Source organism: Leucobacter chromiireducens (assembly GCF_003917135.1).
Lineage (GTDB): Bacteria > Actinomycetota > Actinomycetes > Actinomycetales > Microbacteriaceae > Leucobacter > Leucobacter chromiireducens_A.
The window spans coordinates 1-85,915 of sequence record NZ_RPDI01000013.1 but is presented as its reverse complement, the minus strand read 5'-3'; the positions used below and the strand labels follow the sequence as shown (position 1 = coordinate 85,915).

The window sequence follows — 85,915 nt, the reverse complement described above, 5'->3', positions numbered from 1 at the left end:
GCGCGCGGTGCTCGTCGACGTCATCCGGACCGCGGCCGAGTACAACTTCGATGTCGTGACCGCCTCGAGCAAGTGGCGCACCTACGCGGCGCTGTCGACCACCATCATGTCCTGGCCGGAGGGCGAGGAGCGCACCCGTGTGCTCGACGCCCTGCGCGCGAGCGAGCTGGCCTTCGTCGAGACGATGGAGAGCTTCTACCGCAACGTGCTGCCCACCGTCGGGTACCGCCTCCGCCCGCTGTTCCGGGGCGACTACCAGCCGTTCGTCGTCGCTGCGGCCTCCGTCATCGAGGGGCTCGGCATCGTCCGTGCGACCGTCCCGGCGCTCGTCGAAGCGCACTTCGAGACCCTCGGCGTTGAGGGGATGACGGACCCCAGCTCGGCCGGCTTTGACTCGTGGTCGGTCGCCGCGCTCGCGTTCATGGGCGTGGTTGACGCGTTCATCGAGCCGGATCCCGACTTCAACTCGGACGAGGCGATCGCCCGCCTGAACGGCGGCGTCGACGTCACTCCGACGGGCGAGTAGCCCGGGCGGCGGTGCATTCGGCAGCGCTGTCCTCGGCAGTCCAGCCCGTTTAGCTGCTGACGACGGCCTGCGTGCCGAAGCGCCGGATCCTGGCGGTCGTCAGCGCCGCGGAGATGGGGCGCCCGTAGTAGTACCCCTGCGCGTTACTGACGCCGAGCTCGGCGAGTACGGCGGCCATCTCGGCGTCCTCGACGCCCTCGACGACGGTGGTGCGCCCCAGGCTATCGCCGAAGCTCTGCAGCGCCTTCACGACCTCGCGCTGACGCACGTCGCCGAGGTTGCTGATGAGGCTCTTGTCGATCTTCAGGATGTTCATCGGGAAATGGACGAGCGCGCCCACCGCGGAGTCGTCCGAGCCGTAGTCGTCGAGCGCGATGATGATCCCGTCGCGCTGGAGCTGTTCGGCGTCCCGCCGGAGATCGTCGGTCACATCGCGGAGCGAGCGCTCATTGAGCTCGATGCACAGCTTCACCTCGGGGTACGCCGCGGCGGCCTCTCGGATGAATGGGCCGAGCTGATCCTCGCTGATCTGCGTGAGCTCGAGGTTCACGGTGATCGTCTCGAGCTCGGCGTTCAGTCGGCGGAACTCGGTCGCGGTCTTGAGCGACTGCGTGATCACCTGCATGGTGAGCTCGTTCATGAGGCCGAGGCTCTTCGCCCGCGCGACGAGCGAGGGCGGCGAGATGGGCCCGAGCTCGGGGTCCACGTACCGCACGAGCGCCTCGAAGCCCCAGATCCGCGAGGTCTCGAGCCGCACGATCGGCTGGAACGCGAGGCTGAGCCGCTGGCTCTGGATCGCACGGGCGACGATGTCGTTGGTGCGGGTGGAGCGGCGCGAGGACACGCTGACGCTGCTGCCGCCACCGGTCTCGTGGCGTGAGCGCTTCGCCTGCAGCATTGTGCGGTCGGCGTCCTCGACGAGCGTCTGCGCGTCGAGCTCGCGGTGGTGCGAGAACGCCAGGCCGGCGCTGACGGCGGGACGAATGTCGGTGCCCTCGATCGCGAGCCGCTCGGTCGCGCCGGCGATGATGCGGTCTGCGGACTCCTTGGCCTGCTCAATCGAGACGAGCCCGGTGAGGATCACGACGAACTCGTCGCCGCCGACCCGCGAAACGAAGTCGCCGCCGCCGGCCGCGCGCTCCAAGCGCTTCGCGACCTCGCGCAGCAGCTCGTCACCCGCGCGGTGCCCGTGCGTGTCGTTCAGGCGCTTGAAGTTGTCGAGGTCGATGAAGAGCAGTGCGATGCCCTCGTGGTAGAGGCGGAACTCGTTGGCGTGCACGAGCGCCTTCTGGAACGCGCCGTAGTTCGGGAGCCCGGTCAGCGGGTCGGTGTTCGCGCGCTGCTCGAGCGAGGTGACCTCGTTCTGGATCCGCGCCGCCTCGTTGGCGAGGTGCGCGAGTGAGGCGAGCGCGCGCTCGTCCTCCCTGCTGAAGGACGTGCTCCCCACCTTCCTGGTGGCGATCAGGTACTGCTCGCAGCCCGGCTCGAGCGTGATGCGGGCGCCGATCTCTCCGCGCTCGGGCGCGGTGTCGCGCACCTGCGCGTGGCTCGCGCGCACGAGGTCGCACGCGCGGTTCTGCAGCGCCAGGGTGAGCTTCGCGCCGCTCTCCTGCGGCAGCTCGACCGCCGACGCGACCACGGCGTCGAGTCTGCGCTTGCTCTCGATCGCGTGGAGTCGCTGGGCGAGCACGTAGCCGATGAGCGCCGTCGAGAGCACGACGAACGGGGAGCGCGTGAGCTCGTCGTTCTGCTCCAGGAACGGGATGACGATCTGGTCGACGACGCGCATGAGGATCGACACCGCCGTGACGGAGACGATCACGAGCAGCAGGCGCGGGCCGCTGACGGGCGCGCTGCGCGCGAGCACGTTCGCGTCGGCCTGCTGCAGACTGCGCCGCACGGTCTCGCCGAGAACGAAAATGCCGTAGTAGAGCGCCGTGCCGACGAGGAACGCGAGCCCCTCCCAGACGCCGAGCGTGTCGAGCCAGACGCGCACCAGCATGAACGCGGCGGCCGCCGCCCCACTCAGACCGGTGAGGTAGAGCGCGTGCAGGGCGAGTCTGCGGATGAGGAGCTGGGAGATCCCCAGCCCGATCACCCAGACGCAGACGCTGAGCCACGGGCGCTGCTCGAACGGCGGGATCGTGAGCATCACGATCGAGACGCCGACGACGGGGAATCCTGCGCTGCGTCCGATCGTGAACTGCAGCGGGCTGCAGATGATCACGCCAACGATGACCGTGAAGACGAGGGTCCACGACAGTGGCGAAGCCCCGGGCAGCTGCACCACTCCGCACACGGCTGCGGCGAGGGCGAAGGCCGCGAAGGCGCCCATGAACAGGGTTTCCCGCTTCAGCGCCCCCATGCGTTCTCCTACTGCCGTGCTCCGTGATGCTGCAGTGCGGCGGCGCCGCACTGCAGGGATCCCCCCGATCCCGCTCGTGTTCTCCGGCGTGACCGCAGCTGTCGAACGGCACCAATTATGTCACGTCTACCGTTTCCGACACGCGCGCGCATCCCATGTTTGGGGGATTTGCTTCGCCGCGGCGGTGCAGGGAAGACGGGCCTACTCGGCGGCCGGAGCCTCGTCCGGCTGTGCTTCGTCTGTCTGTGCCTCGTCCGTCTCCGCCGGCCCAGCGATGAGCGGGGCGAAGTGCGCGACCGTCGCCTGGGAGAGCTGCTGCGACGCGGCCTTGTCCGGGCCGGGCTGCGCGACGAGCACGGCGTCGCGGAAGTAGGCGAGCTCCTGGATCGACTCCGCGATATCCGCGAGCGCGCGGTGACCGCCGTTCTTCTCGGGAGCCCCGAAGTAGGCGGCGGGATACCAGCGGCGGCTCAGCTCCTTGATCGTCGAGACGTCGATGCTGCGGTAGTGCAGGCGCTCCTCGAGGGCCGGCATGTACTTCGCGATGAAGCGGCGATCCATCCCGATCGTGTTGCCCGCGACGAGCGGCCGGCGCCCGGCGGTGACGTAGCCGCGGAGGTACTCGATCACCTGCGCCTCGGCGTCCGCGAGCGCCGCGCCCTCCGCGATGCGGGGGAGGAGCCCCGAGTTCTCGTGCATCGAGCGCACGAAGTCGTTCATGTTCGCGAGCGCGTCCTCACCCGGGTTGATCACGATCTCGAAGCCGGGGTGCAGCGGGTTCAACGCGAAGTCCGTGACGATGACGGCGATCTCGCACAGCCCATCCTGATCCACGTCGAGTCCCGTCATTTCGCAGTCGATCCAAACGATCTGCTCGGCGGGGGTATTCGACATGTCGGAGTCCTCTCGATGGGCGTCGCGTCGCGGCTGCGTCGGAACCGCCCCAGTCTATCGCTGCGTGGCTCGGGCTGGGCTCGGCCGCCCGGCCGCGCGCGAGGCTCTACACTTGCGTGCATGGCTGTTCTTCCCATCGTCATCTCTGGCGACCCCGTGCTCCACCGTCCCGCAGCGCCCGTCACCGAGTTTGACGCTGAACTGCGCACGCTCGTCGACGACATGTTCGAGACGACCGTCGCCGCGCCGGGCGTCGGCCTCGCCGCCCCGCAGGTGGGCGTGGGGAAGCGCGTGTTCGTGTGGATGTATGACGATCAGGACGAGGCGCCGGCGCAGGGCGTCGCGATCAACCCGGAGCTGTGGATCGCGCCGCTCGAGCCAGGCCTCCCCGGCGAGGACGAGGTGGAGGGGTGCCTGTCCTTCCCCGGCGAGCGATTCGCGCTGCGCCGCTCGACCCGCGCGCTGCTGCGGGCGCAGGACATCGACGGCACCCCCTTCGAGATCCAGGCGAGTGGCTGGTTCGCGCGCATCCTGCAGCACGAGTTCGATCACCTGGAGGGCCTGCTCTACGTGGACCGCCTGGTGCACCCGGAGCACCGCGGCGCGCAGAAGGCCGAGCGCAAGAACGGCTGGGGACGTCCCGGCCTGAGCTGGCTGCCCGGCGTCGACGACCTGGAGGGCTAGCGCTCGCTCGCGCCGCCCAGCGTGCGCGAGTCGGGCGCCAGCGTCCACGCCACCCCGGCGACCGCGACGAGGAGCGCGGTGACGCCGAACGCCCAGCCGAACCCGGCCGAGTCGACGATCGCGCCGGCGACGAGCGGGCCGAGCACCCCGCCGAGGTCGCTCGTCATCGAGTACCCGGCCACCACGGTGCCGCCGCGGCGCTGCGCGAGCACGTCGGCGAGCACCGCCTGCTGCCCCGGGTTGACGAGCGCCGATCCGGCGCCCGCGACGAACATGAGCGCGGCGGCAACCGTGAGACTCGGCGACGCGGGGAACGCCGCGTAGGTCGCGGCGAGCGTCAGCATGCCGATGATGAGCATCGGCTTGCGGCCGAGCGTGTCGTTCCACCTGCCGGACGGGAAGATGAGGATCGCGTTGCCCGCAGCGTAGGCCGCGAGGATCCAGGCCGCGGTGGCCGCGTCGCCGTGGAACGCGACCGCGACGAAGATCGGGATCACGGAGACGCGCACCCCGAACGAGGTCCAGCCGAACGCGAACACCGACAGGAGGAGCGTGCGGTACTGGCTGACGCGCAGCGCCTCGCCCAGCGTCATCGCGGCCGGAGCGCCGTCGTGCGCTGGCTCGGGGTTCCCCGCCACCCGCGAGCGCCGCAGCGCGATCGTGACGACGATCGCCGCGGCGATGAGCGTGAGGAAGTAGAACACGAAGGGCGCGCGCAGGCCGAATCCGGCGACGAGGCCGCCGAACACCGGCCCGAGCAGGCCGCCGAGCAGGAAGCCGGCCGCGTTGAGGCTCGCCACCCTGCCGCGCGCGTCAGGCGGGCTGACCTTGATCAGCAGCGCGGTCGAGGCGACCGTGAACATGGTCGAGCCGATCCCGCCGAGGCCGCGCAGCACGACGAACTGTCCGTAGTTCATCGCGAGCGCGGCCGCGCCGGTCGACACCGCGACGATCAGGATCCCTGCGGTGTAGCTGCGGCGCTCACCGATCTTCCCCACCAGCCAGCCGGCGAAGGGAGCGGAGAGTAGCCGCATGAAGGCGAACGCGCTCACGATCGCCGATGCCGCGAACGCGGAGACGCCGAACTCCAGCGCGAACTGGGGGATCGCGGGCGCCACCACGCCGTAGCCGAGGGCGACGGTGAAGCCGCCGGCCACGAGCGCCCAGACCTCAAACGGAAGCCTGGGGCGCGAGGAGGCAGTCACCCCACGAGTCTAGCCCGGTGCTGGTCTAGCTCGGTGCCTGGCCCGGTGCCGGCCGCGCTCCGTCGGTGCTGTCCTGGGCCTTCGGCGCTGCGTCCTGCCCCGCCGGCGTTGCGTCCTGCCCCGCCGGCGCTGCGCTCGCGCGCTGCGCCGCCTCGAGCGCCTCCGCCTCCGCGCCGGAGACGGCCTCGCCGCGCGCGACCATGCCCGACTGGTCCGAGAGCGGGATCTGCTTCAGGAACAGCGCGAACACGAACGCGATGAGGATGAACGGGATCAGGTACCAGAACACCGGGGCGAGCGAGTCGGCGTACGCGTTCACCACGCCGTCCCGGATCGCGTCGGGCATCTCGGCGAGCTTCTGCGGATCGATCGTGGCGACGGCCTCGCCGGCGTTCGGCACCCCGGCGCCGGCGAACACCTCGCCGAGCTTCTCGCTCAGGCGCGTGGTGAACATCGCGCCGAAGATCGCGACGCCGAGCGAGGCGCCCACCTCGCGGAAGTAGTTGTTCGTGCTCGTCGCGGTGCCCACCATGGCGGGGTCGACGGCGTTCTGCACCACGAGGACCACGACCTGCATGATCAGCCCGAGACCCGCGCCGAACACGAACAGGTAGACGCAGATGAGCCAGATCGGGGTGCTCGCCGCGAGTGTGGTCATGGCCGTCATCGCGCCGGCGGTGATGAGGGTGCCAACGATGGGGTAGATCCGGTACTTCTGGCGCTTCGTGATCATGATGCCCGACCAGATCGAGGTGCCCATCATGCCGGCCATCATGGGGAGCATGAGCAGGCCGGAGGCCGCGGCCGACGCGCCCGACGACATCTGCAGGAAGGTCGGCACGAATGCGATCGCCGAGAACATGCCGAGGCCCAACGTGAAGCCGATCGCCGTCGCGTTGATGAAGATCGGGTTCTTGAAGAGCCCGAGCGGGATGATCGGATCCTCGGCGCGCGCTTCGACCAGCACGAACGCGAGCGCGGCGAGCAGGAGACCTGCGCCCCACAGCCAGGTGGCCGGGGCGTCCCAGCCGTAGTCGGCCTTGCCGCCGAAGTCGGTGAAGAAGATCAGGCAGGTGGTCGCGATCGACAGGGTGAGCACCCCAAGGAGGTCGATCTTCTTCTCGGCCTTCTTGCTCGGCAGGGTGAGCGCGAACCAGGCGATCGCGAACGCGGCGATGCCGACCGGGATATTGATGTAGAACGCCCACTGCCAGGTGAGGTGGTCGACGAAGAAGCCGCCGAGCAGCGGGCCGGCGACCGCGGACAGGCCGAAGATCGCGCCGAGCGGGCCCATGTACTTGCCGCGCTCGGAGGCCGGCACGATGTCGGCGATGATCGCCTGCGACAGGATCATCAGGCCGCCGCCGCCGAGGCCCTGCATGGCGCGGAAGATCACGAACCAGAGGAAGTCGGGCGCGAAGGCCGCGCCGACCGACGCGATCGTGAAGAGCGCGATCGCAATGAGGAAGAGGGTGCGTCGGCCGAGGACATCGCCGAACTTGCCGTAGATCGGCATGACGATGGTGGTGGCGAGCAGGTACGCGGTCGTGATCCACGCCTGGTGCTCGACGCCGCCGAGCTGCCCGACGATCGTGGGCATCGCGGTCGAGACGATGGTCTGGTCGAGGCTCGAGAGCATCATCCCAGCGATGAGGGCGGAGAAGATGATCCAGATTCTCCGTTGAGTGAGGAGGAGCGGGGCCTGCGGGGCCGCGGTCGGGGCTGAAACGGTCATGCGATGCGTCTTTCGGGGTCGGGAAACTCGGCCGTGCGGGCCGGAAGGGAACAGACAGGAACGGTGCGGGGAGTGCTGCGCTAGCGGCTCACGGTGCGCTCCCGGTGAACAGCTCGCGGCTGAGCGCGAGCGTGCGCCGCAGCTCCGGGCCGATGCTGCCGGTTTCGCCGCGGCCGAAGAAGGCGTGCGCCGCGTGGTGGAGGAGGCTGCCGAGCACCTGGATCGCGACCCCGGCGCGCGGGTCGCCGGGGGTGAGGCCCTCGCGCTCCTCGATGAGCGAGGTGAAGCGCTGGTGCACCTCCTCGGAGTCCTGCATGAACTTCTCCATGAACTCGGGCTCCCTCGCGATGATCTGATTCACGTGCGTGATGGTGCCGGCGATGTCGAAGACCTCGTCCATCATCTCGATCGCGACCTCGACCATGTCGTCGAGGAGGGTGGGGCTGATCTGCCCGGACCGCGTGCCCGAGGCGACGAAGCGCTGCATCGCCGCGCTCTCGAACGGTTCGGCCGGTGAGCCGATCACCGCGGCCTCCTTCGAGGGGAAGTAGTTGAAGAAGGTGCGGCGGGAGATGCCGACCGGCTCGCACACGTCCTCGATGGTGAAGCCGGCGAGGCCGTGCTCGGCGGTGAGCTTGCGCGCGTGCTCGGTGATCGCGATGCGGGTGCGCCGCATTTTCGCCGACCGGCCCGATTCCGCTGCACTTTCGCTCATGAAGTGCAATTATGCACGATCTCCCTGTGAGTGCAAAATTTCCGCGCTACGATCTGGCCCGTGCGCGATACGCGATCCCCGTAGCCTGTTCGCAGACTGCGTCGCACCGCGGCGCCGAGCACCACAGCACACGGAGGAACATGCGCACCACGTCAACGTCGTCTCCCGCCGCGCCGCCGCACGGGCGGGGACGGTAGGGCCACGGGATGGCGATTCCCTGCGCCCCGGCACGCCTCGTCGCGAAGACCCGGATCACGCCGCACATGCTCCGCCTCAGCTTCGCCGCCGTCGGCGACTGGCGCTGGCCGGAGCACGGCCGCGGCGACGAGCGGATCGACATCGCGCTGCCGGCACCGGGGGAGACAGCGGCGCGCATCGACGTCTTCAACCTCCCCGAGTACGGCCGCGGCTGGGAGGGTGAGGAACCGCCGTGGCGGCACTACACCGTGCGCAGCGTGCGTGACGGCGGGCGGCTGCTCGACATCGACTTCGTGGTGCACGACGGCGGCCTCGCCTCGGGGTGGGCCGAACGGGCCGAACCCGGCCACGTGATCGGCGTGTTCGGCGGGGGCACGCGCGACGAGCCAGCCTCCTACTACGCCGCGCCAGCCGACGCCGAGTTCCAGCTCCTCGTCGCCGACGCCACCGGGCTCCCCGGGCTCGGCCGCATCCTCGAGCAGCTTCCCGCCGGGCGGCTGGCGCACGCCATCGTCGAGGTGCCGAGCGAGGCGGACATCCAGCAGCTCGACACCCGCGGCGACGTGCGCATCACCTGGCTCGTCGGCACCGGCAACGGGCGCGCGCCGAGCGCGCTCGCCGCAGAGGTCGCGAAGCTCGACGCCCCCGAGGTGCCCTGGTACGCCTGGGTGGCCTGCGAGGCCGCGACGAGTCGGGCGATCCGCCGCGACTTGCGTGCGCGGCTCGGGCTGCCGCGCGACCGGCACCACGCGATCGGCTACTGGACGCAGGACCGCACGGGCAACATGTCCGCCGAGGTGGAGTAGCGGGGGAGGCGGCCTACGCCGCGTCGCGGTGCGCCGCGAGCCGGAACGGCGCTGGCGGCTCCGCGCGGCCGAGCGCCGCGTCGGCGAGCACGCGACCGATGGCGGGCGCGAACTTGTAACCGTGGCCCGAGAAGCCTGCCGCAACGGTGAGCGATCCCACCCGATCCAGCACAAAGCGCCCCGACTCGGTCGAGGTGTACGTGCAGCTGATCTCCGCCGGGCGATCCGGATCGAGGCCGGGGAACCACTCGGCGACGTGCTCGCGCAGCGCAGCGCGCACCTCGGGTGTCGCCCCGAACGTGCGCGCGTCGGGATCCACCTCGTGCCCGACGAGGTGGAGACCGACTTTCACGCCTTCGCCCGGGCTCGGCATCCCGTAGACGTTGCCGCCGCGGGCGTCGAGCTGATCGTCGGCGAAAACGTGGTTGAACGAGGGCCACGCGAAGCCGGGATCCCGCGGCGCGAAGTGTGCGGGGTGCTCCTCGGTGACGCGGAGCTGCGGCAGCTCAACGAGGTCGGCGAGGAGCTGACGCGACCAGGCGCCAGCGGCGACGATCACGCTCGGCGCGGTGAGCGTGCGCCGCGCGCCCGAGGCGTCGGTGAACTCGACGGCGGTGCGCTGCTCGCCGGGGAGGACGGCGTGCACCCGCGCGCCGCGCTCGATCACCGCTCCGCCAGCGGTGGCCGCAGCCGCGAACGCGTCGAGCGCGCGCGCCGCGTAGCCGATGCCGGCCTCCCTGGTGAGCAGCACGGGGCCGGCGAAGCGCATGCCGCCCCAGCGTGCCGCGGCGTCGGCCGGGTCGAGGAGCACCGCGTCGGCGCCGCGCGCGACGAGCGCGGCATGGGTCTCGCGCACGGTGTCCTCGTCGCCCTGCGTGACGAGGCCGTGCAGGCCGAGCAGGGGCGCGGGCGCGCCGGCCTCCAGCTCGCGCCAGAGCACCATCGCCTCGTCGAGCAGGGTGAGGTAGTGCTCCTCGCTGTACGCGTTGTTGATGTTGCGCGTCGAGCCATGCGAGGCGCCGCGGGTGTGGTGCGCTTCGAAGCGCTCGAGGAGTCGCACGCGCTGCCCGCGCGCCGCGAGCTGCCACGCGGTGGCGAGCCCCATGACGCCGCCGCCGACGATGATGTGGTCGAGCTGATCGCTCATGCGAAACTCCGTTCGGTGAGGTGGGTGCGGATGGCCGTGATGGCCGCGTCGATCTCGCGCAGCACGGTCGAGCCGGCGTTCGGGATCGGCGCAATGATCGTGAAGCGGCGCTGCTCCTCGTGCAGTGGGCCCACCGAGTGCAGGCCGGGGATCGGCTGCCCGGCCGCGCCGACGAGCGCGCTCGTTGCCGCGGTGATCTCGAGGGTGGTGCACGCCCCGGCCGGGGCGCCTGGCCAGGGCCGGGCGAGCCCTCGGTCGAGCAGGCTCTCGAGCAGCGGGTCGTCGAGCCGCGCGGGGTCGGGGAGGTCGAGCCGCGCGTCGACCACGCGGTCGACCGGCACCGCGTCGTGCGGTGCGCGCGAGCCTGCGGCGAGGCGCACGGGCGCCGTGTCGGCCGGGCCGGACGCCCGCACCGTGAGCCCCGGGCCGAGGAAGCGCACGACGCCGGCGCGGTGCGCCGCGAGCAGCTGCTCGACGCGGAAGCGCGGCGGCCCGCTGCCCGCGAGATTCGCGAGGCTCATGAAGCGCCGAAGCGCCGGCACCCCGGCGGGGCTCGTTCCGCCAAAATCGGTAAGCGGGATCACCGCGGCGCGCGCCGCCTGGAAGACGTGCAGCGCGCGCTTCCACGGGCTCGCGCTGCCGAGCGCTGCCGCGCGCACATCCCCCGTGATACGGCCGGACACCTCCGCGTCGATCGTGGCGCCGCTCGTCGCGGTCAGCGGGGGAGCGATCCGTGCGGCATCGAAGCGCGGGCCGTGCGGGAGGCCCAGCTCGCGTTCGGCCCGCCGGAGCTCGGCGTCGGCGTCGGCGATGATGAGCGGCAGCACGTCGCTGCCGAAGTCGAGGGGGCGCCGCTCCCGGAGCGCGGGCAGCGCCGCACTGAGCGCATCGAGGCGCGCGCGGGGCGGCACCGCGCCGAAGTCGGGCTTCGCGAGGAACGGGAGCCCGCTCCGTGAGCCGGCGAAGAGCGTCGGCTCCGCGCCGCTCGGCAGGTAGTCGAGCTCGCCAGGGCGGCTCGCGTTCGTGCGCGGAACGTAGCGCCCGCCGCGCTCCTCGGTGACGAGGGCGAGGAGGTCGGTGAACCCCATCCCCATGCCGCGCACGGCCACGCGTTCGCCCGGTGCGATCTCGGCGTGCCGCTGATCGATCGGCTGCGCCGGCCCGATGTCGCCGTGGCGCGCGCCCGGACCCGTCGGCGCGGCGTCGCGTGGCAGCCAGCCGAGCGCGAGCAGCACGGCGTCCACGGTGAGCTCGGACGTTGCTCCGGCGGGCTCGGACGTTTCGCAGGTGAGCGTGATGCGGAACGCGCCGTCCGCTCGGGCGATCCCGCGCGCGGTGGCGCGGTGCTCGATGATGCGCGCGGTGTCGGGCAGCGCCGCCCGGATCTCCCGGAACGCCCAGCGCAGGTACGCGCCGTAGAGCGCCCGGGAGGGGCTGCTCCACGGGAGCGTCGCGGCCGCGGCCTCGGCCTCCCACGGCGCTGCACCGTCCAGCTCACCCGCCGCGAGCCGCGCGCACCACTCGGCGAACGATGGTCCGCCGAGTGGTGCGGCGAAGCCGAGGCTCGCGTCGTCGAACACGGTGGACTGCGCTGGCACCGTGTTCATCACGAGCGAGCGGGGCTGCTCGGCGCGCCAGATCGCGCCGGAGCCAGCTGGGTGGGGGTCGATGACGTGGATGTCGACGCGCGTGCGCGGCTCGGCCGCTCGCAGCTGGGCGGCGAGCCGGCCGAGCGCCGCGGTGCCGCGCACCCCGGCCCCGACGATTGCCACTGCTGCGGTGCTCATCCCTCGGTTATCCCACGCGGGGCGTGGCCGCGCAAATCGGCCGCGTCCAAGCTTTGCTTATGTGTAACATTACTTCATCTTTCGTGTTGTCCGACCACACGGTGCCATGCTGGGCGGGCGAGGTGCGCCGCGCTCGGCGCACCACCGAGTCTTTGAGGAGAAACCGTCATGTCATCACGCCGTCGCAAGGCCCTCGCCGCTGGCGCGATCGCCGCGCTGTCGATTGGGCTCGCCGCGTGCGCGCCGAGCGGCTCCGCCACCACGGCGGAGGGCGAGGACGCCCCCGTTCGGTTCGGCGTGGCGCTCCCCGACACCGGCAACTCCGCGCAGTACGGCGAGTACTTCCGCCAGGGCCTTGACCTCGCGCTCGGCGAGATCAACGAGGCCGGCGGCATCGACGGCCGGCAGGTGGAGCTCGTCTACGAGGACACGCAGGCGGATCCCGCGCAGGCCCCGCAGGTCGCGCAGAAGTTCGTCGACGACAGCTCGATCCTCGCGGTGCTCGGCGACTTCGGTACCCCGGCGACCTCGGCGGCGAGCCCGATCTACCAGGACGGCGGCCTCGTGCAGTTCGCGTTCTCGGCATCTGGCCCCGACGTCACCGACGCGGGCGACTACGTCTTCGCGACCTGGGTGTCGCAGGAGTTCGAAGCACCCCGCCTGGCGCGCTTCGCCGCGGAGACCGGCGAGACCGCCGCGGTGTTCTACCACGACACCGACTGGGGCCAGGAGACCTACGGCTTCTTCCAGCAGGGCGAGGAGGACGCCGGGCTCACCGAGGCGTACGCGACCGCGTACGACCCCGAGAGCACCGACTTCCGCCCGCTGCTCCTCGCGGCCAAGGCGAAGAACCCCGAGGTGATCGTGCTCATCTCGTACGCGGCTGACGGCGCACTGATCACGAGCCAGGCGCGCGAGCTCGGCATCGACACCCCGATCGTCGGCATCAGCTCGATCTACAACCAGCAGTTCATCGACCTCGCGGGCGACGCGGCGAACGGCGTGCAGACGCTCAGCTACTTCACGCCGGAGAACTCCGACCCGGAGGTGCAGGACTTCATCGCCCGCTTCGAGGAGGCGACCGGCGAGCCGACCCCGAGCGATTACGCCATCCGCGCGTACGACGCGCTCAACGCCGTCGCGCAGGGCGCCGAGCGCGCGAGCGAGCTCACCCGCTCGGGCCTCCGCGACGCGCTCGCGGACGGCGGCGACTTCACCTCGGTGCTGTACGGCGAGTACCAGCTCGACGACACGCGCCGCGTGAGCGACGCCGAGCAGTTCCCGCTCGTCATCGAGGACGGCGCCTTCACGCTGCAGAAGTAAGCGGCGCACCGCGCCACGCAGAGAGCGGCCCCGCGCGCGGGGCCGCTCTGATGCACGAACACGGAGTTTCATGGATATCCTGCTTGCCGGCCTCGTCGGGGGGAGCACCTACGCGCTGATCGCGGTGGGTGTCTCGCTCGTGTTCGGGGTCTCCAACATCATCAACTTCGCGCACGGCGCGGTGTTCGCGATCGGCGCCATGCTCGCGTGGTGGCTGACCGGACCGCTCGGTGTGCCGATCCTGCTCGCCGCGCCAGCGGTCATCGTCATGACCGGGCTGCTCGGCTGGGCGGTGTACCTCATCGCCGTGCGGCCGCTCCGGCAGGCCCCCGGCATCGCCGTGCTGCTCGCCACCTTCGCGATCGGCGTGATCCTCGACAACGTGTCGCTGCGCGTGTTCGGCGCCCAGACGCGGCGCCTGGAAAGCGCGTTCCCGCGCGACAACCTCGAGCTCTTCGGCTTCCGCTTCGGCACGCTCTCGCTCGTGATCATCGGGGTGAGCGTCCTCTGCGTCGTCGTCCTCGCGCTCGTGCTCGGCCGCACACGCACGGGGCGCGCGATCCGCGCGACCTCACAGGACCCCGAGGCGGCGCAGCAGATGGGGATCCCGGTGGAGCGGATCCAGGCGCTGTCCTTCGTGATCGCCTCGGCGCTCGGGGGCATCGCCGGCGTGCTCGTCGGCATGTACACCTCGAACGTCGCGCCGAGTATGGGCTTCCTCGCCGGGCTGCAGGGGTTTGCCGCCGCCACGATCGGCGGGCTCGGCTCGATCGCTGGCGCGGTGATCGGCGGCCTCGTGCTGGGCGTCGCCGAAGCGTTCGGCGTCTCGCTCTGGGGCGACTCCGTGCGGCAGCTCATCACGTTCGGCTCGCTCCTGCTCGTGCTCTGGATCCGCCCGGCTGGCATCCTCGGCCGCATCCCAACGATCACTGCGGAGCCCATGACCGGCACCTTCTTCGGGGCCGGCAGGCCGCTCAGGCTGCCGCGCTGGGCCGGCGTCGCCGGCGCGGCGGTGCTCCTCGCGATCCCGCTGATCGCGAGCGACTACTTCCTGCGCGCCGGCGCGCAGGTGTGGATCATGGCGCTGTTCGCGCTCTCGGTCGTGCTCGTCGGTGGCTTCGCCGGCCAGATCGTGCTCGGCCAGGCCGGGGCGCTCGCGATCGGCGCGTACACCTCGGCGATCCTCGTCACCCGATACGCCTGGGGCTTCTGGCCAAGCCTCGCCGCCGCCGCGCTCGCGGCCGCCGTGCTGCAGGTCGCGCTGACGGCCCCCAGCTGGCGGTTGCGCGGCCACTACATCTCCATGGCAACCCTCGCCGCCGGCGCGGTGGTCTCCGCCGCGGCGCTCAACCTGCCGCAGATCACCGGCGGCTCGCGCGGCATCGCCGCGATCCCGCGCCCCACGCTCTTCGGCGTGACCCTCGGGAGCGCGTCGGCGATGTACTGGCTCACGCTCGTGATCCTGCTCGTCGCGGTGCTCATCGTGAGCCGCCTCGGCAGCTCCCGGCTCGGCCGGATCTGGGCCGCGGTGCGCGAGGACGAGGTCGCCGCCGCGTCGGCCGGCCTCCACCCCGCCTCGTACAAGTCGCTCGCGTTCGGGCTCGCCGCCGTGCTCGCCGGCGCCGCGGGTGCGCTGTACGCGGCCCAGCTCACCTTCCTCGAACCGAAGCAGTTCGACGTGTCGCTGTCGGTGCTCGCCGTCACGATCGCGATTCTCGGCGGGCTGCGCGCACCGATCGGCGTGCTCATCGGCGCGGTGGTGCTCGTCGGGGTCCCCGAGCTCTTCCGGCCGCTCGCCGACTGGCGACTGCTCATGTACGGCGTCCTGCTGCTCGCGCTGATCCTGCTGCGCCCGCAGGGGCTGTGGGCCGAGGTGCGCTGGATCACGGCGCTCCGCGACCGGTTCTTCCGTGGTGGCGTTCAGCAGGAGAAGGCGACGGTGCACGTATGAGCGAGCAGCTCCTGACCGTGACGGGAATCAGCAAGCGATTCGGGGGACTCACCGTCGTGGACGACGTGAGCCTGTCGCTCGCGCCTGGCGAGGTGCTCGCGATCATCGGGCCGAACGGCTCGGGCAAGACGAGCACGCTCAACATCGTGAGCGGGGTGCTCGCCGCCGATCGCGGCGAGGTGCGGCTGGGCGGCGTGCGGATCTCGGGCCGCAAGCCCCACCAGATCGCCCGGCTCGGGCTCACCCGAACCTTCCAGAACGGGCGCGTCATCGGCAACCTGACGGTGCGCGAGAACGTGCTCGTCGGGATCGACGGCTTGCGGAAGCGACGCTCGCGCATCCGCGAGGTTCCCGGGCTGCGCTGGATCGCGCTCCTCGCCGAGGTGGGGGCCGCGCTCGTCGCGCCGCGCCGCGCCGCCGCGGACGACGCGCGCGTCGATCAGCAGCTCGCCCGCTTTGGCGAGCGGCTGCTGCCCCGACGCGAGCGGTACGCGTTCACGCTGTCGTACGCGAACCGGCGGCGCACCGAGATCGCGCGTGCGCTCGTCGCGGAGCCGCGCCTGCTCGTGCTCGATGAGCCGACCGCCGGCATGAACCAGACCGAGACCGCCGAGGTGCTTGAGCAGCTGCTCGACCTCAAGCAGCAGGGCCAGAGCATGCTGCTCGTCGAGCACAAGCTCGATCTCGTCATGACGCTCTCGGACCGCATCATCGTGCTCGACGAGGGGCGCATCATCGCCGAGGGAACGCCCGCTGAGGTGCAGCGCGATCCGCGCGTCATCGAGGCGTACCTCGGTGCGTCATTTGCGCAGCACGCGCAGGGAGGAAGCGATGTCTGAGCTGCAGTTGGACGACGTCCACGTGTCGTACGGGCAGAGCCCGGCGCTCATCGGGCTGAGCCTCACGATCGGCGCGGGGGAGATCGTCTCGCTGCTCGGGGGGAACGCCTCGGGCAAGTCCACCACGATGAAGACGGTGCTGGGGCTCAAACGACCGGACGCCGGCCGCATCCTCTGGGACGGCGAGGAGATCCAGGGCTGGTCGACCGCGCGCCGCGTGCGCGCCGGGATCGCCTCGGTGCCGGAGGCCAGGCGCGTGTTCCCCGACATGACGGTCGAGGACAACCTGTTGAGCGGCGCACACACGCGCAGGGATCGTGGCATACGCGCCACCCTCGCCGAGGTGTACGACTTCTTCCCGCGGCTCCGCGAGCGCCGCACGCAGCGCGCCGGGAGCATGTCGGGCGGGGAGCAGCAGATGCTCGCGTTCGGCCGCGCGCTCATGAGCCGGCCGCGCCTCATCTGCATGGACGAGCCGACCATGGGGCTCGCGCCCATCGTCGTTGAGCAGGTACTCGGCCGCATCGCCGAGCTGAACCGTGAGCTCGGGATCTCCGTGCTGATGGTCGAACAGAACGCCGAGCTTGCGCTCTCGATCGCCAGCCGCGGCTACGTGCTGCGCACGGGCGAGGTGGTGCTCGCGGGCAGCGCGGAGCGGCTTGCCGCAGACCCGGCGATCCAGGAGGCCTACCTGGGGCGCGGACTCGACACAACCGAGGAGCCCGCTCGCGGGCAACAGGAAGGGAGCGTGGCATGACCGCGCACGACACACTCGCGGGGATCGCGGGGCTTGACGCCGCGCGTGCCGCGGCACTCACGGGGCACCGGCCGGCGGTCGGCGCAGCGGCGGAGGCTAGCCTCAGCGCGCTGCTCGACGTCGCGGACGGCGACGAGGCGCCCGGCCTCGACCGGGCAACGCGCCTGCTGAGCGCCGCGCGCGCGGCGCACGTCGATCGCTCGCGCGAGCTGCTCGACTACTACCTGGAACTGCTCGCCGAGGAGGACGGCGCGGCGGACGGCGGTGCGGACGGCGCGGCCGTGGACGTCCACGCGCTGGTCACCGGCGGGGCCGACGGGGCCGCCGGTCGTGGTGCGAGCCGACAGCTGCGCGCGCTCCTGCGCCACGTCGACCTGCTCGTGCTGCGCCCCGCCGCGGCGACGCCCGACGACGTCGACGCGCTCGTGGTCGCTGGCTGGTCGATCCCCGAGGTGGTGGTGCTCTCGCAGATTGTCGCGTTCGTGACCTATCAGACGCGCGTCGCCGCGGGCCTCGCCGTACTGAACGAGGTGCCAGCATGAGCCGCCACTTCACCATGGAAGAGCGCGCCTGGCACGCCTGGCTGGAACCGGCCGGCCCGGACACCGCGAGCGAGGCGCAGCGCGCGGCGTACGAGTCGAGCGTGTGGCCGAACTCGCCCTACTTCCGGCTGCTCGCGTGGCACCCTGCCTCGCTCATCGCGCGTACCGAGCTCGACCGCGCGATCTTCCTCACGCGGAACGGCTTGCCGCGCGGCGACCGCGAGCTCGCCGCGACCGTCGCGTCGCGCGTGAACGGCTGCGAGCTGTGCGCGAGCGTGCACGCCCGCTTCACGGCGACGTTCTCGCGCGACGCCGAGACGGTCGAGCGGCTGCTCAGCGAGGGCCCCGAAGCCGAGCTTCCCGCGCGCGCACGGGCCATCGTCGACGCCGCGGCCGCGCTCACGGCGACGCCGATCGCGTTCGGCGCGCACCACGTGCGCGCGCTGCGTGAGGCCGGACTCTCGGACGCCGATATCACCGACGTGATTCAGGCGACCGCGTTCTTCGCGTGGGCGAACCGGCTGATGCTGAGCCTCGGCGCGCCGGCGGCCCCGGACGGCGCGGACGCCGCTGCGCTCGCGGATCAGCGCGCGAACGACGCGGCGGCCCGGGGGGAGTAGCGCGGGCAGCCGGGCTGCGGGCAGGCGGCCCAGCCCCGATCCGGCATTACTTATTGCTGGCGAGATATTCGCCTGGCTAAGATGTTGGGTAGGGGAGTCCGACGCACCCGAACGCGGACGCCGCAGGATGGGAGCCCAGCATGGTCAACGAGTGGTCAACACCGCTGCGAGTGGAGATCGACGGGCATCGCAACGTCACCGATCTCCTCACCGCACGCGCCGCGCACGCGCCCGAGCACGTCGCCTTCGATGTGCTGGACGAGCGAGGCGCCGCGGGTGGCGAGGGCGCTGGCGCGTGGCGCGCCGTCACCACGCGCGAGTTCCTCACGGAGGTCACCGCGCTCGCGAAGGGCATGCTCGCGGTCGGCGTCGCGGCAGGGGACGCGGTCGGGATCATGTCGGCGACGCGCTACGAGTGGGCGGTGGCCGACCTCGCCGCCTGGTTCGCAGGAGCCGTCGTTGTGCCGATCTACGACACAGCTTCAGCGGAGCAGGTGGCCGCCATCGTCCGCGACGCAGAAATCCGCCTCGCCGTTGCCGGGGACGCGCAGCAGCGTGACCTGCTCGCGCGTGCGATGGACGCCGCACCGCACGACGCCATCGGCGTGTGGGTGGTCGACGGCGGTGCCGGTGCTGGTGCTGGTGCCGGTGCCGTGGCGATCACGTCGACGAACACGCTCGCCGCGCTCGCGGCGCAGGGGCACGCGGTCTCGGACGAGACGCTCGAGGAGCGGCGCACGCTCGCGGGCCCGGACTCGCCGGCCACGATCGTGTACACCTCGGGGACCACCGGCGAGCCGAAGGGTGCGGTGCTCACCCACCGCAACTTCCTCGGCCAGGTGCTCAACATCGCCGCGGCGTACAGCGAGGTGGTGCGCGACACCGGCAACACGATCATCTTCCTCCCGCTGGCGCACGTGCTCGCGCGCGGGCTGCAGCTCATCTGCCTCGCGAACGGCATGCGCATCGCGCACCTCGCAGATCCCGCGCAGGTGGTGCCCACCCTGCAGGTGCTGCGGCCAACCTTCCTCGTCGTGGTGCCGCGCGTGCTGCAGAAGGTGCGCGCGGCGGCGGCGCAGAAGGCCGACGCGAAACGCCTGAGCGCGCTCTGGCGCGCGGCCGAGGCGACCGCGGTCGCGTGGGGCCGGGCGGCGGAGGACGCCGATGAGGAGCAGATCGCCGGCCGAGCAGCCGCCGGCCGAGGAACCGCCGGGCTCCGCGTGCGGCACGCGATCTGGGATCGCGTGTTCTTCCGCCGCTTGCGCGGGGTGCTCGGCGGAAAGCTCGAGTACATGCTGTCCGGCGGCGCGCCGCTCGACGCCGAGCTGTCGCTCTTCTTCCGCGGCATCGGCGTGCCGGTGATCGAGGGCTACGGCCTCACCGAGACCACCGCGCCGCTCACCGGCAACCTCCCGAAGCGGATCCGCTCCGGCACCGTCGGCACCCCGCTGCCCGGGCTGACCGTCCGCATCAGCCCGGAGGGGGAGGTGCTGGCGCGCGGGATCGGCGTGTGCGACGGCTACCGCGATCCCGCACACACCGCGGCCGCGTTCGTCGACGGCTTCTTCCGCACCGGTGACCTTGGCTCGCTCGACGAGCGCGGGCGCCTCACCCTGAGCGGTCGGCTCAAGGACGTGATCGTCACCTCCACAGGCAAGACCGTCGCGCCGATGAGCTGGGAGAACGTCGTTGCGGCGCACCCGCTCGTGTCGCACGCGATCGTGGTGGGCGAGGGGCGGCCGTACCTGTCGGCACTGCTCGTGCTCGATCCCGAGGAGTGGGCGGACTGGGCGGAGCGTGCCGGTGCCGAGGCGCACGGCGCAGCGCCCGGCGAGTTCTCCGAGGTGACCGACGAACTGCTGCGCGCCGAGCTCGCCGAGACCATCGACCGCGCGAACGCGCTCGTGTCGCGCAGCGAGCAGGTGAAGCGCGTCACGTTCGTGCTGGCCGATCTGAGCGACACGAAGCTCATCACGCCAACGCTGAAGATCAAACGCGGCGTCGCGCTCGAGCGCGGTGCCGAGCTGGTGGAAGCCGCGTACGCGGTGCCCGCACCCCGAACCGAGAGCTGAGGAACCCATGTCCCGCACCAACCGCGCCGCCATCATCGGCTGCGTCATCGCGCTCGCGCTCGGCGCGGGCATCGCGCTCGCCGGCTCGCAGGGCGGGGCGACCCTGCAGGTCGGGGCGACCTCGCAGGGCCTCCCGCTCTTCGCGATCGCCATCGCCGCCGCGTTCGCCGTGCAGGTGATCGCCTTCATCCCGGCGGCGCTGCTGCGCAGCGAGCACTTCTTCGACCTCACGGGATCGCTCACCTTCATCGGGGTCTCCGTGTTCCTCATCGTCGCCGCACCCGCGCCCGATGCGCGGAGCTGGGTGCTCACCGCGATGGTGGTGCTGTGGGCGCTCCGGCTCGGCCCGTTCCTCTTCCTCCGGGTCCGGCGCGCCGGCTCCGACGGGCGGTTCACGGAGATCGTGCAGCAGCCGCTCGTGTTCCTCCGCGTCTGGGTGCTGCAGGGCCTCTGGGTGAGCCTCACCGCCTCGGCGGCGTGGGCCGCGGTGAGCGCAGCGCCAGCGGCGCAGCGCCCCATCGACTGGCTCGCGGCGGTGGGCATCGTGGTGTGGCTCGCCGGGCTCGCGATCGAGGTCATCGCCGACGCGCAGAAGTCGGCGTTCCGCGCCGACAGCCGAAACGACGGCCGGTTCATCACGACGGGGCTGTGGTCGCGCTCGCGCCACCCGAACTACTTCGGCGAGATCGTGCTCTGGTGCGGCGTGTTCCTCGTCGCCGCGCCGGTGCTGACCGGGTGGCAGTGGGTGACGGTGCTGTCCCCGGTGTTCGTCACGCTCCTGCTCACCCGCGTGAGCGGCGTCCCGCTGCTCGAAGCGCGCGCGACGAAGCGGTGGGGCGGGGAAGCCGCGTACGAGCGGTACGTCGCCGAGGTCCCCGTGCTCGTCCCGCGGTTCACGCGGCCCCGGCTCGACCGAAGCTCACCAGTTTCGGGTGATGCGCGCTAATGAGGCGCACGCGAGGATAGCCGTATGAGCAATCGAACCGCCACTGTCACCTACTCGAACTTCGCGCGCGCCGAGAGCGAGCGGATGTTCACGGGAATTGCCGCGTCGGCCGGCGCGTCGAACGTCTGGAACCACTTCCGCGTGCCGACGCCGCTCGACCAGCAGACGGTCATCCGCATGAACCGGGACACGCTGTACAGCGCCGCGATCATCGACGTCACCGACGGTGCGACGATCACGATCCCCGAGGTGGGCGGGCGCTACGTCTCGGTCATGCTGGTCAACCAGGATCACTACATCAACCGGGTGCTGCACGAGGCCGGCACGTACGAGCTGACCGCCGAGGAGCTCGGCAGCGACTTCGTCTGCGCCGCAGCGCGCATTCTGGTGAACTCTGAGGATCCCGCCGACGTCGCCGAGGTCAACCGCCTGCAGGATCAGTTCCAGCTGCACTCCACCGGGCAGCGCCAGTTCGTGGCCGCCGAGGTCGACGAGGCGTCGTTCACCGAAACCCGCGAGGCGGTGCTCACGCTCGCGAAGGGACTCACGAGCCTCGAGCGCAGCTTCGGCCGCCGCGAAGAGGTCGGGGCGATCGAGCACCTGCTCGGCGCGGCGGCCGGTTGGGGCGGTCTCCCCGCGTCCGAGGCGAGCTACGAGAACGTCGATCCGCGTCTGCCGGTCGGGGAGTACACCCTCACCGTCGCCGACGTCCCCGTCGACGGCTTCTGGTCGATCTCCATGTACAACGGGGCCGGCTTCTTCGAGCCCAACGAGTGGGACGCCTACTCCGTGAACAGCGTCACCGGCGTGCGGGACGCGGACGGCTCGATCACCGTGCGTTTCGGCGGCGACCCTGCGGCCCCGAACTTCCTGCCGCTGCCCGACGGCTGGAACTACCTCGTGCGGCTCTACCGCCCGCGCCCCGAGGTGCTCGACGGCACCTGGCAGTTCCCGCAGCTCGCCGAGCAGTAGTCGGCGCAACCGCGGGCGCGCGGCTGGCGCGCCCGCGCAAGCGCGGTCTGCAGGTTCTGGTGCGTCTGAAACGGTGCCCCCGGCAGGATTCGAACCTGCGACCGACGGATTAGAAGGCCGTTGCTCTATCCACTGAGCTACGGAGGCGACCATACGAGCGTACACCGCGCAGGGCAGTGCGGGGAGCCGCCGGCGGCTTCCCGCCCGGTGGCCTCCCGCCCCCGCGTGCTCACGCGCCGGCTACTTCCCCTTCGCCGCCGCCTTCGCCGCCGCCTTCGCCGCACGCTTCGTTTCGCGCACGCGCTGCAGCGTCTCGGGCGAGGTGATGTCGGCAACGCTGCGCGCCGATCCCGCTTCACCGTAGGGCGCAGAGGCCTCGCGCCACCCCTCGCCGGCGAAGCCGCGCTGCTTGCCGAGCAGCGCGAGGAAGATCTTCGCCTTCTGCGGGCCGAAGCCCGGCAGCGTCTGCAGCCGCTTCAGCACGGTCGGCCCGTCCGGCGCGTCGCGCGTCCAGATCGCCTCGGCGTCGCCGCCCCACTCGTCGACGAGCAGCTGGCAGAGCGCCTGCACGCGCGTCGCCATCGATCCGGGGAAGCGGTGCACCGCCGGGGTCTGCGAGAACGCGGCCGACACCAGATCAGGATCGGCTGACGCGAGCGCCGCAGCGTCGACCGCGCCCAGCCGCTGCTCGATCTTCAGCGGGCCGGCGAACGCGACCTCCATGGCCACCTGCTGGTCGAGCAGCATGCCGATGAGGAGCGCGAGCGGGTTCTCGGACAGCAGCGCGTCCGCGGCGGGATCGTCAGTCAATCGGAGCGTCATGGCGCGAGTATAGGTCGGGAACGCGCGGAGCGCATCCCCATCGCGCCGCCCACGCTGGTGTGCTACTCGAAGCGGTTCACCATCGCGAGCGCGGCGCGCTCAACGTAGTCGCGGAACGCCGCATCGTGCATGGGCGGCAGCGCCGCCTCGTCGAGGGCGGCGTGCATGTGGCGCAGCCACCGCTCCTTGGCGTCCGGCGTCACCGCGAACGGCTGGTGGCGCATGCGCAGGCGCGGGTGCCCGCGCTCCTCGGAGTAGGTGGACGGGCCACCCCAGTACTGCTCAAGGAACGCGCGGAGCCGCCAGGTCGCCCCCTCCCAGTCGTCCTGCGGGTACATGGGGGCGAGCACCTCGTCCTCGCGCACCCCGCGGTAGAACGCGCGGGCGATCACCTCGAACGTCTCAGTGCCGCCCACCTGCGACCAGAGGGTCTCGGTGACGGCTGCGCCGTCGGCGCCGGCGCGGAGCGTGAGGCGCGGCGCCGGGGTGCTCTGGGGCGTGGGGTTCTGGGGCGTGGGGTTCTGGGCAGGGTCGGTCATGCGGTGCCTCCCGGCAGGTTGGGGCGCTCGTCGGAGAGCACGATGCCCTCCTCGGCGAACGCGCGACGAAGCTCTGCGCGGATGCCGCGCTGCACCTCCCACCTGGCCTCCGGGCGCGTGCGCACCGCGAGGCGGAGGGTGGCGCGGTCACCGAACACGCTCTCGAGGCCGAGCACCTCGGGCTCGCCGGTGACTTTCCGTGCGTACTTCTCAGAGGTGAGGAGGGCGCGTGCCGCGTCGATCATCACGTCGGAGACGTGGCTGAGATCCTGATTCGCGTCGACCGTCACGTCGATGAGCGCCCGGCCCCAGCCCTGCGAGGAGTTGCCGAGCGTGAGGATCTCGCCGTTGCGGATGTGCCACAGGGTGCCGTCGAGCGCGCGCACCTGGGTGACCCGGATCCCCACGTCCTCGACGGTGCCGCTGACCGTGCCGATCTGGACCACATCGCCGACGCCCAACTGGTCCTCGAACACCATGAAGATCCCGTTCAGGATGTCCTTCACGATGTTCTGCGCGCCGAAGGTGAGCCCGGCGGCCACGATTCCGGCCGAGGTGAGCACCGCGGCGAGGTCGACCGTGAGCTGCGCGAGGATCAGGATGATCGCGGTGATCACCACGGTCCACGTGATCATGTGGCGCCCCACCGTGCCGAGCGTGCGTGTGCGCTGCACCGCGCGCGCGTTCACGTAGGGCGCCGCCATCATCTCGGAGGTCGTGTCAACGTCCTGGGCGCGCTTCACCCCGCGCACCACCTGCGTGACCGTGCGCATGAGGAGTCGGCGCAGCACCCAGTTCACGAGGCATGCTGCGATCACGATCACGATGATGTTGATCACCGTGTGGTACGTCTCGTAGAAGCTCGCGAGTGCCGCGCCGAACTCACTCATGATGTTCCCCCTATGCCGTCGGCGCCGCGGGCGCCGCCTGATCTGCCTGCTGCGCGCGGAGTGCGCGCTCGACTCCGGCGAGGTGCTCGGAGATCATGCGGCGCAGCGCGGCCGGTGCCTCGGCGTTCGCCGCGAGCCAGTCGCGCGTCGCCTGTGCGAGCGCCGCGTGCGCGAGCGGTGCCGGGTAGAAGCCCTCGATGAGCTCCTCGGCGATCGCGTAGCTGCGCGACTCCCACACGGGCGTGAGCGCCGCGAAGAAGCGCGCAATGTACGGCTCGAGCAGCGTCACGTCGTGCGCGCGCGTGAAGCCGAGACCCGTGGCACGCACGATGGCGTTCGGCTGATTCGCGTCGTCGAACACCGACGCCCACGCGGCGTCCTTGTCCGCGGCGGTGGGGAGCGCTGCACGCGCGTGCGCCGCCGACTGGTTGCCGCTCGCGGTGCGATCCTCAGCGAGCCGCGCCTCGATCTGCTCGCGGGTGCCCCGCCCGCCAGCCGCGAGCGCGATGAGCAGCTCCCAGCCGAGATCGGTGTCGATGTCGAGTCCGTCGAGCGGCAGCGAGCCGTCGAAGAGCCCCTGCACCGTGTCGAGCTGCTCCTCGCTCTCGGCGAGCTGCCCGAACGACTTCACGAACTGGAACTGGCGGTCACTGCCCGGCTCCGCGTCGACCGCGAGGCGCCACAGCGCGTCGGCGACTTTCTCGAGCGTTGCCGCGCGGCGCTCGGGCGCAACGTAGCTCGACGCCGAGAGCAGCAGCTGCCCGAGCAGGGTGCGCAGCGTCGTCGACGCCGACTCCGCACCGACGTGCGCGAGCACGATGTCCACGAAGCGGGAGGCCGGGAACTCGGCGTCGCGCGTCGCATCCCAGAGCGTGCCCCACAGGAGGGCGCGGGTGAGGGAGTCCTCGACGCTGCCGAGCTTCGCGGCGGCCGTCTCGAGCGAACGCTCGTCGAGGCGGATCTTCGCGTACGTGAGATCGTCGTCGTTGAGCAGCAGCAGCTCGGGCTGCGCGACACCGACGAGCTCGGGCACCTCGGTGCGCTGGCCGTCGATGTCGAGCTCGATGCGCTGGATCCGCCGAACGGCACCGTCAGCGTCGGTGCCATCGGCGACCGTGCCGTACAGGCCAACCGCGATGCGGTGCGGGCGGATCGTCGGGTACTCGGGGATCGCGGTCTGCTCGATCGCGAAGCTCGCGTAGCTGCCGTCGGCCGCGAGCTCAAACACCGGGCGCAGCGTGTTCACGCCGGCGGTCTCGAGCCACTTCGCCGTCCAGTCCGAGAGATCGCGGCCCGACTTCGCCTCCAGCTCGCGCATGAGATCGGGCAGCTCAGTGTTCGAGTACTGGTGCTTCACGAAGTACTCGTGCACGCCCTGCATGAAGGGCTCACGGCCCACCCAGGCGACGAGCTGCTTGAGCACCGACGCGCCCTTGGCATAGGTGATGCCGTCGAAGTTGACGAGCACGTCCTCGAGGTCCCGGATCTCGGCGACGATCGGGTGCGTCGACGGCAGCTGATCCTGCCGGTACGCCCACGACTTCTCCGACGCGACGAACGTCGTCCAGCACTCGCTCCACTCGGTCGCCTCCGCGACACCGAGCGTCGACATGTACTCGGCGAACGACTCGTTCAGCCACAGATCGTTCCACCACCGCATGGTCACGAGGTCGCCGAACCACATGTGCGCGAGCTCGTGCAGGATCGTCACCACGCGGCGCTCGCGCATCGCATCGGTCACCTGGCTGCGGAACACGTACGCCTCGGTGAACGTCACCGCGCCAATGTTCTCCATCGCGCCCATGTTGTACTCGGGCACGAAGAGCTGATCGTACTTCTCAAACGGGTACGGGAAGTCGAACTGCGCCTCGAAGAACTCGAAGCCCTCGCGGGTCTTCTCGAAGATGTAGTCGGCGTCGAGGTACTCCGAGAGCGACTCGCGGCAGAACACGCCGAGCGGGATCGTGCGCCCGTCGCGGTTCGTGAGCTCCGAGCGCACCTCGGCGTACGGGCCAGCGATCAGCGCGGTGATGTAGCTCGACATGACCGGGGTCGGCTCGAACGCCCAGGTGGCGATCTCCTGCTCCGCCCAGTCGGCGCCCTGCGCCGCGGCCTTCGTGCCTGCGGCGACCGGGGCGGGGGTCGGCTGGTTCGAGACGACCTTCCAGCGCGCGGGCGCCGTGATCGTGAACGCGAACGTTGCCTTCAGATCCGGCTGCTCGAACACGGCGAACATGCGGCGCGAGTCGGGCACCTCGAACTGCGAGTAGAGATACACCTCGCCGTCCGCGGGATCCACGAAGCGGTGCAGTCCCTCACCCGTGTTGGTGTAGCGCTGCGTCGACTCGATCACGACGGTGTTCTCGGCGGCGAGGCCGGGCAGCTGGACGCGGGAATCCGCGAACAGGGCTGTGGGATCCAAATCGACCCCGTTCAGCGCGACGCGCTCGACCGAGTCGGCGATGAGGTCGACGAAGGTGTCGGCCCCGGGGGTTGCGGTGAAATGGATCGTGGTGGCCGCGGCAAAGGTCTCCGGGCCGGTGGTGAGATCCAGCGCCACCTCATAGCGCTGCGTCGCGACGACTGCGGCCCGCTCCTGGGCCTCGACGCGGGTGAGGTTCGTTCCTGGCACGTACTGCTCCTGACGAGTAAACGAATGTGACGATCTCCACCTTATGCCCGCCGCCCGCGGGTAGGCTGGCGACATGAACGCGCTGCAACCAATTCCCGAGAAACCCGAGGTCGAGTTCTGGTTTGACCCGATCTGCCCGTGGTGCTGGATGACCAGCCGCTGGGCGAGCGAGGTTGCCGAGCGCCGCGGTTTCGCGATCACCTGGCACCCCATCAGCCTCGCCATCCTCAACGAGGGCAACGAGCCGAACGACCACACGCCGCACCACATCGCGGGACATCGCATGGGGCGCGTCGTGGAAGCCGCGCGCGTGGCGAGCGGGCAGACCGTCGTCGGGCCGCTCTACACCGCGCTCGGCACGCGCATCCACCCGGGCGGACGGACCGACGTCGACGCGATCATCGCCGAGTCGCTCGCCGAGCTCGGCCTCGATCCCGCGCTCGCCGCAGCTGCAGACACCGAGGTAGCCGACGCGCAGCTGCGCGCGAACACGGATCACGCGTTGGAGCTCGCCGGGCCCGATGTCGGGGTGCCCATCATCTCGGTGAACGGCAACGCCTTCTTCGGGCCGGTCGTGACGCCGGCGCCGACGGGGGAGACGGCCCTCCGGCTGTGGGACGGCATCGTCGCCGCGGCGAGCGTCCCCGGCTTCTACGAACTGAAGCGCGGTCGGAGCGCCGGCCCGCAGTTCTAGCGCCAGCGCGAGTTCTCGACCGGCCCGCTGCGTCGCTAGGATTGATGGCATGCGCATCCATGTAGCCACCGACCACGCCGGCCTCGAGTTCAGCCAGCAGCTGCAGCAGCACCTGCAGGGGCTGGGGCACGAGGTCATCGACCACGGGCCGGCCGAGTACGACGCGCTCGACGACTACCCGTCGTTCTGCATCAACGCGGCGATCGGAGTGGCGAAGGATCAGCGCGCTGGCGTCGAGGCGCTCGGCGTGGTGTTCGGCGGCTCGGGCAACGGCGAGCAGATCGCCGCGAACAAGGTCGCTGGGATCCGCGCGGCGCTCGTCTGGAACGACTCGACGGCCGAGCTTGCCCGCGAGCACAACAACGCGAACGTCATCTCCATCGGGGCGCGCCAGCACCCCGTCGAGGACGCGATCCGCTTCATTGAACGCTTCATCACCACGCCGTTCCCCGGCGACGAGCGCCACGTGCGCCGCATCGCACAGCTCGGCGAGTACGAGCAGACGGGCGACATCGCCGGCAAGCACGTCGACCAGCTGGGCTAAGCATGCCTGAGGGGCATTCCGTCCACCGCATCGCGCGGCAGTTTGGCGTGAACTTCGTGGGGTCCCGCCCCGCCGTGTCGAGCCCGCAGGGGCGCTTCGCGCAGGGCGCCGCACTGCTCGACGGGCGCGAGATGCTCGACGCGCGCGCGGTCGGGAAGCAGATGTTTCTCGAGTTCGCCGGGGATCAGTGGCTGCGCGTGCACCTCGGCATCTACGGGGCGTGGGACTTCTCTGGGGAGGTGCGCGTCGACTCGTCGATCCAGATCCACGGGCAGACGCCAGGCCACTCCCGGCTCGGGCAGAACGGCGAGAACGCGGGGCCGGGGCGCGCGGTCGATCGCGACGCCGAGGACTCGGTGACGTCGATCGGTGCGCCGCGGCGCACGCGTGTGCGGATGGCCGAGACCGATAAGGAGTCCGCGGTGAGCGGGACGTTCCCGCCGGAGCCCGTTGGCCAGGTGCGCGTTCGCCTGCTGACGGACACGGTGTGCGCGGATCTGCGCGGGCCGACCGCGTGCGAGGTGCTCACGCCGGCCGAGGTGGACGCCGTGGTGCAGCGCCTCGGGCCGGACCCCGCGAACGCGAACACCCCGGCCGAGCGCGCGCGGTTCGTCGAGCGCGCAGGCAAGAAGAAGACACCGATCGGGCTCGTGCTGATGGATCAGGCGGTGGTGGCCGGGATCGGCAACGTGTACCGCGCCGAGATGCTCTTCCGCGCCGAACTGAATCCGCACACCCCGGCGAACTCGCTCGACCGCGCCGTGCTGGAGGCCCTCTGGGACGACTGGGCCGAGCTGCTCGAGGTGGGGATCACGGTTGGGCAGATGATCACGATCGACGGGCTCGAGGGTGAGGCGTACCAGAAGGCACTCGTTGAGCGGGACGAGCGGCACTGGGTGTACAAGCTGGAGGGCACGCCGTGCAAGCGCTGCGGCGCGAACATCGTGCTCGAGGAGTTCGGGGCGCGCAAGCTGTACTGGTGCCCGGGCTGCCAGCACTAGCGGGGGCGGGTGCTGGGTGGCCCGGTGCTGCGCGGCTGTGTGCGCAGCTGGGCAACTTGCGGAGGGTGTGCTCCGGAATGCTGCCGGGGTAGCGGCTCAAACTCGAGGCATTTCCGGAGCAGCCCGGGCCGCCCCGGCGCAGCTAGCCCACCGAGGCCAGCGCGAACGGCAGCACCGCGGGGGCACCGGCCAGGCGCAGCTCGCGCGCGGCGACCGTGAACGACCAGCGACTGTCCACGAGGTCGTCGACGAGGAGGAGCGGCCCAGGAGCCTCCGCGACGACCGCGGCGAGCTCCGGGCCGACCACCCACCGGCCCCACACGGACGCCAGGCGGAACGCGCTGTTGCCGCCGCTGCCCGCCGCCGGCCGCTCGTCCGCGAAGTCGAGCGTGCCGAGGAACGGCAGCTTGCCGCGCTCGGCGATCGCGGCGGCCGTGCTGCCGATCAGCGTCGGGCGTGTCAGCGAGGGCATCGCGACGACGCCAACGGGACGTTCGGCCCACGGCCAGTCGCGAAGCGTCGTGAGCACGGCGCCGAGGAGCGGTTCGGGGAGCGCCCGGTCTGGCGCGCCGGTGGCGAGCAGCTCGCGGAGCGGGCCGCCCCAACCGAGGTCGGTCAGGCGAGCGACCACGCGTCCGGTCTCCGCGCGCTCCTCCTGCGCGATGCGCCCCCGCACGGGGACCCCGCGCCGGTCGGCCCCCGTCGGCCACTGCCCGCGCACCTCAATGGGTACCCCGGCTTGCTGCAGGCGCGTCGTCGCGCGTTCCGCGGCGGCGCCGGTGACCACGCTCGGGTACCAGGGGCCTGCGCACACGTCGCAGCGGCCGCAGTTCGCAGCGGTGGGATCGTCGAGCTCCCGCTGCAGTTCAGCCATGCGGCACGCCTCACCCCGCTCATACCGCAGCATCGCCGCCTGCTCGGCCTCGCGCGCCGCCGCGATCCGCCGGTAGCGCTCGGCGTCGTACGTCCACGCCGCACCCGTCGACACCCAGCCGCCCTGCACCCGGCTCACCGCGCCGTCGACGTCGAGCACTTTCAGCAGGAGTTCGAGCTGGGTGCGCCGCAGATCCACCTGCGCTTCGAGCGCCGGCGTCGAGAGCGGAGCCGAGTCGGGTGAGCCGAGCGCCTCGATGACGGCGCGCGCCCGCTCCGGGTCGGGCATCGACGCGGTCGCGAAGTACCGCCAGATCGCGGGGTCCTCGGCGCCGGGGAGGAGCAGCACGTCGGCGTGCGCCGTGCCGCGGCCGGCGCGGCCAACCTGCTGGTAGTACGCGACGGGGGAGGACGGCGCCCCCAGGTGGAGCACGAAGCCGAGATCCGGCTTGTCGAAGCCCATCCCGAGCGCGCTCGTCGCGATGAGCGCCTTCACCTCGTTGCGCTGCAGCGCGGTTTCGAGCCGCGCGCGCTCCTCCGGATCGGTGCGGCCGGTGTACGCGGCGACCTCGTACCCGGCGTCGCGCAGCAGGAGCGCGGTGTCCTCCGCGGCGGAGACGGTGAGGGCGTACACGATGCCGCTGCCCGTGAAGCCGCCGAGGTGCTCCACCAGCCAGGCCAGCCGCGCCTCCGCGGACGGCAGGCGGAGGCTGCCGAGCCGCAGCGAGTCTCGGGCGAGCGTGCCGCGCAGTGTGAGGACGTCGCTGCCGAGCTGCTCGGCGACGTCGGCGACGACCCGCCCGTTCGCGGTCGCCGTGGTGGCGAGCACCGGGACGTGGCGCTCAAGCCCGGCGAGCAGCGCAGCGATCCGACGGTAGTCCGGCCGGAAGTCGTGACCCCAGTCGGAGATGCAGTGCGCCTCGTCGATCACCATGAGCCCCATGCTGGCGAGAATGGCCGGCAGCTGCGTGTCGCGGAACCGCGGGTTGTTGAGCCGCTCGGGGGAGACGAGGAGCACGTCCACCTCATCGCGGGCGAGGCGGCCCTCGATCTCTTCCCACTCCTCGGCGGTGGCCGAGTTGATCGCCGCGGCGCGCACGCCGGCGCGCTCGGCCGCGGCCACCTGATCCCGCATGAGCGCGAGCAAGGGCGAGACGAGCAACGTCGGGCCGGCGCCCCGCGCGCGCAGCAGCGCCGTCGCGACGAAGTACACCGCCGACTTGCCCCAGCCGGTGCGCTGCACGACGAGCGCGCGCCGCCCCTCGTCAACGAGCGCACTGATGGCCTCGAACTGGCCGGGGTGGAACTCGGCCGCCGCGTTGCCCGTCAGCTGCCGCAGGACCGCGAGCGCCTGTTCGTGTGTGGAGTGCTCGAGATTCGCCATGCGTCGATCCTCTCAGGTGCCACTGACAGCCGCGTCCGCGGCCCGGTCAGAAGCGCAAGATCGGTCATGCGGTGATGCGCCGATCAGGGCAGACTCGATACATGACCGAAGCTGAGCCCGATCGCCTGCGAGAGCTGCTCGACGCGGTGCTCGACGAGCCCAACCGCACCCTCGACGACATGGCCGGTGCGGCGCACGCCTCCCGATTCCACTTCGCGCGCACGGTGACGGCCGGGGCTGGCGAGTCGCCAGCGGCGCTGCGGCGACGCGTGCTCCTCGAACGCGCGGCGTGGCAGCTGCGTGGCGGGGCGAGCGTGATCGACGCGGCGCTCGCGGCCGGCTACGACTCCGCGGCGGGATTCAGCAGGGCATACGCGCGTGCGTTCGGGCACCCACCGAGCACGCGCCCCGCTGGGCACTGGCTGCCGAGCGCGAACGGCATCCACTTCCACCCGCCGATGTCGCTCTGGATCGAGGAGTCGCGCAGCCCCGAGCAGCGCAGTTCCGGACTGTCTAGTCTCGGGTCACGCAGCCCCGCGCCCGCCGCGCCGGAACTCCCGATCCTCGACCAGCAGCTCCTCCACGACGCGGACGACACGGCCGAGCTGATCGCGTTCGCGGCAACGCTGCCCGCGGCAGCGATCACCCAGGCGCAGCGCCCCGGGCAGCGCGTGCTCGACTGGTCTGGCGACGAGCCGAGCATCGCGGCGGTGCTCGCCGGCCTCGTGACCGCCAAGGAGGTGTGGCTCGCGGTGCTCGCCGGACACACGGCACCGGCACAGCCGGATCTCGGCTCACCCACGCTGCTGGCGGAGCTCGCCGAGCGGCACGCGGTGGCGTCGGCGGCCTGGATCGCCCGCGTCCGCGACATCACCCGGAGCGGGAGCTGGCACGACCGGGTGATCGACGCGCTCTGCGTCCCGCCGGAGAGCTTCCAGCTCGGCGGCGTCATCGCGCACGTGCTCCACTACGCGGCGCACCGCAGGGAACTGGCGCGCGGCATGCTCGCCGAGCACGGACTCGCGCGCGATGCCGGCGACCCGATCCTCTGGCTCCGTGCCAGGCGCGGGGAAGCCGGGTGAACCGCCCAACCCCACTGATTCCCCAAGCCCCAAGCCCGCAGACACCCGATACCCCTCCCGAAAGGACCGCACCATGTCCCGCGTGATCTACTACGTCGCCTCCTCCCTAGACGGCTTCATCGCCGACGCCGACGACTCGCTCGACTGGCTGCTCTCCCAGGAGCTCACGCCGGGCGGCGGCAACGACTACACCGCGTTCATCGCGGACATCGGCGCGATCGCGATGGGCTCGACGACCTACGAGTGGGTGCTCGCGCATGGCGAGTGGAGCTACGACATGCCGGCCTGGGTGCTCACGACTCGGGCGCTCGGCCAGCCCGAGCGCACGGCGAGCGGTGCGCCAGCTGACGTGCGCTTCGCGCGCGGCCCGGTCGGTGACGTGCACGCGGCGATGCTGGCGGCCGCGGACGGCGGGGACCTGTGGGTGGTGGGCGGCGGCGACCTCGCCGGCCAGTTCGCTGACGCCGGGCTCCTCGACGAGATTCACATCTCGATCGCGCCGGTCACGCTCGGCGCCGGGCGCCCACTGCTCCCGCGCCGGCTCGACCTCGAACTCCTCGAGCAGGGCACGAACGGCGCGTTCGCGACCGCGCGCTATGCGGTGCGCCGCGCCGCCGCCCGGTGACGCCCCTCCGCGCGGGGATGTGGCATAATTGATCCTTGTGCCACGGTGCGGCACTGCCGCGAGGGTCCGCACACACCGTGAGCCAACACCTCTTCATACTTTGAATATCCGCGTTCCGACTTGCGGCGGGCGCAGAGAGAGAACATCATGCAGAAGCTCGACCACGTCGATGCCGCGTCGCTCAAGAGCGACATTCCCGCTTTCCGTGCCGGTGACACCGTCAAGGTTCACGTCAACATCGTCGAGGGTAACCGCTCGCGTGTTCAGGTGTTCCAGGGCGTTGTGATCTCGCGTCACGGCGAGGGTGTTCGCGAGACCTTCACGGTTCGCAAGATCAGCTTCCAGGTGGGCGTTGAGCGTAAGTTCCCCGTGCACTCGCCGGCGATCGACAAGATCGAGGTCGTCACCCGCGGTGACGTGCGTCGCGCGAAGCTCTACTACCTGCGCGGCCTCACCGGCAAGAAGGCCAAGATCAAGGAGAAGCGCGACGCGTAAGCTGCGCACTGATCCAGCGGCGTGTCCGCCGACACGCCAGTGACGCTTTCAGGCTCCCTCCCGCCAGGGTATGGGAGCCTGAAGTGTCTCACCCGAGAGTTTTCCCCGCTGAGGCTGCGGGACCCCGCCGCGCACGTCGCGCGGCCACACAGCAAGGAGCGCACATGAGCGAGGCTGAGCACAGCGCGGGCGGCCGCACGCGACGGGGCGGGTTTGTCGGCTTCGTGCGCGATCTGCTCGTGATCCTCATCGTCGCGTTCCTCGTGTCGTTCCTGCTGAAGACGTTCCTCGTGCGGAGCTTCTACATCCCCTCGCAGTCGATGGAGCACACGCTCGAGGTGAACGACCGGATCCTCGTGAACCAGCTGGTGCCGAACGTCATGGACGTGCAGCGCGGCGACGTCGTGGTGTTCAAGGATCCGGGCGGGTGGCTGTACCCGCGCTCGGAGAACCCGCCGAGCGGCTTCGAGAAGGTGCTGCAGACGCTCGGCCTCGCCGCAGACACGAGCAACGAGTACGTCGTGAAGCGCGTGATCGGCGTCGGCGGCGACCGCGTGCAGTGCTGCGACGCCGAGGGGCGCGTCATGGTCAACGGGGTGCCGCTCGACGAGTCGTACATCGTGATCCCGCCGGGGGAGACCAGGGCCTCGAAGATCGACTTCGACGTCACGGTGCCGGAGAACTCCGTGTGGGTGATGGGCGACAACCGCTACCAGAGCAAGGACTCGCGCTACAACCAGGATCAGCCGGGCAAGGGTTTCGTGCCGGAGTCCGAGATCGTCGGCCGCGCGTTCGTGCTGAACTGGCCGCTCGACCGCTTCACGTGGCTCGGCGTGCCCGAGGGCACCTTCACCGGGGTCGAGCAGGCGAGCCAGGCGAGCGGCGAGTGAGCGAGCCGGCCGCCGCGGCCCCGCCGTCGAAGGACCCGACCCTCGACGTCGAGGCGGCGTACTTCGCGGCCGGCGCCCCGCTCGTGATCGGCCTCGACGAGGTCGGGCGCGGCGCGATCGCTGGCCCCGTCGCGGTCGGCGCGCACGTGGTGCTCGCCGGCACGCGCGAGTTCCCCGCCGGCCTGCGCGACTCGAAGCTGCTCAGCGAGAAGCGTCGCACCGCGATCGCGCCGCTCGTGCGCGAGTGGGGGGCCGGGGCCGTCGGTTTCGCGAGCGCCGAGGAGATCGACTCGCTCGGGATCACGGCGATGCTCGGCGCGGCCGCGCGCCGTGCGCTCCTCACGCTGCACGAGGCGGGGGTCCCGGTGAACGACGCGGTGATCCTGCTCGATGGCTCGCACGACTGGCTCAGCCCGGTCCTGAAGCACCCGCTCACCGTGCACACCCGGGTGGGGGCGGATCGCGCGTGCGCGAGTGTCGCCGCCGCGTCGGTGCGCGCGAAGGTCGACCGCGACGACGTCATGCGCGCGGCGCACGAGGAGCACCCCGAGTACGGCTGGGACTCGAACAAGGGGTACGGTTCGAAGGCGCACTACGCGGGGCTCGCCGCGGCCGGCCTCACCGAGATGCACCGCGCCACCTGGATCAAATCGCTGCCGTGAGCGCTCCGCTAAGCTGGAGGAATGAGCGTGCGCACGATCAGCCCTGAAGCTCCCATCGGGGTGTTCGACTCGGGCGTCGGCGGGCTCACCGTGGCGCGCGCGATCCGGGATCAGCTGCCTGGCGAGTCGATGATCTACGTCGGCGACACGGCGCGCACGCCGTACGGTCCGCGCCCGATCGCCGAGGTGCGCCGCTTCGCGCTCGAGATCCTCGACGATCTCGTGATGCAGGGCGTCAAGATGCTCGTGATCGCCTGCAATACCGCATCGGCCGCCGTGCTGCGCGACGCGCGCGAGCGCTACGACGTGCCCGTCATCGAGGTGATCGCACCGACCGTGCGCAGCGCGGCAGCGATCACCCGAAACGGCCGCGTCGGCCTGATCGGCACGCAGGGCACCATCCAGTCGCGCGCGTACGACGACCTGTTCGCGATGCGCCCAGAGATTTCGCTCACCTCGGCGGCGGCGCCGCGCTTCGTGGAGTTCGCCGAGTCGGGGGAGACGAGCGGCCCCCGCGTGCACGCGGTCGCGCAGCAGTACCTCGCGCCGCTCATCGCTGAGGGCATCGACACGCTGGTGCTCGGCTGCACGCACTACCCCTTCCTGCGCGGCGCGCTGCGCCAGGTGGTCGGCCCGGACGTCGCGCTCGTGTCGAGCGACCTGGAGACCGCGAGCGAGGTGTTCCACACGCTGACGCAGCGCGACATGCTCCGGCCGCCGACCGCCGGCGAGCCGACCGTGCGCTACGAGTCGACCGGCCCGGACACCGAGGCGTTCGTCGCGCTCGCGCGCCGCATGCTCGGCAACAGCATCGAGCGGGTGGAGCGCGTGCAGACCGGCGCGATCCAGCTGCCCAGCTAGCCGCCACGCCCCGCCACGTCCCGCCATGCCACGCCCCCGACGTTTCCCAGGATTTCCCGAGAGAGGACCCGCACATGACCGAGCTTGCAGGAGCTGGAGCCACCCGAGCGGACGGCCGCACCCCGGCCGAGATGCGCCCCGTCACGATTGAGCGCGGCTGGAGCGCGCAGGCCGAGGGCAGCGCCCTCATCTCCTTCGGCAACACGAAGGTGCTCTGCACGGCCTCCTTCACCCCCGGCGTTCCGCGCTGGCTCGCCGGCAAGGGCACCGGGTGGGTGACCGCCGAGTACTCGATGCTGCCCCGCTCAACGAACGAGCGCATGCAGCGCGAATCGGTGAAGGGCAAGATCGGCGGCCGCACGCACGAGATCTCGCGCCTCATCGGGCGCAGTCTGCGCGCCATCATCGACACGAAGGCGCTCGGCGAGAACACGATCGTGATCGACTGCGACGTGCTGCAGGCCGACGGCGGCACGCGCACGGCTTCGATCACCGGCGCGTACGTCGCGCTCGCCGACGCGATCGAGTGGGCGCGCGCGAAGGGGCACCTCCCGCGCAACGCGAAGCCGCTCACCGACAGCGTTGCCGCGGTGTCGGTCGGCATCGTCGGCGAGACCGCGATGAGCGACCTCGCGTACGTCGAGGACTCCCGGGCCGAGACCGACATGAACGTCGTCGTCACCGGATCCGGCGACTTCGTCGAGGTGCAGGGCACCGCCGAGGGCGTGCCGTTCACGCGCGCGGAGCTCGACGCCCTGCTGGATCTCGCGGTCGTGAGCACCGGCGAGCTCGCCGAACTGCAGCGCGCCGCGCTCGCCGAGGACGGCGCGGCATGAGCCGGCAGCTGGTCCTCGCCTCGCACAACGCGCACAAGCTCACCGAGCTGCAGCGCATCCTCGGCCCGCTGATCCCGGGCATCGAGCTCATCGGCTACGACGGGCCGGAGCCCGTGGAGACCGGCACGAGCTTCGAGGAGAACGCGCTCCTGAAGGCGCGCGCCGCCGCGGAGCACACCGGCCTGCCGGCGATCGCCGACGACTCCGGCATCGCCGTTGACGTGCTGGGCGGGTGCCCAGGCATCTTCTCCGCGCGCTGGGGCGGCCCTGCGCGCAGCGACACAGCGAACGTTGAGCTGCTGCTCTGGCAGCTCAGCGACATGGCCGACGAACACCGGGCGGCCGGCTTCGTCTGCGCCGCGGCGCTCGTGGTGCCAGGCGCGGACGGCGCGGAGGCTTCCGAGGTGTGCGAGCTCGGGGTCTGGCAGGGCACCGTGCTCCGCACCCCAGCCGGCGACGGCGGCTTCGGCTACGATCCCATCTTCCAGCCAGAGGGGAGTTGCCGCTCCGCGGCCGAGATGACCGCGGCGGAGAAGGATCAGCAGTCCCACCGAACGCGCGCGTTCACCGCGCTCGCCGAGGAGATCCGCACGCGCCTGTAGGCGCCAGAGACGCTGGCTTGTGTGGTCCCACGACCCGAGCCCGAGTGCCCCGCATGAGCGACGCCGGCACCCAACACACGCACGACACAATTTTCGACACCAGAGATGGAGATCTCACGATGACGGAAGAGCAGACGGGCGGCCTGGTCCGCCCCGACGTTACCGAGGCCGACGCGGCCTCGATTGCGCGCGAGTGCTATGGGATCGAGGCGGTCGCGACCGAGCTCGGCAGCAATCAGGACCGCAACTTTGTGCTGACCGAGGCGGACGGCTCGCGCAGCGTGCTGCGCGTCGATAACCCGGTGTTCACCGATCCCGAGCGAGACGCGCAGCACGCCGCGCTCGAGGCGTACCGCGCCGCCGGCGTGCCGGTCGCCGCAGTACTGCCCGGGCTGAACGGCGAGGAGACGCAGCGCTGGGGCGGCTTCGCCGTGCGCCGCAGCGAGTTCGCGCCGGGCGCCCCCATGGTCGACCTCGGCTACTTCGCACCCCGCGTGCTGGCGGAGTTCGGCGCGCTTGCCGCCGCCTCGGTGCGCGCGCTCGCCGAGCTCAGGCACCCCGGGCTGGAGCGGGATCACATGTGGGTGATGGCCGTCGCGCACGAGCAGACGCTCGCGCTCGCCCCGGCGATCGCCGACGCCGAGCTGCGCGAGCGGGTGGTCGCGGCGGCGAACCGGGCGCAGACGGCCCTCGCCGCGGTCGCGGCTGAGCTGCCGACGCAGGCGATCCACGGTGATCTGACGGACGACAACGTCACCGGGCTCCCCGGGGACGATGCCCGCGTGCACCCGCACACGGTGCTGGATCTCGGCGATCTCGCCTACGGGTGGCGTGTCGCCGAGCTCTCGGTCACGGCGTCCTCGATGCTGCACCACGAGCCGGAGCGCCCGCTGCGCGTGCTCGAGCTCATCGCCGCGTTCCACCGTGACGCGCCGCTCTCGGCCGCTGAGGCGCGGGCGGTGTGGCCCCTCATCGTGCTCCGCGCCGCGGTGCTGGTCGCGAGCGGCTGGCGCCAGCTCGAGATCGACGGCGACAACGAGTACGCGCGCGAGCGCATCGCGGGGGAGCAGGCGATCTTCGACGCGGCCACCGCGCTCCCGCTCGCCGAGGCGACGGAGCAGGTGCTCGCGCTGCTCGGCTTCCAGGGCGCCGTGAGCGGCGCTGGGCTGCAGCTCACCGCGGCCCCCGGTGTGGGGACGGCGCGGAGCACCGCCGCACCGCTCAGCACGCTGCTGCCCGAGGTGGGCGGCGAGGTGCGCGTGCTTGATCCCGGGGTCGAGTCCGAGGCGCTGGCCGCCGGCGCGTGGCAGTCGGCCGACGCGGAGGACGCGCTCGTTGCCGCGGCGTTCGCGGGGGGCGCGCAGGCTGCGGTGCTGCCGTACGGCGTGTACCGCCTCACGCGCACCGTGGTGGACGCGGCAGCCGGTGCCGCGAGCTGGCCGTTCGGCACCGAGGTGTGGCTGCCGGCTGGCGGCGCGCAGCCGGTCGTCGCGCCGGCGGCCGGAACCGTCCGCACGGTGTCCGAGCGCGGCCTGCTGCTCGAGCTCGCCGGGGGCTGGCTGCTCTCGATCGACGGGGTCGCCGCCGCCTCGGGGCTCGCCGAGGGCGAGGAACTCGCTGCCGGCGCAGCGCTCGGCGAGGTTCCGGCCGCGTCGGCGTCGCGCCCGCTCGCGGTTGCCCTGCTCCGCGGCGACGCCGCGGCCGGCGCCGAGCCGCCGATCCTCTCGCTCGCGGCCCCAGCGCCCGGCCGCGCGCAGCTCGTCGTCCCCGAGCGTGTCGCCGCGTGGCGGCGCTTCAGCCACGATCCCGCTGGCCTGCTCGGACTTCCCGAGCTCGCCCAGCGCGACGAGGCCGGTGACGAGCTCGCCCGCCGCGAGCAGATCTTCGCGAGCGCGCAGGAGCGCTACTATGAGCGCCCGATGCAGATCGAGCGCGGCTGGCGCCACCACCTCATCGACACGACGGGTCGCGCCTACGTCGACATGGTCAACAACGTGACGGGGCTCGGGCACGGCCACCCGGGCGTCGCGGACGCGGTGAACCGGCAGATTCGCGTGCTGAACACGAACTCGCGCTTCCTGTTCCGCGAGCTCGCCGAGTACAGCGAGCGGCTGCTCGCGCAGCTGCCTGCGGACTCCGAACTCGACACCGTGCTGCTCGTGAACAGCGGCTCCGAGGCCGTCGACCTCGCCCTCCGGCTCGCCCAGGCGGCGACGGGCAAGCGCACGGTCGTCGCGCTCCGCGAGGCGTACCACGGCTGGACCATGGCGTCCGACGCGGTGACGACGAGCGCGTACGACAACCCGTACGCCCTCGAGAACCGGCCCGACTGGGTGCACGTCTCCGACGTGCCGAACCGCTTCCGCGGCACCTACCGCGGCGCGGCGGACGACGCGACGGTTGGCGCGCGCTACGCGGCCGACCTCGGCGCGGATCTCGACGCGCTTGCCGCCGAGGGGCGCGGCGTCGCCGGCTTCATCTGCGAGTCGGTGCTCGGCAACGCCGGCGGCGTGATGCTGCCGGAGGGCTACCTCGCCGACGTCTACGCGCGCGTGCGCGCGGCGGGCGGCCTCTGCATCGCCGACGAGGTGCAGGTGGGCTTCGGGCGCATGGGCTCCTCGTTCTGGGGCTTCGAGCAGTCGGGCGTTCGCCCCGACATCATCGCGATCGCGAAACCGATGGGCAACGGCTTCCCGATCGGCGGCGTGATCACCTCGAAGCGCGTCGCCGATGCGCTCGCCTCGCAGGGCCAGTTCTTCTCCTCGGCGGGCGGCAACCCGCTGAGCTGCCGGGTGGGCATCGCCGTGCTCGACGCGATGGCCGAGGAGGGCCTGCAGGAGAACGCGCGCGTGGTTGGCGCGCACCTGGCTGACGGCTTCCGCGCCCTCGCGGAGCGCCACGGCATCATCGGGCCCGTGCACGGCGAGGGGCTCTACCTCGGCGTCGAGCTCGTCCGGGACCGCGAGACGATGGAGCCGGCGGCGGCCGAGGCCGCGGCGATCTGCGAGCGTCTGCGCGAGCTCGGCGTGATCGTGCTCACCACCTCCGAGCGCTCGAACGTGCTGAAGGTGAAGCCGCCGCTCTGCCTCACCATCGAGAGCGCCGACTTCGTGATTGCGGCGCTCGACCGGGTGCTCACCGAGGGCTGGTAGCACGCGGTGGGAGGTGCCGGGGACGCGGACACCGCGTCCCCGGCACCGCTCACAGGCCGAGGATCGTCCTCGCGATCACGAAGTAGATGATCAGCCCGGTCGCATCGACGAACGTCGAAATGAACGGGTTCGAGAACACCGCGGGATCGACGCGCACCGCGCGCGCGAGCAGCGGCATGCAGCCGCCGACCGCCGCCGCGACCGTGCACACCGCCAGCAGGGTCAGCCCGATCACGAGCCCGATCTGCGGCGAGAAGGCGACGGCAGCGATCCCGAACCCGATTGTGCCGAGCAGCAGCCCGAGCATCGCGCCGGTGCGCAACTCGCGCGTGAGCACGCGGAGCACGTCGCGCGGGGCGACGTCGCCGAGGGCGAGCGCGCGCGTCACCGTGGTCGCCGCCTGATTACCGGTGTTGCCGCCCGTGCCGATGAGCAGCGGTACGAAGAGCGCGAGCACGGTGACCTGCTCGATGGTGGCCTCGAACACGGAGAGGACCTGCACCGTCAGCGTCGCGCCGACCGCGAGCACGAGCAGCCACACCACGCGCGAGCGCACGAGCGTGCCGACCGGGGTCGACAGGTAGGGGCGGCGCAGCGGCTCGGTGCCGCCCTGGCGCGCGGCGTCCTCGCTCTCCTCGTGCTCGAGGATGCGCACCGCGTCGTCGATGGTCAGCACCCCGAGCAGGCGGTGCTCGCTGTCGACGATGGGGAGCGCGAGAAACGCGCGATCTGCGCAGAGCCGGGCAACGAGCTCCTCGTCCTCGGTCGCCTCGGCGGTGACCACCGGGTTCATCAGGGCGTCGACGCGCTGCGCATCGTCGGCCGCGAGGAGCTCGCGGAGGCTCACGACGCCCACCACGTGGCGGGAATCGTCGAGCACCGGGATGGTGTACACCGTCTCGGCGTCGTCGAGGTGATCCCGCACGCGCTGCATCGTCTCCGCGACCGTGAACGACGCGCGCGTCGACACGTACTCGAGCGACATGCGGCGGCCGATGCTGCCCTGCGGGTAGCCGAGCAGTGCGGAGGTGAGCACCCGCTCGTGCTCGGGCAGGCCGCGCAGCAGGCGCGTCGCGAGCGCCGCGGGCACCTCGTCGAGCAGCCACAGCCGGTCGTCGTGATCGAGATCGGCAAAGAGCTGGGCGACCTCGGCGTCCTGCAGGCCGTGCAGCAGGTCGCTCTGGAGCGGCGGGTCGAGCAGCTCGAATACTTCGGCTGCGCGGTCTTTCGGGAGCAGCCGATAGATCACCGCGCGCTGCTTCCCGCTGAGCCGCTCGAAGAGCGGAACGAGATCGTTCGCGGAAACGGGTTCCAGCACCCGCGTCAGCGCGGTCAGATCCCGCGCCGAGAACAACTGCTCGATCGTGGTCGCCAGATCATCCATGTTCTGGATCTGGGGTGAGGTCATCGGGTCACTCCTCGCCGGCGTCCCGCCTTGGGCACGCCACACACTGATCGGACGCTCGCGGATCGGAGCGGCCGAGGGGTGCCGGACGACGTTCGGTCGCTACCGCATCGCGCGAAGCGAGGGAACGGTCACCGCGTCCGGCTGCTGACTGCAACTGTCACTGGGCACGTACTCACCTCGTTTCGGTCGATATTCTGGGGCACTCAGCGCGGTGCGCACGCCGCGCATTCGCGCTGGCGCACCCGGCCCACACACCAGACTACCCCCTCGCCGACTTGACTCGTCCCCCCGGGGGAAGGGTTTACCGTGAGACCACGGACGGAAACGGGGCGCAGCCCCGCGATGAGAGAGGGGAATCGGGATGCGGATCGGTGAGCTCGCGCGCCACGCCGGCGTATCGCTGAAGGCCGTGCGCTACTACGAACAGATCGGCCTGATCGCGCCCGAACGCGACGCGAGCGGCTACCGCTACTTCGGCGACGCTGAGCTGCGCGCGGTGCGTGAGATCCGCGCGCTCGCCGAGCTGGGGATCGCGCCGAGCCGAGCCGCGCCGTTCATCGAGTGCCTGGCCGACGGTCACGAGCACGGCGACGAGTGCGTCAGCTCGCTCGCCGCCTACCGCGACGCGATCGCCGAGCTGGACGGCGCTCTCGCGGAGCTCGGTGCCCGGCGCGCGGAGCTTGCCGAGCGCCTCGAGCGCGCCGCGGCGCGCGGCTTCGGGGGCGCGGAGGCAGTGCCAGGCGCGGAGGCAGTGCCAGGCGCGGAGGCAGTGCCAGGCGCGGAGGCAGCGCCCGACTACACCGCACTCCCGGCCGGGCTCCCCGTGCCGAGCGACGACGGCTCAGCCGATCACCTCCCCGGCGCGCTGATGCCCGAGCTCGTGCTCCGCCGTTCCGACGCCGGGAGTGTGCGGCTCAGCGCGCTGGGCCCTGGGCGCACGATCATCTACGCGTACCCCCTCTCCGGGCGGCCGGGCGTCGACCTTCCCGACGGGTGGGACGCGATCCCCGGCGCGCGCGGCTGCACCACGGAGGCCTGCGACTTCCGCGATCACTTCACCGAGCTGCGGGAGGCGGGGGCCGCGCGCGTGTTCGGGCTCTCGAGCCAGGATCCCGCGTACCAGGCTGAACTCTGCGCGCGGCTGCGCCTGCCGTTTCCGATGCTCTCCGATCCCGATCTGCGGCTCGCTGACGCGCTCCGCCTGCCGACGTTCTCCGCGCCGGGGCACGCGCGGCTGTTCGTGCGGCTCACCCTCGTCGTCCGCAACGACCGGATCGAGCACGTCTTCTTCCCGATCTTCCCACCCAACACGCACGCGCAGCAGGTGCTGCGCTGGCTCCGAGACCACCCCGAGGAGGGCGCATGAGCGCCAGCACGACCACGTTCAGCTCGACGTTCATTTTTGAGGCGCGTGAGCGCGGTGACGAGTTCTTCCGGCTCGACTCCGAGATCGCCGAGCGCGCACGACAGATTCCCGGATTCCTCGGTGAGGAGCACTGGGTGAACCCGGAGACGGGGGTGCACTCGGAGGTCTACTACTGGGACTCGCGCGAGGCGCTGCAGCAGCTGATCGGGATGGACACGCACCGGCTCGCGAAGCGGCGCGCCGACGAGTGGATCGGTCGGTACCGCGTGGTGATCGCCGAGGTGCTGAGCAGCTACGGGGACCGCGAGCTGGGGCTCGCGCACACCCCGCTCGGCAATTGATCAGGAGCGTGCCGCGCCGGCTTGCTAGCATCAGGGACTTCGCCTGGTGCGCAGCGCCGGCGCGTGGGAGACTTCCGGCAGAGAGCGAGTGGACGTGGCACGACGAAACGGGCGCAGGCGCGCAGGCGTCCTCATCGCGGCCTGCGCTGCGGTCCTCGTCGCGGCGTTCCTCGCTCCCGAGCGCTTTCCCGACGCGTTCGGACTCGCGCTCCTGTTCGAGGCGGCGCTGCCCTGGCTGGGCGTGCTCGCCGCGCTCCTGCTCATCGCCGCGCTCGTGCGGCGCGCGTGGCTGGGGATCCTCGTGAGTCTCGCTGCCGTGGTGGCGTGGTCCATCGTGTTCGTGCCGCGGATCCTGCCGCTTGAGCCCATCGCGATGGTGGGCAGCGCGGAGACGGTCTCCGTACTGAGCCAGAACGTGCGCATCGGCGCTGGTGATACCGATGAGGCGCGCGCGGCGGCCGAGCAGCTCCGCGGGGAGGACGCGGATCTCCTCGCGCTGCAGGAGATCGCACCGGATCAGCGCGACACGGTCGCCGCCGCGCTGGGGGAGTCGTACCCGTACGAGGCGCACGCGAGCACGGTCGGCCTGTGGAGCCGGTACCCGATCCTCGAGGCCGAGCCGCTCGACCTCGGCCTCGGCTGGGATCGCGCGCTGCGCGCGAGCGTCCAGACGCCGGGCGGCGACACGACCGTGTACGTGGTGCACGCCGCGTCGGCCAGGATCGACGGGCATGCGCAGCGCGACGAGATGCTCACGCAGCTCGCGGAGGTGATCCGGGCGGATGGAAGCCCGCGGATCGTGACGCTCGGCGACTTCAACGCGAGCACCGACGACCGCTTCTTCGCGCCGCTCGCCGAGCTGCTCGTGGAGCCGCGGCAGAGCGCTGGCGGATTCGGCTTCTCGTGGCCGGCGCAGTTCCCGGTGGTGCGGCTCGACCACGTGCTCGTGCGCGGCTTCGATGCGCGCGACATGGCCACACAGCGGCTGGGGGACAGCGACCACCTCGCGGTGTCCGCTGAGCTCAGGCCGGCGGCGTGATGGGCGCGCCGGGCGCATCCCGGCGGCGCGCTGGCGGCGACGGCGGAGTGCCGCCGTGGACGCTCGCGGTCGCCGCGATGCTGATCATCCAGCTCGTCAACGCGCTCTCGGTTGGGCTGATCGCCGAGCTCGGCCCGGCCGGCACCGCCTGGCTGCGCCTCACCCTTGGTGCGCTGATCCTCGTCGCGATCGCCCGCCCGCCACTGCGGCGGGTACGCCGCGGCGACGTGCTGCCGCTCATCGGTCTTGGTGCGGCAACGGGGCTCATGATGATGGCCTTTCTCTTCGCGATCGAGCGCATTCCGCTCGGCACGGCGGTCGCCATCGAGTTCCTCGGCCCGCTCGGGGTGGCCGCGGTGCTCAGCGGGAGCCGGCGCGCGCTCGTGTGGCCCGGGCTTGCGCTCGGCGGCGTGGTGCTGCTCACCGAGCCCTGGAGCGGCGCGGTGGATCCGCTCGGCGTCGGCTTCGCGGTGCTCGCCGGCGTCGGCTGGGGGAGCTACATGGTGCTCACCCAGCGGGTGGGCGATCGGTTCTCCGGCGTGAGCGCGCTCTCGCTCACGATCCCGATCGCCGCGGTGCTCGCGGCCCCGATCGGGATCCCGCTGCTCATCGGATCGTTGACGGTGCCGCTGCTCGCGCTCGCACTGGGGCTCGCCGCGCTCACGCCCGTGATCTCGCTCGGGCTCGAGATGCTCGCACTGCGCCGCATGACCCACACCGCATTCGGCACCCTGATGTCCTTGGAGCCCGCCTTCGGTGTGCTGCTCGGCGTGCTGCTGCTCGCGCAGCGTCCCGCCCCGCTGCAGCTCGTCGGCGTCGCACTCGTGGTGCTTGCCGGCGCGGCGGCGCAGCGGGGCGGGACGCGCGGCGCTCCGCCGGACTAGGCGGTCGCGGGCGCCGCGAGCCGCGGCCACCACTCCGCGCGGGTCCAGAGGTCGAGCTCTGCCTCGGCCGCTGCGCCGATACGGAACACCGTCTGGTCGTCGAACGTGCGCCCGACGATCTGCACGCCCGTCGGCACGCCGTTGGGTGCGCGGCCGGACGGCACCGCGAGCACGGGAACGCGGCCAACGATATTGAACGGCAGCGTCATCAGCTCCGAGAAGGTCGCCGCGCTGTCCGTGCAGGCGGCGTCCGCCGGCATGCCCGTGTTCGCGATCGTGGGGCAGAGCAGCGCGTCGTAGCGCTCGAGGAGGTCGCCGAGCGGGCGCGCGAACGCGCTCTCCGCGATGAGCCCGTCGACGTAGCCCCCGGCGCCGCTCGCGGCGTCGATGAACGCGCGCGTGTAGGGCATGAGCTGGGCGAGCTGCGCGGGATCGCTGTCGCCGACGCTCTCGATGAACGGCCCCATCACCGCGCCGAAGTGCGCCCACGCGGTGCGCAGCACCTGCTCGGGGGTCCACGGCAGCTCCACCTCCTCGACGGTGGCGCCCGCCGAGCGCAGCGCGTCAGCGACCGCGCGCGTGTTCGCGATCACCGCGGGATCGGGGGAGTAGCCCCCGAGGGTGTAGCTGAGCGCGATCCGCAGGCCGGCGAGGCTCGCGACGTCAGCCGAGACCCGCAGCTGGGGGCGGAGCGATGCCGGATCCCCAGCCCACGGGCCGGAGATCACGTTCTGGAGCATGGCGACGTCGGCGACGCTTCGCCCCATCGGGCCGTCCGCGCAGTACGTGTCGCTGCTGAACGGCGGCAGTCCGGGGACGCGTGCGAACGGCGGCTTGAACCCGACGACTCCGCAGTACGAGGAGGGGATCCGAATCGAGCCGCCGATGTCCGAGCCGGTCGCGAGCGTCGTCGCGCCGGCCGCGAGGACCGCGCCGGAACCGCCGGAGGAACCGCCAGGGGTCATGTCCGTGTTGTGTGGGTTGCGCGTCACGCCCCAGAGCGCCGTGTGCGTCACGGGGGCGCAGCAGAACTCGGGTGTGGTGGTGCGCCCGTGCACCACCGCCCCGGCATCGAAGATGCGCTCAACAATGGGGTGCGTCACCTCGGCGACCGCGCCGCGCTCCAGCAGCGAGCCCTCCTCGGCGAGTCGCCCGGCGATCGGCTGCTCCTCCTTCAGCATGAGCGGCACGCCCTCGAGCGGGCGGGCGTCGCCGCGCCGGTATCGCTCGGCCGCCGCGTGCGCGGCGGCGTACGCATCATCGAGCATCTCCTCGGTGACCGCGCCGATCAGCGGCTCCGTTGCCGCGGTGCGTGCAACCACGGAGTCGAGGAGCTCGACGGGGGAGAGCTCCCCGGTCTCAAATCGGCGGATCGACTCGGTTGCGGTGAGGTACTGCAGTTCCACGGATTCTCCTTCGCTGGGACGCGCCATCGCATGCCCGTACGTTGTACGGTACGCCGTACGGGGCTATCGTGGCAAGCATGGCTAATCCGGTTCGCACTGATACACGTTCGCGCGCTGACACGACTGCGCGCGCAGCGCGCGATTGCGCACCGCTGAGCCGAGCGGTGGTGTCGGCGGCCGCCCTCCGCATGATCGAGGAGGCCGGCATCGAAGCGCTGACGATGCGCGCGCTCGCTGCGGACCTCGGCGTCGGCACGATGACCCTCTACACGCATGTCCGCGGCCGCGACGACGTGCTGCTGGCGGCGGTCGAGCGGCTCATCGCGGAACTCGACATGGCCGGCGTGACGGCGCGCGCGGGGAGCGACTGGCGCGATCACCTCGCCGAGGTGCTCGCCGCGTATGCAGCGCTCGCCGATCGGCATCCGCGATCCTTCGAGCTGCTGGCCCTCGCCCCGTACGCCGACGGGCCGGTCGCCCCGCACCTCGCGAGCGCGGAGCAGGCGCTCATCGCTGGCGGGCTCGCCGCTCCCGATGCGCGCTTCGCGCTCGGCACCGCGGACGCCTTCGCCACCGGCTTCCTCGTAGTGCGTGCCCGGACCGCGGTGCGCGCGGGCGGCGCGGCGGCCGCGGCGGCGTCCCACGGTCCGGCCGCGTACGCCCGCGGTGTCGCCGCGGTGATCGCGGGGATCGCGGCGACGCTCGAGGCCTCGGGGGCGGAGACCCTGTGAACGCGTCGCCGGAGCCGCGGATCGCGTGACCGCGTTGCTCGGTGGGTCGAGCAGCCGTGCGCGAGGGGGGACTTGAACCCCCACGTCCGAGGACACTGGAACCTAAATCCAGCGCGTCTGCCAATTCCGCCACTCGCGCGTGGTGCCGCTGCGGGCACCGACTCATCATAGCGGGCCGGGCGCACCCGAGGCGCGGCGCCGATCCCGCACGCAACTCCGCACGCAACTCCGCCCTTGACCCCGCCGTAACGTCATGGTCCTGACTTGGGTGCATGACGCATATTCCCATCGTGTACCTCACCTCCTACGCGCTCTCCCTGCTCGGCAACTCGATCATGGGCATCGCCTTCCCGCTCATCGTGCTGCAGATCACCGGCAGCGCGCTCGGTGCCGGCGCGGTGGCCGCCGCGACCGCGGTGCCCGCCGTGCTCGCCGGGGTGCTCGCCGGCGTGGTCATCGACCGGATCAACCGCCGTACGGCATCCGTGGTCGCCGACCTGATCTCCGCAGCGACCGTCGCCGCGCTGCCCCTCATCGATATGTTCTCGGGCCTGAACCTCGGCTGGTTCATCCTCTGCGGCGTGCTGGGCTCGCTCGGCGACATCCCCGGCATGACCGCGCGCGAGACGCTCCTCCCCGCGATCGTGCGGCAGAGCGGGATCCCGGCCGAGCGCCTCGTCGGCATCCGCGAAGCGATCGGCTCGCTGGTGCTCCTGATCGGCCCGGCTGCTGCGGGCACCCTGATGGTGCTGTTCAGCGGCTCGACGGTGCTGTGGATCACGGCGGCGACCTCCGCGGCCGCGGCGCTCAGCACCCTGCTCCTGCCGCGCAGCGTCGGCGCCGTGCCGACGGGGGAGACGCCGCCGCTCACGCCCGGGGTGACCACGGAGCGCGCCCCGACCACCTGGTCGGAGCTCCGCGCGGGCTGGCGGATGCTCTTCAGTAACCGATTCCTGCTGACGAGCACGGCGCTGAGCGTGATCTCGGTGATGGTGCTCGCCCCGCTGCAGGGTCTCGTGCTGCCCGTGCACTTCACGGCCATCGAGGAGCCGGGGATGCTCGGCTTCGTGATCTCCGCCCTCGCCGCCGGGATGCTGCTCGGCAGCGTGCTCTACGCGGCTGCTGGGACTCGGGGGCGCCGGCGTGTGTGGTTCGTGACCGGCCTCCTCGGCACCGGGGTGGGCTTCGGCGTGATCGGGGCGCTCGGCCCCGTGTGGACGATCCTCGCCGGGGCCGGCATCGTCGGGCTCGCGAGTGGGCTGTTCGGCGGACTGATCGGTGTGCTGATGATCGAGCGGATTCCCGAGGACATGCGCGGCCGCGTCATGGGCACCCAGAACTCGCTGATGATGCTGGCGACGCCGGCGGGGCTCGTCGTGGTGGCCCTGCTCACGGAGTACGGCAGCGCACGGTTCGCGGCGCTGGCGCTCGCGTGCCTGTGGCTGGGGGCGATCGCCATTGGCCTCTTCGCGAAGTCTCTGCGTACGCTGGAGGCGCCGGTCGGCACGGATACGAACTCGGAGGACGGACATGCGCAGCGGTGAACTCGCGCGACTCGCCGGGGTGACGGTGCGCACGCTGCGCCACTACCACCAGCTGGGGATCCTGCCCGAGCCTGCGCGGGGGCGCAACGGCTACCGCGAGTACAGCGTGAGCGAACTGATCCGCGTGCTCCGCATCCGGCGCCTCGCCTCGATCGGGATCGCGCTTGAGGACACGCCGGCGCTCATCGACTCGCCGGCGAGCGCGAGCGCCGTGGTGCTCGACGAGCTCGACGCGCGGCTGGTCGCGCAGATCGAGCAGCTGTCGGCGCAGCGCGCGGTGATCCGGGAGCTGCGCGTGCTCGGCGCCGCGCCGGATCTCCCGCCTGAGCTCGCCCCGTTCCTGCTCGCGGACGAGGACGCCGGCATGCCGCCGGAGGTGCTGTCCGTCGACCGGGAGCAGTCGGTGCTGCTCGCGCGCCTCGCGCAGCTCACGGGCGACGGCGGTACCGAGGAACTCGTGCGCCTGTACCGGCGGTTGAGCGACGCCCGCATCGCCGCGCACACTCGCGAGTTCTCGATCCGGTTCGGCAGCATCGGCGACGCCAACACGGCCGCCGAGCTTGACGCGTACGCCGACGAGTTCGTCTCGGTGATCGCGCCGCTGCTCTCCGAGATCGCCGCCGAGGGGCTGGACATCGACCTGAGCGATGCCCGGCACCTCATCGATGCGTATCAGTCCGAGACGCTGAACCCGCAGCAGGTCTACGTGCTCGAGCGCGCGACCGCGCAGCTGGGCGAACTCGTGGCGACCGCCGGCGGCTAGCGCTGCGGCTCGACGACCTCGGCGCCGTCGGGGAGCGCGGCGCCGGCCGGGATTCGCACGGTGACGTAGCCATCGGCGGCGACGGGAGCCGCTGGGGCCGCGGGAGCGGCTGGCGCCTGCGCGAGCGGCGCGCGGAGCTCCGCCTCCATGCCGCCAGCGGTCACCTCGTCGCGCTGCACGGCCGGGTGATGCTGCGCCATCTTGTCGATCCAGGCGAGCGCGAGCGCGGAGACGATGAACGCGAGGTGGATCATGACCTCCCAGAACACGCCGGTCGAGGAGTAGATGACCTTGTCGCCCGAGGTGACGACCCCGTCCTCCATGCGGCCGACCTCGATGAACGTCTTCAGGAGGTGGATCGAGGAGATCGAGATGATCGACACCGCGAGCTTGACCTTCAGCAGGTTCGCGTTGACGTGCGAGAGCCAGTCAGGCTCGTCGTGGTGTCCCTGCACGCGGATCTTCGAGACGAACGTCTCGTAGCCGCCGATGATCACCATGATCAGGAGGTTGGCGATCATCACGATGTCGATGAGCGCCAGCACGCTCAGCATGATGTCGGTCTCGGTGACCTCGCCGGTCACCACGACCTTCTCGACGAGGTGCCACAGCTCGACGAAGAACAGGATGACGTACACCGCCTGCGCGATGATGAGGCCGAGGTAGAGCGGCGCCTGCAGCCAGCGGCTCGCGAAGATGAACGCGGCGAGGGTGCGCGACGCCGCGCCCGGGCCGTGCTCGGTGCTGCGCGCAATCGGCGACGTCGTGCGTTGATTCACTGGGGTTCTCCTGGCGTGACTCGTGTGGCAAAAGGGGAGTCACATGCTATCGCAGCGCGGCCCGGCGAGGCTGTGGGGCGACCGCAGCGGGGGTATACTTGCTCCCTGCGAAGGGGAGTATTCCGTTTCGCCCGTGTCGTCAATACGCCGCGCGCAGATCGCGTGGCCGGTGCGGGTGCGGCTCGGCCAGCTCTGGCCGGTGCCGGGAAGAGACTTTCGGTCGTTTGCGCACCCTGCGCCAGCCGAAGGAGAAGTATCCACCAGTGAACTCAGTGTTGCCGTTCTGGTTCGAAGTCACCTCGATGATCGTGCTCGTCGCGATCCTCGTCATCGACCTGCTCCTCATCATCAAGCGCCCGCACGTCCCCTCCATGCGCGAGGCGAGCCTGTGGGTGGGCTTCTACGTCCTGCTCGCGCTCGCATTCGCCGGCGCCATCTTCCTGCTCGGCGACGTGCAGCACGGCACGGAGTTCCTTGCCGGCTGGCTCACCGAGTACAGCCTCTCGATTGATAATCTCTTCGTGTTCGTGCTGATCCTCGGGGCGTTCAAGGTGCCGAGCGCCTACCAGCAGCGCGCGCTCATGATCGGGATCGTCCTCGCGCTCATCTTCCGCGGGATCTTCATCCTCGTCGGAGCCGTGGTGATCGAGAAGTTCATCGCGATCTTCTTCCTGTTCGGCGCGTGGCTCATCTGGACCGCGTGGCAGCAGGTGAAGCCGGGCGGCCACGACGAGCAGGGCGACAGCTGGATCATCCGTCAGGTCAAAAAGGTCATGCCGTTCAGCGACGAGTACGACGGCGGGAAGCTCCGCACCACGGTGGACGGCAAGCGCATGTTCACCCCGTTCCTGCTCGTGCTCATCTCGCTCGGCGCGACGGACCTCCTGTTCGCGCTCGACTCGATCCCCGCGATCTTCGGCATCACGCAGAGCCCGTTCATCGTGTTCACCGCGAACGTCTTCGCGCTGATGGGCCTGCGTCAGCTCTACTTCCTGCTGGGTGGCCTGCTGGATCGCCTGCCGTACCTGAAGTACGGCATCGCCGCGATCCTCGCGTTCATCGGCGTGAAGCTGATCCTGCACGCCCTGCACGAGAACGAGTTGCCGTTCATCAACGGCGGCGAGCACGTCCCGGTGCCTGAGATCAGCACCGGCATGTCGCTCGGCTTCATCGTGCTCGCGATGGGTGTCGCGACGATCGCGAGCGTCGTGAAGGCGCGCCGCGATGCGGCGGCGAGCGGCGAGCGGCTGCACTTCGGCGCCGCAGAGCAGCGCAGCGAGGACTAGCTGGCGCGCCACACGAACGCACCCACTCCGGCACCCCCGGCACGCCACGGCGGCCGGGGGTGCCGCGGTCTGCCAGACGCCGGTGGTAGACTGCTCGCTATGCGTCTGCGGCGGCTGCTTCTTCACAGCCGCGACGGGTTTTAGCCTTCGGCCACCCCGTCGCGGAGTTCCCGCATGGCCGAATCTGCACCGCGTCGGTGCGAAGGAATAATTCGTGCCGCGCACTGCTTGTACAGCGTAGAGACTGAGAAGAGAAGCAACAATGAGCGATCAGAACGCATCAGGATCCGGCACGGCCGCGGCGAAGCGGCCGCGCACGCTCGCCGAGAAGCTCTGGGACGACCACGTCGTCGTCAAGGGCGAGAACGGCGAGCCCGACCTCATCTACATCGACCTCCACCTGATCCACGAGGTCACGAGCCCGCAGGCGTTCGACGGGCTGCGCGCGGCGGACCGCCCGCTGCGCCGTGTTGACCTCATGATCGCCACCGAGGATCACAACACCCCGACGCTCAACATCACCCGTCAGATCGAGGATCCGACGAGCCGGCTGCAGATCGAGACGCTGCGCCACAACGTCGCCGACTTCGGCGTGCGCGCGCACCCGCTCGGCGACAAGGAGCAGGGCATCGTCCACGTCGTTGGCCCGCAGCTGGGGCTCACCATGCCGGGCATCACGGTCGTCTGCGGCGACAGCCACACCTCGACGCACGGCGCGTTCGGCGCGCTCGCGTTCGGCATCGGCACGAGCGAGGTCGAGCACGTGATGGCGACGCAGACGCTGCCGCTCAAGCCGTTCAAGACGATGGCGATCACCGTGGAGGGCGAGCTGCGCCCCGGCGTCACCGCGAAGGACATCATCCTCGCCGTGATCGCGAAGATCGGCACGGGCGGCGGGCAGGGCTACGTGCTCGAGTACCGCGGCTCGGCGATCCGCTCGCTGTCGATGGACGGCCGGATGACGATCTGCAACATGTCGATCGAGGCTGGCGCGCGCGCCGGCATGGTCGCGCCGGATCAGATCACGTTCGACTACGTGCAGGGCCGCGAGCACGCGCCGCAGGGTGCCGACTGGGACGCAGCGGTCGAGTACTGGAAGACGCTGCCCACCGACGAGGGCGCCGAGTTCGACGCCGAGGTGTTCATCGACGCGAACGAGCTGGAGCCGTTCGTGACCTGGGGCACGAACCCCGGCCAGGGCGTGCTGCTCAGCGACACCGTGCCGAACCCGGCCGAGATCGCTGACCCCAACGAGCGCGCAGCGGCTGAGCGCGCGCTCGAGTACATGGACCTGACCGCCGGCATGCCGATGAAGGACATCGCGGTGGACGCCGTGTTCATGGGCTCCTGCACGAACAGCCGGCTCGACGACCTGCGCACCTTCGCGAACCTGATCAAGGGCAAGCAGAAGGCTGACGGTGTCCGCCTCATGGTGGTGCCAGGCTCCGCGCGCGTGCGGCTCGAGGCCGAGGCCGAGGGGATCGACAAGATCGTCGAGGAGTTCGGCGGCGAGTGGCGCTTCGCCGGCTGCTCGATGTGCCTCGGCATGAACCCGGACCAGCTCGCACCGGGCGAGCGCTGCGCGTCCACCTCGAACCGCAACTTCGAGGGGCGCCAGGGCAAGGGCGGCCGCACGCACCTCGTGTCGCCGCTCGTCGCCGCGGCCACCGCGATCCGCGGCACGCTGTCGAGCCCGTGGGACCTGCAGACCGACGCCGCCAACGGCATCACACACGACGCGAGCGAGAAGGCGGAGGCGTAATCACCATGGAGAAGTTCACCACCATCACGGGCGTTGCCGCGCCGCTCACGCGGTCGAACGTTGACACCGACCAGATCATCCCCGCGGTGTTCCTGAAGCGGGTCACGAAGACCGGCTTCGACGACGCGCTCTTCCACCACTGGCGCCAGGACGAGAGCTTCGTGCTGAACCAGCCGGAGTACCGCGACGCCGAGATCCTCGTCGCCGGCCCCGACTTCGGGACCGGTTCCTCGCGCGAGCACGCCGTCTGGGCGCTGCGCGACTACGGCTTCAAGGTGGTCATCTCGCCGCGTTTCGCCGACATCTTCCGTGGCAACTCGGGCAAGCAGGGGCTGCTCGCCGCGCAGGTGTCGGAGGAGGACGTCGCGAAGCTGTGGGAGGCCATGGCCGCCGAGCCCGGCGCGAAACTGACCGTGAGCCTGGAGGACCGAACGGTCACCGCAGGGGAACTCACCGTCCCGTTTGACATTGACGACTACACCCGCTGGCGCCTCATGGAGGGGCTCGACGATATCTCGTTGACCCTCCGCAACGAGGACGCGATCGCCGAGTTCGAATCCCGCCGCCCGGCGTGGATGCCGACGACGACGCCGCTGGCCCAGACCGCATAGAGTTCGGAGACACCGAGTGACCGAAGCAGTGACCACCCCCGGAGACGACGCTGAGCTTCCCGACGGCGCGCTGAAAAGCAGCCCTGAGGAGGAGGCCGCGGCGGGCCGCAAACGCGACGCGCAGAAAGCCGGTGCGCGCGTTGGCCTGACCTCTGACGAGATCATCATCAACGGCGGGCGTCCGCTGCAGGGCCGCATCGAGGTGCGCGGTGCGAAGAACCTCGCCACCAAGGCGATGGTCGCCGCGCTCCTCGGCAAGACGCCGAGCGTGCTGCGCAACGTCCCGAACATCTCGGATGTTCGGGTCGTTGCCGGCCTGCTCGCCCTGCACGGCGTGCTCATCACGCGCGGCGAGGAGCCAGGGGAGTGGCGGCTCGATCCCTCGAACGTCGAGATGGCGCACAAGGCCGACATCGACGCGCACGCCGGCTCGTCCCGGATCCCGATCCTGTTCTGCGGCCCGCTGCTGCACCGCCTCGGTGAGGCGTTCATCCCTGATCTCGGCGGCTGCCGGATCGGCGATCGCCCGATCGACTTCCACCTCGACGCGCTGCGCGAGTTCGGCGCGGTCATCGAGAAGCTTCCGAGCGGCATCAGCCTCACGGCACCGAACGGGCTGAAGGGCGCGAACATCGAGCTGCCATACCCCTCGGTCGGCGCGACCGAGCAGGTGCTGCTCACCGCGGTGCTCGCGGAGGGGCAGACCGAGCTGCGCAACGCCGCGATCGAGCCCGAGATCGTCGACCTCATCTGCATCCTGCAGAAGATGGGCGCGATCATCTCGATGGAGCCGAACCGCGTCATCTTCATCGAGGGCGTCGACGAGCTCCGCGGCTACAACCACCGCGCGATCTTCGATCGCAACGAGGCGGCCAGCTGGGCGGCCGCCGCGCTCGCGACCAAGGGCGACGTGTTCGTCGGTGGCGTGAAGCAGGAAGAGATGATGACCTTCCTGAACGTCTTCCGCAAGGTGGGCGGCGACTTCGACGTGCACGACGACGGCATCCGCTTCTGGCACCCGGGCGGCGAGCTCAAGCCCGTCACGATCGAGACCGATGTGCACCCCGGCTTCATGACCGACTGGCAGCAGCCGCTCGTGGTCGCGCTGACGCAGGCGCAGGGCGTGTCCACGATCCACGAGACCGTGTACGAGAACCGCTTCGGCTTCACCGACGCCCTGAACCAGATGGGCGCCAACATCGTGGTGCACAAGGACGGGCTCGCCGCGGACGAGCGCCGCGTGATGCGGCGCGAGTTCGAGCAGGCGGCCGTGATCACCGGCCCGACCCCGCTCACCGCGGCCGACATCGAGGTGCCGGATCTGCGCGGTGGCTTCAGCCACCTTATCGCCGCGCTCACCGCTGAGGGGCAGTCCAAGGTCACGAACCTCGGCATCATCTCCCGCGGCTACGAGAACTTCATCGAGAAGCTTCGGCTGCTCGGCGCGGATTTCGTCTACGAGAGCTAGGCCGCACGTCCGAGCGACCGAACGATCTGCGGCGCGCTCGGTCCGGCATACCGCTGTCGGACCGGGCCTCCGGGATAATGTGAGATATGACTGACACGGTAAAGATTCGTGGCCGCTCCTCCGCGGAGAAACGGCGTCCGTCCGTGTTCTGGCTGCTGGCCGGGCTCGTCCTGCCGCTGTGGTCGCTCATGGTGCGGTACCGCTTCACCCCGTCGTCGAAGCTGCCGCAGTCCGGCCCATTCATCGTTGCGCCGAACCACTACAGCGAGATCGACCCGATCGCGGTCGGTGCCGCGGTGTGGCACCTCGGCAGGCTGCCCCGGTTCATGGCCAAGGCGAGCCTCTTCCGCGTGCCCGTGTTCGGCTGGCTGCTGCGCGCGTCGGGGCAGATTCCGGTCGAGCGTGTTGGCGCGACGCGGCCGGGGGGCGGCGGCGCGAATCCCATTGGGGCTGCCTCGGAGCTGATCGCCCGTGATTCCGGGGTGATCGTCTACCCCGAGGGCACGCTGACCCGCGATCCCGAGCTGTGGCCCATGCGCGGCAAGAGCGGCGCGATCCGCCTCGCGCTCGAGTCGGGGATCCCGGTGATCCCGGTGGCGCACTGGGGCACGCAGGAGCTGATGCCGCGCTACGCGAAGCGCATCCACCCCTTCCCCAGGAAGACGATCCACGTGTCGGTCGGCGAGCCACTCGATCTCAGCAAGTACGCGAATCGCCCGGTCGATCAGCGCGTCGTCACCGAGGCGACGCGTGAGCTGATGGACGCGATCACCGCGCTGCTCGCCGAGCTGCGCGGCGAGCAGGCGCCGGCCGAGCGGTGGGATCCGAGCAAGCACCAGCAGAGTGAGACGGGACGATTTGAGTAGCGCAGCAACGACGGGGTCGATCGCGACCGTGTCGACACAGGCTCGGCGCAACCGCGGCCGCAAGGTCGCCGTGATCGGGGCGGGCAGTTGGGGGACCACCTTCGCGAAGGTGCTCACCGACGCCGGCTGCGACGTGACGATCTGGGCGCGACGCCCGGAGCTCGCGCAGGAGATCCAGGTTGCGAAGCGCAACACGCAGTACCTGCCCGGCATCAACCTGCCGAAGCGGCTCGCGGCGACGAGCGACCTGGCGACCGCGCTCCGCGGTGCGCGCCTCGTGTTCCTCGCGGTGCCGAGCCAGACGCTGCGGCAGAACCTCCTCGACCTCGAGCCGTACCTCGATCGGCGGAGCGTGCTCGTCAGCCTCGTGAAGGGGGTTGAGCGCTCCACCACGATGCGGATGTCCGAGGTGATCGCCGACACGCTGGACCTGCCTGCCGAGCGGATCGCCGCGGTCTCCGGGCCGAACATCGCCCTCGAGATCGCGAAGGAGCAGCCCACCGGTGCGGTGGCCTCCTGCGTGGACCTCAGCGTGGCGCAGGAGATCGCCACGGCGGCCTCCGCGCCGTACTTCCGCACCTACGTGAACACCGACGTGATCGGCACCGAGCTCGGCGGCGTGCTGAAGAACCTCATCGCCCTCGCCATCGGCATCGTCGATGGCGTCGGCTACGGCGAGAACACCAAGGCGGCCATCATCACCCGCGGGCTCGCGGAGATGACCGAGTTCGCGGTCGCGTCCGGCGCGGATGCCGCGACGCTGTCCGGGCTCGCCGGGCTCGGCGACCTGATCGCCACCTGCCAGTCGCCGCTGTCGCGCAACAACACGGCCGGCCGCCTCATCGGCCAGGGCTACTCGCAGGAGGAGACCAAGGAGCAGATGCAGCAGGTGGCCGAGGGCATCACCTCGGTGCCGCCGGTGCTGGAACTCGCGCGCGAGCGCGGCATCGTGATGCCCATCGTCGAGCAGGTGCAGATGGTGCTGAGCGGCACGATGGCGCCGGCGAACCTCGGGCCGCACCTCGCGACCGAGGACGATGTGCCGCGGCCCGAGCAGCGCCTCGACACGACCCAGCCGGGGCGTTGGCAGCGCTTCGTGAACCGTTTGAAGGGACCCCAGCATGACTGAGACTCCGGCCCCCACCGACGCCGCGACGGACACCGCGTCCGGCCGCCGCACCGTCGCGATCCTCTTCGGGGGACGCTCCAGCGAGCACGGCATCAGCTGTGTCACCGCGGCCGGCGTGCTGCGCTCGATCGACCGCGCGAAGTTTGACGTGATCCTCGTCGGCATGACGAAGCAGGGTGCCACCGTGCTCATGTGCGAGGACGACCTCGCCGACTACCGCCTCGAGGCCGGTGCGCTGCCCGAGGTGCGCGACAACGGGACGCGCGTGCTGTGGCCGGCCTCGACCGCGACGCGGGCGCTCACACTGATCGACCAGTCGGGCGCGCTGCGCAGCCTCGGCCACGTCGACGCCGTGCTGCCGATGCTGCACGGCCCGTACGGCGAGGACGGCACGGTGCAGGGCATGCTCGATCTCGTCGACATGCCGTACGTCGGCAGCGGCGTCCTGGGCTCCGCGCTCTGCATGGACAAGCACGCCGTCAAGGTGGTGCTCGCCGACGCGGGAATCGGCGTCGCACCGTGGCGCACGATCACGAAGGACCAGCTCGACGCTGATCCGTACCTGGCCGAGGGACTCGACGCCGGGCTGAGCTACCCGCTGTTCGTGAAGCCGGCACGCGCCGGGTCGAGCGTCGGCGTCAGCCGCGTCACGAGCGCCGCGGAGATCCCCGCCGCCCTCGACATCGCGTTCGCCGAAGACCGCACCGTGCTCATCGAGTCCGGGGTGACCGGTCGCGAGGTCGAGATCGCGGTGCTCGAGGGGCGCGGCGACGATGCGCCGCGGACGAGCTCGGTGATCGGCGAGATCGTATTCACCGGCCGCGACTTCTACGACTTCGAGGCGAAGTACCTGGGCGCCGCCGGCGTCGAGCTCGCGCTGCCAGCCGACGTCACCGAGGCCGAGTTCGTCGCGATCCGGGATGCCGCGGTGCGCGCGTACGAGGTGACGCAGTGCGCCGGCCACGCGCGCATCGACTTCTTCCTCACGGCGGACGGCCCCGTGCTGAACGAGATCAACACCCTGCCGGGGTTCACCCCGATCTCGATGTACCCGCGGCTCTGGGAGGAGTCCGGGCTCAGCTACACGGACCTCATCACGGAGCTGATCGAGCTCGCGATCGCGAAGCGCCCGGCGTACTAGGCCGCTGGAGCACTCGGCCGCCGGCTCACTTCTGCTTGGTGATGTCCAGGCTGTCGCTCAGGTCGAGGCACTGCCGCGTCTGTGGCAGCTCCTTCGCGACCGCGCTGAGGTCGACGGCAACCTCGGTGCCGGAGACCTGCTCGGAATCGACGAACACCGCGAGCCCGGGATCCCTGCCGTACGCCTCGAAGCGGTAGATCGGCGACGCTGACTCGTCGATCACCCAGTCGACGCCGTTCACGTTGACGCAGCTGTCGGTCGTCGGCCCGCTCGGCTCCACCCCGCACACGAGCTGCACGGCGACGTCGTCGCCCCACGCGCCCGTGCTCTGCGCGGTCGTGGCGCGCCGCTCCTCGCCGGCGACGGTCTGCGGCAGGCGCACGATCACGTCGGCGCACGCCGGGTTGTTGGCGTCCACCGCCGGGTCCATTGGCACGGTCCCCGCGCAGCCAGTGAGGAGCGTGGCGACGCCGCCGATCGCTGCGAGCACGGAGACGGCGCGGACAGAGTGGCGGCGGGAGAGCGTGTGCGAGATCACCCCATCAGCCTAGCTGGGGTAGTTTGAGAAGATGACGCAGACGGTGGGAGAGCTCGGCGAGCACGGGGTGTTGCGGCGGGTGCTCTCGCGGCTGAGCGAGGCCGAGGCCGACGCTGCGGCGCTCGGGCCCGGCGACGACGCTGCGGTGCTGCGTGTGCGCGGCGAACTCGTGGTGACCACCGACACCATGATCGAGGGGCCAGACTTCCGGGCGGCCTGGCACAGCGGTTTCGAGCTCGGCTGGAAGCTCGCTGCGACGAATCTCTCCGATGTCGCGGCGATGGGCGCGCGCCCGATGGCCCTGACCCTCGCCCTCGCGGTGCCGCGCGACACCCGGGTGGAGCTCCTCGAGCAGATCGCCGAGGGGATGTCGGCCGCGTGCCGCACGCTCGCGCCGGGCTGCGGCGTTGTCGGGGGAGACCTCGGCACCGCGCCCGTGATCACCGCGGCGGTGACGGCGCTCGGCGAGCTCGCCGGGGCGCCAGCGGTGACGCGCGCGGGGGCGCGGCCCGGCCATGTTGTGGCGTACGCCGGGGAGCTGGGGCTCGCCGGAATGGGCCTCTCGCTGCTGTTCGCGGAGGCGGCGGATGCCGCAGGCGTCGCCGTCGCCGGGCCCCTCGCTCGGCTCTGGGCGGAGCACCCCGAGATCCTGTCGGCGCAGCTCGCCCCGACCCCGCCGATTCCGCTCGGGATCGCTGCCGCGGCGGCGGGCGCGTCGGCGATGATGGACGTCTCGGATGCCCTGTCGATCGACGCGCACCGACTGGCGTCCGCGAGCGGTGTGGCGCTCCGACTCGACGCTGCGCGCCTGCGCGCCGGCTTTGGGGTGCAGCAGGGCGTCGCGGTGCCGGTGGAGGCGATGCTGAGCGGGGGCGAGGACCACGGGCTGCTCGCAACGTTCCCCGCTGCTGCCGCGGTGCCGCCCGGCTTCACGGTGATCGGCGAGGTCGCGGATCCGGAGCCGGCCGGTGTGTGGCTCGACGCGGAGGCGGTGCCACCGCGCGGCTGGGATCCGTACGTGGTGCGCTGGCCCGGCGCGTAGCGCGCGGAGTACAGTGGCCGGAGGGGCGGTGGTCGCCCCGGGCGGCAGCGCGCCGCGCCAGTGTGACGGGGGACACGATGAGCACGAATCCAGCACCGCAGATCTCGGTGTCCGGGCACGCCGAGCGGCGGCTTCCCGCCGACCGCGTTGAGTTGGCGCTCAGCACCTCGCACGTCGGGCCGGAGCGGAAGGCGGTCGTCGCTGCGGCTGCTGCCGAGCACGCGCGCCTGGTCGCTCGCGCGCAGGAGCTCGTGGCGAGCGGGGTGGCGGAGAGCTACCGCGCGGACGCGCTCTCGACGTACACGAACAGCTGGCGCGATGAGCACGGCGCGCAGATCGTTGAGCATCGCGCCTCGGTGAGCGTGTCGATCGAGCTCGTCGCGCTCGAGCAGGTGGGCGCGCTCACCACCGAACTCGCCGAGGGCGGCGTCGACCCGCGCCTGAGCTGGAAGCTCGGGGACGAGAGCCGCACGGCGGTGCTCCGCGAGCTGCGCGCGGAAGCGGTGGCCAACGCGCGGGAGACCGCCGGTGACTACGCCGCGGCGCTCGGGGTGTCGGAGCTCGCGCTCGTGCAGCTGCGCGACACCCAGCTGGGCGGCGGCACGTTCCCGGTCGGCTCGCCCCGCTTCGCGATGGCCGCGGACGCCGCGCCCACCGAGGTGAACGTGCAGGACATCGCGGTCTCCGTTGACGTTGAGGCGCACTTCACGGCGAACTAGCCGGGCGGTGCGCGAACCGCGCGGTGGGCTAGCTGCGCGGTGCGCCCGCCGCGCGGCGGCGGAACCGGACCGTGCTGGGCGGCTCCTCCCGGTAGGGCCGTCCGCGTGGGCCGACCCAGTGCGCAACGCCGCCCTCGCTCTGGCTGAGCTGCCACCCGCCGTGGTGCTTGAGCGTGTGGTGGCCGCGGCACAGGTGCGCGAGGTTCTGCGTGCTCGTCGCGCCGCCGAGCGCGGCGTCGACCGTGTGGTCGAGGTCGCAGCGCTGCGCGGGGACCATGCAGCCGGGCGCCCGGCAGTGGAGGTCGCGCATCGCGAGGAGGCGGCGCATCTCGGGGCTCGGCCGATACCGGTCGACCGCGAGCACCGAGCCGTCGCTGGTGACGTGCACGCGATTCCACACGCTCGCGGATCCCGCGAGGTCGCGCGCCGTGCCCGGATCGATCGGGCCGACCCCGAGGACCTCGGCGACGCCGCCGTGGTGTGCGGTGCTGCCCTGAATTCCGCGGGAAGACTCGCGATCCGCACCGCCGGGGAGCATGCGCGCCGGGACCACGACGTTGACGTGCGCCACGATGTCGCGCGCGGCGGCGAGCGTGTCGCCGGTGCGCCCGAGGAGGAGATCGCAGAGCGCGTCGGCCCGGCGGGTGTCGCGCGTCACGCGCGGGGCACCGGCGCAGGACGGCTCGCCCTGCGCCGCGCGCTCGGCCTCCCGCTCGGCGCGCTCGGCCTCCCGCGCGAGGCGGCTGAGGCGGTCGTGGATCGCGTGCGCGTCGACGGCGGGGAGCAGCGCAGTGAGGATCGCCATGCCGTCGCTATCGTCGGTGACGCGGACACTTCGCCGCTCACGCGCCTCCCGGTGCCGCTCGGCGAGTGGCGTCTCGGCGAGCTCGGCCGCGATGCGCCGCGCGATCGGCCGGAGCCGCTGCGGCGGCGCGTGCGTTGCGACCTCGAGGACCTCGCGTTCGTAGCGGCCGCGCAGCGGCGTATCGCGCTCCGGGGAACCCGTCGTGAGGACGCCGCCCTCCGCGAGGATGACCTGCAGGTGATCGAGCGAGATCCCGCCGGTGCCGAGCGTTGCGAGCGTGTCGGCGTACTGGTCCTCGGCGACGGCGGCCGTGTCGAGCATGCGCTCGGCCAGGTGCTCGCTCGTGCTGAGCGCCGCGGCGAGCTCGAGGCGGAGCGAGCGGAACGCGATCATGCGCGCGTGCGCCGCGGTTGCACCGGGCGCCTGGCCAGGGATCGCTGCCGCGCGGAGCCGCGCAAGCACGCGGAGCCTTGCCGCGTCCGCCGCCCGGCGCGCGTGTTCGAGGGTGTCGAGCTCGGCGAACGCCGCATCGACCGCGACCACGGCCTCGGCGAGCGGTGGCTGTGCCGGCTGCGAAGGCTGCGTCGGCTGTGCAGGCTGCGCTGGCTCTGCCGGCTGTGCCGGCTCGGGGTGCCGCGCCCGCCCGGGAGGAGGCGCTGGTGGTGTGGCTGGGGTCCCTCCGTTGGTGTCCATGCTGCTATTCACTCATGGACCACCGACATTCGCGGGGGCGGGGCGAACGGCCCTGATCCCGCACGAGAAGCAGCTCAGCGCGGCGTGTCGCCAGCGAGCACGCTGAGCGCCGCCCACAGCTCGGCGCGCGCCGTTGGGGAGTCGAGGTCCAGCTGCAGGAGGCTCGCCGCGGTCTGCACGCGCGCCTTCAGCGTGTGCCGGTGGACGCCGAGTTCGGTCGCGGCCGGGCTCGTCTGCCCGTGGTGTGCGAGCCAGGTGGTGAGGCTCTCCTCGATGCGATCGTCGTGCCGCTCGTCGTGGTGGCGCACCGGCGCGAGGAGCGCTGCGGCCCGCGCCGCGGCCTCCGGCTGCGCTGCGAGCAGGCGCAGGATGCCGCCGTGCAGCTCAGGGCGGTAGTCGACGGGCACCTCCGCGTCGGATCCGAGCGCCGCCTCGAGCGCCCGGTCGGCCTGCCCGACGAGCTCGCTCAGGCCGATCACACCGCTCAGTGTGCCGCGCTCGGAGATGCCGGCCGGCAGCCGGTGGGCGACGAGCAGCCGCTTCACGGCGGGGAGGTGCCTGGTCTCCGTGACGATGAGCGGCGCGTCCTCGTACAGCGCGCCGATGAGCCCGGGGCTGCCGGCGTCGAGCGAGGAAAGATCCTCGGCGAAGCTCGGATCCGGCTCGCTCGGGCCCCGGTAGCGCACCGCGGCAACCGCGCCGCTCGGGATCCGGATCAGCGCCCCCTCGGAGAGTCGCTCCGCGAGCGCGAACTGCTGGGCGACGAGGAGCTGCAGGATCGCCCCGCGCAGCGAGGCCTGCGCCGCGTCCATGCCGCTGCGGTGCTCCAGCTGCACGGTCGCGAGGGCCCCGACGAGGCCAAGGAGCGTGCGCTCCGCGTTGTCCGCGACCCCGCGATCCTCGACCACGAGCACGCCGAGCACCTGGCCCTGCCTGCCAAGGGCCTGCATCTGGAGCCCGGCCCCGCTCGCCGCCCCGCCGATGCGCCCGGCGCTCAGCCCGCGCGAGATGAGGTGGCGTGTCTCGCGCTGGATCCACTCCGCGCGTGCCGCCGAGCGCTCCGTCTGCGGTGCGAACTCCACGAGCCTGCCCGAGCGATCGGTCACCCCCACCCACTTGCCGAGTCGCGCAGCGGCCTCGCGCACGGCGGCCCCGAGCCCGTCACGGTGCAGCGACGCCGCGGTGACCGCGCGCTGGGACTCGATCGCCCAGATGTCGCGGTCGCGCGTGTGCGCGTCGAGGAGCCGGGCCGCGGTCTGCACGATCTCGATGAATGCGGTGTCGTACGGCACGCGGAAGAGGGGGAGGCCGAGCCGGTCGCACGCCGCGACGATGGGGGCTGGCACGCGATCCCAGTGGAGGCCGATCGCCACGCCGAGCGCGGTCACGCCCGCCGCGAGGAGCCCGGCAACGTACGCGTCGGCGTCGGCCTGCACCTGCACGGTGTCGAAGCGCGCTCCGGTGGTGAGGAGCACGGTGCGCGGAGTGAGAAACGGCGTTGGATCCTCGAGCTCGCTCACGTGCACCCACTGCACCGGGCGGCTCGCGGTCGCCTCGTCGGTGCCCGCGATGAGCACGAGACCGAGCTGGTACTGGTGGAGGAGTTCGCCGAGCTCGATGGTGGGTCGCTGCGGGCTCGCATCGCCGAGCCTCGACTGTTCGAGCTGCATGAACGGCTCCTTTCCCTGCAGGGATCCCGCGCTGCCAGTGTGTCGAAAGCCGGTCTCTACCATCGCCATTCTGGCACATTGTTCGGTGGGGCGTTGCCGTTATGCTGAACCCGAATCGTTTGGATGCGCCGGCGGCATGCCGCCAGCGCGACAGTCACGCAAGGAGAAACACTCATGGTCGATGTCATCGGCGGCCCCTCGCTTCCGCAGGAGCGCAAGCTCGTCACCAGCATCCCCGGCCCGAAGTCGCAGGAGCTGCTCGGACGCAAGAACGCTGCGGTTGCCGCTGGTGTCGGCGTGGCGCTCCCCGTCTCGATCGTCGCGGCCGGTGGCGGCGTCATGGTCGACGCGGACGGCAACTCGCTCATCGACCTCGGCTCCGGCATCGCCGTGACCGGTGTCGGCAACTCGGCCCCCGCCGTGGTCGAGGCCGTGACCAACCAGGTGCAGCAGTTCACGCACACCTGCTTCACGGTCACCCCCTACGAGGGCTACGTGCAGGTCGCTGAGAAGCTCAACGCACTCACCCCCGGCGACCACGAGAAGCGCTCGGCGCTCTTCAACTCGGGCGCAGAGGCGGTCGAGAACGCGATCAAGATCGCGCGCCACTACACCAAGAAGAACGGCGTCGTCGTCTTCGATCACGCCTACCACGGCCGCACCAACCTCACCATGGGCATGACGGCGAAGAACATGCCGTACAAGGACGGCTTCGGTCCCTTCGCCCCCGAGATCACGCGCGTCGCGACCTCCTACCCCTTCCGTGATGGGCTCTCCGGCGCCGAGGCAGCCAAGGTTGCGCTGACCCAGATCGAGAAGCAGGTGGGCGCGGCCAACCTCGCCGCGATCATCATCGAGCCCATCCAGGGTGAGGGCGGCTTCATCGCCCCCGCCGAGGGCTTCCTCCCCGCGCTGCAGGAGTGGGCGACCGCCAACGGCGTCGTCTTCATCCTCGACGAGGTGCAGACCGGCTTCGCGCGTACCGGCGATCTGTTCGCCGCGAACCACGAGGGCGTCGTGCCGGATCTCGTCACCACGGCCAAGGGCATCGCTGGCGGCCTGCCGCTGTCGGCCGTGACCGGCCGCGCCGAGATCATGGACTCCGCGCACGCCGGCGGCCTGGGCGGCACCTACGCCGGCAGCCCGATCGCGTGTGCGGCTGCGCTCGCGACGATCGACACCTACGAGAAGGAGAACCTCGCGGCACGTGCGCGCGAGATCGGTGCGATCATCACCGAGTTCTTCACCGAGCTGCAGAAGACCGACGCGCGCATTGGCGACATCCGTGGCCGTGGTGCGATGATGGCTGTTGAGTTCGTCGAGTCGGGCAGCAAGACGCCCGCCGCCGCGCTCACGAGCGCGATCGCGAAGCACGCCGCAGACGAGGGCGTTATCCTCCTCACCTGCGGGACCTACGGCAACGTTGTCCGCTTCCTCCCGCCGCTCTCGATCTCCGACGAGCTGCTCCGCGAGGGCCTCCAGATCGTCGCAGACGCTCTCGCGGCCAACGCCTAAGTCATCACGAAAGGGCACTAGATTATGGCTTTGAAGCCCAACGAGCAGGAACTGCTCGACCGCGTCCAGTCCGGCCTCGGCATCGGCGGCACGTGGGAGCCCGCGACCTCCGGCGCGACGCTCGACGTCCACGATCCCGCGACCGGCGAGGTCATCAAGTCGATCGCTGACGCGACCGTCGAGGACGCCGTGCGCGCGCTCGACGCCGCGGTTGCCGCGCAGGAGAGCTGGGCCGCGACCCCCGCTCGCGTGCGCTCCAACATCCTGCGCCGCACCTTCGATCTCCTCATGGAGCGCAAGGAAGAGTTCGCGCTGCTCATGAGCATGGAGATGGGCAAGCCCATCGCCGAGGCTCGTGGCGAGGTGAACTACGGCGGCGAGTTCCTGCGCTGGTTCTCCGAGGAGGCCGTCCGCGTGCGCGGCGACTACCGGCAGAACCCCGAGGGAACGGGCAACATGCTCGTCTCGCACATCCCGGTGGGACCCTGCTACTTCATCACCCCGTGGAACTTCCCGCTCGCGATGGCCACGCGCAAGATCGCTCCGGCACTCGCGGCCGGCTGCACCGTGGTGATCAAGCCGGCAGCGCTCACGCCGCTCACCACGATCTTCTTCGCGCAGCTGCTCGAAGAGGCCGGCCTCCCCGCCGGTGTGGTGAACGTCGTCGCGACGTCGAAGTCGAGCGCGCAGTCGAGCGCGATCCTCTCGGATCCGCGCCTGCGCAAGCTCAGCTTCACCGGCTCGACGCCCGTTGGTGTGAAGCTGCTCGAGGCTGCGGCGCAGAACGTGCTCCGCACCTCGATGGAGCTCGGCGGCAACGCGCCGTTCATCGTGTTCGAAGACGCTGACCTCGACCGCGCGGTCGAGGGCGCGATGCTCGCGAAGTTCCGCAACATCGGCCAGGCGTGCACCGCGGCGAACCGCGTCATCGTGCACGAGTCGGTCGCCGATGAGTTCGTGCGTCGCGTGAGCGAGAAGGTTGCCGCATTCTCGGTCGGCCGCGGCGCCGAGGAAGGCTTCGACATCGGGGCGCTCGTCGACGACAAGGCCGTGGCCAACACCGCGCGCCTCGTGCAGGACGCCGTGGACACCGGCGCGACCGTCGTGACCGGCGGCGAGGCGATCGACGGCCCGGGCAACTTCTTCCAGCCCACCGTCGTCGATCACCTGACCCCGCAGTCGGCGATCATGCGCGAGGAGATCTTCGGACCCCTGCTCGGTGTGATCCGCTTCTCGACCGAGGACGAGGCCGTCGAGATCGCCAACAACACCGAGTACGGCCTGATCAGCTACGTGTTCACGGAGAACATCCACCGTGGGCACCGCATGATCGAGAAGCTCGAGAGCGGCATGATGGGCCTCAACACCGGGCTCGTCTCGAACGCTGCTGCGCCCTTCGGCGGCCTGAAGCAGTCGGGCCTCGGCCGCGAGGGCGGCTTCGAGGGCATCCACGAGTTCCTCTCGTCGAAGTACACCCTGCTGCCGCGCTAACCGCGCAGTGGCACATGGCGGGCCCCGGGATCAGCTGATCCCGGGGCCCGCTGTGCGTGTGTCGGGTGCGGCGATTGTCCGGGCCCAGCGCCCGGCAATCAGGGTGCCGGCCGCTCAGCCGAGCTCGGCCCGCACCTCCGCGAGGCGCGCACCCACCTCGGCGACGCGCGCGGCAGAGATCCCGCTCGCGGCCGCGAACTCCGGCCATCGCGCCACCGCGTCGGCGACCTCCGCGAGGATTCCGCGCGCGCCGGGAACGCCGAACTGGTCCGCGAGCGTGAGGAGATCCCGCTCGGTGATCCGCTCGAAGCGCCCGTTCACCGACATGAGGTGCTGGCGCAGCCACACGCTCGTCGGACTGTACGCGAACGTGAGATCGTACGCGGGGGAGAGCTGCCACACGCCATCACGCGTCATGGTGAACGCGTGGTTCTTCGTGTGGTCGTCGTTGTTCGCTGCGATCACGTTGAAGCAGGCGCGGCGGAATAGCTGTTCGCCAGCGTCGATCCCGAGCTCCTCGGCGACGAGGAAGAGCGTCGCGTAGTCGTGCGTGCCGAGCGCGTTGAAGTCTGCGCCAGCGAGCGCGCAGAGCGACTGCATGTGCAGCCGGTCGCCGTCGGTCCCTGGCCGGTCGAATCGCCTGGTCATGAAGTGCGCACGCCCGCCCTCTTCGAGCAGGCGGCACTCGGCCATGTCGATGCCGGCAGCGCCAGCCATGCGCGCGTACGCGTACTCAGTGCGGCCATACTCCCCGGTGGTGCCGAGCTGCGCGTCGGCGCCGACGCCGTCGAACTTCAGGAGCCACTGCTCGAACCCCGGTGGGGCTGCGATGCCGCCAGCACGGAGCTCGTTGCTCTCCCGATTCCACGCGATGATCGCCTTCGGTCGCGCGCCGCCGGCGGAACTGCCCACCTGCAGGAGATCGTTCACCGCGGTGGTGCGCGCGTCGGGGTCGAGCGAGCCGTGCACCGCCGCGCGCGCCGCCTCGACGAGCTGGGCGAGCTCGAGCGAGGACGCGGCGTCGCCAGGCGACTGCGCCGGGTGGAACGTGAGCGCGCCGAGCGCACGCTCCCCGACATAGGCCAGCCGGTCGATGGGGCGGACCTCGCTCGGCAGAATGCCCTGCCTGGCGAGCGCGGCCGCGATCACCGAGTTGCCGAAGCGATCAGGTGCAGCGTCCGCGATGAGCGGCGGGAGTCCGTGGAAGGTCTCGCGCGGCAGCTCGGGGAACGTCCAGATCCTGCCGCGCGGGGTCGTCGGCATGAGGAGCGGCGCGAGCTCGCGATCCCGCCATCCCGGGGCATACTCGAATGCCGCGACTCCGCCGCGCCCGCTGGAGAGCGCCCCGACGGTCTCGCCCCACGCGCGCACCTCCAGCACGTCGACGCGCGTGAACGTCATGCGTCAGCGCTCCGGGGCTCGGCGATCCCGCGCTGCCGGGTCACGCCGCGCTGCTGGGGGACGCCGCGCTCGCGCTCGCGCTGTTCGCGGAGCAACGACATGGGGCTCGGGCCAGGATCCGGTGCGAGCGCATCGAGCCAGTCGCTGCGGCCGAGCGCGCGCACGACGCGGATCAGGGTGGCGAGGCTGGATCCCTCGCCGCGCTCAAGCGCGCTCACCGAGTTGCGGTTGACGTTCGCGCGCCGCGCAAGCTCGGCCTGCGACCACTGCTCGCCCCGCCGCGCGCGCCGCACCTGCTCACCGAGGTGGGCTTCCCACCGCTCGGTGGTCCACCTCCTCGTGACTAAATTATTAGGCATATCTCAAGGATACGCGCATTTTGCCTAGTTTTCTAGGCGGGGTCGAGTTCCGACCACCAGAGCGCCGTCTCGCCGTAGCGCTTCTCTCGCACCGGCGTGAGCCCGCTCGGCAGCGTCGGCTCCGGGCTGCGGGAGCTGCGCTCGACGAGCACCGCCGCCGCTGGTGCGAGGAGCGGCAGGAGCGCCGTGAGGTTGCCGGTCAGCTCCTCCTCGCCAAGGTCGTACGGGGGATCGAGCAGCGCGACATCCCACCGCGCGTGCTCACCGCGCGCCGCGGCGTCCTCGAGGTAGGCCTGCACGGACTGCCTGGCGACGGTGATCTCCGGCGCATCGCCCGCGCGGAACGCGCCCTGCACGGTGCGCACGTTCCCCGCGGCCACCTGCGCCGCTGGCGCGTGCTTCTCGACGAGGGTGACGCGCAGCGCCCCGCGGCTCGCCGCCTCCAGGCCGAGCGCCCCGGATCCCGCGTACAGGTCGAGCACGCGTGAGCCGCGCACGAGGTCCCACGACTCGAGCGTCGAGAAGATCGCTTCGCGCACGCGATCGCTCGTCGGCCGGGTCCCCGATTTCGGGACGGCGAGTCGGAGCGATCCCGCCGCCCCCGCAATGATTCTGGTCACCCTCCGAGGGTAGCGCGGACTCGGCCTTCCGCGGTGAGCGTCGGTGGCCCCCGCTACGCTGGAGGCATGTCCCAGGTCACGCTCGAGACGAACCTCGCAGGCGTCGTCGGCGCGCGCACCGCGAAGCCGCTGGAGAAGTCGTTCGGCATGCAGACCGTCGGCGATCTCGTGCTGCACGTGCCGCGTCGGTACTCGCGCCGCGGCGAGCTCACCCCGCTGTCCGGCCTGCCGCTCGGGGAGCAGATCACCGTGGTCGCCCAGGTCCTCGACGTGCGCACCCGCGTCATGCAGCGCCGCCGCGGCAGCATCCTCGAGGTGCGCATCACCGACGGCACCGGATCGCTGACCCTCACGTTCTTCAACCAGGAGTGGCGCAGCAAGGAGCTCATCGCCGGTCGCCGCGGGATCTTCGCCGGCAAAGTGAGCGAGTACCGCGGCCAGCTGCAACTGCAGCACCCGGAGTACGAGCTGTTCGACAACCGCGACGACGCGCCGGGCGGCGAGCAGCTGGACGAGGCCGCGGCGAAGGCGTGGGCGGACACGCCGGTGCCGATCTACCCGGCGACCGCGCAGGTGCCGAGCTGGACGCTGCAGCGCACCGTCGAGCTGGTGCTCGACGCGCTCGACCCGATCCCGGATCCGCTGCCGCACGCGCTCGTGCAGCGCGAGGGCATCATGCCGCTGCACCGCGCGATCGAGCTGGTGCATCGGCCGCAGCACGACGCCGACTGGCGCGGCGCGCAGCAGAGCCTGCGCTTTCGCGAGGCGTTCGAGCTGCAGCTCGCGCTCCTCGATCGCCGCCGGCGCGCCGCGGCGGCCGAGACCACCCCGCGCCCAGCCGGCGGCGAGGAGCTCGCGCAGTTCGACGCTGCCCTCCCGTTCGAGTTGACGGGGGATCAGCGCCTCGCCGGCGCCGCGATCGCGGCCGACCTCGCGCAGCCGCACCCCATGCACCGCCTGCTGCAGGGCGAGGTGGGTTCCGGCAAAACGCTCGTCGCGCTGCGCGCCATGCTGCAGGTCGCCGGCAGCGCCGGGCAGAGCGCCCTGCTCGCCCCAACCGAGGTGCTCGCCGCGCAGCACTACCGCTCGATCTGCGAGGCGCTCGGCCCCGAGCTCACCGAGCGCATCGGCCCCGTGCTCCTCACGGGGCGCATGCCCGCGGCCGAGCGCAAGCGCACGCTGCTCGCGATCGCGGCGGGTGCCGCGCGGATCGTGGTCGGAACGCACGCCCTGCTCGGCGACGCGGTGATGTTCGCCGACCTGGGCCTTGTCGTGGTCGACGAGCAGCACCGCTTCGGCGTGGAACAGCGGGAGACGCTGCGGCAGAAGGGTGCGCAGCCGCACGTGCTCGCGATGACCGCGACCCCGATCCCGCGCACCGTCGCGCTCACCGCGTTCGGTGACCTCGAGGTCACGACGATCCGGGAGCTGCCGCCCGGCCGGCTCGGCATCGAGACCTTCCCGGTCCCGGAGCTGGAGCTGCCGGCGCGCGCCGCGAGGGTGTGGGCGCGCGCGGTCGAAGACATCGCCGCCGGGCGGCAGGTGTACGTCGTGTGCCCGGCAATCGCGCCAGGGGAGATCGAGGCCGGCGAGGAGCTCGCGGCCGAGGGCGACGGCGCTGCGGCGCCCGCGGCGGGTCTCGCCGGCGCTGCGCAGGGGAGCGCCGCGCCGCGCCGCCCGATCGCCAACGTCGCCGACACCGTCGCGGAGCTCCGCGCGCGCGAGGACTTTGCTGGCATCGCCATCGCCGGGCTGCACGGCGGCATGCCGGGCCCCGAGAAGGACCAGGTGATGCGCGCCTTCGCGGAGGGCAGCGTGCAGTTGCTCGTCGCGACGACCGTGATCGAGGTCGGCGTGAACGTGCCGAACGCCACGATCATGATCGTGCGCGACGCCGACCGCTTCGGCATCTCGCAACTGCACCAGTTGCGCGGGCGCGTCGGTCGTGGTGCGCACGCCGGCCTCTGTCTCCTCATGACCACCGCGGAGCAGGGGTCCATCGCCCGCGAGCGCATCGAGGCGATCGCGGGGACCTCGGACGGCTTCGCGCTCGCGGAGATCGACCTGGAGCTCCGCAGGGAGGGCGACATCCTCGGCACCGAGCAGTCGGGCGGTCGTTCAACGCTCCGGCTCCTCCGCGTGGTGGATCACGGGGAGCTCATCGCGCACGCGCGCGACCTCGCAGCCGAGCTCCTCGCGGCGGATCCCGCGCTCGACACGGCCCCCGGCCTCGCCGCGATCCTTGCGACCGAGCGCGAAACCCGGCTCCTGGACAACCTCGCGAAGTCGTAGCCGGCACAAAGCTTCATACCTCGGTACCATCCTGCGCGGCACTTCTGGCTGATGCGGCAGGACATTCGGCCGCCTACCGTGGAAACATCGCCGGGATTCCGGCACCAGTTTTCAAGGAGGCACCATGATCGAGGCACGCGGCCTGAGTAAGCGCTACGGCAGCAAGACCGCCGTTGATGACGTGAGCTTCACGATCCAGCCCGGGCAGGTCACCGGGTTTCTCGGCCCGAACGGCGCGGGGAAGTCGACCAGCATGCGGCTCATGGTGGGGCTCGACCGGCCAACCGGCGGCACCGTCACGATCCACGGGCGCAAGTACGCGGATCTGCCGGCCCCGCTCCACGAGGTGGGTGCCCTGCTCGACGCGAAGGGCGTGCACCCCGGGCGCAGCGCGCGCAGCCACCTCAGGGCACTCGCCGCGACGCACCGCATCCCCGAGCGCCGCGTGCACGAGGTGCTGGAGCAGACCGGGCTCGGCGCGGTCGCGAACAAGCGGGTCGGCGGCTTCTCGCTCGGCATGGGGCAGCGGCTCGGCATCGCGGCGGCGCTGCTCGGCGACCCCCGCGTGCTGATCCTCGACGAGCCGGTCAACGGCCTCGACCCGGACGGCGTCCTGTGGGTGCGCCAGCTCGTGCGCCACCTCGCGAGCGAGGGCCGCACCGTGCTGCTCTCGAGCCACCTCATGAGCGAGATGGCGCAGACCGCCGACCACGTGATCGTGCTCGGCCGGGGCCGCGTGGTCGCCGACGCACCGATCGCCGAGTTCGTGTCGGCCGGGCGGCAGCAGCGCGTCACCGTGCGCAGCCCCGAGGCGGCGCGGCTCGCGTCACTCGTCATGTCGGTTCCCGGCTCCACCGCGACGCTCGAGCCCGCCGGCGAGGAGGCGTTCACCGTCTCCGGGCTTGGCGCGCCAGAGATCGGCGCGCTCGCGGCGGCCAACGGCATCGTGCTCCACGAGCTCAGCCCCGTCGCCGCCAGCCTCGAGGACGCCTACCTCGACCTCACACGTACCGAGCTCGAGTACGCGACCGCGTAGCTCCCAGGCTCCCGCAGCAAAGGACTTTCACCATGACGTCAACACTTCTCATCGACGGCAGTTCCGCGCCTACGCCAGCGCCGGGCAGCGCGGCGCGCACGCCGCTCCCCGGCCCGGGCCAGACCCTCGGCGGCGTGCTGCGGAGCGAGCGCATCAAGCTGTCCTCGCTCCTGTCCATCCGGCTGACCCTGCTCATCACTGTCCTCGCCGGGCTCGGCATCAGCACGCTCATGGCGGTGCTCATGAGCGGCGAGATCCGCGCGGGCAACGACGGGATGTTTCTCGCCGGGGCCGAGGGCATGCAGAGCTACCTCCTCATGGTGAGCACGCTCCCCGCGCCCTTCCTCGCGCTGATCTTCGGGGTGCTCGGGGTGTTCGCGATCTCGAGCGAGTACTCGAGCGGCATGATCCTCTCCACGCTCACCGCGGTGCCGAAGCGCACGCCGGTGTTCGCGGCGAAGGCGCTCGTGCTCGCCGCGCTCTCCGCGGCCACAGCTGCCCTGCTCGTCCTCGGCGGCCTCGCGGTTGCCGTGCTCTGCCTCCCCGACGCCGCAGCGCAGCTCGGCAGCACCCCGGTGGTCTCCGGGCTGCTCGGCACCATCGCCTACCTCGTGCTGATCGCGCTGTTCGCCTTCGGGGTTGCCGCGCTGCTCCGCTCGACCGCGGGCGGGATCGCCGTGGTCGCCGGCGTCACCTTCGTGCTGCCGATCGTGTTCCAGGTGCTCAGCATGACCGGCTGGGAGTGGGTGGGGACGGCAAGCCAGTACCTCCCCGGTTCGCTGGGCGGCTCGCTGTCGCAGGGCCTCACTACCGTGCCCATGGAGCCCGGCTACTGGACGGCCCTCGTCGCCATGGTGATCTGGGCCGCCGCCGCGGTGGTGCCCGCCGCGATCCTGTTCGCGCGACGCGACGCCCGCTAGCGCTCAGTCGCTGTTCGCAGCGGAGAAGTTAGGCTAGGGGGATGATGAGCGAGGCCGAGGCGCGGCTGCCGCGACCGCCCGGCGTGATCCGCCGGGCGCTCGCGGCGCACCCCGTCGTCGTTGACGTCTTCATCGTCGTGTGGTTTGTGCTCGGCAGCCTATTCGGGATCCTGCTCGACCTGCTCTCCGCGGCCGACTGGGGCAACCGCGGGGATCCCGAGTCCTGGTTCGGCGTGCCGTGGTACCTCGAGTGGCCGCTCTGGCCGCTCACCGTGATCCGGGTCGCCGTCGTGGCGGTCGCGCTCTTCTTCCGTCGGCGGTACCCGCTCACCGGGCTGATCGTCATCGTGCTCGTCATGTTCGGCGAGCAGGGGATGCAGGGGCTCGCGAACGGGGTCGCGCTGCTCTTCCTGGTGTACGCGGTCCCCGTGTACCGCAGCGTGTCGGCCGGGTGGCTCGGCTACGGCATCGCGGTGCTCGGCAGCGTGCTGCAGTTCGCACTCGACGCGCGGCGCGCTGAGGAACAGCTGCTCGGCGGCGGCACCACCGGCGTGCTCTCCGCCGAGGCGGGAATCGTGCGCTCACCCACCGAGTTCTTCGGGGTCAGCCTGCTCACTGCGCTGTGGCTGCTCGCGATCCTCATGCTCGGCATCAATCTCGGCAACCGGCGCCGCTACCTTGAGGCCGTGATCGACCGCGCACACCAGCTCGCGCGCGAGCGACACCAGCTCGCGCAGCTCGCCGTCGCGGAGGAGCGATCGCGGATCGCGCGCGAGATGCACGACATCGTCGCGCACTCCGTGTCGGTGATGATCGCCCTGTCCGAGGGGGCCGCCCGCGCGGCCGAGGCGGCGCCGGCCGCTGCCGCCGACGCCATGCACCGCAGCGCGGAGACCGGGCGCACCGCGCTCGGGGAGATGCGCCGCCTCCTCGGCGCGCTGCACTCCCCGGAGGATCGGGCCGAGCTCGTGCCGCAGCCCGGCGTGCAGGAGCTGCCCGAACTCGTGCAGAGCTTCACGAGCGCCGGGCTGCGGGTGTCGCTCACGGTCTCCGGCGAAGCGTCCGGCGACCGTGGCCAGGAGCTCGCCGTCTACCGCGTGGTGCAGGAGGGGCTCACGAACGTGCTCCGCTACGCGGGAACGGGCGCGCGCGCCACCGTCGAGGTCGCGAGATACCCGGATCGCACGAGCGTTGAGGTGCGCGACTACGGCCGCGCCGCAGGCTCGGTGCGCCCCGTCGTCGGCGTCGGGTCCGGGCGCGGGCTCGCGGGGCTCAGCGAGCGCGCACGCGTGTTTGGCGGGCACATCGAGTCCGGCCCCGTCACCGAGGCGGGCGGCGGGGGCTGGCGGCTCTGGGCCGTGCTCCCCGTCAGCGCCGCCGCCCGGATCCCGCACGCAAGTCAGCCAGCCGAGCGCGAATCGCCGCGCGAACTCCAGGAGAAGACCGAATGACCGACACCCCCATCCGCGTGATGCTCGTTGACGACCAGGAGCTCATTCGCACCGGATTCCGCCTCGTGCTGCTCGGCGAGCCGGGCATCGACGTCGTCGCCGAGGCCAGCGACGGCGAGGAGGCGCTCGCGAGCCTCGCGCGGCTCGAACAGAGCGGAACGGCCTGCGACATCGTGCTCATGGACGTCCGGATGCCGGGGATGAACGGCATCGACGCCACGCGCGCGGTGGTCGAGCGATTCCCGAGCGTGCGGGTCGTCGTGCTCACCACCTTCGACCTCGACGAGTACGCCACCGGCGCGATCCAGGCCGGCGCGAGCGGGTTCCTCCTGAAGGACGCGCGCCCGACCGAGCTCGTCGACGCGATCCGTCGGGTAGCCGCCGGCGACGCCACGATGGCCCCCAGCGTCACGAAGCGCCTGCTCGAGCAGCTCCGGCTGAACGGCACCCTGCCGCAGGAGGGCGGGGCGACGCCACCCGTCGGCTTTGCGCAGCCGATCGCTGAGCCGGCGCCGGTCGGGGTCGCCGCGGAACTCGAGGTGCTGACCGAGCGCGAGCTCGACGTGCTGCAGCTCATCGCGGAGGGGAAGAACAACGGCGAGATCAGCGGCGAGCTCTTCCTCTCAGAATCTACGGTCAAGACGCACGTCGGGCGCGTGCTCGCGAAGCTCCAACTGCGCGATCGGGTGCACGCCGTAATCTTCGCGAAACAGCACGGACTCTAAGGGCCGGGGAGCTAGGCTAGAACTATGAGTAAGATCGCAGTCGTCCCCGGATCGTTTGATCCCGTGACCCTGGGGCATCTCGACGTCATTCGGCGTGCGGCCGGCGTGTTCGATGAGGTCCACGTCCTCGTGGTGCACAACCCGGGCAAGAACGCCATGCTGCCGCTCTCTGAGCGCGTCGGATTGATCCAGAAGTCCCTCGCGGAAGCCCCCGATGTTCCCGACAACATCCTCGTGGCCTCGTGGTCGGTCGGCCTCCTGGTCGACTACTGCACCGAGGTGGGGGCCTCTGTCCTCGTCAAGGGCATCCGCTCGCAGCTCGACGTGGCGTACGAGACCCCGATGGTGCTGATGAACCGCAGCCTTGCCGGCGTTGAGACCGTGTTCATGCTGCCGGATCCCGCGCACGCGCACGTCTCCAGCACGCTGGTGCGGCAGGTGGCGTCGCTCGGCGGCGACGTCAGCCCGTACGTGCCGCCGGCCGTTGCCCGCTTCCTCGACAAGACGCGGCCAGCCTGATGGCCGGGGGAGAGACCGCGGCGAACGGCCGCGGGGGAGCCGCGCGCGTGTTCCAGGAGAACATCAGGGACATCGCGAATCGGCCCGGCGAGATGCGGGAGCGTTCGCGCACCATCACCCTGCCGGAGAAGTGGGGCGAGGCGCTCGCCCAGATTCCCGCGGGCGAAGCGGTCGAGCTCGACGTTCGGCTGGAATCGGTGCACGAGGGCATCCTCGTGTCGGCCGAGGCGAGCACCACCATGCACGCCGAGTGCGGACGCTGTCTGAAAGATTTCACCACGCCGTTTCAAGTCGAGTTTCAGGAGCTTTTCGCGTATACTCCTACGGAGGCCGACGAGTATGAGGTTCACGGTGATCACGTGGATCTTGAACCTCCGCTCCGAGACGCGGTAGTGCTTGCACTTCCGTTCCAGCCTGTGTGTCGCCCGGACTGTCCGGGACTCGATCCCGAGTCCGGTGAGCTGCGCGAGGCATCGGCTGCGGCGGTGCCCACTGCGGAAATTGATCCGCGATGGGCGGCGCTGGCTGGATTCGATGCCAGCGCTGAGACCGTCACGGCTGAACAAGAACCTGGCTTGGGGGAGCACCCCGGGTCTGAAAGCAAGTAGGAAAGAGAACATCATGGCTGTTCCCAAGCGGAAGATGTCGCGCTCGAACACCCGTCACCGCCGCTCGGCGTGGAAGGCGAGTGTTCCCACTCTCGTCAAGACCGAAGAGAACGGCAAGACTGTCTACAGCCTGCCGCACCGCGCTCGCGTGGTCGAGGACTCGCAGGGCACCCCCCTGTTCCTCGAGTACAAGGGCCGCAAGGTCGCTGACATCTAAGACTGCCGAGTGAACGGGAACGATTCATCGCTCCCGCGCACCGAGCGCACGAAGCCGTCGGGGCCCCCTCAGGGTGGCCTCGACGGCTTTCTTGCGTCGCTCGGTGTCGCGGTCGAGCCAGAACTCGGCACGCTGGCGCTGACGCATCGCTCGTGGGCGTACGAGCACGGGGGCGCGCCGCACAACGAGCGCCTCGAGTTTCTCGGCGACTCCATCCTCGGTCAGGCGGTCACGGTCAAGCTGTACCGCGACTACCCGGAGCTGAGCGAGGGGGAGCTGGCGAAGCGACGCGCTGCGCTCGTCTCGTCGACCGCGCTCGCGGAGGTGGCCCGCGAACTCGGCGTCGGTGCTGTGCTCCTCCTCGGCAAGGGCGAGGAGCTCACGGGCGGCCGCGAGAAGGAGTCGATCCTCGCCGACGCGGTTGAGGCGATCATCGGCGCGGTGTACCTGTCCGCCGGCGCCCTCGAGGCTGAGCGCTTCGTGCTCGGCCTCGTGGACACGCTGCTCGCCGATCCCGATCGATTCACGGCAGCGCTCGACCCGAAGACCGCGCTCCAGCAGGAGGCGGCGAGGCGCGGCCTGCCGCATCCGCCGTACGAGACGTACGGCACCGGGCCGGACCATGATCGGCGCTACACCGCGCACGTGAAGATCGCCGGGCTCACCGGCAAGGGCTCCGGAACGAGCAAGAAGATTGCCGAGCTCGCGGCGGCGCGCGATGCGCTCCTGAAGCTGCGCGAGCGCGCGAAGTAGCACGCGTGCCCGAGCTTCCCGAGGTCGAGGTGGTGCGCGCTGGGCTCGCCCCAGCCGTGACCGGCGCGCGCGTGATCGCCGCCGAGGTGCGGGACCCGCGCGCACTGAAGCGGCACATCCCGCTCGCCGGCGACGACGGGCTCGGCGGCCACGGGGTCACCCTGCCCGCCGAGGCCGCTGCGGCGCGCGCGGCCGACTTCGAGCGGCGGGTCACCGGGCTGACGCTCGGCGCCCCGGCCAGGCGCGGGAAGTTCATGTGGCTGCCGGTCTCGACGGAACCGTGGTCGCTGCTCGCCCACCTCGGCATGAGCGGCCAGCTGCTCCTCCGCGACACCGCTGCCGCCGACGACCGGCACGTGCGAATCCGGCTCTGGCTCGAGCACCCGGCGCACGGCGAACTGCGGCTCGACTTCGCCGATCAGCGGCTCTTCGGATCCCTCGCGCTCGATCGGCTCGCGCCGACGGTCGACGGCGCGCCGGGCGGCTTCGGCGGGGGAGCACCGGTCGCCGCGCTGCTGCCCGCGCAGGCGGCCCGCATCGCTCGCGACCCGCTCGACCCGCACTTCGACGACGCGGCGTTCGTCGCAGGGGCGCGCCGCCGCAGCACGGGCGTCAAACAGTTGCTCCTCGATCAGGCGCTCATCAGCGGGGTCGGAAACATCTACGCCGACGAGGCGCTCTGGCGCGCACGCCTGCACCCGGAGACCCCGGGGGCTCGGATCTCGGCCGCGCGCCTCGCTGAGCTGCTCGGGCAGCTGCGTGACGTGTTCGCGCAGGCGCTCGCCGAGGGCGGAACGAGCTTCGACGAGCAGTACGTGAACGTCAACGGGCAGGCCGGGTACTTCGCGCACTCGCTCAACGCCTACGGGCGGGGCGGGGAGCCGTGCAATCGCTGCGGGGAGCCGCTGAAGCGCGTGCCCTTCGGGGGCCGCTCCTCGCACTTCTGCCCGAGGTGCCAGCGGCGGCGGTGACCTCAACCGGCGCGCGGTGCCAGGTGAACCACGCCAGGTGGGGCTGTGAATCACCTTCTCGAGCCTTCCGGCAGTGCGTCGCTCCGTTCGGGCGATCGCGGTGCGGTCGGAGCGGCGCACGGCGCAGGCCCACGTCCGGTCGCAGCGCTCGACCTCGGCGGGGCCGGGTGTTACGGTGTGGCCATGAGCGAGAACGTGGATCACGGACCCAACCCGTATGTCGTCAACCTGGAGGACGCGACGCGCGCGAACGACGTGTTTCGCACAACGCTCTGGACCGGCGAGTACCTCCAGATGACGCTGATGTCGATCCCGGTCGGCGGCGACATCGGCCTCGAGCTGCACGACGACACCGATCAGTTCCTCCGCGTTGAGCAGGGGCGCGGCCGCGTGCAGATGGGCCCGTCGGCAGACCAGCTCACCTTCGACGAAGAGGTGGCACCCGAGTGGGGCGTCTTCGTGCCGAGCGGGGTGTGGCACAACATCACGAACACGGGCGACGAGCCGCTGCGTGTCTACAGCATCTACGCGCCGCCGCATCACGCGGCAGGCACCGTGCACGCAACGCAGGCAGACGAGGATCACTAGTCCCGTGGCGTCCGCGCCGCACGCACCGGTGCGCGTGGTGATCTCCGGCACCCACGGCAGTGGGAAGAGCACTCTCATCGCGGCGTTTGCTGCGGCGCACCCCGAATGGGAGATACTGCCCGACCCCTACGAGGTCCTCGACGGCGCCGAGGACATCCCCGGTGCGGCGACGTTCTTCGCGCAGCTGCAGCTCGCCGCGGCGCGCCTCGCCGAGCCGGGGACTGCGCCGGTCCTGGCCGAGCGCGGCCCGATCGATTTCCTCGCCTACCTCATCGCGCTCGAGGAGCTCGGACGGCCGGGCGGCTCGAGCGCGATGGTGGAGCGCGGACGCCAGCTCGTGGCCGGCGCGGCCGCGCGCGTGGATCTGCAGGTGATCCTTCCGCTGCACTGGGACGACGCGATCCAGCTCGACGAGGCCGAGGACCTGGAACTCCGGGGTGCGATGAACGACGCGCTCTGCGAGCTCGGCGACGATCCCGATCTGATGGGAACGTGCGAGGTCGCCGAAATCGTGGGGAGCCAGGAGGAGCGGCTCGCGGAGCTGGAGCGGTTGGTGCGCGGGCTCGAAACGTAGGCTTCTTCTGGCGCGGAGAAATACCGCAGTTTTTCACCCCCCGAATTGCGCACTGAGGGGGTTGCGGAGGGTGCAGAGTGAGAACTAGCCCAGGAAGGTCACCGCGAGAGTGGCCTGGCAGCCACTACAAAGGAGTCACCATGACTGCATTCCAGAACGACATCGAGGCCGTCGAGGCGCTGAAGGCGCAGAGCGGTTCGGGCTGGGACCAGATCAACCCCGAGTACGTCGCTCGCATGCGTGCGCAGAACCGCTTCAAGACGGGCCTGGAGATCGCGCAGTACACGGCCGACATCATGCGCCGTGACATGGCCGAGTACGACGGCGATTCCTCGGTCTACACCCAGTCGCTCGGCGTGTGGCACGGCTTCATCGGCCAGCAGAAGCTGATCTCGATCAAGAAGCACCTGAAGACCACGAACAAGCGCTACCTCTACCTCTCCGGCTGGATGGTCGCGGCGCTCCGCTCGGAGTTCGGCCCGCTGCCCGACCAGTCGATGCACGAGAAGACCTCGGTGCCCGCGCTCATCGAGGAGCTCTACACCTTCCTCCGCCAGGCGGACGCCCGCGAGCTCGACCTGCTCTTCACGCAGCTCGATGACGCACGCGTCGCCGGCGACGAGACCGCGGTCGAGTTCATCCAGTCGCAGATCGACACCTACGAGACGCACGTCGTGCCGATCATCGCCGACATCGATGCGGGCTTCGGTAACCCCGAGGCGACCTACCTGCTCGCGAAGAAGATGATCGAGGCTGGCGCCTGCGCGATCCAGATCGAGAACCAGGTCTCCGACGAGAAGCAGTGCGGCCACCAGGACGGCAAGGTCACCGTGCCCCACGAGGACTTCCTCGCGAAGATCAACGCGGTGCGCTACGCGTTCCTCGAGCTCGGCATCGACAACGGCGTGATCGTGGCGCGCACCGACTCGCTCGGCGCCGGCCTCACGCAGAAGCTCGCCGTCACGAACACCCCGGGCGACCTGGGCGACCAGTACAATTCCTTCCTCGACGTCGAGGAGATCTCCGAGGCCGAGCTCGGCAACGGCGACGTGGTGATCAAGCGCGACGGCAAGCTGCTCCGCCCGAAGCGCCTCGCGTCGAACCTGTACCAGTTCCGCAAGGGCACCGGCGAGGACCGCTGCGTGCTCGACTGCATCACCTCGCTGCAGAACGGCGCCGACCTGCTGTGGATCGAGACCGAGAAGCCGCACGTCGAGCAGATCGCCGGCATGGTGGATCGCATCCGCGAGGTCATCCCCAACGCGAAGCTCGTCTACAACAACAGCCCGTCGTTCAACTGGACGCTGAACTTCCGTCAGCAGGCCTTCGACCAGCTCGCCGAGGAGGGCAAGGACGTCTCGGCGTACGATCGCGAGAAGCTCATGGCGGTCGAGTACGACGGCACCGAGCTCGCAGAGCTCGCGGACGAGAAGATCCGCACCTTCCAGAAGGACGGCTCGGCACGCGCGGGCATCTTCCACCACCTCATCACCCTGCCCACCTACCACACCGCGGCGCTGTCGACCGACAACCTCGCGAAGGGCTACTTCGGCGACGAGGGCATGCTCACCTACGTTCGTGACGTGCAGCGCGAGGAGATCCGCCAGGGCATCGCGACCGTGAAGCACCAGAACATGGCCGGCAGCGACATCGGCGACAACCACAAGGAGTACTTCGCCGGCGACGCAGCCCTCAAGGCTGGCGGCAAGGACAACACGATGAACCAGTTCTAAGGGTTCGCTCCACCCACGCGGGGGTCAGGCTTCGGTCTGGCCCCCGCGTTCGTGTGCGCGGGCGTGTGTGCGGGCATTCGGCTCGCGGCGGAAGACGAGCAACGCGTCGGCCACGAGGTCGTGCGGGAAGCGATCCCACACGATCTCGGTGTTCCCGACGGGCGTGAGGTGCCGGCCGAGCACGCGCGTGCAGTCGCGGATCAGGTGGGTGGTGTGCCCGGCGTGGTGGATGTCGGCGACGTTCCACACCACGGTGCCGCCCGGGGCGACGAGGCGCGCGCACTGCGCGGCGACGAGCCCGAGCTCGGCGAGGTAGCGTCCGTAATCGCCGCCGTCCCGCTCGTAGGCGGTCAGCGGGTCGGCCTCGTGATCCCGGGCCGTCATGTACGGCGGCGAGGTGAGCACGAGCGCGACCGGAGCGCCGGATCGGGGCGCACCGTCGCGGTCGAGGAGCCGGAGGAGCTCCCGCGCGTCGCCCTCGATGACGTGCGCGCCAGGCACGCGTTCGCGGATCCCTGCGACGCGCTCAGGCAGGAGCTCGATCCCGAGCGCGGCCCGGCCGAGCGCCGCCGCGCGCTCGAGCGTCGTCCCGAAGCCGGCGAAGGGGTCGAACACGAGCTCGCCCGGGCGGGTACAGCGCTCGATCACGTGGTCGACGAGCGCGCCGATCATGTGCACGTCCTCCTCGGCGCCACGCGGTCGCTCCGCGACGAAGTCGGCGTGCGCGGCGGTCAGCCGGCTCTCGAGCGGCGACGCGCTCACGTCGAGTGCCGCGGCACCGATCCCTGTGAGAATTCCACGCATGCGCCGAGCGTACCCAGTTTCCCGCTGGGAGGCACGTGTGCCCGTCGTTGGGGGGCAGGGGGGCTGGGGTCCCGGGGCCCGGAGCCTCTGGGGCCCGGGGAAGCCGCGCCGGCCCGCCCGGTTTCTCCGCGCCTCTCGATCGAGCCGACCCGACACCGCTAAGCTCGGGGGAGGTTGAGCGGCCATTGCGGCGTGGGGAGGAGGCGGCGTGCACCTGAAGAGCCTCACGCTGAAAGGCTTCAAGTCGTTCGCGCAGCCGACCACGTTCCAGTTCGAGCCGGGGGTCACCGCGATCGTCGGGCCCAACGGCTCGGGCAAGTCCAACGTCGTCGACGCGCTCGCCTGGGTGATGGGGGAGCAGGGCGCGAAGACGCTGCGCGGCGGCAAGATGGAGGACGTCATCTTCGCCGGCACCGCGACGCGCGGCCCGCTCGGCCGTGCCGAGGTGCGCCTGACGATCGACAACTCCGACGGCGCTCTGCCGATCGAGTACACCGAGGTGACGATCAGCCGCACCCTGTTCCGCAACGGTTCGAGCGAGTACGCGATCAACGGCGAAGCCTGCCGCCTCCTCGACGTGCAGGAGCTGCTGAGCGACTCGGGGCTCGGCCGCGAGATGCACGTCATCGTTGGGCAGGGCCAGCTCGACGCGGTGCTCCGCGCCACCCCGGAGGACCGCCGCGGATTCATCGAGGAGGCCGCTGGCATCCTGAAGCATCGCCGTCGGAAGGAGCGCACGCTCCGCAAGCTCGACGCGATGGAGACGAACCTCACGCGCCTGAACGATCTCGCCGGCGAGATCCGCCGCCAGCTGAAGCCGCTCGGGCGCCAGGCCGAGGTGGCGCGTGCGGCACAGGGCATCGCCGCCGAGGTGCGCGACGCGAAAGCGCGGCTCCTCGCCGACGACGTCGCGCGACTGCGGGCCGAGCTCGACGCGCTCGCCCGCGACGAGACGGAGCGCCACTCCGAGCGCCTCGTGCTGCAGGAGCAGACCGAGCAGAAGCAGCTGCGGATCCAGCGCCTCGAGGCCGAACAGCAGGGCGACGAGCTCGACAGTGCCCGGCGGGTCACGATCGGGCTCGAAGCGGTGCAGGGGAAGCTCCGCGGGCTGTTCGCCCAGACGCAGCAGCGCCTCACCTTCCTCGCGACGCAGGCGGAAGCGCCCGAGCAGCTCGCGCGAATCGGCCAGGGCGCGGTCGATGAAGCGGCCGCGGAGGCGAAGCGACTCGCCGGGGCGGTGCCGCTGGCGGAGAGCGCCTGGGAGGACGCGGCCGAGGCGACGCGGCGCGCGCAGCAGCGGCTCGACGCGATCGACGAGCACATCGCCGCGCAGAGCGCGCTCGTCTCAAAGCACGACCTCGAACTGTCGCAGTTGCGCGGCCGCGCAGACTCCGCCGCGCAGAAGCACGCGACGGTGGGCGAGGAGATCGCGAGGCGCGAGCACGCCGCCGAGCAGGCCGAGTCGCGCCAGGCCGAGGCCCAGGCCGAGCTCGCGGCGTTCGAAGCGCGCGAGGACGCGGCCGACGCGCCTGAGGGCGGGCTCGACGACGCGTACCGCGCCGCGCAGGACGCGCAGGCGGAGGCCGAGAGCGGGCGCGACGCCGTGCGGGATCGGCTCCACGCACTCGAGCAGGAGCGGGCGGGCCTCGACGCGCGGATCGGCGCGCTCGCGCGCTCGCTCGACCAGCGCGATGCCTCTGGCGCGCTGCTCGACGACGCGAGCGCGGGGATCGACGGCCGGGTCGCCGATCAGGTGCGCGTGCGCGATGGGTATGAGGCTGCGGTCGGTGCGGCGCTCGGCGCATACGCCGACGCCCTCCTCGTCGCCGACGCCACCGCGGCAGAACGGGCCGTGACGCTCGCGCGGGATCGGGACCTGGGGAAGCTACGCGTCGTGCTCGCCGCGTGCGCGGAGCTGCCCGACGCAGCGCCCGAGATCCCCGGCCTGACGCGCGTCGGCGATGTGCTGCGCGCCGCTCCCGACGGCGTGCGCGGGCTGCTGGCGCGCAGCTACATCGCGCCGGATCTCGGCGCGGCGGTGCGCGCCGGGGGGCTGCTGGCCGAGCGGATCCCGGGCGGTGGGTACACGGTGGTGACCGCGGCCGGCGACGTCCTCACCGCGCAGACCCTCAGCGGCGGATCGGGCGGCGCGCCGTCCCGGATCGCGCTGACCGCCGAGCTGGAGCAGGCGTCCGCACGGCGGGAGGAGGTCGCCGCCGAGATCGTCGACACCGAGGCCGAGCTCGCCGAGCTTCGCGAGCGCGCGACGCTCGCGAAGAAGGCCGCCCAGGAGAGTTTCGCGGAGCTCCGCGCGGCCGACGCGCGGCTCGCGGAGCTCGCGAAGGAACGGAACCGTCTGCTCACCCGCGCGGACGCCGCGGCGGCCGAGGCCGACCGTGCCCGCGAGGGCCTTGCCGCGGTGGTCGCATCAGCCGAGCCGCTTGCCCGCGAGGCAGAGCTGGCCGCGCACGCGCTGCGCGACGCCGAGGCCGCGCCGCGCCCCATCCTTGACGCGAGCCAGCGCGAGGGCCTCTTCGTCGAGGTCGAGGCGGCGCGCGCGGCCGAGCTGGAGCGCCGCCTGGATCTCGAGACCGCCCGCGAGCGCGCACGCGCTGGGGCCGCGAGCCACGAGTCGCTGCTCGCGCAGGCCGCCGCCGAGCAGCGCGCAGCGGAGGAGGC

77 protein-coding genes, 2 tRNA genes and 1 pseudogene are annotated in these 85,915 nt (G+C 71.3%); 56 read left to right on the top strand and 24 right to left on the bottom strand.

The features are described 5' to 3' along the window. Window positions 1–526: pseudogene (locus EGM46_RS08210) on the top strand (hypothetical protein); the annotation flags it as partial. Between the two features lie 49 nt (window positions 527–575). On the opposite strand, the gene EGM46_RS08205 reads toward EGM46_RS08210, so the two are convergent. Together EGM46_RS08205 and orn are read right to left on the bottom strand one after the other, a co-directional pair. Beyond that, window positions 576–2,891, bottom strand: a complete 2,316-nt coding sequence (locus tag EGM46_RS08205; RefSeq protein ID WP_125099671.1) for a putative bifunctional diguanylate cyclase/phosphodiesterase — start codon at window positions 2,889–2,891, stop codon at window positions 576–578. A gap of 201 nt (window positions 2,892–3,092) precedes the next feature. Next, window positions 3,093–3,785, bottom strand: coding sequence for an oligoribonuclease (gene orn, locus EGM46_RS08200; RefSeq protein WP_125099670.1), 693 nt, complete (start codon window positions 3,783–3,785; stop codon window positions 3,093–3,095). Window positions 3,786–3,905: 120 nt separating this feature from the next. Between orn and def the strand changes: the two genes are divergently transcribed. Beyond that, window positions 3,906–4,469 (top strand): peptide deformylase, encoded by a 564-nt coding sequence (gene def, locus EGM46_RS08195; protein WP_125099669.1) that lies wholly within the window; start codon window positions 3,906–3,908, stop codon window positions 4,467–4,469. Here def and EGM46_RS08190 read toward each other — a convergent pair. The 3 genes from EGM46_RS08190 to EGM46_RS08180 form a co-directional block, all read right to left on the bottom strand. Then, window positions 4,466–5,674 carry an MFS transporter gene (locus EGM46_RS08190; protein WP_125099668.1) on the bottom strand — a complete coding sequence of 403 codons (1,209 nt, stop codon included), beginning with the start codon at window positions 5,672–5,674 and terminating at the stop codon, window positions 4,466–4,468. The genes def and EGM46_RS08190 overlap by 4 nt on opposite strands. A gap of 25 nt (window positions 5,675–5,699) precedes the next feature. Then, the gene (locus EGM46_RS08185; protein ID WP_125099667.1) at window positions 5,700–7,409 is read right to left on the bottom strand and encodes an MDR family MFS transporter; all 1,710 of its coding nucleotides are present in this window, start codon (window positions 7,407–7,409) and stop codon (window positions 5,700–5,702) included. Window positions 7,410–7,497: 88 nt separating this feature from the next. Further along, entirely contained in the window at window positions 7,498–8,124 is a 627-nt protein-coding gene (locus EGM46_RS08180) for a TetR/AcrR family transcriptional regulator (protein ID WP_125099666.1), read from the bottom strand. A 206-nt stretch (window positions 8,125–8,330) separates the two neighbouring features. Between EGM46_RS08180 and EGM46_RS08175 the strand changes: the two genes are divergently transcribed. Continuing rightward, window positions 8,331–9,128: a siderophore-interacting protein gene (locus tag EGM46_RS08175; RefSeq protein ID WP_125099665.1), complete on the top strand. Its 798-nt coding sequence runs from the start codon at window positions 8,331–8,333 to the stop codon at window positions 9,126–9,128. Window positions 9,129–9,141: 13 nt separating this feature from the next. Here the strand turns inward: EGM46_RS08175 and EGM46_RS08170 are convergent, their stop codons facing one another. Beyond that, on the bottom strand, window positions 9,142–10,275 hold the full coding sequence (locus tag EGM46_RS08170) for an FAD-dependent oxidoreductase (RefSeq protein WP_125099664.1): 1,134 nt from the start codon (window positions 10,273–10,275) through the stop codon (window positions 9,142–9,144). Beyond that, window positions 10,272–12,062 (bottom strand): FAD/NAD(P)-binding protein, encoded by a 1,791-nt coding sequence (locus EGM46_RS08165; protein ID WP_125099663.1) that lies wholly within the window; start codon window positions 12,060–12,062, stop codon window positions 10,272–10,274. Before EGM46_RS08165 ends, EGM46_RS08170 begins: the two co-directional genes overlap by 4 nt. A 168-nt stretch (window positions 12,063–12,230) precedes the next feature. On the opposite strand from EGM46_RS08165, the gene EGM46_RS08160 reads away from it, so the two are divergent. The 9 genes from EGM46_RS08160 (at window position 12,231) to EGM46_RS08120 (ending at window position 22,084) form a co-directional block, all read left to right on the top strand. Then, entirely contained in the window at window positions 12,231–13,385 is a 1,155-nt protein-coding gene (locus tag EGM46_RS08160; RefSeq protein WP_125099662.1) for an ABC transporter substrate-binding protein, read from the top strand. Between the two features lie 70 nt (window positions 13,386–13,455). Further along, window positions 13,456–15,336 (top strand): ABC transporter permease, encoded by a 1,881-nt coding sequence (locus tag EGM46_RS08155; RefSeq protein ID WP_125099661.1) that lies wholly within the window; start codon window positions 13,456–13,458, stop codon window positions 15,334–15,336. Further along, window positions 15,333–16,175, top strand: coding sequence for an ABC transporter ATP-binding protein (locus tag EGM46_RS08150; protein ID WP_125099660.1), 843 nt, complete (start codon window positions 15,333–15,335; stop codon window positions 16,173–16,175). Before EGM46_RS08155 ends, EGM46_RS08150 begins: the two co-directional genes overlap by 4 nt. Then, the gene (locus tag EGM46_RS08145) at window positions 16,168–16,932 is read left to right on the top strand and encodes an ABC transporter ATP-binding protein (RefSeq protein ID WP_125099659.1); all 765 of its coding nucleotides are present in this window, start codon (window positions 16,168–16,170) and stop codon (window positions 16,930–16,932) included. Before EGM46_RS08150 ends, EGM46_RS08145 begins: the two co-directional genes overlap by 8 nt. Then, window positions 16,929–17,474: a hypothetical protein gene (locus tag EGM46_RS08140; RefSeq protein WP_125099658.1), complete on the top strand. Its 546-nt coding sequence runs from the start codon at window positions 16,929–16,931 to the stop codon at window positions 17,472–17,474. Before EGM46_RS08145 ends, EGM46_RS08140 begins: the two co-directional genes overlap by 4 nt. After that, on the top strand, window positions 17,471–18,094 hold the full coding sequence (locus tag EGM46_RS08135; RefSeq protein WP_125099657.1) for a peroxidase-related enzyme: 624 nt from the start codon (window positions 17,471–17,473) through the stop codon (window positions 18,092–18,094). Before EGM46_RS08140 ends, EGM46_RS08135 begins: the two co-directional genes overlap by 4 nt. A 140-nt stretch (window positions 18,095–18,234) precedes the next feature. After that, the gene (locus tag EGM46_RS08130) at window positions 18,235–20,166 is read left to right on the top strand and encodes an AMP-dependent synthetase/ligase (protein WP_125099656.1); all 1,932 of its coding nucleotides are present in this window, start codon (window positions 18,235–18,237) and stop codon (window positions 20,164–20,166) included. 7 nt (window positions 20,167–20,173) lie between these two features. Next, window positions 20,174–21,112, top strand: a complete 939-nt coding sequence (locus EGM46_RS08125; protein WP_125099655.1) for a DUF1295 domain-containing protein — start codon at window positions 20,174–20,176, stop codon at window positions 21,110–21,112. A 24-nt stretch (window positions 21,113–21,136) separates the two neighbouring features. Next, complete coding sequence (locus tag EGM46_RS08120; protein WP_241156244.1) at window positions 21,137–22,084, top strand: DUF1214 domain-containing protein; 948 nt, start codon at window positions 21,137–21,139, stop codon at window positions 22,082–22,084. A 74-nt stretch (window positions 22,085–22,158) separates the two neighbouring features. Here EGM46_RS08120 and EGM46_RS08115 read toward each other — a convergent pair. The 5 genes from EGM46_RS08115 to pepN form a co-directional block, all read right to left on the bottom strand. Continuing rightward, window positions 22,159–22,231, bottom strand: a tRNA-Arg gene (locus tag EGM46_RS08115). A gap of 93 nt (window positions 22,232–22,324) precedes the next feature. Continuing rightward, the gene (locus EGM46_RS08110) at window positions 22,325–22,906 is read right to left on the bottom strand and encodes an HhH-GPD-type base excision DNA repair protein (protein WP_125099654.1); all 582 of its coding nucleotides are present in this window, start codon (window positions 22,904–22,906) and stop codon (window positions 22,325–22,327) included. Between the two features lie 62 nt (window positions 22,907–22,968). Beyond that, window positions 22,969–23,445: a globin gene (locus EGM46_RS08105; RefSeq protein WP_125099653.1), complete on the bottom strand. Its 477-nt coding sequence runs from the start codon at window positions 23,443–23,445 to the stop codon at window positions 22,969–22,971. Then, window positions 23,442–24,335 carry a mechanosensitive ion channel family protein gene (locus EGM46_RS08100; protein ID WP_125099652.1) on the bottom strand — a complete coding sequence of 298 codons (894 nt, stop codon included), beginning with the start codon at window positions 24,333–24,335 and terminating at the stop codon, window positions 23,442–23,444. The genes EGM46_RS08105 and EGM46_RS08100 overlap by 4 nt, the downstream gene beginning before the upstream one ends. 10 nt (window positions 24,336–24,345) lie before the next feature. After that, a complete protein-coding gene (pepN, locus tag EGM46_RS08095) occupies window positions 24,346–26,967 on the bottom strand; it encodes an aminopeptidase N (RefSeq protein WP_125099651.1) in 2,622 nt (873 codons plus the stop codon). A gap of 73 nt (window positions 26,968–27,040) precedes the next feature. On the opposite strand from pepN, the gene EGM46_RS08090 reads away from it, so the two are divergent. From EGM46_RS08090 to EGM46_RS08080, 3 genes are read left to right on the top strand one after another with little or no spacing between them, the layout of a single operon-like run. Further along, window positions 27,041–27,661 carry a DsbA family protein gene (locus EGM46_RS08090; protein WP_206427537.1) on the top strand — a complete coding sequence of 207 codons (621 nt, stop codon included), beginning with the start codon at window positions 27,041–27,043 and terminating at the stop codon, window positions 27,659–27,661. A gap of 49 nt (window positions 27,662–27,710) precedes the next feature. Continuing rightward, on the top strand, window positions 27,711–28,205 hold the full coding sequence (locus EGM46_RS08085) for a ribose-5-phosphate isomerase (RefSeq protein WP_125099650.1): 495 nt from the start codon (window positions 27,711–27,713) through the stop codon (window positions 28,203–28,205). 2 nt (window positions 28,206–28,207) lie between these two features. Further along, the gene (locus EGM46_RS08080; RefSeq protein WP_125099649.1) at window positions 28,208–29,206 is read left to right on the top strand and encodes an Fpg/Nei family DNA glycosylase; all 999 of its coding nucleotides are present in this window, start codon (window positions 28,208–28,210) and stop codon (window positions 29,204–29,206) included. 142 nt (window positions 29,207–29,348) lie between these two features. Here EGM46_RS08080 and EGM46_RS08075 read toward each other — a convergent pair whose 3' ends face one another. Continuing rightward, window positions 29,349–31,463, bottom strand: a complete 2,115-nt coding sequence (locus EGM46_RS08075; RefSeq protein ID WP_125099648.1) for a RecQ family ATP-dependent DNA helicase — start codon at window positions 31,461–31,463, stop codon at window positions 29,349–29,351. A gap of 101 nt (window positions 31,464–31,564) precedes the next feature. On the opposite strand from EGM46_RS08075, the gene EGM46_RS08070 reads away from it, so the two are divergent. From EGM46_RS08070 to EGM46_RS08030, 9 genes are all read left to right on the top strand, one after another. Then, window positions 31,565–32,545, top strand: a complete 981-nt coding sequence (locus tag EGM46_RS08070; protein WP_125099647.1) for a helix-turn-helix transcriptional regulator — start codon at window positions 31,565–31,567, stop codon at window positions 32,543–32,545. A 73-nt stretch (window positions 32,546–32,618) separates the two neighbouring features. Continuing rightward, window positions 32,619–33,170 (top strand): dihydrofolate reductase family protein, encoded by a 552-nt coding sequence (locus EGM46_RS08065; protein ID WP_125099646.1) that lies wholly within the window; start codon window positions 32,619–32,621, stop codon window positions 33,168–33,170. 147 nt (window positions 33,171–33,317) lie between these two features. Further along, on the top strand, window positions 33,318–33,665 hold the full coding sequence (gene rplS, locus EGM46_RS08060) for a 50S ribosomal protein L19 (protein ID WP_125099645.1): 348 nt from the start codon (window positions 33,318–33,320) through the stop codon (window positions 33,663–33,665). Window positions 33,666–33,829: 164 nt separating this feature from the next. Next, the gene (gene lepB, locus EGM46_RS08055; protein ID WP_125099644.1) at window positions 33,830–34,555 is read left to right on the top strand and encodes a signal peptidase I; all 726 of its coding nucleotides are present in this window, start codon (window positions 33,830–33,832) and stop codon (window positions 34,553–34,555) included. Beyond that, window positions 34,552–35,217, top strand: coding sequence for a ribonuclease HII (locus tag EGM46_RS08050; RefSeq protein ID WP_241156243.1), 666 nt, complete (start codon window positions 34,552–34,554; stop codon window positions 35,215–35,217). Before lepB ends, EGM46_RS08050 begins: the two co-directional genes overlap by 4 nt. Window positions 35,218–35,238: 21 nt before the next feature. Further along, window positions 35,239–36,078 carry a glutamate racemase gene (gene murI / locus EGM46_RS08045; protein WP_125099643.1) on the top strand — a complete coding sequence of 280 codons (840 nt, stop codon included), beginning with the start codon at window positions 35,239–35,241 and terminating at the stop codon, window positions 36,076–36,078. A 74-nt stretch (window positions 36,079–36,152) separates the two neighbouring features. Continuing rightward, a complete protein-coding gene (gene rph, locus EGM46_RS08040; RefSeq protein WP_125099642.1) occupies window positions 36,153–36,914 on the top strand; it encodes a ribonuclease PH in 762 nt (253 codons plus the stop codon). Continuing rightward, window positions 36,911–37,516 carry an RdgB/HAM1 family non-canonical purine NTP pyrophosphatase gene (gene rdgB / locus EGM46_RS08035; protein ID WP_125099641.1) on the top strand — a complete coding sequence of 202 codons (606 nt, stop codon included), beginning with the start codon at window positions 36,911–36,913 and terminating at the stop codon, window positions 37,514–37,516. Before rph ends, rdgB begins: the two co-directional genes overlap by 4 nt. A gap of 119 nt (window positions 37,517–37,635) precedes the next feature. After that, window positions 37,636–40,668: an aminotransferase gene (locus EGM46_RS08030; RefSeq protein WP_125099640.1), complete on the top strand. Its 3,033-nt coding sequence runs from the start codon at window positions 37,636–37,638 to the stop codon at window positions 40,666–40,668. A gap of 49 nt (window positions 40,669–40,717) precedes the next feature. On the opposite strand, the gene mgtE is transcribed toward EGM46_RS08030, so the two are convergent. Beyond that, window positions 40,718–42,076 (bottom strand): magnesium transporter, encoded by a 1,359-nt coding sequence (gene mgtE / locus EGM46_RS08025; RefSeq protein ID WP_125099639.1) that lies wholly within the window; start codon window positions 42,074–42,076, stop codon window positions 40,718–40,720. Between the two features lie 361 nt (window positions 42,077–42,437). Between mgtE and EGM46_RS08020 the strand changes: the two genes are divergently transcribed. The 4 genes from EGM46_RS08020 to EGM46_RS08005 all read left to right on the top strand — a co-directional run bounded on the left by EGM46_RS08020 (window position 42,438) and on the right by EGM46_RS08005 (window position 45,706). Further along, a complete protein-coding gene (locus EGM46_RS08020) occupies window positions 42,438–43,442 on the top strand; it encodes a MerR family DNA-binding transcriptional regulator (protein WP_125099638.1) in 1,005 nt (334 codons plus the stop codon). Next, window positions 43,439–43,783 carry an antibiotic biosynthesis monooxygenase family protein gene (locus EGM46_RS08015; RefSeq protein WP_125099637.1) on the top strand — a complete coding sequence of 115 codons (345 nt, stop codon included), beginning with the start codon at window positions 43,439–43,441 and terminating at the stop codon, window positions 43,781–43,783. The genes EGM46_RS08020 and EGM46_RS08015 overlap by 4 nt, the downstream gene beginning before the upstream one ends. A gap of 94 nt (window positions 43,784–43,877) precedes the next feature. After that, window positions 43,878–44,822, top strand: coding sequence for an endonuclease/exonuclease/phosphatase family protein (locus EGM46_RS08010; RefSeq protein ID WP_125099636.1), 945 nt, complete (start codon window positions 43,878–43,880; stop codon window positions 44,820–44,822). Beyond that, on the top strand, window positions 44,822–45,706 hold the full coding sequence (locus EGM46_RS08005; RefSeq protein ID WP_241156248.1) for an EamA family transporter: 885 nt from the start codon (window positions 44,822–44,824) through the stop codon (window positions 45,704–45,706). Before EGM46_RS08010 ends, EGM46_RS08005 begins: the two co-directional genes overlap by 1 nt. Here EGM46_RS08005 and EGM46_RS08000 read toward each other — a convergent pair. Then, the gene (locus tag EGM46_RS08000) at window positions 45,703–47,112 is read right to left on the bottom strand and encodes an amidase (protein WP_125099635.1); all 1,410 of its coding nucleotides are present in this window, start codon (window positions 47,110–47,112) and stop codon (window positions 45,703–45,705) included. The genes EGM46_RS08005 and EGM46_RS08000 overlap by 4 nt on opposite strands. Window positions 47,113–47,279: 167 nt before the next feature. Here EGM46_RS08000 and EGM46_RS07995 point away from each other — a divergent pair, with 167 nt between their 5' ends. Further along, window positions 47,280–47,843, top strand: a complete 564-nt coding sequence (locus tag EGM46_RS07995; RefSeq protein ID WP_164512839.1) for a TetR/AcrR family transcriptional regulator — start codon at window positions 47,280–47,282, stop codon at window positions 47,841–47,843. A gap of 57 nt (window positions 47,844–47,900) precedes the next feature. Here EGM46_RS07995 and EGM46_RS07990 read toward each other — a convergent pair. Then, window positions 47,901–47,982 (bottom strand) — tRNA-Leu (locus EGM46_RS07990). A 133-nt stretch (window positions 47,983–48,115) separates the two neighbouring features. On the opposite strand from EGM46_RS07990, the gene EGM46_RS07985 reads away from it, so the two are divergent. Together EGM46_RS07985 and EGM46_RS07980 are read left to right on the top strand one after the other, a co-directional pair. Further along, window positions 48,116–49,387 (top strand): MFS transporter, encoded by a 1,272-nt coding sequence (locus EGM46_RS07985; RefSeq protein WP_125099633.1) that lies wholly within the window; start codon window positions 48,116–48,118, stop codon window positions 49,385–49,387. Continuing rightward, window positions 49,374–50,150, top strand: a complete 777-nt coding sequence (locus EGM46_RS07980; protein ID WP_125099632.1) for a MerR family transcriptional regulator — start codon at window positions 49,374–49,376, stop codon at window positions 50,148–50,150. The genes EGM46_RS07985 and EGM46_RS07980 overlap by 14 nt, the downstream gene beginning before the upstream one ends. Here the strand turns inward: EGM46_RS07980 and EGM46_RS07975 are convergent. After that, a complete protein-coding gene (locus EGM46_RS07975) occupies window positions 50,147–50,929 on the bottom strand; it encodes a TIGR00645 family protein (RefSeq protein ID WP_125099631.1) in 783 nt (260 codons plus the stop codon). The two genes, EGM46_RS07980 and EGM46_RS07975, sit on opposite strands and share 4 nt — an antisense overlap. A gap of 263 nt (window positions 50,930–51,192) precedes the next feature. Here EGM46_RS07975 and EGM46_RS07970 point away from each other — a divergent pair, with 263 nt between their 5' ends. The 7 genes from EGM46_RS07970 to EGM46_RS07940 all read left to right on the top strand — a co-directional run bounded on the left by EGM46_RS07970 (window position 51,193) and on the right by EGM46_RS07940 (window position 59,192). Then, on the top strand, window positions 51,193–52,215 hold the full coding sequence (locus EGM46_RS07970; RefSeq protein WP_125099630.1) for a TerC family protein: 1,023 nt from the start codon (window positions 51,193–51,195) through the stop codon (window positions 52,213–52,215). Window positions 52,216–52,477: 262 nt separating this feature from the next. Next, window positions 52,478–53,977 (top strand): 3-isopropylmalate dehydratase large subunit, encoded by a 1,500-nt coding sequence (gene leuC, locus EGM46_RS07965; protein WP_125099629.1) that lies wholly within the window; start codon window positions 52,478–52,480, stop codon window positions 53,975–53,977. A gap of 5 nt (window positions 53,978–53,982) precedes the next feature. Continuing rightward, complete coding sequence (leuD, locus tag EGM46_RS07960; protein ID WP_125099628.1) at window positions 53,983–54,588, top strand: 3-isopropylmalate dehydratase small subunit; 606 nt, start codon at window positions 53,983–53,985, stop codon at window positions 54,586–54,588. 145 nt (window positions 54,589–54,733) lie between these two features. Continuing rightward, entirely contained in the window at window positions 54,734–56,056 is a 1,323-nt protein-coding gene (gene murA / locus EGM46_RS07955; protein WP_125099675.1) for a UDP-N-acetylglucosamine 1-carboxyvinyltransferase, read from the top strand. Window positions 56,057–56,142: 86 nt separating this feature from the next. Then, window positions 56,143–56,922: a lysophospholipid acyltransferase family protein gene (locus EGM46_RS07950; protein ID WP_125099627.1), complete on the top strand. Its 780-nt coding sequence runs from the start codon at window positions 56,143–56,145 to the stop codon at window positions 56,920–56,922. A 28-nt stretch (window positions 56,923–56,950) separates the two neighbouring features. Beyond that, window positions 56,951–58,051, top strand: a complete 1,101-nt coding sequence (locus tag EGM46_RS07945; RefSeq protein WP_125099674.1) for an NAD(P)H-dependent glycerol-3-phosphate dehydrogenase — start codon at window positions 56,951–56,953, stop codon at window positions 58,049–58,051. Then, the gene (locus tag EGM46_RS07940) at window positions 58,044–59,192 is read left to right on the top strand and encodes a D-alanine--D-alanine ligase family protein (RefSeq protein ID WP_125099626.1); all 1,149 of its coding nucleotides are present in this window, start codon (window positions 58,044–58,046) and stop codon (window positions 59,190–59,192) included. Before EGM46_RS07945 ends, EGM46_RS07940 begins: the two co-directional genes overlap by 8 nt. A 25-nt stretch (window positions 59,193–59,217) precedes the next feature. Here the strand turns inward: EGM46_RS07940 and EGM46_RS07935 are convergent, their stop codons facing one another. Continuing rightward, the gene (locus tag EGM46_RS07935) at window positions 59,218–59,730 is read right to left on the bottom strand and encodes a DUF3515 family protein (RefSeq protein ID WP_241156242.1); all 513 of its coding nucleotides are present in this window, start codon (window positions 59,728–59,730) and stop codon (window positions 59,218–59,220) included. Between the two features lie 31 nt (window positions 59,731–59,761). On the opposite strand from EGM46_RS07935, the gene thiL reads away from it, so the two are divergent. Together thiL and EGM46_RS07925 are read left to right on the top strand one after the other, a co-directional pair. After that, window positions 59,762–60,772: a thiamine-phosphate kinase gene (gene thiL / locus EGM46_RS07930; protein ID WP_125099625.1), complete on the top strand. Its 1,011-nt coding sequence runs from the start codon at window positions 59,762–59,764 to the stop codon at window positions 60,770–60,772. 77 nt (window positions 60,773–60,849) lie between these two features. Beyond that, window positions 60,850–61,491, top strand: a complete 642-nt coding sequence (locus EGM46_RS07925) for an SIMPL domain-containing protein (RefSeq protein ID WP_125099624.1) — start codon at window positions 60,850–60,852, stop codon at window positions 61,489–61,491. 28 nt (window positions 61,492–61,519) lie between these two features. Here EGM46_RS07925 and EGM46_RS07920 read toward each other — a convergent pair whose 3' ends face one another. Together EGM46_RS07920 and EGM46_RS07915 are read right to left on the bottom strand one after the other, a co-directional pair. Continuing rightward, window positions 61,520–62,989, bottom strand: a complete 1,470-nt coding sequence (locus EGM46_RS07920; protein ID WP_125099623.1) for an HNH endonuclease signature motif containing protein — start codon at window positions 62,987–62,989, stop codon at window positions 61,520–61,522. 74 nt (window positions 62,990–63,063) lie between these two features. Further along, window positions 63,064–64,659, bottom strand: coding sequence for a PucR family transcriptional regulator (locus tag EGM46_RS07915; RefSeq protein ID WP_125099622.1), 1,596 nt, complete (start codon window positions 64,657–64,659; stop codon window positions 63,064–63,066). Window positions 64,660–64,833: 174 nt separating this feature from the next. Here EGM46_RS07915 and gabT point away from each other — a divergent pair, with 174 nt between their 5' ends. Both gabT and EGM46_RS07905 read left to right on the top strand, forming a co-directional pair. Next, window positions 64,834–66,174 (top strand): 4-aminobutyrate--2-oxoglutarate transaminase, encoded by a 1,341-nt coding sequence (gene gabT / locus EGM46_RS07910; RefSeq protein ID WP_125099621.1) that lies wholly within the window; start codon window positions 64,834–64,836, stop codon window positions 66,172–66,174. Window positions 66,175–66,198: 24 nt separating this feature from the next. Next, window positions 66,199–67,665 carry an NAD-dependent succinate-semialdehyde dehydrogenase gene (locus EGM46_RS07905; RefSeq protein WP_125099620.1) on the top strand — a complete coding sequence of 489 codons (1,467 nt, stop codon included), beginning with the start codon at window positions 66,199–66,201 and terminating at the stop codon, window positions 67,663–67,665. A gap of 114 nt (window positions 67,666–67,779) precedes the next feature. Here the strand turns inward: EGM46_RS07905 and EGM46_RS07900 are convergent, their stop codons facing one another. The 3 genes from EGM46_RS07900 to rsmD are packed head-to-tail and all read right to left on the bottom strand — an operon-like array spanning window position 67,780 to window position 70,045. Further along, complete coding sequence (locus EGM46_RS07900; RefSeq protein WP_125099619.1) at window positions 67,780–69,066, bottom strand: type II toxin-antitoxin system HipA family toxin; 1,287 nt, start codon at window positions 69,064–69,066, stop codon at window positions 67,780–67,782. After that, a complete protein-coding gene (locus tag EGM46_RS07895; protein ID WP_125099618.1) occupies window positions 69,063–69,425 on the bottom strand; it encodes a helix-turn-helix transcriptional regulator in 363 nt (120 codons plus the stop codon). Before EGM46_RS07895 ends, EGM46_RS07900 begins: the two co-directional genes overlap by 4 nt. Window positions 69,426–69,457: 32 nt before the next feature. Continuing rightward, complete coding sequence (gene rsmD / locus EGM46_RS07890; RefSeq protein ID WP_125099617.1) at window positions 69,458–70,045, bottom strand: 16S rRNA (guanine(966)-N(2))-methyltransferase RsmD; 588 nt, start codon at window positions 70,043–70,045, stop codon at window positions 69,458–69,460. Window positions 70,046–70,111: 66 nt separating this feature from the next. On the opposite strand from rsmD, the gene EGM46_RS07885 reads away from it, so the two are divergent. From EGM46_RS07885 to EGM46_RS07825, 13 genes are all read left to right on the top strand, one after another. Next, window positions 70,112–72,337 (top strand): ATP-dependent DNA helicase RecG, encoded by a 2,226-nt coding sequence (locus EGM46_RS07885; protein ID WP_125099616.1) that lies wholly within the window; start codon window positions 70,112–70,114, stop codon window positions 72,335–72,337. A gap of 124 nt (window positions 72,338–72,461) precedes the next feature. Next, window positions 72,462–73,373 (top strand): ABC transporter ATP-binding protein, encoded by a 912-nt coding sequence (locus EGM46_RS07880; RefSeq protein WP_125099615.1) that lies wholly within the window; start codon window positions 72,462–72,464, stop codon window positions 73,371–73,373. 32 nt (window positions 73,374–73,405) lie between these two features. Next, window positions 73,406–74,293 carry an ABC transporter permease gene (locus EGM46_RS07875; protein WP_125099614.1) on the top strand — a complete coding sequence of 296 codons (888 nt, stop codon included), beginning with the start codon at window positions 73,406–73,408 and terminating at the stop codon, window positions 74,291–74,293. A 41-nt stretch (window positions 74,294–74,334) separates the two neighbouring features. Beyond that, window positions 74,335–75,744 (top strand): sensor histidine kinase, encoded by a 1,410-nt coding sequence (locus EGM46_RS07870; protein WP_125099613.1) that lies wholly within the window; start codon window positions 74,335–74,337, stop codon window positions 75,742–75,744. Further along, on the top strand, window positions 75,741–76,469 hold the full coding sequence (locus tag EGM46_RS07865; RefSeq protein ID WP_125099612.1) for a response regulator: 729 nt from the start codon (window positions 75,741–75,743) through the stop codon (window positions 76,467–76,469). Before EGM46_RS07870 ends, EGM46_RS07865 begins: the two co-directional genes overlap by 4 nt. A gap of 24 nt (window positions 76,470–76,493) precedes the next feature. After that, window positions 76,494–76,988 (top strand): pantetheine-phosphate adenylyltransferase, encoded by a 495-nt coding sequence (gene coaD / locus EGM46_RS07860; RefSeq protein ID WP_125099611.1) that lies wholly within the window; start codon window positions 76,494–76,496, stop codon window positions 76,986–76,988. Window positions 76,989–77,080: 92 nt separating this feature from the next. After that, window positions 77,081–77,596, top strand: coding sequence for a YceD family protein (locus EGM46_RS07855; protein WP_241156246.1), 516 nt, complete (start codon window positions 77,081–77,083; stop codon window positions 77,594–77,596). Between the two features lie 13 nt (window positions 77,597–77,609). Beyond that, window positions 77,610–77,813: a 50S ribosomal protein L32 gene (gene rpmF / locus EGM46_RS07850; RefSeq protein WP_125099609.1), complete on the top strand. Its 204-nt coding sequence runs from the start codon at window positions 77,610–77,612 to the stop codon at window positions 77,811–77,813. Window positions 77,814–77,822: 9 nt separating this feature from the next. Then, on the top strand, window positions 77,823–78,566 hold the full coding sequence (gene rnc, locus EGM46_RS07845; RefSeq protein ID WP_125099608.1) for a ribonuclease III: 744 nt from the start codon (window positions 77,823–77,825) through the stop codon (window positions 78,564–78,566). 5 nt (window positions 78,567–78,571) lie between these two features. After that, complete coding sequence (gene mutM, locus EGM46_RS07840) at window positions 78,572–79,537, top strand: bifunctional DNA-formamidopyrimidine glycosylase/DNA-(apurinic or apyrimidinic site) lyase (protein WP_125099607.1); 966 nt, start codon at window positions 78,572–78,574, stop codon at window positions 79,535–79,537. A gap of 183 nt (window positions 79,538–79,720) precedes the next feature. Next, window positions 79,721–80,125, top strand: coding sequence for a cupin domain-containing protein (locus tag EGM46_RS07835; RefSeq protein ID WP_125099606.1), 405 nt, complete (start codon window positions 79,721–79,723; stop codon window positions 80,123–80,125). A gap of 4 nt (window positions 80,126–80,129) precedes the next feature. Then, the gene (locus tag EGM46_RS07830; RefSeq protein ID WP_241156241.1) at window positions 80,130–80,699 is read left to right on the top strand and encodes an AAA family ATPase; all 570 of its coding nucleotides are present in this window, start codon (window positions 80,130–80,132) and stop codon (window positions 80,697–80,699) included. 140 nt (window positions 80,700–80,839) lie between these two features. Continuing rightward, window positions 80,840–82,432, top strand: coding sequence for an isocitrate lyase (locus EGM46_RS07825; RefSeq protein ID WP_125099605.1), 1,593 nt, complete (start codon window positions 80,840–80,842; stop codon window positions 82,430–82,432). A gap of 24 nt (window positions 82,433–82,456) precedes the next feature. Here the strand turns inward: EGM46_RS07825 and EGM46_RS07820 are convergent, their stop codons facing one another. Continuing rightward, a complete protein-coding gene (locus EGM46_RS07820) occupies window positions 82,457–83,236 on the bottom strand; it encodes a DNA methyltransferase (RefSeq protein WP_125099604.1) in 780 nt (259 codons plus the stop codon). A 208-nt stretch (window positions 83,237–83,444) separates the two neighbouring features. On the opposite strand from EGM46_RS07820, the gene EGM46_RS07815 reads away from it, so the two are divergent. Beyond that, the coding region (locus EGM46_RS07815) for a chromosome segregation SMC family protein (protein ID WP_125099603.1) at window positions 83,445–85,915 on the top strand (2,471 nt) is incomplete at its 3' end.

Bases quoted from the DNA above. Each gene is read 5' to 3' on its own strand.
- EGM46_RS08205 (WP_125099671.1), bottom strand. From the start codon at position 2,891: ATGGGGGCGCTGAAGCGGGAAACCCTGTTCATGGGCGCCTTCGCGGCC.
- orn (WP_125099670.1), bottom strand. From the start codon at position 3,785: ATGTCGAATACCCCCGCCGAGCAGATCGTTTGGATCGACTGCGAAATG.
- def (WP_125099669.1), top strand. From the start codon at position 3,906: ATGGCTGTTCTTCCCATCGTCATCTCTGGCGACCCCGTGCTCCACCGT.
- EGM46_RS08185 (WP_125099667.1), bottom strand. From the start codon at position 7,409: ATGACCGTTTCAGCCCCGACCGCGGCCCCGCAGGCCCCGCTCCTCCTC.
- EGM46_RS08180 (WP_125099666.1), bottom strand. From the start codon at position 8,124: ATGAGCGAAAGTGCAGCGGAATCGGGCCGGTCGGCGAAAATGCGGCGC.
- EGM46_RS08175 (WP_125099665.1), top strand. From the start codon at position 8,331: ATGGCGATTCCCTGCGCCCCGGCACGCCTCGTCGCGAAGACCCGGATC.
- EGM46_RS08170 (WP_125099664.1), bottom strand. From the start codon at position 10,275: ATGAGCGATCAGCTCGACCACATCATCGTCGGCGGCGGCGTCATGGGG.
- EGM46_RS08165 (WP_125099663.1), bottom strand. From the start codon at position 12,062: ATGAGCACCGCAGCAGTGGCAATCGTCGGGGCCGGGGTGCGCGGCACC.
- EGM46_RS08160 (WP_125099662.1), top strand. From the start codon at position 12,231: ATGTCATCACGCCGTCGCAAGGCCCTCGCCGCTGGCGCGATCGCCGCG.
- EGM46_RS08155 (WP_125099661.1), top strand. From the start codon at position 13,456: ATGGATATCCTGCTTGCCGGCCTCGTCGGGGGGAGCACCTACGCGCTG.
- EGM46_RS08150 (WP_125099660.1), top strand. From the start codon at position 15,333: ATGAGCGAGCAGCTCCTGACCGTGACGGGAATCAGCAAGCGATTCGGG.
- EGM46_RS08145 (WP_125099659.1), top strand. From the start codon at position 16,168: ATGTCTGAGCTGCAGTTGGACGACGTCCACGTGTCGTACGGGCAGAGC.
- EGM46_RS08140 (WP_125099658.1), top strand. From the start codon at position 16,929: ATGACCGCGCACGACACACTCGCGGGGATCGCGGGGCTTGACGCCGCG.
- EGM46_RS08135 (WP_125099657.1), top strand. From the start codon at position 17,471: ATGAGCCGCCACTTCACCATGGAAGAGCGCGCCTGGCACGCCTGGCTG.
- EGM46_RS08130 (WP_125099656.1), top strand. From the start codon at position 18,235: ATGGTCAACGAGTGGTCAACACCGCTGCGAGTGGAGATCGACGGGCAT.
- EGM46_RS08125 (WP_125099655.1), top strand. From the start codon at position 20,174: ATGTCCCGCACCAACCGCGCCGCCATCATCGGCTGCGTCATCGCGCTC.
- EGM46_RS08120 (WP_241156244.1), top strand. From the start codon at position 21,137: ATGAGCAATCGAACCGCCACTGTCACCTACTCGAACTTCGCGCGCGCC.
- EGM46_RS08110 (WP_125099654.1), bottom strand. From the start codon at position 22,906: ATGACGCTCCGATTGACTGACGATCCCGCCGCGGACGCGCTGCTGTCC.
- EGM46_RS08105 (WP_125099653.1), bottom strand. From the start codon at position 23,445: ATGACCGACCCTGCCCAGAACCCCACGCCCCAGAACCCCACGCCCCAG.
- EGM46_RS08100 (WP_125099652.1), bottom strand. From the start codon at position 24,335: ATGAGTGAGTTCGGCGCGGCACTCGCGAGCTTCTACGAGACGTACCAC.
- EGM46_RS08090 (WP_206427537.1), top strand. From the start codon at position 27,041: ATGAACGCGCTGCAACCAATTCCCGAGAAACCCGAGGTCGAGTTCTGG.
- EGM46_RS08085 (WP_125099650.1), top strand. From the start codon at position 27,711: ATGCGCATCCATGTAGCCACCGACCACGCCGGCCTCGAGTTCAGCCAG.
- EGM46_RS08080 (WP_125099649.1), top strand. From the start codon at position 28,208: ATGCCTGAGGGGCATTCCGTCCACCGCATCGCGCGGCAGTTTGGCGTG.
- EGM46_RS08075 (WP_125099648.1), bottom strand. From the start codon at position 31,463: ATGGCGAATCTCGAGCACTCCACACACGAACAGGCGCTCGCGGTCCTG.
- EGM46_RS08070 (WP_125099647.1), top strand. From the start codon at position 31,565: ATGACCGAAGCTGAGCCCGATCGCCTGCGAGAGCTGCTCGACGCGGTG.
- EGM46_RS08065 (WP_125099646.1), top strand. From the start codon at position 32,619: ATGTCCCGCGTGATCTACTACGTCGCCTCCTCCCTAGACGGCTTCATC.
- rplS (WP_125099645.1), top strand. From the start codon at position 33,318: ATGCAGAAGCTCGACCACGTCGATGCCGCGTCGCTCAAGAGCGACATT.
- lepB (WP_125099644.1), top strand. From the start codon at position 33,830: ATGAGCGAGGCTGAGCACAGCGCGGGCGGCCGCACGCGACGGGGCGGG.
- murI (WP_125099643.1), top strand. From the start codon at position 35,239: ATGAGCGTGCGCACGATCAGCCCTGAAGCTCCCATCGGGGTGTTCGAC.
- rph (WP_125099642.1), top strand. From the start codon at position 36,153: ATGACCGAGCTTGCAGGAGCTGGAGCCACCCGAGCGGACGGCCGCACC.
- rdgB (WP_125099641.1), top strand. From the start codon at position 36,911: ATGAGCCGGCAGCTGGTCCTCGCCTCGCACAACGCGCACAAGCTCACC.
- EGM46_RS08030 (WP_125099640.1), top strand. From the start codon at position 37,636: ATGACGGAAGAGCAGACGGGCGGCCTGGTCCGCCCCGACGTTACCGAG.
- mgtE (WP_125099639.1), bottom strand. From the start codon at position 42,076: ATGACCTCACCCCAGATCCAGAACATGGATGATCTGGCGACCACGATC.
- EGM46_RS08020 (WP_125099638.1), top strand. From the start codon at position 42,438: ATGCGGATCGGTGAGCTCGCGCGCCACGCCGGCGTATCGCTGAAGGCC.
- EGM46_RS08015 (WP_125099637.1), top strand. From the start codon at position 43,439: ATGAGCGCCAGCACGACCACGTTCAGCTCGACGTTCATTTTTGAGGCG.
- EGM46_RS08005 (WP_241156248.1), top strand. From the start codon at position 44,822: ATGGGCGCGCCGGGCGCATCCCGGCGGCGCGCTGGCGGCGACGGCGGA.
- EGM46_RS07985 (WP_125099633.1), top strand. From the start codon at position 48,116: ATGACGCATATTCCCATCGTGTACCTCACCTCCTACGCGCTCTCCCTG.
- EGM46_RS07980 (WP_125099632.1), top strand. From the start codon at position 49,374: ATGCGCAGCGGTGAACTCGCGCGACTCGCCGGGGTGACGGTGCGCACG.
- leuC (WP_125099629.1), top strand. From the start codon at position 52,478: ATGAGCGATCAGAACGCATCAGGATCCGGCACGGCCGCGGCGAAGCGG.
- leuD (WP_125099628.1), top strand. From the start codon at position 53,983: ATGGAGAAGTTCACCACCATCACGGGCGTTGCCGCGCCGCTCACGCGG.
- EGM46_RS07950 (WP_125099627.1), top strand. From the start codon at position 56,143: ATGACTGACACGGTAAAGATTCGTGGCCGCTCCTCCGCGGAGAAACGG.
- EGM46_RS07940 (WP_125099626.1), top strand. From the start codon at position 58,044: ATGACTGAGACTCCGGCCCCCACCGACGCCGCGACGGACACCGCGTCC.
- thiL (WP_125099625.1), top strand. From the start codon at position 59,762: ATGACGCAGACGGTGGGAGAGCTCGGCGAGCACGGGGTGTTGCGGCGG.
- EGM46_RS07925 (WP_125099624.1), top strand. From the start codon at position 60,850: ATGAGCACGAATCCAGCACCGCAGATCTCGGTGTCCGGGCACGCCGAG.
- EGM46_RS07920 (WP_125099623.1), bottom strand. From the start codon at position 62,989: ATGGACACCAACGGAGGGACCCCAGCCACACCACCAGCGCCTCCTCCC.
- EGM46_RS07915 (WP_125099622.1), bottom strand. From the start codon at position 64,659: ATGCAGCTCGAACAGTCGAGGCTCGGCGATGCGAGCCCGCAGCGACCC.
- gabT (WP_125099621.1), top strand. From the start codon at position 64,834: ATGGTCGATGTCATCGGCGGCCCCTCGCTTCCGCAGGAGCGCAAGCTC.
- EGM46_RS07905 (WP_125099620.1), top strand. From the start codon at position 66,199: ATGGCTTTGAAGCCCAACGAGCAGGAACTGCTCGACCGCGTCCAGTCC.
- EGM46_RS07900 (WP_125099619.1), bottom strand. From the start codon at position 69,066: ATGACGTTCACGCGCGTCGACGTGCTGGAGGTGCGCGCGTGGGGCGAG.
- EGM46_RS07895 (WP_125099618.1), bottom strand. From the start codon at position 69,425: ATGCCTAATAATTTAGTCACGAGGAGGTGGACCACCGAGCGGTGGGAA.
- EGM46_RS07885 (WP_125099616.1), top strand. From the start codon at position 70,112: ATGTCCCAGGTCACGCTCGAGACGAACCTCGCAGGCGTCGTCGGCGCG.
- EGM46_RS07880 (WP_125099615.1), top strand. From the start codon at position 72,462: ATGATCGAGGCACGCGGCCTGAGTAAGCGCTACGGCAGCAAGACCGCC.
- EGM46_RS07875 (WP_125099614.1), top strand. From the start codon at position 73,406: ATGACGTCAACACTTCTCATCGACGGCAGTTCCGCGCCTACGCCAGCG.
- EGM46_RS07870 (WP_125099613.1), top strand. From the start codon at position 74,335: ATGATGAGCGAGGCCGAGGCGCGGCTGCCGCGACCGCCCGGCGTGATC.
- EGM46_RS07865 (WP_125099612.1), top strand. From the start codon at position 75,741: ATGACCGACACCCCCATCCGCGTGATGCTCGTTGACGACCAGGAGCTC.
- coaD (WP_125099611.1), top strand. From the start codon at position 76,494: ATGAGTAAGATCGCAGTCGTCCCCGGATCGTTTGATCCCGTGACCCTG.
- EGM46_RS07855 (WP_241156246.1), top strand. From the start codon at position 77,081: ATGCGGGAGCGTTCGCGCACCATCACCCTGCCGGAGAAGTGGGGCGAG.
- rpmF (WP_125099609.1), top strand. From the start codon at position 77,610: ATGGCTGTTCCCAAGCGGAAGATGTCGCGCTCGAACACCCGTCACCGC.
- EGM46_RS07835 (WP_125099606.1), top strand. From the start codon at position 79,721: ATGAGCGAGAACGTGGATCACGGACCCAACCCGTATGTCGTCAACCTG.
- EGM46_RS07825 (WP_125099605.1), top strand. From the start codon at position 80,840: ATGACTGCATTCCAGAACGACATCGAGGCCGTCGAGGCGCTGAAGGCG.
- EGM46_RS07820 (WP_125099604.1), bottom strand. From the start codon at position 83,236: ATGCGTGGAATTCTCACAGGGATCGGTGCCGCGGCACTCGACGTGAGC.